Below are 115,343 nucleotides of genomic sequence, written 5' to 3'. Positions count from 1 at the left end.
CTGCTATGACGCAGAAGAGCTGCGTGACGCGTTCGATGCGGTAGTGCGTCTGGGGAAAAATAACTTCAGCGACGCGGGTGTCTTTATCGAAAAGTACATTGAGCGGGCGCGCCATCTGGAAGTACAGCTGTTTGGTGACGGCAAGGGCGAGGTGATTGCCCTCGGCGTGCGCGACTGCTCTGTGCAGCGGCGTAACCAGAAAGTGCTGGAGGAGACGCCTGCGCCAAACCTGCCGGCGGGCATGGTGCAGGCAGTGTGCGAGGCGGCGATAACGCTCGGTAAAGCGGTCAACTACCGCAGCGCGGGCACCGTTGAATTCGTCTATGACAGCGACGCCGCCCGCTTTTACTTCCTTGAGGTGAATACCCGTTTGCAGGTGGAGCACGGCGTGACCGAACAGGTGTGGGGCGTGGATCTGGTGCGCTGGATGATCGAACTTGCCGCCGGAACGTTGCCGCCACTGGCGAAACTGCGTGACACCCTGAAACCGGAGGGGCATGCCATTCAGGCCAGGATCTATGCCGAGAACCCGGGCCGCCAGTTCCAGCCTTCACCGGGACTGCTCACCGACGTGGCTTTCCCGCCCGATGACCGCGTTACGTTGCGCATCGACAGCTGGGTTGAGGCCGGATGCGAAGTCCCGCCGTTTTTTGACCCCATGTTAGCCAAAATGATCGCCTGGCAACCGACACGCGAAGCCGCCATCGGCGTGCTGCATTCCGCGCTGGGGGAGACCCGTCTTTATGGCGTTGAAACCAACCGCAGCTATCTGCAGCAGATCCTGACCTTCGCGCCGTTTGCCGCAGGTGAGCCCTGGACCCGCTGCCTTGAGCATCTGATGTACCAGGCGTCCACGCTGGAGGTGCTCAGCGCCGGTACGCAGACCACGGTACAGGATTACCCGGGACGCACAGGCTACTGGGCGGTTGGCGTTCCGCCATCCGGGCCAATGGACAGCCTGGCGCTGCGTCTGGGTAACCGTCTGCTGGGCAATAAAGACGATGCCGCCGCGCTTGAGATCACCCTCAGCGGCCCGACGCTGAAATTCAACTGCGATGCGCAACTGGTGGTGACGGGCGCTGAAATTGCGCTCACGCTGGACGGTGAACCGCTGGCCTATAATCACGTTTTTCGCGTACGTGCGGGCATGACGCTGCGTATGGGAGAGGTCCGCTGTGCGGGCGTGCGCAGCTATCTTTGCCTGCGCGGCGGGTTTAACGTGCCGGAATATCTGGGCAGTAAAAGCACCTTCACGCTGGGGCAGTTCGGGGGGCACGCCGGACGGGCGCTCCGCACAGGTGACATTTTGCACCTGGCTCCGTTAACCGAGCCGGTTGCGGACGCGCCGCTGCCGCAGGCGCTGCACACGAGGCTGGACGCGGTGCGCGAACTGCGGGTGATTTACGGCCCGCACGGTGCGCCGGAGTATTTCACGCCGGATTACATCGCGACGTTTTTCGCCACCGAATGGGAAGTGCATTTCAACTCCAGCCGGACGGGGGTACGCCTGATTGGCCCGAAACCGGAATGGGTTCGCGACAGCGGCGGCGAGGCGGGCCTGCATCCGTCGAATATTCATGACAATCCGTATGCCATCGGCGCGGTGGATTTTACCGGCGATATGCCGGTGATCCTCGGCCCGGATGGCCCAAGCCTGGGCGGGTTTGTCTGTCCGGTCACCATCATCGAGGCCGATCTGCACGCGGTAGGGCAACTGAAGGCGGGAGATTACGTTCGCTTTGTGCCGGTGGATATTGCCACCGCGCGACGGCTGGCGCAGGCGCAGGAGCGCCAAATCGCCAGTCTGACCCCGCAACCTGTCACGTGGCAACCTGCCGGGCTGGACTCACCGATTGTGCTGACGCAGGGGACGGCCGATAAACGTCTGGTGGCGAGAGTGTCGGGTGATACCCATCTGTTGCTGGAGATTGGCGAGCCTGAGCTGGATCTGGTGCTGCGTTTTCGCGGCCACGCGCTGATGCAGGCGCTTGAGGACCGGGCGCTGAAAGGCGTTATCGATCTCACGCCGGGGATCCGCTCTCTGCAAATTCATTATCAGCCGGAAACGCTGCGCCTGGATAGCCTGCTGGAGGTGATCGCCGGGCTGTGGCAGGGCGTTTGTGACCAGGATTCGCTGGACGTGCCGTCGCGCATCGTCTGGCTGCCGCTCTCCTGGGACGATCCGGCGTGTCAGAAAGCCATCGACAAATACATGACCACCGTGCGCCGCGATGCGCCGTGGTGCCCGAGTAACCTGGAGTTTATCCGTCGCATAAACGATCTGGCTAACATTGATGAAGTGTATAAAACGGTGTTCGACGCCCGGTATCTGGTGATGGGGCTGGGGGATGTCTACCTCGGCGCGCCGGTGGCCACGCCGCTCGACCCGCGACACCGTCTGGTGACCACCAAATACAATCCGGCGCGCACCTGGACGGCGGAGAACTCGGTGGGCATTGGCGGGGCATACCTCTGCATCTACGGTATGGAAGGGCCGGGTGGGTATCAGTTTGTGGGGCGAACCCTGCAGATGTGGAATCGCTATCGCACGGTAGAGGATTTCGGCGGCAAGCCCTGGCTGCTGCGTTTCTTCGATCAAATTCGCTTTTATCCGGTCTCAGCCGGGGAGTTGCAAACCATCCGCCGGGATTTCCCGCTGGGGCGTTATCCGCTGCGTATTGAACACACCACGCTGAAACTGGCGGAGTATCAGCAGTTTCTGGCTGACGAAGCACCTGAGATTGAGGCATTCCGTGCGCATCAGCAGGTGGCGTTTAACGCCGAGCGTGAGCGCTGGATAGCGGGCGGGCAGGCGCATTTTGACAGCAGCGACGAAACGACGGATGACGGTGACGACGCGCCGTTACGGTCGGGAGAATCCGGTGTTGAAAGCCCGGTTGCCGGCAACCTGTGGCAGGTGAACGTTGTGGTCGGCAACACAGTGCGCGAAGGCGATGTGCTGGTGGTGCTGGAGTCGATGAAAATGGAAATCCCGTTAGTTGCCACTCAGGACGGCGTGGTCAGTCAGGTCCGTGTCCAGCCGGGGTCGTCGGTGCGGGCGGGCCAGTGCGTGGTCGTTCTGGAGAAAACAGCATGAAGCCTCTTTATGATTTACGTCTCTCTGCGCTGGCAGAGGCATACCGTGAAGGCCAGATCGCCCCGCGTGAGGTGATAACGGCCTTACGCGAGCGCGCGCTGGCGCTGAACCCGTCATTTAACGCTTTTATTTATCTGCTCACCCCTGAAGAGCTGGAGCCGTACCTCGCCGCGCTGGAGGGCGTAGCGCCGGACACGCTGCCGCTGTTCGGCGTGCCCTTTGCCATCAAAGACAATATCGATCTGGCGGGTATCGACACCACCGCCGCCTGTCCGGCATTTGCGTATCGGGCAGAACAGGATGCAACGATAGTTTCGCAGCTGATTGCGCTGGGGGCGATTCCTCTGGGGAAAACTAACCTCGATCAGTTCGCTACCGGCTTAAACGGTACGCGTTCGCCGTATGGCCCATGTCGTAACAGCGTTCATCCGGATTACCCGTCCGGTGGATCCAGCGCGGGGTCGTCGCTGGCGGTCGCCCTGGGTCTGGCGAGCTTCGCGCTGGGAACGGACACGGCCGGCAGCGGGCGCGTACCGGCCTCGCTGAATAATCTGGTCGGCCTCAAAGCAACCAAAGGTCTCATCTCCACGGCAGGGGTTGTGCCTGCCTGCCGCACGCTGGACTGCGTCACGTTTTTCACAGCGACGGCAGCAGAGGCCAGCCAGTTGCTGGCACTCACGGCGCGACAGGATCCGCATGACGAATACAGCCGGTCCAACCCGGCGTGGAACGGCCCGCAGGCTTTTGGTGTCCCTGCCGCGGGCTTTCGCTTTGGCGTGCCGGAGACGCTGGAGTTTCTCGGCTGTGCAGAAAGCGAGGCGCTGTATCACCGCGCAAAGACGAGGCTTATCGCGCTGGGGGGCGTGCCCGTGACTCTCGACTTTGCACCGTTTCTGGCGGCCGCGAAACTGCTCTATGACGGCCCGTGGGTCGCCGAGCGTTATCACCTCGCGGGTGCGCTGATTGAACGCCAGCCGGACGCGGTGCTGCCGGTTATCCGTGATGTCCTGCAAAACGCGCCTACAGCCACTGCGGTGGCGGCGTTTGACGCGCAGTACAAACTCCAGCGGTATAAAGCCGAGTGCGATGCCATGATGGCCGACCTGGATTGCGTATTAATTCCGACGTATCCCCGCCCGGTGAGTCTGGCTGAGCTGGCCGATGAACCGGTTAAAAGCAACTCGGCGCTGGGCATCTATACCAACTTTATGAACCTGCTCGACTATGCTGCCGTAGCGGTCCCGGTCGGTGAAATGAACAATGGGCTGCCATCCGGCGTCACGCTGTTTGGCCGCGCGTTTACCGATCAGTATCTGCTCAGTCTGGCCGATGCGTTACAACGTCACACAAAATTAACATTACCGGGCAATCGTGCCATGCTGGACGACGCGCCGACCTGCACCGCAACCCATGACCGCCTGCGGATAGTGGTCTGCGGTGCGCATATGGACGGTCTGGCGCTCAATGTTCAGTTACGAGAGCGCGGAGCACGCCTTGTCGACGCGACCACCAGCGCACCTTATTACCGTCTGTATGCGCTGGCGGACGGTAAACGTCCCGGAATGGTTCGGGTGGCAGACCAGGGGGCCGGGATTGCGGTCGAAGTCTGGGAGCTACCGCACAGCGAAGTGGGGTCGTTTCTCGCCGGGATCCCCGCACCCCTGGGGCTGGGAAAAATCGAGCTGCAGGACGGACGGTGGTTGACCGGGTTTATCTGCGAGGCGTATGGCCTGGAGGGGGCACGGGATATCACGGAATTTGGTGGCTGGAGAGCCTGGCTTGCCCGGAAACGGTGAGCAAGCCAGGGTGCTGGCGTTAGCGGTAGAGCGTTTTTTCCGCGACCGGAATAATTAACGTGTCCTGCCAGTCCGCGAGCGTCAGCTGTGCGAGTTTGCCCAGTGCGGTGTAGAACGGATGCCCGGCGTTTTCAACAAACACGGACAGGAAGCGGGTACTCCACGGCAGCAGGTGCCATGCCAGAAGCTGGTCGCGTTCAGCGTCGCGGCCATTTTCTGCCAGCCACGCGGCCAGTAACAGCAGGGTACCGATGTGATCTTCCGGTTCGTTTTGCTTCATCTCGAAGGCAATGTTGTTTTCACGCATCCACTGGCGCAGCGCGAGGGTGGAGTCGCCGAAGAGCACGGATTCCCGATCCAGCCAGACGGAACCCCACGGCGGTGACGGCAGGGCGTAAGGGCCAATAAACAGACGTTGCCAGGCATCTTTCAACGCTTCATCTGCTGGCGTTTTGAACGCATCTGCAACGGGCTGCAGCGTTTCCGGCGCCAGCGGCCAGTCCTGAATCCAGTCGCCTTCGGTGAGCGCCTGCACCAGCGGCGCAGTCTGCTCGCTATCCGGAGCAAAATAAAACAGCGCGCCCAGTACCCGGGCGCTGAACGCGAACGAATCACGTTGTGAGACTTCTTTCATGACTACCTTCCTTGCTCGCGCGGAGTAGCCCGCGCGACTGTGTTAACCCGCAATCGCCATACCTGCGGTCATGTGCAGACCATAGAAAAGACCACGGCCAATCAGTTCACCCACGACGACCAGTATCACGCCTGCAAAAAGAGCGAGGGCTTTAGGCTCCTGCCGACGCATCAGCGGGCACAACCAGCAGCCGAGTCCGGCGGCAAGCAGTACGATACGCCAGATTTGCAGTGCGCCATAGTCAGGCAGCAGGGCACTCGCCTGTTGAACGGAACTGTGGATTGTCGCCAGGTCATTGCTCTGCAGCACGATGACCGCCACGCAGGCCAGGAGTGCCAGCACGCTGACAGAGGCCGCGAATGTGCTTTTATATGTCGTGTTTGCCACGCGCAGCAACAGGGCTGCAAACAGCGGCCCTCCCAATACCAGCGTCAGGAAAAAGGCCAGCGTGGTGTAACCCGTGTACCAGGTCGGTACGGTATCAATTTGATAAACCCGGGTCATCGCCCAGACAAAGACAACGCCCAGGATCTGGCTAACGACCAGCCAGATTTTACCCAGTGCCGGGGGCATTTTACCGATAACGGATACCAGCCACCAGAAACCGCCAACGGCAAAGAAAATGGATCCCGCGGCAATTTCGTTACTGAGCGCCGAAGCACCCACGCGGTTGAGCGAGTTAAAGGCCCGGAGCGGGGAGCCAAGGTGCAGCACGGACGCCAAAAATCCGATGCCCATCACCAGCCACAGAAAGAACATACTGCGGACAAGGCGTGTTTTCACCGCGTCGTCTTTTTCAGTAAGCCAGACGAGCCCCATAACGATCAATGCCCCGGCGACGCACTGTCCGAAGACGGTGAAGATCACCAGCGGCCATTCATGCCATCCACTTCCCATCTCACACCTCCTTCGGGTTTGCCAGGTAACCGGTGGTATCCCCTGTCGGGCGGCTGTTGGCGTTAGGTTTAATCACGATGTTCGGCTTCGTGAAGTGCGCGGACGGCAACGGCGCGACGGCCGCCAGCTGACCATGTTTTTTACGCAACTCGTCGATAGGACCGAAATCCAGCGCGCGCAGCGGGCAGGACTCCACGCAGATCGGCTTTTTGCCGTCCGCCACGCGGGTGTGGCAGCCGTCGCACTTGGTCATATGGCCTTTGGCGGCGTTGTACTGCGGGGCACCGTACGGACAGGCCATGTGGCAGTAGCGACAGCCGATGCAGACATCTTCATCCACCACCACAAACCCGTCGTCACGCTTGTGCATCGCCCCGCTCGGGCAGACCTTGGTGCAGGCCGGGTCTTCGCAGTGGTTGCAGGCAATCGACAGGTAGTAGGCAAACACGTTCTGGTGCCAGACACCGTTGTCTTCCTGCCAGTCACCGCCCGCGTATTCATAAATACGGCGGAAGCTGACGTCCGGGGTTAAATCTTTGTAATCCTTGCAGGCGAGCTCGCAGGTTTTGCACCCGGTGCAGCGGCTGGAATCAATAAAAAATCCATACTGGGTTGTCATCGGTTACTCCTTACGCCTTCTCGATCTGCACCAGATTGGTGTGCTGCGGGTTACCTTTGGCCAGCGGTGACGGGCGGTGCGTGGTCAGGGTGTTGATGCATGAACCGTGGTCGACACGATCGCCGTTCATATTGGCGTCATGCCAGGCTCCCTGGCCCATCGCGCTTACGCCGGGCATGATGCGCGGTGTGACTTTCGCTTCGATGCGCACCTCGCCGCGATCGTTAAACACGCGCACCGTATCGCCATTTTTGATGCCGCGTTGCGCCGCGTCCACGGGGTTAAGCCAGACCTCCTGACGGCAGGCGGCTTTCAGCACGTCGACATTGCCGTAGCTGGAGTGGGTGCGGGCTTTGAAGTGGAAGCCGAAGAGCTGCAGCGGGAATTTATGACGTTCCGGGGCGTCCCAGCCGTCGAAGGTCGAGGCGTAGACCGGCAGCGGGCTGATGGTTTCGTCGTCGGCGAGCTCCCAGGTAGCCGCAATCTCTGCCAGTTTGCTGGAGTAAATTTCAATCTTGCCCGAGGGGGTGTTGAGCGGATGAACCTGCGGATCATCGCGGAATTTTTTATAGGCCACGAAGTGCCCGGCCGGATCTTTACGCTTATAAATACCCCTCTCTTTCAGTTCGTCATAGGACGGCAACTGCGGATCTTTTTCGAGCATTTTGGCATACAGATACTGCAGCCACTGCGCCTGGGTACGTCCTTCGGTAAATCGCTGATGAATATCCGGGCCGAGGCGTTTCGCCACTTCACTCATGATCCAGTAGATCGGTTTGCGCTCAAACTTCGGTGCGGTCACGGGCTGAAGGAAAATCAGGTAGCCCATGTTGCCTGCATAATCGTTAGGAATAATGTCTTCCTGCTCAACGGTCATTAAATCGGGTAGCAGGATGTCAGCATATTTCGCCGACGAGGTCATAAAGTTGTCGATCACCACGATGGTTTCGCATTTACTCTCGTCCTGCAGAATATCGTGGGTTTTGTTGATGTCGGAATGCTGGTTGATGATGGTGTTGCCAGCGTAGTTCCAGATGAATTTGATCGGCACATCCAGCTTCTCTTTTCCCCGCACGCCGTCGCGCAGGGCGGTCATTTCGGGTCCGCGCGCGATGGCGTCGGTCCAGCTAAAGCATGAGATTTGCGTTTTCACCGGGTTATCCGGCAGTGGCATACGCTCAATGGTGATTGTGTAGGTCGATTCACGTGCGCCGCTGTTACCGCCGTTAATACCGACGTTTCCGGTCAAAATCGGCAACATGGCAATGGCGCGGGAGGTCAGCTCGCCGTTGGCCTGGCGCTGGGGGCCCCAGCCCTGACAGATGTAAGCCGGTTTGGTACTGCCAATTTCTCGTGCAAGCTTGATGATGCGATCGGCCGGTATGCCTGTGATGCGGGAGGCCCATTCCGGCGTTTTGGCGGTGGCATCATCACCCTGACCGAGAATATACGCTTTGTAATGTCCGTTAGCAGGCGCACCTTCCGGCAGCGTTTTTTCGTCATAGCCGACGCAGTACGTGTCGAGGAACGGCTGATCGACAAGGTTTTCGTCGATCAGTACCCAGGCGATACCTGCGACCAGCGCGGCGTCCGTTCCCGGGCGAATCGGGATCCACTCGTCTTCGCGCCCGGCGGCGGTGTCGGTATACCGCGGATCGATGACGATCATGCGCGCGTGAGAGCGCTCGCGGGCCTGCTCGAGATAATAGGTTATCCCGCCGCCACTCATGCGCGTCTCTGCCGGGTTATTGCCGAACATCACCACCAGCTTCGTGTTTTCAATATCTGAGGTGCTGTTGCCGTCGTTGCTGCCGTAGGTGTAGGGCATTGCACAGGCTATTTGCGCGGTGCTATAAGTGCCATAGTGGCTTAAAAAGCCGCCGTAGCAGTTCATCAGACGCGCGACCAGCGAAGCATAAGGGGAGGAGCGGGTGATATTGCCGCCCACAATGCCGGAGGAGTAGTTAATGTAGACCGCTTCGTTGCCGTATTTTTCGACGACATCTTTCAGGCTGCGGGTAAGGGTGTCCAGGGCTTCATCCCATGAGATACGCTCAAATTTTCCTTCACCGCGTTTCCCTACGCGCTTCATGGGGTAGTTCAGACGATCGGGGTGGTTGATCCGACGGCGAATGGAACGCCCGCGCAGGCAGGCGCGAACCTGATGATTGCCATAAATATCCTCACCGGTGTTATCCGTTTCGACCCAGTAAACTTCTTCATCACGGACGTGAAGACGCAGCGCACAACGGCTCCCGCAGTTGACCGAGCAGGCACCCCAGACCACTTTGTCTTCAGCGGGCTTTACGGCGTTTTGTACCGCGGCAGCGGCGCGTTTGAGGCCAAAAGGCAGTGAAATCCCCCCGGCGGCAAGTGCCAGAGAGCCTATTGCAGTGGATTTAACCAACGTTCGACGGCTGATCCCGCCGTGATTTTCGACATCGGACATAACTCACCCCATCATTTTAATTGCGTATTATTTTCGCCCGTGATTACAACCGGGCTAATGATGGGGTGAATGTTACTTATTTGGAGGTATTAAATATTAATCCTCATCAAGTCAAAGGGAATTGGCCGCGAGAAAGTGATTAAAATCACTGAGGTTCGCCCTGACCATTATCCTGCATCCCTGATGCGGCACCGCTACCGGTGCGGGTATAGAGAATTTTAAAGGTATCGTTCGCACAATGACCGACAACCTGTGCATCCGGCTGGTCAGCCTGATCGTTTGGCACAATATTCAACGTAAAGCCGGACTCGGGCACGCCGTTATTGATGATTTTCTGCTGAATGTCGCTTTTTACGCGCTCGCAGGAATCCGGGGCAGCCAGAGCCGCTGTAGAAGCGCTCATTAACAGCAGGGCGGTAATCCAGGGTAACCGTTTCATCTGTAGCTCCTTTTCTCTGTGTGTCGGTTAAGCTTAGCAGGGTTCGTGTAAGCTTTTGTTATTGGAGATAACTTTCTGAACAATCTTATACAGGCTTCCTGCGCTCATTTTCCCCAATTTCCATCAACACGTCCTGCGGGCGGTTATACCCGCCCGGCATCGCGACGCTAAGCGCGGTGCGTTTTGCTCTGCACCTGTCGTTCGCCGGAGTGATGCCGTAAGTCATCACACATCGCCTGTAACTCATTGAACAATCTTGCTACATGGAAACCATCGCACACGGAATGATGGACCTGCACGGCGAGGGGCAACAATACTTTTCCACCCTGGTTGACGTATTTCCCCATAGTGAACATGGGGGCAAAAAAGTTCTGCATATTGGCTACGTTGATATTAAAACTGGTAAAACTTGACCAGGGGATCGCCGACACAAAAAATACATTTTCCCGCGACTCTTCCTTCGGCCAATAAGAAAGGCTATTACCATAGCGAGCAACATCTTCCGAATAAACGTTCTGGAAATGATCAATATTGCCATCGAAGTGACTCCATAAAGAAGAAAAGGTCTCCGTTTCATTATGGAAAATGGTATAGCTTGGATGAATTTCATTCCATATGACAAGTTCATTGTTCTTCATGGCCATACGGAATTCCGAATGGTTGTTGACGATTTTAGAAAGGAGGGAAATCATCGTCGGATAAAATTTCCAGCCCAGTTCTTTTATATCCTTGAGCAATGCGGTGATGTCTATTTGAACAGTTTGATTAAATGTAGATTGAGCAAAGGACTGAAATACCTCGAAATGTTCTTTTCTGGCCCAACGTGATAAGTCAACAGGCGTATATTCAGGGATTGTTTTTTTCATTTTTTAACCTTTGATGAGCAATCAAAAATCAGCGTTTTGCCTACGTTTTTTCATGAATAAAGAAAGCATAGAGATTCCAGGCGGTTTTGGACGCGAACGCATTTGTGAGGGTAGCGCATCCTTATAGAGGAAGAAAGGGGATGTTAAACATTTAATATATCAAAGAAAAAAGTTAGATGGCGCAATCTGCCGGCGTTTTCATGTTGTTAATATGCCACAGAATATCCGTCATGCGCTCAAAGCAGGTGTTTTTCCTGTTCAACAGAGGGCACAGCGCCTTCTCGTTCTGGCGAGGTTTTGCAGAGGGCAAGAGAGATTAATGCATTGATTGTACGTCTCTTTTCGCCTGACATTTTGCTATCGTGTGAACAACGGTATTTGCTAATATGATCGGGAATACTCTCCCTGATTCGGTAAATGATGTGAAGAACTACGCAGCGATAACGCTACTGGCAGCAACACTGGTGGGGTGCGACAACCCTTCCGCGCCGCTGTCGTTTACGCCCGAGATGGCGAGCTTCTCCAATGAATTTGATTTTGACCCTCTGCGCGGCCCGGTAAAAGACTTCACCCAGACACTGTTCAATGACAAAGGTGAAGTCTCCAAACGGGTAACCGGTACGATGTCGACGGAAGGGTGTTTCGATACCCTCGAACTGCACGACCTCGAGGCCAATACCGGCGTGGCGCTGGTACTGGATGCTAATTACTACCTTGATGCGGAAACCCAGCAGCGAAAAGTGAAACTGCAGGGGAAATGCCAGCTGGCCGAATTGCCGTCGGCGGGCGTAACGTGGGATACCGACGATAACGGGTTTGTGGTGGCGGCGCACGGCAAAGAGATGGAAGTGAAGTACCGCTATGATGCGGATGGCTATCCGCTGGGGAAAACCACCGTCTCCGGGGACCAGCATTTATCCGTCCAGTCGACGCCGTCTAAAGACCTTCGCAAAAGAATGGATTACTCCGCCGTGAGCATGCTGAATGACAAACCGCTGGGCAACGTCAATCAGAGCTGCGATTACGATCGACACAATAATCCGGTGAGTTGCGATCTGACGATCACCGACAACAGCGTGAAGCCCGCCGTTGAGCGCAAGTACACCATTAAGAACAGTATTGAATACTACTGAGAAAAAGCCGCGCAGGTTACTGCGCGGTGGGTTTCAGCAGGCTGGCGCCTGACGGTTTGTGTCCGGCCAGGTGCTGATGCTGGAAGATGCACATGCGAATGGTGTTGCGGTATTCACCGTTGATAAAGAACTCGTGAACCAGTTCGCCTTCCACCATAAAGCCCAGCTTGCGGTAGATATGGATTGCTTTCTCGTTCTCTTTATCCACGATGAGATAAAGCTTGTAGAGATTCAGGACGTTGAATCCGTAATCCATCGCCAGCTTCGCCGCCCGCGTGGCGAGACCTTTCCCCTGATGCTCAGGTGAAATGATAATCTGGAATTCTGCCCGACGATGAACGTGGTTGATCTCAACCAGTTCCACCAGACCGGCTTTTTCACCTTCACACTCCACGACAAAACGGCGTTCGCTTTGATCGTGAATGTGCTTATCGTAGAGATCCGACAGCTCAACAAACGCCTCGTAAGGCTCTTCGAACCAGTAGCGCATCACGCTGGCGTTATTGTCGAGTTGGTGGACGAAGCGCAGGTCTTCACGCTCCAGCGGGCGGAGCTTTACGTCACACTGCACTGACATTATGGCGCGACCGTGCGGCCAGTACGACGATCCAGGCAGCGCAGGGTATTTGGCTCCCAGTAGGCGTTAACGTTGGCACTTTGCTGACACTTATCGCGCGCGTCGAAAGCGACATCTTCTTTGTCCCACTCTTTTTCAACACGTTTGTTCACCTTCTGGCGAAGGCTACGGGTGTCATTCCATTGTTCTTTGTCCATCGCGGCGTTCTGACGGCTTTGCGCGCTGTCACCAGACTCAATAATGAGTTTGCTGGTTTCGGCGGTGGCAGAGGCGGCAAAGGCGAACGATGACAGCGCCAGCAGGGCTGTCAGACAAAGGCGTTTGCTTAATGTAGTCATAGCGTTTCCTTTTAAATGGGCGCAGATAATTAAGTTATCCCGTTCAGATTCTACACCAAAGAGAAATAACGGCATACCCGCGACACGGGTATGGAAAAGTAAACGATATCATCAGGTATGATGTCTAAATAAATCATCACATGACCGTAAATATGCTCAAAACCACTCTGCTTTTTTTTGCCACTGCGCTGTGTGAAATTATCGGCTGCTTCCTTCCGTGGCTCTGGCTAAAGAAGGGGGCAACCGTATTCCTGCTGATCCCGGCGGGCATTGCGCTGGCCCTGTTTGTCTGGCTGTTGACGCTGCACCCGGCGGCCAGCGGGCGCGTCTACGCCGCTTATGGCGGGGTTTATGTCTGTACCGCGCTGCTGTGGTTACGCGTGGTGGATGGTGTGAAGCTCAGCGCCTATGACTGGGCCGGGGCGCTGGTTGCGCTGTGCGGCATGTTGATTATTGTTGCCGGATGGGGGCGCGCCTGAGCGCCCGATTTTTTTGTGACCGTTCGCTGATTTTATGATCATTATACTTGTATGGTAGTAGTGCAGAAGAGTAAGTTTCCAGCATCACAATGAGCGATGTAAGGAAATGGATTATGAAGATTGTCGGGGCTGAAGTCTTTGTTACCTGCCCGGGGCGTAACTTTGTCACCCTTAAAATTACCACCGACGAGGGCATCGTCGGCCTGGGTGATGCCACCCTCAACGGACGTGAACTTTCGGTGGCCTCTTATCTGAAAGATCACCTTTGCCCGCAGTTGATCGGCCGTGATGCGCACCGCATTGAGGATATCTGGCAGTTCTTCTACAAAGGCGCCTACTGGCGTCGTGGTCCGGTCACCATGTCGGCCATTTCCGCTGTGGATATGGCACTATGGGATATCAAAGCCAAAGCGGCCAATATGCCGCTCTACCAGCTGCTGGGCGGCGCATCCCGGGAAGGGGTGATGGTCTATTGTCATACCACCGGACACTCCATTGATGACGTGCTGGAAGATTACGCCCGGCATAAAGAGATGGGCTTTAAGGCAATCCGCGTCCAGTGCGGCGTGCCGGGTATGAAAACCACCTATGGCATGTCGAAAGGTAAAGGGCTGGCCTACGAGCCCGCCACTAAAGGTGACTGGCCGGAAGAGCAGCTCTGGTCCACCGAAAAATACCTCGATTTCACACCGAAGCTGTTCGATGCGGTGCGCAGTAAATTTGCCTTTAATGAACATCTTTTGCACGACATGCACCACCGTTTGACCCCGATTGAGGCGGCGCGATTCGGTAAGAGCATTGAAGCATTCCGTATGTTCTGGATGGAAGATCCTACGCCTGCGGAAAACCAGGCCTGCTTCCGTCTGATCCGTCAGCACACGGTCACGCCGATTGCGGTTGGGGAAGTGTTTAACAGCATCTGGGACTGCAAGCAGCTTATTGAAGAGCAACTTATCGACTATATCCGCACCACCATTACCCACGCGGGCGGCATCACCGGCATGCGGCGCATCGCGGACTTCGCCTCGCTTTATCAGGTGCGTACCGGCTCACATGGACCGTCGGATCTGTCGCCTGTTTGCCACGCCGCCGCGCTGCATTTTGACCTGTGGGTGCCAAACTTTGGTGTACAGGAATATATGGGTTACTCCGAACAAATGCTGGAGGTCTTCCCGCACAGCTGGCGCTTTGATAATGGCTATATGCATCCGGGCGACAAACCCGGGCTGGGTATTGAATTTGACGAAAAACTGGCGGCGAAATACCCGTACGATCCTGCCTATCTTCCGGTTGCCCGTCTCGAAGATGGCACGTTGTGGAACTGGTAAACGAGGAGCGAACGATGAAAAGCGTAGTGATTCAACAACCCAACGCACTGGTGATTGAAGATCGTCCACTTCCGGAACCCGCGGCAGGTGAAGTGCGCGTCAACGTCAAACTGGCCGGTATTTGCGGTTCAGACAGCCATATTTACCGCGGGCATAATCCGTTTGCCCGATACCCGCGCGTGATTGGCCATGAATTTTTTGGTGAGATTGATGCCGTTGGTGAGGGTGTTGACCCGGCCCGCGTGGGCGAGCGCGTCTCGGTTGACCCGGTGATCAGCTGCGGACACTGCTATCCGTGCTCCGTGGGCAAACCCAATGTCTGTACCTCTCTGGTGGTGCTGGGCGTTCATCGCGACGGAGGCTTTAGTGAGTATGCCGTCGTACCGGCAAAAAATGCCTGGGTTGTTCCGGATGCTATTCCAGATAAACACGCGGTAATGATCGAGCCGTTCACGATTGCCGCTAACGTAACGGGGCATGCACAACCCACCGGGCAGGATATCGCCCTGATCTACGGCGCAGGCCCCATGGGGCTTGTCACCCTCCAGGCATTGAAAGGTGTCTATAAGGTGAAGCAGGTTATCGTTGTCGACCGGATCAATGAACGGCTGGCGATGGCGCAACGCAGCGGCGCGGACTGGGTGTTCAACAACGCGGAGCTGTCGTTACAGGCGGTGCTGGAAGAAAAAGGGATCAAACCAACGCTTATTATTGACGCAGCCTGTCATCCGACAATTTTACAGGAAGCCATCACCATTGCCTCTCCGGCGGCACGCATCGTGCTGATGGGGTTTTCCAGCGACCCAAGCCAGATTGTTCAGCAGGGGATCACCGGAAAAGAGCTGGCGATATTCTCATCACGGCTGAATGCCAACAAATTCCCCGTCGTCATCGACTGGCTGGAAAAGGGGTTGATCGACCCGGACAAACTGATCACCCACACCTTTGACTATCACCACGTAACAGACGCCATCGAACGGTTTGAAAAAGATCAGCAGCAGTGCTGCAAAGTCTTACTCACGTTCGGGCAATAATAATTCACGCGGTTAAGAGCCTGCGCAGACAGGCTCTGAGTGGTACGCATCTTACCTTGCAGAGATAGCCATTATGACGCAAACACAACCACAAAGAACGACTTCAGATCTGGTGAAAGCTGCCGTTTCCGGCTGGCTGGGTACCGCACTGGAGTTTATGGATTTCCAGCTCTATTCGCTGGGGGCCGCCCTGGTATTCCATGAGATCTTCTTCCCGGAACAATCGGCCGCAATGGCGCTGATTCTGGCGATGGGGACGTACGGCGCAGGCTATATCGCGCGCATTGTCGGCGCCTTTATCTTCGGGCGAATGGGCGACAGCATTGGCCGTAAAAAGGTGCTGTTTATCACCATTACTATGATGGGGATCTGCACGACCCTGATCGGGGTCTTGCCGACCTACGCGCAGATTGGGATTTTCGCGCCCGTCCTGTTAGTGACGCTGCGTATCATCCAGGGGCTGGGGGCAGGGGCTGAAATCTCCGGCGCCGGGACCATGCTGGCGGAGTACGCCCCTAAAGGGAAACGCGGCACTATCTCCTCGCTGGTGGCGATGGGCACCAACTGCGGGACGTTAAGTGCAACGGCTATCTGGGCAATTATGTTCTTCGCCCTCGACCGCGAACAGTTGGTTGCCTGGGGCTGGCGTGTCCCGTTTCTTGCAAGCGTGGTGGTAATGATCTTCGCCATCTGGCTGCGAATGAACCTCAAGGAGAGCCCGGTATTTGAAAAAGTGAACGAGGCTGAGACAACCGCACCGGTGACAAAACACGATTTATCATTTGCAGCGATGGTGAAGAGTAAGTCCTTCTGGCTGGCAACCGGGCTGCGTTTTGGTCAGGCGGGGAATTCAGGTCTGATCCAGACGTTTCTTGCCGGGTATCTGGTTCAGACGCTGCTGTTCGATAAAGCGATCCCCACCGATGCACTGATGATAAGCTCAATCCTCGGGTTTATCTCTATCCCGCTGTTGGGCTGGCTCTCCGATAAAGTAGGGCGTCGTCTGCCGTACATTCTGCTCAATATCTCCGCCATTATTCTGGCGTACCCGATGCTGTCGATTATCGTTGATAAGAGCTATGCGCCGGGCGTGATCATGCTTTCCATCATCGTTATCCATAATTTCGCCGTACTGGGACTGTTTGCCCTGGAAAACATCACGATGGCGGAGATGTTTGGCTCGCGTAACCGCTTTACCCGGATGGCTATCTCAAAAGAGGCGGGCGGGCTGGTGGCGGTAGGCTTTGGGCCAGTGCTCGCCGGGATCTTCTGCAATATGACCGGTTCCTGGTGGCCAATTGTCGCCATGATGATCGCCTACTCCGTGATTGGGCTGATCGCCGCCATCTGCATGCCAGAGGTCTGCGATCGTGATTTGAGTGTGGCGGAAGATGCGGCGGAGGGGCCGGCACGTGATTCCGTCGGCTATGGGGCGGTTTCATCGCGGCGGTAATGGTTTATATCTTTAGTGACCTATCACACAACTTTATGGTCATGTCACACCACATGCGTAAAAGTTAATATAAATCAAAATCTCAAACTGCAGGATCAGTATGGTTAATGGCAGTTCTTTTTTACCCCGACTGCCATTCTAGTTGGTGTAGTCAGCAGGCGCTGCTGCTCGTTTAGAGCGGCAGCGAATCCCAGCGTACATAACTTAACGAGTCTTAATCATGGAAAACCGGTTATTACAGGCGAAAGCGACGCTTCCTCAGTACGATCGCGAACGCCTCAAGGCACGCATTGTTCATTTAGGGTTTGGCGCATTTCACCGTGCGCACCAGGCGGTGTACGCCGACATTCTCGCCGCGGAACACAACAGCGACTGGGGTTACTGTGAGGTAAACCTGATTGGCGGTGAACAGCAGATTGCCGATCTGAACGCACAGGATCATCTCTACACCGTGGCGGAAATGTCTGCCGATGCGTGGACATCGCGGGTGGTGGGCGTGGTCAGGAACGCACTGCATGCACAGGTTGACGGGCTGGAACGCGTGCTGGCCGCACTGTGTGAGCCGCAGGTGGCGATTGTCTCACTCACCATTACTGAAAAGGGATATTGCCACTCGCCGGCGACCGGGAAACTGATGCTCGATCACCCGTTAATTGCCGCCGACCTGCAAAACCCGCATCAGCCGAAATCTGCGCCGGGTATGGTGGTGGAAGCACTCGCGCGACGCAAAGCTGCCGGGCTGCCCGCGTTTAGCGTCATGTCCTGTGACAATATGCCGGAGAACGGTCACGTCATGCGTAATGTGACCTGCGCTTATGCCCGCGCGGTTGACGGCGAGCTGGCAGACTGGATTGAATCCAGCGTCACTTTCCCGTCCACCATGGTGGATCGCATTGTTCCCGCGGTTACACCGGAGACGCTGGATAAAATTGAACAGCTGACCGGCGTTCGTGACCCGGCAGGCGTGGCGTGCGAACCGTTCCGTCAGTGGGTGATTGAGGACAACTTTGTCGCAGGCCGTCCGCAGTGGGAAAAGGCCGGGGCGGAGCTGGTTTCAGACGTCATTCCGTTTGAAGAGATGAAGCTGCGCATGCTTAACGGCAGTCACTCTTTCCTCGCGTATCTTGGCTATCTGGCGGGGTACCCGCACATCAACGACTGCATGGAAGACGAACACTACCGTACTGCCGCCCATGCGCTGATGCTGAACGAGCAGGCGCCGACCTTAAAAGTGAAAGGCGTTGATTTAGGCCACTATGCAGACCTGTTGATTGCCCGCTACAGCAACCCGGCGTTACGTCACCGTACCTGGCAAATCGCAATGGACGGCAGCCAGAAGCTCCCGCAGCGTATGCTCGATTCCGTGCGCTGGCATCTGGTGCATCAAAAAAGCTTCCCGCTGCTGGCATTAGGCATTGCAGGCTGGATGCGGTATGTCGGTGGTGTCGATGAGCAGGGCAACGCTATCGACGTGAGCGACCCGCAGCTGGCGGTCATTCAGGCGGCGGTGAAGGGAAGTGCTGAGGGCGAAGACCGGGTGAAGGCGCTGCTGGGCATTGAGGCCATTTTTGGCAAAGAACTCCCGCATGAAACCGTCTTTGTGGATGCGGTAATGCGTGCTTACCAGACGTTACTGCAAAAAGGTGCAAAAGCCACGGTCGCAGAGTACGCGGCGAACGGCTAAGTCATCACATGCCGCCGCGTGCGGCGGCATGATGTCGCATGAATCAGTGCATACCCAGGCGAATCAGTTCAATCGGTTCGAACTTACCTTCGCAACCTTCCACTTCTACCGTTTTGCTGCGACGCACCTGCGCGGCATCCAGCCCTTCGCTGTGGATCGCTTTAATCACGCCGGTGTGTCCTGTGCCATTGATCATTACACGGCTGCCGGTGGTAATTGCGTTACGGTTACGGTCGTATGTCATCATGGTATTTTCTCCTCTCTCTCTTATCCGTTACGGCGCTATTTTAGGTTTCACCGTTCACGGGGCACTATAAATACGCCTGTCTGCATCTCATTTTTTTGTTTTTGATCAAACTCACACTTTTTTCTCAATATTGGTGGGTGCTGACGGTTCACGACAGCAATTTACAAAGCCCACATTTATTTTCCTTTATTGATAGTTTCTGCAGGCAAGCGTTTAGGGTTTGTTTATATTTCGGCTGCCATTCTTGAAGCAGGGAATACCCCTTTCACAGGAATAAGGAGTCAGGCTTATGTATAAGAAGATTTTAATGCCTGTTGATGTATTTGAAATGGAATTGAGCGACAAAGCGGTTCGCCACGCGGCCAACCTTGCAAAGGCGGAAGGCGCGTCGATTACGCTGGTGAACATTCTCCCCAACAGCAGCCGCTCGTTGCTGCGCGGATTCAACGCCGATATCAAAAAGTTTGAAGCGTTTATGACCGCGGAATCCGGGAAGAAAATGAACGAGCTAAAAAGGCTGTTTGATCTCCCCGGGGAGAATATCCACAGCCTGGTCTGCTTTGGCAACGTGCGTGACGAAATTATCAAACTGAGCAAAGAAGGGGAATATGACGTGATCGTCATCGGGTCGAAAAACCCGAGCATCAGCACCCATCTGCTCGGTTCAAATGCGGAATCTATCCTGCGCTATGCGAGTATTCCGGTGCTGGTGGTTCGCTAATCTCTTCGCCGCAACCGAAACGGGGGCGGCGTATTTTACTCTTCGCTAAACCAGTCGCTGTTTTCCTGACGAATTAACTGTACGGATTCGCTGATTTCCTGCAGGTGCAGCGTCATCGCTTTTTCTACACCGTCCTGATCGCGTTTTTCCAGCGCACTGAAAATATCATGATGCTGTCGTAGCAACATTTCCGGTGGTGAGACGTGGTCGAGGCTCATATAGCGCACGCGGTCGATGGTGGCTTTGATGTTTTCAATCGTGTCCCAGGCCAGTTGACAGTCTGCAATTTGCGCCAGCTTCTGGTGAAACTCGTCATCAAGCTGGAAGAAGTCGTTGAGCTGTTTGCGGTCAATCGCAATACGCTGCTGATGCAGGTTTTGCTCCAGCAGGTAGCACTGGTTATCGTCAATCAGCGATGCGGCACGGCGCGCCACCGCGCACTCAATGGCCTGACGGACAAAACACCCGTTACGCACCTGGGAGAGCGAGATTTTGTTCACATAGCTGCCGCGCTGCGGGCGGATCTGAATCAGACCGTTTTCTGCAAGCTTGATAAACGCCTCACGCACGGGCTGGCGGGACACGTCAAACCGCACGGACACTTCTTTTTCAGAGAGCGGCGTTCCGGGTGGGATCAGGCAATGGACAATATCACGTCGCAAAATGCGATAGATTTGCTGGTTTACGGGCTGGGTAGGATTGAGTTGCGATTCAGCGGCCATGAGTTGTCATTTCTCAGAGAGTTAGCCTGAACATACTACCATTCTTTTATGGCCTGAAACAGACCCGGCCCGCAGGCCGGGAAGGGCAATGTTAGCCACGATGGACGCTAAGTCCGCCAAAACTCTGGCTGACTGGCATCATTTCTACCGTGTTAATGTTGACGTGTTTTGGCAGCGTTGCCACCCACCAGACCGCTTCGGTGACATCTTCCGGCGTCAGGGCGTTCGCATTCTCGTAGGTTTTGTCTGCTTTCGCGTCATCACCTTTAAACCGAACGTTGGAAAATTCGGTTCCGCCTACCAGGCCCGGCTCAATATCGGTCACGCGAATGGCGGTGCCGTGCAGATCGGTACGCAGGTTAAGGCTGAACTGACGCACGAAGGCTTTGGTCGCGCCATAAACATTACCGCCCGCATAAGGCCAGCTTCCTGCGGTCGAACCGATGTTAATAATGTGGCCGCGATTGCGCTCAACCATGCCTGGCAGCACGGCGCGGGTCATGTACACCAGCCCTTTGTTGTTCGTGTCGATCATGTTTTCCCAGTCTTCAACGCTGGCTTTATGGGCAGGCTCCATACCGAGCGCCAGACCGGCATTGTTGACCAGCAGGTCAATGGCACGCCATTCGGCCTGCAGGTTAGCAATCATCTCTTCGATGGCGGCACGGTTACGGACATCAAGCTGCGCGGTCAGGATGCTGTCACCCAGCTCATCTTTCAGCTCCTGCAGACGCTCCTGACGACGACCCGTCGCAATCACCTTATGCCCGTTGGCGACGAAGCGACGCGTGATGCTTTCACCAAAACCTGCCGTTGCCCCGGTAACTAAAATAATCATCTCACTGTTCCTCAACGCTTTTTGTGTTGTACTAACATAGCACGGCCGCGAAGGATGCGTTAAGGCAACATTTGTATGACGGCATTGCAGGCAGTGGCGGCCTGGCCTACTCTGGGAAGATAACCGTACTCAGGAGTGAAAGATGTCGGCCACTAATCCCTTTTTTGAAAGCAGCCTGTTGCCTTATCAGGCACCCCGATTCGACGAAATCAACGACGGCCACTACCGCCCGGCATTCGATGAAGCGATACGCCAGAAGCGAGCCGAAATTGACGCGATTGTCGCGCAAACGGCCGCCCCCGATTTCAACAATACCGTGCTGGCGCTCGAAAAAAGCGGTGCCATGCTCTCGCGTGTCAGCAGCGTTTTCTTCGCCATGACCTCTGCGCACACCAATGATGACTTACAGGCGCTTGAGGAGCAGGTCTCTACCGAGCTTGCTGCCCTGGCGAACGATATCTGGCTTAACGACACGCTGTTCTCTCGCGTGGAGAGCGTCTGGCAGGATTGTGCTGCGCTGGACGCCGAATCCCGTCGGCTGGCAGAAGAGACGTACCAGCACTTTGTGCTGGCCGGTGCGCGACTGAATGATGCAGAAAAAGCGGAGCTGAAAGCGCTGAATACCGAGGCGGCGACCCTCACCAGCCAGTTTAATCAGCGTCTGCTGGCCGCCACCAAAGCCGGTGGGCTGGTCGTGGATTATGCACATCAGCTTGATGGACTCAGTCCTGACGAGATTGCGACGGCTGCCCATGCCGCCGCGGAGAAAGGGCTGAACGATCGCTGGTTGATTCCGCTGCTGAATACCACTCAACAACCCGCACTTTCCGCGCTGCGTGACCGTCAGACGCGCGAAAATTTGTTTAACGCGGGCTGGACGCGTACCCAGAAAGGGGATGAAAACGATACCCGGGCACTGATCCTGCGTCTCACCGCGTTGCGTGCGCGTCAGGCAAAATTGTTGGGGTTTGAGGACTACGCAAGCTGGAGTATCGCCGATCAAATGGCGAAAACACCTGCCGCCGCGTTGGCTTTTATGCGCGGAATTGTACCCGCCGCACGCACCCGAGCGACGCTTGAGCAGGCCGATATCCAAAAAGTGATTGATGACGAGCAGGGCGGGTTCACCGTGCAGGCGTGGGACTGGGCCTTTTATGCCGAGCGCGTGCGCCAGGCGAAATATGCCCTCGACGAGTCGCAAATCAAGCCGTACTTTGCGCTCAACACGGTGTTGCAGGATGGCGTATTCTGGGCTGCAAGCCAGCTGTTTGGCCTCCGCTTTGTCGAGCGTTTCGATATTCCGGTTTACCATCCTGATGTCCGCGTGTGGGAGATTTTCGACCACACCGGCGAAGGGATGGCGCTGTTCTACGGTGATTTCTTTGCCCGCGAATCGAAAGCCGGTGGGGCGTGGATGGGGAATTTCGTCGAGCAATCGTATGAGTTTGCCTCGCGCCCGGTTATCTACAATGTCTGCAACTATCAAAAACCGGCTAACGGTCAGACGGCGCTGATCTCCTGGGACGATGTGGTCACTCTGTTCCACGAGTTTGGTCATACGCTGCACGGTCTGTTTGCCAGCCAGCGCTACGCCTCCCTCTCCGGCACCAATACGCCGCGTGATTTTGTCGAGTTCCCATCGCAAATCAACGAGCACTGGGCGAGCCATCCGCAGGTGTTTGCCCACTATGCCCGCCACTATCAGACCGGAGAGCCGATGCCGGAGGCGCTGCGCGATAAAATGCTTAACGCGACGCAGTTTAATAAAGGTTATGACATGACCGAGTTGCTTAGCGCTGCGCTGCTGGATATGAACTGGCACGGCATCAGCGAACCCGTGGACGATGTTGACACCTTTGAAGCGGCAGCACTGCACAAAGAGGGGCTGGATCTGCCCGCCGTTCCACCGCGCTATCGCAGCAGCTACTTCGCCCATATCTTCGGCGGCGGCTATGCGGCAGGGTATTACGCTTACCTGTGGACGCAAATGCTGGCAGATGATGGCTATCAGTGGTTTGTTGAGCAGGGCGGGTTGACGCGTGAAAACGGGCAGACATTCCGCGAGGCGATTTTGTCGCGCGGGAACAGTAGTGATTTAGCTGAACTTTACCGCCAGTGGCGTGGGCACGATCCGAGGATTGAACCGATGCTGGAGAATCGTGGATTGAGTGCTTAAGGGCTTTTTTAGTATGGGAACAAAACCGGGCGCGATGCCCGGTTTTTTTGACCGATTTTTCTTCCCCAAAATCATTAACGCCACATAAAGTGCCAGGATAAAATCTGGAAGGATGGCCATCGTTACCAGAAAGCCGGAATCATGTTGGGTGGCTTCTTCAGCCAGGGGGTGGCCCAGCTCAACCTTTTCGATGAGAACGCACTGTATGCTGGCAGCGAAAAGTTGATTGAGGTGCTCGATCACCTGAATGCGAAAGACGGGAAAGACACACTTTACTTTGCAGGGCAGGGCATATAGCAGTATTGGCAGATGAAACGTGAAATGCTGTCGCCGAGATATACGACCAGATATTCAGATCTGCTAAGGGTCCGGTGATTTTCCCAATTTCCAGGGCCGTTATGTGCCAGAAGCGGAAGGCGTTAATCAAGCCCATATCAAAGATTCAAAAGCTTTTTCATGTTAAAAGAAATTACCTAAGCCTTATGCTTGGTACAAGTGATGGAGTAGTCCGTACTGTCAAGACGAACTCAACTTACGCACTGCTCTTATGCCATGCCTTTGGAGCGCAAACTACAACCTTGTTTAAATATCAAACTTTGCGGTCTATCTGTAATCTATGATATTTATAAAGTACGATATATAGTTACAACTACGGTGATGAAGCGATCAAAACCTAAAGTTGACAAGTGAAAAATTTATACAAGCTTTCCTTGTCATTTTAAAAATGTTGGTTTTGATTCCCCTAACTTATTGTTTTTAGTGGTATTAAAAATGGAATATAATCCGGTAAAGATAAAAAGAAATCTTAGCATAGGTGATCTTGATGCTGAAACAGATAATGAATTCTTAGATACCTGCTTCGTCGATAAAGGATATCTTGAAGATTTATTGGATGTAAAAAACCCATGCTCGATTATTGTAGGTAGAACTGGTGCTGGAAAAAGTGCACTCCTCTATAAAGTTAGCACCTCTATAGATAATTATAATAAAATAGATCCTAATGATATATCCGTAAAGTTTCTAGAGCACTCTGACATAATTCAGTTCATGGACAAATTAGGCGTTAACTTAGATTTGTTTTACAAAATGCTATGGCGACATATTTTAATAATAGAATTAGTTCGACTGAGATATAAAATAAAAAACGAAGAAGAAAGTGATAATTTTTTTAGAGGGCTGATTGAAAGATTTAGCAGGGATGAAATTAAACAAAAGGCCATCTCTTACTTTAGAGAATGGGGTGATAAATTCTGGTTGAATACAGATGAGCAATTAAAGCAAATCACAAGAAAACTTGAAGATGAGACAAAGGCTAATTTAGGAGTTAAATATTCTGGAGTTGATGTTTCTTTAAGCGGAGCAAGTAAGCTAAGTGACGAGCAAAAAACTGAAATTACCCAAAGAGCTAGCCAAGTAGTTAGTAGTCTACAAATAAAGCAATTGAATGAAATGTTAGACATGCTGGCAGAATTCTCTTTTAAAGATCCGCAAAAGCATTATTATTTATTGATTGATCAACTTGATGAAGATTGGGCTGATACTACTACCCGATGCAAATTCATTAGAGCCTTAATCGAGGAGGTAAAGGGCTTTCGGAAAGTAAGGCATGTAAAAATATTGGTTGCGCTTAGGAAAGATTTGATTGACATGGTATTTGATAAAACTCGGGGGGCGGGTTTTCAAGAGGAAAAATACGAATCATATATTTTGCAAATTCATTGGGGGCATGAGGAACTAGTTGATCTTGTTCAAAAAAGAGTAAAAGAAACATTTAGAAGAGTTTATACAAAAGATCAAGTCGCCATCTCTGATATATTCCCAGAGGCTAGGAAAGTTGCTCATGGTAAAACCGCAATGGAATACATGTTAGAGCGAACCTTGCTTCGTCCAAGAGACATTCTTCAATTTATCAATGAAACTTTTAAAGCTGGATTCGATAAAGATAAAATAACTTGGACTTTAATCCATGAGGCTGAAAAAACTTATTCAGAAAAAAGGTTAAGATCTTTAAAAGAAGAGTGGGGTGAAACTTATCCATCTTTCGAAGATACAATCGAAATCTTAAGGGGGAGGAAATCTACTTTTGACTTTATTGATTTTAAAAACTCTCAGTTTGAATCAGTTATCACTAAACTTTCAACTAAAGAAAATGAGGACCCTTGCGTTATCACTGCAAGGAGTTATTTTGAAGTTAAGGGCTCTTCTGAAGATGAAATCCTGAGCACTATTTTGGCTTGTCTTTACAAAGTGGGGGCTATTGGGATAAAGCTTGAAACTAACAACTCTTTCATCTGGTCTTATAGAAACAAAAGCGCAATATCAGCAGGTGAGGCAGAAAGAGCTAACCAAATTAAAATACATAAAATGCTACATAAGACATTAGATGTAAGATCTAATAACAATATTTAAATATATTTTAAGATGCGCAGGTTGATTACTTGTGCATCTTAATTTCATTCAATCCTCGACTCGTTAAATGTCACGCGACATTACTGTTGGTCTTTTTTCAGATATAATATTAGGAGTTAACGTCTGCTTCTCGCTCACAGCGGACCTTGCGGCCCGTATGCCGGTCCGCTTTGTGCAGAAAGGTAAATTCAGCTGTATTCAATAATATCAAACCCTTCATCAGCCGTTGGTTCTGCGAAAAAGCGCGTTATGGTTTCAAATTGTTGATCTGAGGCTGTAAATTCATGCATTCCTTCTGCATTACGGGCGCGCAAGCGGGATTTACATACTTCATCAGTAACTTTCAGGTAATGCAGCCTGTTACTGGCACCTGACTCCTTAATGATGCTCATCATCCATTCACGATTGGTTTGTGTGTTTGCCGGAAAATCCAGAACTACGGATAAACCCGCTTTGAGTAGCGACACCAGATGAGGCTTCATAGCGTTTCTGAGTCTTGAGGAATACTGCACATAATCAGCTATGGATTGCATTTCATTGGCAAAGAGGGCAGCCAGCCAATAATCTTCACTGACAATTATGGTGCCGGGTAATGCACCTAACTTTGCTGACAATGTGGATTTGCCTGATGCGATTTTCCCACATAACAAGTGCAAAGTGGGTTTTTCTGACGTTGTTACTGAAGTGATATCCATTATTTACCTCACGGGATTGTTACCGGTAAGGCCCGCCTTACCGGCGGGAAAATGGCGAACGTTATCCCACCTGAGTCAGACAGGTGATAATAATCATTGAATGGAATAGGACAGAGTGTGTTTTCATTGTCATTCAAGTTAACAGGGCCTGAATGCAAAATCAGCAATTTTTTCCCTTATAAATTGAATGTCCACTCCAGTGAGTTTGGCCGCTTCGTGCCAAGAGCGGAAGTTATTTACACCTTGCTATGCAATTTACGGCCAGCCGGTCAGTTCGTCATCTCAGCTTCATTTCAATGGGTTGTAAACTTTGAAGCCGGGATTTTTTTCAAAAATCTCAGCAACAAAATCCATGAACACAATCGCGCGTTTTGGTAAAAGTCGATTTGCAACATAAACAGCCTGAATGGGAACGGGAGATGCAGTGTAATCCGCCAGTAATAATTGTAAGTTGCCATTTGCCAGTCCCTCCTCGAACAACCATTCTGGGCCCTGTGCGATCCCAACCCCAGCATTGACAAATTTCTGCACTGCTTCAGGTGAATTGACCCTGAGCCGGCCAGAAACAGGCACATCCATATCCCGAAATCTCCAGGTAGCGCCCGTTGATAACAGGGTATAGATCAAACAATCATGTTTTTTTAAATCCTCCGGGGTGTCAGGAATCCCATGTTCAGCCAGGTACTTGTGACTGGCAACACAGACTCGCTCATACATGCCAAGTCTGCGGGCACGCATTGCACTGTCCTCAAGGTGACCAATGCGGATTGCCAGCTCAGCGCCTTCATCAACGAGATTGATATAGCGGTCATTAATCTGTAGATCGAGTGTTAGCTCAGGGTAGCGTTCTAAAAAATCGGGTATGCGCGGAATCAAAAATGTGTGAGCCATTGCAGTGGGACAAGCAACGCGCAGTAACCCTGTGGGCGTCACATTTTCTCTGAAAGAAGACTCTGACTCTTCGACCGCTTCCAGAATACGCCTTGCTTCCAGATAATAACGTTCTCCTTCAGGAGTCAGGGAAAGCTTGCGGGTTGATCGGTGGAGTAATCTGGTCTGCAAATGCTCTTCGAGGGTTGCAACATGACGACTCACGTTCGGTTGCCCTAAGCCTAAATCCCTGCCTGCTGCAGAAAAGCTGCCTGTCTCCGCAGTGCGGACAAAGCATGTCATCAAAAGTAATCTGTCCATCCTAAACCTATTTATGCTTTTAACGCATGGAACATATTCATAAATACAATCTTATCACCCTTAAAGCATGAGTATAGAGTGGCGATCAAATCGGTCATTTGCCGATCAGCTGTTAAAACTCACGGGAGATATGTTCATGTCCAGATTACAAGGTAAACGCGCACTCATCACGGGTGGAACAAGTGGTATTGGTCTTGCAACCGCGAAGCTGTTTGTCGCAGAAGGTGCACGCGTAATGGTTACTGGTATTAACCCTGATTCTGTCGCAAAGGCGAAACTCGAGCTGGGTAAAGATGTGGTCGTCGTGAGCGCGGATTCTGCAGATGTGAATGCACAGAAAACGCTGGCTCAGACGGTTCAGGAACATTTTGGTGAGCTGGATATTGCTTTCCTGAATGCGGGTATATCAATGTATATGCCAATTGAGGCATGGACAGAAGAAATGTTCGACCGCATTTATGATATCAACGTTAAAGGTCCTTATTTCCTGATGCAGGCGCTGTTGCCAGTGTTCGCAAGCTCTGCATCAGTGGTCTTTAATACATCTATAAATGCGCACACGGGCCCGGTGAACTCTTCAGTTTATGGCTCCACCAAAGCCGCATTACTCAACATGTCGAAAACACTGTCTAACGAGTTACTTTCTCGCGGGATCCGTATCAACGCGGTGAGCCCAGGCCCGGTTGACACGCCGCTTTACGATAAGGCGGGGATCCCCGTGGAATATCATGATCAAGTGATGAAAGATATCGTTGCAACCATCCCTGCCGGTCGTTTTGGTAAGCCTCAGGAAGTCGCGCAAGCGGTGCTTTACTTTGCCTCCGATGCGTCTGCCTGGACCGTGGGTTCAGAAATCATCATCGACGGCGGCGTTTCAATCTAAGCCACCAAAATAAGATTTACAATTCATCAAGCCCGCCACCTTTTATGGCGGCGGGCTATTATTTTATCTGGGGGTTGAGATGTCTACCCATGACCTGACACTGATTAGCCACCCATTGTGTCCCTTTGTGCAGCGTTCAGCGATCGTTCTTCTCGAAAAAAATGTGCCATTTGACCGTGTAAATGTAGATCTGTCGGCGAAGCCTGACTGGTTTCTTGCTCTGTCACCCACCGGCAAGGTACCGCTACTTAAAGTGCATCATGCAGAGGGCGAAGATGCCATTATTTTTGAGAGCATGGTGATCTGCGAGTATCTTAATGAAACGCAAGATGGTGATTCGCTGTATGCTGACGATGCATTAGAAAGGGCTAGACAGCGAGCATGGATCGAGTTCTCTACATTAATGCTTGGAAATGCCTGGCAATTTTTAAATGCGACTGATCAGGCCATGGCAGACAGCAAACGCGCTGTGCTCCGTGAGCAACTTGAATATATTGAATCTGAATTGAATTCAGGGCCTTATTTCTCGGGTTCCAAATTCAGTATGGTTGATGCGATCTACGCTCCTGTTTTCCGTTACTTCTCCATCATTGATGCATCAGTATCTGAGGCGATTTTTGAGGGACTTCCGCGGATTTCCGCATGGAAAACTGCACTTGCGAAAAGGGAAAGCGTAAATGCCGCTGTATCACCAGATTATGCAGAACTTTTCCAAAATCATCTTCGTCAGCATTCTGCAATTCTCGCTGCCTGAAGATATTTTTTGAGAAACCGTGACCTGCTCTTCTCCCTGTTGATTATCAGATGCCAATGATAGTCCCAGCTCCCGGTTGTTACGACAAATGCGAACTTCCGCTTTTCGCTCACAACAGACCTTCAGCCTAGCCATCTTGTCCGCTTCGTGCCAGAAGCGGACATTTCTCGCTGTTAGGTGCAGGAAAAATCGTGTTTTTAGGCTTAGGAAAAGGCATAGGGGTATGCCGAATCTGAAAGCCTAAATCCTGATAGTTTTTCTCCAGTTGCCGTCACTAAACTAATTACAATTCCTGAGCCGTTGGTCTGAAAATAATTTCACTCACACCAACATCTTCTGGTTCATTAATTGCGAAGGCTACCATGCGTGCAAAGGTTTCTGCTGGCACGCCAACATTTTCAACGTAATCCTGGTTTGCAGCCTTAACATCTTTATCCGTTATATGCTCCAGCAGTTCTGTTTTAACAGCACCGGGGGAGACTAACGTGACGCGAATGTTATGTGCCGCCATTTCCTGGCGCAAACCATCGGTTAATGCACGAACAGCAAATTTTGTCGCCGAATAGACAGCAGAACTCTGGAAGACAAGGTGTGCAGCAACAGATGCGGTGTTAATGATATGACCTGTTTTTTGTGATTTCATATAAGGCAACACCGCAGCAATCCCGTGTAGAACCCCGCGCAGATTGACATCAATCATCTGATTCCATTCATCGACATTTCCCTGTTCAAGGCGGGAAAGTGGCATCAGGCCGGCATTATTGATAAGAACATCTACACGACCGAATTTGTTGACCGCAGTCTCAATGAGGTTGTTTACGTCATCAAGTTTCGTCACATCGGTTGCGACGGCGATGGCTTCTTTATTCTGCTTTTGGAGCTCACTCGCAATGGCCTCTATGCGGTCTATTCTCCGCGCTGCCATCACAACCTTTGCTCCTTTTTCAGCAAGATAACGTGCAGCCGCTTCACCCATACCGCTTGATGCACCCGTGATTACAATTACTTTGCCTATGATGTTATCTGTCATTTTTACTATTCCTGAATAGGTGATGGGCTGTTGTCACCACTATCAGACTGAGATCAGGTTCAATCTCTTCAGACTTCAGTGACACATTCCTGAACAGGGATAATCTTAGCAGCAGAGCATTAATTCGATAATGCGTATAAATTTATATTGATTATGAGTACAGCTCATTAATTGGAGATACGTTACGGGTAGTTCGTGTGAGCAGTAGGATCTGCAGCCGTTATTCCCGCGTCGATATTGCCTGGCTGAGAGCCGGTTGCGTCCCCTTGGTTGAGCCTCCCGACGGGTTAAACTCCCTTCGCGGGTGAGGGTAATGAAATAAAGGAGGTCATTCAGATTACGTTTCATCGATGAGATACTCACAAAACATAACTATAGCTTATAAGCCCATTAAGCAATCATTAGCTAGTCAACATACATCTATTGTGTAGAATTTCCAGTAAGAGAGGAGTCCGGAGATAAGCATACGTATCTGAACCCATTTGATAAATTGACTTCTTTTTAAAAGCTTATCTAAAATAATCATTGATGCTGCACCTGAAAGATGCAGCACATTTGCGGGAGAGAATCTGGATGAAAAAAATATTATTCCTGTTATTTATTATCATCACGAGCTTTTTATTCCCGGCTCGTGCCAGTAATTCTTTACAGCCAGACAAGGAAGAAGCTGTGACCATTAAAATGACTATCAATCAGCAAACTTTTTACGTTGAACTTAAGAATAATCCAGCCGCAAAGGCATTTATTGAACAGCTTCCCCTGACTCTAACGATGGAGGAACTTAACGGGAACGAGAAATTTGCTGATCTGCCCCGTCCCTTACCGACCCACCAGGTCAAACCTGGAACCATTAATCAGGGCGATCTCATGTTATATGGCCATCGTACCCTGGTACTTTTTTATGAGACCTTTCAGACAAACTACGGATACACACCCGTTGGCAGAATAATAGCGCCAGAAAATCTTGGTAAAATTGCAGATGAAAAAGAAGTAATAGCAACGTTTACCGCAGATAAAAAAGGTTGACCTGTATTATCAAACACTGAATCTGGATTACCTATAGACGCAAATGCTGGCAGACGATGGCTATCAGTGGTTTGTTGAGCAGGGCGGCTTAACCCGCGAGAACGGGCAGAAATTCCGCGAGGCGATTTTGTCGCGCGGGAGCAGTAGTGATTGAGCTGAACTTTACCGCCAGTGGCGTGGGCACGATCCGAGGATTGAACCGATGCTGGAGAATCGTGGATTCAGTGCGTAGCGCTTATTCAGATCAGCCACAAAACCGGGCATGATGCCCAGTTTTTGTTTGATTATGTCTTACCCACAACTTTAATTATTTATGCCGTGTAAAAGGTATAAAAATTTCTGATGCCGTATGAAACATTTTAATAATTGCCGAATATGATGTAATTCGTAATGACCATTAATGTGGGATGAGATATAACATGTTTTGAAAAATTAACATTCTCATAACGTCATTAAGGTTAAGCAAATGAAGCAGGTTGGTATTGTTGGTTGGCGAGGAATGGTAGGCTCTGTTTTGTTACAAAGAATGGTCGAAGAGAACGACTTCGACAATATTTCCGCGCATTTTTACAGTACTTCCAGTGCAGGTGCCGCTGGTCCCGTCATTGGTGGCTTCAACCACACACTCAAAGATGCTAATTCTATTAGCGCCCTGGCCGAAATGGATATCATCATAACCTGTCAGGGCGGGGATTATACCAAAGCAATTTATCCGGCGTTGATTAGCCATGGCTGGCAAGGCTACTGGATTGATGCGGCCTCAGCGCTCCGGATGGATGAAAAAGCCTGCATTATTCTCGACCCGGTCAACCGCACAAATATCGATCGTGCCATCAAAGAGGGAATTAAACTTTTTGTTGGGGGCAACTGTTCCATTACGCTGAGTCTTATGGGACTGTCAGGGTTAATTAAAGCTGACCTGATCGAGTGGATGAGTGTGATGACCTATCAGTCTGCATCCGGAGCGGGTGCTAAATATGTCCGGGAGTTAATTGCTCAAAGCGCTTATATCAGTAAACATTTATCTGCTGATGAGCTGGAATCCTCAGGTTCAGTGCTTCCTTTAGTCAATAAAGTGAGTGAATTAATTAACAGTGCTAACATGCCCATCCAGAATTTCGGCGCGCCTTTAATGGGCAGTATTATTCCATGGATTGACAGCGATTTAGGGGATGGTAATAGCAGAGAAGAATGGAAGGGTGAGGCAGAAACGAACAAAATTCTTGGTCTCTCTCCGGGTACGATTGCAGTAAATGGCTTGTGTATTCGGGTCGGTGTGATCCGTTGCCATAGTGCTGCAATAACCCTGAAGCTCAAGCGTGAAGTCAGCGAAGAAGAATTTGCAGAGCTTGTGACGCATTCCCATCCATGGGTTAACTATGTGCCCAATAATAAGGATGACAGTGTCAGTAAATTGACTCCCGCTAACATTAGCGGTTCGCTGCAGGTGGGTATTGGCCGTTACAAGAAAATGTCGCTTAACAATGACCCTATTTACTCGGTTCTGACGGTCGGCGATCAGCTGTTGTGGGGCGCTGCGGAACCCTTGCGACGGATGTTGAATATTCTGTCTGGCAAAGTCTAATCACGCTCACACGGCCGTGGCGCGCTGCGCGTAAGGCGTGGGTTTAACGAGAAGCTGGAGACTTAACTCCAGCCTCAAGGAATGGTTTCAATCTGAGGCCGTTTCGCCTGGGGCTTCCTTTAACGATTCGATACTTATCTCTGAGTCATTAGTTTCGAGTAACTGGGTTAATAAAATCAGGTTATTGAATTCGTTCAGTAACATTTCAGCGTCGGATTTGAGCGGCGTATCTGCTGCTTCAAGTGCCGCGTTGATCGCTTTTCTGACATTCTCGAGCATTTCGTTCATACCGCCATTTTTACCAATGGTCAGTAACAACGCGCCTATCAACAAAGACTGTGCTTCTACTTTGGCCGCCAGCTCTTTAGCTTCAGCGTCCATTTTGGAAATTTTTGCGATAACACTGAGTATCAAGTTTTTCATAATGCCCCCTTATTTTCTTTGCGAGATTAACTCCTTAATAAATTTTGAGCGAGGTTTATTTTATGGCGACAGCAATTGTCTTTGTTGATGAAGCAGGGCACGGTGCCAGCAGTGATCAACACCGTGCGCTTCCTGTTAACGGAAGAAGTCTGCCAGGGCCTCACTCAGGGCCTGAGGTTGTTCATCGGGAATGAAATGACCGCAATGAGCAAGCGTAATGCCACTCACCGTCTCTGCAAACTGGCGAAGCGGGGCAGCCATATCGGCAATCGAACCCTGATCGGCACTGACGGCCAGCAGCGGCACCCGAAGTTGTTGCGTTTCAGCCAGCGTCCGGTTCTGAACAGCGGAGACCGCCGCTTCTCTGTAAGGGGCCAGCCCGGCACGCAGCGCGCCGTTTTGCTGCATCAGGCGGACATACCGGGCGATATCCGCATCGCTAAAGGCCATCGGACTGGCGGTTTTTCGCCGCAGGAACCATTTGAGGTAAATCTCTTCACGCCCGCTAATTAAGGCTTCCGGCAGGTCGGGGAGAAGATGAAACGCGAAGTGCCAGGTTTTCCAGGCTTTTTCTGGCGTCGCGGGCAGGGCGTCCGGCAAAGTAATACCCGGGATACCGGCATCAAGCAGAGCCAGCTTGATTACCTGCTGTTCATAACGCAGGGCATACGGCCAGGCAACCCATGCACCTACATCGTGGGCGGCCAGGTAATGTCTTGTGATCCCAAGTGCCTGCACCAGCCCAAAAACCGAACTGGCAAGCGTAAGGGTATCGTAGCCAGACTGTGGCTTATCGGAGTCGCCCTGGCCCGGGAGGTCGAGTGCGATGATATCGTAACGATCGGCTAAAAGAGCCATCACCTTATGCCAGGCAAACCCGCTTTGCGGGAAGCCTGCAAGCAGCACGATTGTTTCACCTTGCGTCTGTCCGCCTCTGACATAGTGCAGGCGAACCCCATCGACCGTTGAGTAATAGTGCGCAAAACCGGGCAAGCCCGCGACAGGCTGCGACCACGGAAGGGGGATTGAATTCTCAGACATGATTACCTCCAGCTATTTAGGAAATGATCATTTCCTTTATGGGTAAATTTTTTAGGCGAGTAGCGCCATCACCGTCTCTACCAGCCGTTCGCGTGCCGGTAATTCTCCGGCTTTGCCCGCCACACGCATGCCCAGGACCAGGCACAGCAAAACGCCGCTCAACGCCTGCGAGTCGTGTCGAGAATTAACTGAACCGTCCTGCATACCCTGTTCGATCAGCTGGAGGATCGCGTGCTGATTTCGCGCAAGCGCGCTCTGCACCAGCCCGGCAATTTCGCCGTCAAACTGGCTGAGTTCAAGGGTGCTGCCGACCACCAGGCAGCCGCGGCGCCCTTCGACAGCGCTGGCCGATTCAAGATAAAAGTTCAGCAGCTCGGCTATTTTGGCCCGGCCATCAGGTTGTCGCGCCAGACGCTCGCGCAACGATTGATTGCGCAGGGAGGTATAACGTGCGAATACCTGCAGGAACAGGCCACGTTTATCGTGAAAGGCTTTATAAATACTGCCCGCAGTGAGCTGCATCGCGTCGCTCAGGTCACTTATCGACGCGCTGTGGTAACCCTTTTCTCTGAATACCGGCATCGCCAGATCCAGGGCCGCATCGAGATCAAACTGCCGCGGACGTCCGCGCTCGCGTGCGTTCTGTAGCTTCTCAGACATTGTGCTCATCATTTAGGAAACAATCGATTCCTAAATACTCCCATAAATGGGCGTATCTGGAAAGCGTGAAGTCCTATAAAAAGAGTTTGCCGCGGCAGAAGAGTGGAGAGGTCATTTTAGCTTCAACACGCTCCGGTATACTGCATCGTGATTTTAACAGGGCGTCGAACGTACAGGCCGTCGCTAACAGAGCCAGCCAATATGCAAAAGGCAGGAAGTATGTCTCTTCGTTCACTGCGGGCGTTGTGCCTGACAAGTTTTTTCATTGCTGATGTTCGCGATGGCCTCGGGCCCTTTCTCGGCATCTTCCTGACGGAACGTCACTGGACCCCGGATGATATCGGCATCCTGATGACCGCCGGGGGGCTGGCGGGATTACTGGCAACGCTGCCGGCGGGATTTATTACGGATACCTCCCGCAATAAGCGTTCGGTTCTGGCACTGCTTTGTATCGCCATTACGCTGAGTACGCTGCTGCTCTGGTTTAGTCAGCAGAGCGGCGTCGTCGCCGTCTCGCAAATTATCACCGGTATCTGCGCGGCGTTTGTGGGGCCACTGATTTCGGGTATTACGCTGGGTCTGACGGGCCCGAGCGGGTTTAGCGCGCAGATGGGGAAGAACGAGGCGTTCAACCACGCCGGCAATTTCCTGACGGCGGTGATTGCGGGCGGCATTGCCTGGTTCTGGGGCGTCGGGGGCATTTTCCTGCTGATGACCTGTACGACGCTTCTGACGTTGTGCGCGCTGCTTGCCATTCGTCATGCAGATATCGACAACGATGCGGCGCGAGGGCTGACCTCTTCAGCCCGTCAACCGGTCCCCGGCGTCGCGGTGCTGATTAAAAACCGGGCGCTGTTGATAACCGGGCTGACGCTGCTGCTGTTCCATCTGGCCAATGCCGCACTGCTGCCGATGCTGAGCATGAGGGTTGCTGCGGCACCGGCAACCATCAATCCCGGATTATTTGCGGCGGCCACCGTCATCATTTCTCAGGCGGTGATGATCCCCGTCGCCATGGGGGTGGCAGGTCGAATTGAGCGCTACGGTTACTGGCGTTTCATCATGCTGGCCCTGCTTATTATGCCCGTTCGGGCGGCACTGGCAGCCTCCACAGACGCCCCGTTGATGATGATCCCGGTACAAATTCTTGATGGTCTGGCCGCGGGGATCCTGGGCGTTGTCGTGCCGTCGTTTATCGTGGTGCTGTTGCGCGGGAGTGGGCACGTGAATGCCGGGCAGAGCGTGGTCATGCTGATGCAGGGTGTCGGGGCAGCAATGAGCCCGGCGTTAACCGGCACGATTGCAGGTCATTACTCTTTTGCGACGGCCTTTAGCGTGCTCAGCGCCATTGCGCTGCTGGCCGTCCTGCTCTGGTGGCGCTTTGCTCACCGGCGCTGGACACCAGACCGGGCGTAGCTGGCCGGGCAGGGCAGAGCCGCACCCGGCACATAGGTTTACACGATAGCGTTAGGGCACTCTTCACCCTTTTCCAGCTGCTGCAAGTTCCCCAGCGTGGTTTCTGAAATGCTGATCAGCGCTTCGGCAGTCAGAAACGCCTGGTGTCCGGTGAACAGGACGTTATGGCAGGCAGACAGACGGCGGAATACGTCGTCCTGGATCACGTCATTAGATTTGTCTTCAAAGAACAGATCGCGCTCATTCTCATACACGTCCATCCCCAGCGCGCCAATCTTCTGGGTCTTCAGCGCTTCAATAGCGGCCTGGGAATCAATCAACCCGCCGCGGCTGGTGTTGATGATCATCACGCCATCTTTCATCTGGTCAAACGCCGCCTGGTTGAGCAGGTGGTAGTTTTCCGGCGTCAGCGGGCAGTGCAGGGAGATAACGTCAGACTGTGAAAACAGCGTCGGCAGGTCGACATATTCCACGCCCAGATCCAGCGCGGCAGCGCTTGGGTACGGATCAAACGCCAGCAGACGCATACCAAACCCTTTCAGAATGCGCAGGGCGGCGACGCCAATCTTACCGGTACCGATAACGCCCGCGGTTTTACCGTACATGGTAAAGCCGGTCAGCCCTTCCAGAGAGAAGTTGGCGTCACGGGTACGTTGATAAGCACGGTGAATACGACGGTTCAGCGACATCATCATACCGATGGCATGTTCCGCGACCGCTTCCGGAGAATATGCCGGGACGCGGACCACCTTCAGCCCCAGCTCTTTTGCGGCATCAAGATCCACGTTGTTGAAGCCAGCGCAGCGCAGGGCAATATATTTCACGCCCTGTTTTTTCAACTCTTCCAGCACCGGACGGCTGCCATCATCATTCACAAAAATGCAAACGCCTTCACAGCCGTGCGCCGTTTTGGCGGTTTTTTCGGACAGCAGAAAGTCGAAAAATTCAAGCTCGAACCCGTAAGCCTCGTTAACATGTTGCAGATACTTTTTGTCGTACTGCTTTGTGCTATATACCGCGAGTTTCATAAGACTTTCTCCAGTGATTTTGCATTCACGTTAGCATGATTAAAATTATCTTACAATTTCTGAAATATTATTGAATTCAATAAGTTCTATCAATTATTTTAGAGCATCTTTACCCGTTAACTCTATGATATTCAATCTACACCCCTGCTTAAGTATAGATTTGATGCACCCTGGGGCGGAGGTGTCAGAAGGTGGGCGAAGTGGAAGCGTTACAGGATGGCAGATGTACCAGATTGCTAAAGAGAATTGATTATGTCACCACAACTTGAGTTATCCCTAAACCCACCTATGTGGCCCGCTTTTTGCTATTTTATTGTATCTATTGCAATTTTTGTCCTCCTGTATCTGGGGAAGATAAAAATCAACCGACTCCGCAAATACCCTCTCTTCATTGCTTATACATTGCTAGTGATTGCAGTCGCTGCCGTACAGATAAACATTTTTGCGAATGGTCATGAGTTTGTGAATGGATTTTTGCACATAGATTTTGATCCTTATCGGTATGACTCCGTGTACTGGGGTTCCCTGGTTTTTGCGATGGTTTACCTGCTGGCAATGCCGCGCAACAAATTCTAACTTTTGACGTTACAACGCTGAAAGTCATCTTGAAATACAGTCTAACCCATTGAATTTAAGATGACTTATTGACGTTAAGTATAATAAAATTTTTAGCGCATACGGTCAGAGCATCTATCCTTAAATTTGGCATTCTCTTCAACTGACTGGCTAAACATGCGACAATGATCGGCACTGTCGGCTTAATTCTTTCGCTAAATCAGGATATTAACTGCCCATGAGGGGTACATACAAAGCCGCAATCGCGCTCTTACTGCTGTTCATTCTGGTGCCGCTGACGCTGCTGATGACCCTTGCCCAGTGGGTACCAACCCTTGCCGGGATCTGGCTTCCTGTCGGGACACGCATCGCCTTTGAACAAAGTCCCAGACTCACGCGTCATGCCCTGATCATCCCCGATCTTCGCTATCTTGTGGATGACTGCGAAATTGCCCGAGTCGATAACGCGACCCTGTCGCACCCCAGCCGCTGGAAACTGGATGTCGGCGCGCTCGAACTGAACTCCGTTTGCCTCAATAAAATTCCCCAGTCCGCACCGTCCACGGTCGCGCCCAAAACGCTGGCGCAGTGGCAGGCGGTGTTACCGAATACCTGGCTTACTGTCCATCGTCTGACGCTCTCGCCCTGGCAGCAGTGGCAGGGAGAACTTCAGGCGTCGCTGACGCCCGCGCGTCAGGAGATTGCCTACAAAGGTGAGCAGGTTAGCATTAAAGGGATGCTCCGCGGTCAGACCCTCTCTGTCACCCAGTTCGATGTACAACTTCCCGACCAGCCACAGCCGATAAAACTGGTGGGACAATTCACCCTGCCGCTGGTGCCGGACGGCGTGCCGGTTAAAGGCCATGCGGTTGCGACCTTTAACGTGCCACAGTTAACCTCGCTGGTCGATGCCGATCTCGACTGGGAAGCCAATCAGGGGCAACTGGTGGTCATGGCGCGGGATAACCCCGATCCGTTGCTCGATCTGCCGTGGCAAATAACCGCGGAACAGCTGAATATCAGTGACGGACGCTGGAACTGGAACCTTTCCGGCATGCCGCTGAGCGGGCGCGTTGGCCTTCGTGTCGATAACTGGCAGGCGGGGCTTGAGAAAGCGACCCTGACCGGGCGTCTGAATGTGCTCACTCAAGGGGATGCGGGGAAGGGCAACGCGGTGCTGAATATCGGACCGGGCAGGCTCAGTATGGAACAAAGCGACATGCCGCTTCATCTGAGTGGCGAGGCGAAACATAACGACCTGGTGCTCTATGCCAGACTGCCGGCAAAACTGACCGGAAGCCTGTATGAACCACAGCTCTCCTTTGAGCCGGGCGCGCTGCTGCGATCACGTGGTCGCATTATCGATTCACTGGATATTGATGAAATTCGCTGGCCGCTGGCGGGCGTCAGGCTGACCCAAAAGGGTGTCGATGGACGCCTGCAGGCCATTTTGCGGGCGCACGAGAACGAGATGGGTGATTTTGAACTGCATCTGGATGGCCAGGCCAGTGACTTTTTACCCGACAACGGCCTGTGGCAGTGGCGCTACTGGGGCAAAGGGGGCTTCACCCCAATGAATGCGCGCTGGGATGTTGCCGGAAAAGGCGAATGGCGCGACAAACTTATTGAGCTGACCGCGCTTTCAACCGGTTTCGACCAGCTCAAGTACGGTGCCATGGAGGTCAGTAAACCCCGTCTGGTGCTGGATAACCCGGTGCGCTGGTATCGCGATCCTGACAAGCCGACGTTCAGCGGAGCGCTGTCGCTGAATGCCGGGCAAACCCGTTTCAGCGGCGGCAGCGTATTGCCGCCGTCGGTGCTGACCTTCAGCGTAGACGGAACAGACCCGACACTGTTCCAGTTCAAGGGCGATCTGCATGCCGATGCTATCGGACCGGTACAGGTGAACGGACGCTGGGACGGGGAACGCCTTCGCGGGCAGGCCTGGTGGCCGAAACAATCGCTCACCGTGTTCCAGCCGTTGATCCCGCCAGACTGGAAAATGACGCTGCGTGACGGCGAACTGTATGCGCAGGTGGCCTTCTCGGCCGCCGCGGGTCAGGGCTTTGAGGCGGGCGGTCACGGCGTGCTGAAAGCCGGTAGCGCCTGGATGCCAGACAACCAGATCAACGGCGTCGACTTTGTCCTGCCGTTCCGGTTTAGTGAGGGCACCTGGTCGCTGGGAACGCGCGGCCCGGTAACCTTGCGGATTGGCGAGGTGGTAAACCTGGTGACCGCGCGAAATATCACGGCGGACCTGCAGGGTGACTACCCCTGGAGTGAGGCGAACCCGCTTCTGCTCACCAATGTGAAGGTGGAAACCCTCGGCGGAAAAATCACCATGCAGCAGTTGAGGATGCCGCAACACGATCCGGCGCTGCTGCGGGTAGACAATATCTCCTCCAGCGAGCTGATCAGTGCCGTTAATCCGAAGCAGTTTGCGATGTCTGGCCCGGTGAGCGGGGCGCTGCCGTTCTGGCTGGACAATGAAAAATGGATCATCAAAGATGGCTGGCTGACCAACCCCGGCCCGATGACGCTGCGTATCGATAAAGACACGGCGGACGCCATCGTAAAAGATAATATGGTGGCGGGCGCCGCAATTAACTGGCTGCGCTATATGGAAATTTCTCGCTCGTGGACAAGAATCAATTTAGATAATCTGGGTGAATTAACCATGCAGGCGACCCTTAAGGGAACCAGCCGGGTAGAGGGTAAAAGCAGCTACGTTAATCTGAACTATACCCATGAAGAGAATGTCTTTACCCTCTGGCGCAGCCTGCGTTTTGGAGACAACCTGCAAACCTGGTTTGAGCAACACGCGGCAATACCTGGTATCCGCAGTTCGACTGGCAAGGAAAGTGAGGAACAACAATGAAAAAGATGGCTGGTGTGCTCACCGTTGCCGTTGCCGCGCTACTGACCGGCTGTACGCCGCGCATTGAAGTCGCCGCGCCGAAGGAGCCGATTACCATCAATATGAATGTCAAAATCGAACATGAGATCCACATTAAGGTCGATAAAGACGTTGAAACCCTGCTGAAATCACGCAGCGATCTGTTCTGAGGATGCCATGAAACGATTAGCTCTGATGTTACTGGCGCTCGGCATGAACGTGCAGGCGGCAACGCTGACCTTAAATGACGCCCGGACGCAGGGGCGCGTGGGGGAAACTCTGAGCGGTTATCTTGCGCCAATCAAACAGGATGCGGAAACCCTGGCGCTGGTCAATCGCATTAACGCCGCGCGCACGGAAAGCTATCAGAAGCTGGCTGACAGCAACAATCTGCCGGTGGACGAAGTAGCGAAAATGGCAGGGCAAAAGCTGGTTGCCCGCGCCCAGCCGGGCGAGTACGTGAAAGGCATCAACGGGAAATGGCTGAAGAAGTAGTTAGCGAAAGCGCTTACGATATTCGCCAGGCGAGACGCCAAAACGTTGCTTAAAAGCGGTTGAAAAATGGCTGTGGTCGGAAAAGCCCCAGCTGTAGCCAATGCCCGCCAGCTTTTCATCATCGCTGGCGGAGCGCAACACTTGTGCGCACAGGTCGAGACGGCGGTTTTTAATGTACTGGGCGACCACCAGCCCCTTATCAGCAAACATGCGGTAGAGGCTTCGCACCGACATCCCGCTCTGTGCGGCAATCCATTCCGGTCGCAGTGATTCAGACTGAATATGATCGTCAATCAATGACAGCACATTGCGGAACAGGCGTTCTTTACGTGGCTGAGCCACGTCGCGCTGCTGGAACGCGGGGCGAAGCAGACAGATCATCGCTTCCAGCGCCGCTTCACTCTCCCGGTCACTCAGATCGGCATTCCCCATACTTTCCATCAGCAGGTGGTGGCTTAACTGAACGGTGGGCAGCGTGCGCGAAAGGGTGAGCGCGCAGCTTACCTCCTGAAAACGACACTGTTGCTCAATAATCTGGCGCGGAACCAGCAGCGAAATCTGGCGGGATTTTTCATGCCAGGCAATGGAGCACGGGCGGGAAGCATCAAGCAGCGTGATATCGCCGGTCTTCAGCACCGCGCGGCGGTCGTCCTGTTCAATCTCCGCGCTGCCCTCCAGCTGAAATACGGTGTAGAACCAGGCATCGTTACTGTCGTTAATCTCATGGCGGGATCGGAACAGGTTAACGCCACCTGCGGTTACGGTGCTTAACTTCAGGCTACGGGCATAGCTGGTTTCCAGCTCGCCGACGAATTCCCCCTCCAGCGGACGCGCATTAAAACGCCCGCAGACCTGGTTAATTTGTGCCAGCCACTGTTGATACTGTTCCTCTTCGCTTGCACACGCCATCGCTTATCTCGCTGCACCGTCAATGTTTTTGCATTGTTGCATTTGTGTTGCATTTTGTCAGAGCTATGAGGCTGACTATAGGAAAGAACACTCTCCGGTAACAGCGTTATAAGACGGAATTATCACGATTTGCGGAGCCTGTCACAGGTGGCAAAGCGAATGTCACAGAGACAAAAGCGAGAATCCAAAACCCCTCTTAGACTGCATTAACACCCTGCGAATAAAAACGAAGGAGTACCCTATGTCTGAATCTCAGGTAGCCGTTCAGCCTGCCGTACAGCAGTTTTTAGACCGACATCATGGCCTGTGGATTGAAGGGCGTCAGGCCGCGTCGGACAGTGAAAAGCGGCTCAATGTCTATAATCCGGCAACGGGCGACGTCATCGCCTCCACCGCCGATGCCAGCGTTGATGATGTCGACCGCGCCGTGATGTCCGGCTGGCGTGCGTTTGTTGCCCGTAGCTGGGCCGGAAAATTACCGGCAGAGCGTGAGCGTATCCTGCTGCATTTCGCCGATCTGGTTGAACAGCACAGCGAAGAGCTGGCCCAGCTTGAGACGCTGGAGCAGGGGAAATCCATTCATATCTCCCGCGCCTTTGAAGTGGGCTGCACCCTGAACTGGATGCGCTATACCGCAGGGCTTACCACGAAAATTGCCGGTAAAACCCTCGACCTCTCCATCCCCTTACCGCAGGGGGCCCGCTATCAGGCGTGGACGCGCAAAGAGCCGGTTGGCGTGGTGGCCGGGATTGTGCCGTGGAACTTCCCGCTGATGATCGGGATGTGGAAAGTCATGCCTGCGCTGGCGGCGGGGTGTTCCATTGTCATTAAGCCTTCAGAAACCACGCCGCTCACCATGCTGCGCGTGGCGGAACTGGCAAGTGAAGCGGGCATCCCCGACGGGGTGTTTAATGTGGTCACGGGAAGCGGTGCGGTGTGCGGTGCCGCGCTGACCTCACATCCGCATATTGCCAAAGTGAGCTTTACTGGCTCAACGGCGACAGGCAAGCAAATTGCCCGCGCGGCGGCGGATACGCTCACGGGGGTGACGCTGGAGCTGGGGGGGAAAAACCCGGCTATCGTGCTGAAAGATGCTGACCCGGCCTGGGTAATTGAAGGCCTGATGACCGGCAGCTTCCTGAACCAGGGGCAGGTTTGTGCGGCGAGCTCCCGTATCTATATTGAAGCGCCGCTGTTTGACACGCTGGTCAGCGGGTTTGAGCAGGCGGTGAAATCCCTGAGCGTCGGGCCGGGCATGTCGCCGGAGGCGTTCATCAACCCGCTGGTCTCGCGCGCGCACTGCGATAAAGTGCAGACCTTCCTCGACGAGGCAAAATCGCGCAATGCGGAGTTGATCACCGGTAACCGGGGGCCGGATGGCAAAGGTTATTACGTGTCGCCGACGCTGGTGGTGAACCCGGATGCCGCGCTGCGACTCACCCGCGAAGAAGTGTTCGGCCCGGTGGTCAACCTGGTGCGCGTCGCGGATGGCGAAGAAGCGCTGGCGCTGGCCAACGACACCGAATTCGGGCTGACGGCCAGCGTCTGGACGCAAAATATCAGCAAGGCGCTGGAATACACCGACCGGCTGCAGGCGGGGACCGTCTGGGTGAACAGCCATACGCTGATCGACGCCAACCTGCCGTTTGGTGGCATGAAGCAGTCCGGCACCGGGCGCGATTTCGGCCCGGACTGGCTGGATGGCTGGTGTGAAACCAAATCGGTATGTGTGCGATATTAAAACAAAGCGTGTCGGGCTGGCGCAACGGCCACCCGACACGGCTATCGTGACCAGCGGTCCCGTCCGGCCGCTTTCGCCCGGTACAGCGCCTCATCGGCGCGGGCGATAATCTCCGTCCCCGCCAGACCCTCTGCCATTCCTGCAATGCCCATGCTTACGGTGACGTGATCGCTGATTTTTGAGGCATCGTGCGCTATTGCCTCCGCGCGCAGGCCGTCCTGAATACGCATGGCAACTTTTTCGGCTGTGTTTTCCGGGCAATCAAAGAGGATCACCACAAACTCTTCACCGCCGTAGCGAGACACGACATCGTCAGGTGTTCGCACCGACTGCCGGAGCACCTGCGCCACGCGGGTCAAGCATTCGTCACCGGCCTGGTGACCATAGGTGTCGTTGTAAAGTTTGAAATAATCTATATCCAGCATAATCAGCGAGAAGGCTTTTTTCTGCTCAACGGCATTCTCCAGCACCACTTCCATCTTGCGACGGTTGGCGGTCTGGGTTAACGGATCCTGATGCGCCAGCGCTTCCAGCCGCGAAATCAACAGCTGGTTTTGCTGGTTACGTCGCCAGGCCTCATCAAACCAGCTTATCAGGATGAAACGCCCGCAGAGCAAAATCAGCGTAAAGACGGTCCAGACGGCGGCAAAGTGAAGGTTGACACCATCATTGAGTACCCAGCTTGCGACCGGTAGCGTGACCCAGAGCGGGATCACGAAGGCGAGTAACCCACGGGGGTAAAAGTAGAGCGCCGTCAACCCGGCGAGTAACAGAATCGCGCACAGGGGCCAGACGTGGGGCAGCAACAGATCGGTGATAAACCAGAAACAGGATATCGACCAGATGACGCTACAGAAAAAGAGCACCACGCTGATGCCGGCAATACGTCGCCAGGCCATGATGATTAACGCAACTGACAGAATAATAATGCCGAACATCGAGGCATCGATAAACTTCAGCAGAGGCAGCGACCGGAGGTAGAGGGGGTCGTCGGGCTTAAGCGAGACGTGGCGCAGCAGGATCATCACGGCGAAGCTGATGTTGACGAATGCCAGCCACGGCAGGTTCATCGCCAGCCCGTGCATGACCATCGCCTGACGCGTCGGCCAGGCAGCCCGCTCTGGCGTCGTTTTTTTTCTTTTTTCCATAAATGCTCTTTATCCTTTTCTGGGAGCAAGTGAGACAGGAACGGGCGGAGGAACCGTCCGTACATATCGCCGTTACGGTGTCACAATATTAAACCATAAGAGCTAACCCATACAGCCAAGTATGGCATCGCGTTGGGCGCTGTCACGACGGAACTTAAGACTAGCCAGCAGAAGGTGTTAAAGAATGGCTGGAGTAAGATAACGATAAGCAGGACGAGACAGTCAGCAAATAAAAAACCGGGCGTTACGCCCGGTCTGTTTTTATTTCTGCTCGTCTTTTTTCCTGCCGAGTGTCGGCGTTTCGTCGAAGAAGTTCCACGGTTTGAGCAGGGTATGCACCCATTCCGTTGGCATGATTGGCCACTCTTCGGCGCGCGCGACGTGGGTTGTGCCGGTGGTCATCCAGACGACGTCATCCTGATCGTTTAGCGACTCGTTATCTTTGCTGTATTTGCCAAGCCCCGTATCGTGGGTTGAGCGGTTTGGGAATTTGCCCTCCGGGTACATCTCATCCGGATGGTAACGCGTCACCCACAGCTGTTTATCCATAAAGCTCAGGCGGTGATAGATCCACTCGTCCGGGGCAAATTTCGCGCCGGTCGCCACCGGGTGCGTCCCCCCGGCGTAAGGGATTATCTGATACGAAATTGGGTTCCCCATGCGGTTCTCTTTGCTGGTGTTGCTCAGCAGACGAATGGTGCCCGGGTCAAATTTCTGCGCCGCCTGCTGCTCGGTATCAATAGCGTACTGATTGATCTGCATGGTGCTGGTTCGCGGGCCGCCGGCGGTGTTCGGTTTCACTTGTGGATCCATTGCCACCAGCGTGTTGTTGATGCCATCCACATCCATATCGAGACGGAAGTTATAGATGTGCTGGTGGGTGGTCCCGACGATGTTGTGATCAATTAATGTGCCGTATCGGGTATCGTCTTTGGCAGTAGGGTCATGCATCGTTTTCGCCTGTACGCCTTTCACCGCCTCAATCCCCGTTGCACCGGCATCAATCCCGATGGTGCCATTTTCGTGGAATACCCAGTCGAAAATGTAGTCGTAGTTGCCAACGGTGCTCACCCAGCGAATCACCAGCTCGCGCCGCTCGGTACTGACGTTAGGCTGACCCATCTCCTGGTGTTTATATTCCGGTCCTGCGTAGCGTTCAAAAATGGCGATGGCGCGGGGGATCTCCATCGGCGCACCGGTATAATCGGCAATGGTTTCATTGAGCATCACGGCGTTGGATGGCACGTCTTTGCCGCGCACCAGCGGAGAGGTCAGGGTGCCCATGCCGTAATCGCCGGAATCCAGATAGGCTTTGAAGTACCAGCCCACGTCAGGGTCACCGTAAGGAACGATCATCCCGCCCAGGGAGCCCTGATACATAATCTGGCGTTTTTTGCCGTTGTCATTGTAGGTGACGGTAGAAATCATTGGGCCCACGCGGGAATCCAGACTCAGATGGAAATCCCAGTTCTGCCAGTGAATCATATCGCCGGTAATGGTGTAGTTTTTGCCTTCCGGCTCAATGATGTCGAGCGGCTTTTTCGGCGTGTTAATGCGATCACGTCCATCATACGGACGCGGCGTCATCGGCACCGGCACAACGGCACCTTCTTCAATCTTCTGGATCTTCTTCTGCTCAAGGTCGACCACTGCCACCAGGTTCTCAATCGGGTGCGCCCAGTAGTTGCCGTCGCCCACGTCCAGATAGCTCACCACTTTCAGCAGCCGGTCTTCCTGTTTCAGGCCATCTTTGCCGTCGAAATAGCCGACGGTCAGTGGCGTGGTGATCACTTTCTTCGTATCGGTAATGCCGCGCTTTTTCAGAACCTCGGCAAACTCTGCACTCTCGTTGATGATCTGCTGAACGGTCGCAAAATCATCCAGCAGCACCATGCCGTGGGCATCTTTAATGGCGTCCCAGCGCAGGATCTTTTTATCCTTCAGGTCCACCAGACTTTCAATAACGTGTTTCCCGTCCAGCATGGTGATGTTCGCCTGGCGGGGAGAGTCCACCGCCGTGCCGTTGAGCACAAAGTCCCACACTTTGGCTTTCTCGGGTTCGGCCAGGGCTATCTGGGTGAAGCGGGTGTTCGGTTTAAAATCCGCAGAGCCTTTCACAATCTCCACGGCTTGCTTAATTTCGTCAGCCGTTAGCGCGTTTAACGGGTGAGGGCGTTTTTCAACCTGGAAGGTCTGGTCGAGACCCGACTGGAAAACGTCGTTGATGAAGGTCTCGGAGATGAACGCTTTTTTGCCTTTCATGACCACCGGCACCTGCAGCGTGAGGGTTTTGCCGTTCACAATAGCGGTTTTCGCGCCGGGCTTGACCTTCACATATGCCCCGTCCTTTGCAATAGTGAACATCTGTGCGTAATCATCCCACTGCACATCGGCGCCAAACGCCTGCAGCGTTTTGTCCATCGGGACCATATGCGCCTCACTGCCGTGTGCGAAAACAGGTGATTGCCAGGCGCAACACAGCGCAACGGCCATAGCCAGTGCCGTTCTACGGGCAGAAAAAGAAGAATTGCTTCCCATCGTAGACCTCATCTTGTTGTGTTTATTGTGTTGTGACAGCCTTATCCTGACAGGCGCCCGAGAAAAGCGTTTGCCTGCATCTGCCAGGTTATTTGTTAGTCTTGCCAGGTTAAAAAAAGACCGGGGCGATATCACACCCCGGTCAACGTGCGAGAGAGGAACGTGTCAGAAGTCGCCGTGCTGGCGCGCCACCAGCGTCAGGATGGAGTAGAGCGCGACCGCCTGCTGGTGCTGGTTAAAGATCTCAACGGCCCATTCGACCACGCCGGTTGGCTTCTCATCGGCGGTCCGTTGTTTCTTGAGCGTTTTACGTTTACAGGTGAGGCGCACCTGAATGGTATCGCCCGGCTTAACCGGTTCGATAAAGCGCAGGTTTTCCATGCCGTAGTTGGCAATCACCGGCCCAACGCCGGCATCAACAAACAGACCCGCCGCGGCAGAGATCAGGAAGTAACCGTGTACCACCCGTTCGCCAAAGATGGATTCTGCCGCGCCGATTTTGTCCATATGGGCGTAGAAGTGATCGCCGCTCAGGCAGGCAAAGTTAACGATATCGGCTTCCGTCAGGGTGCGGCGCGGGGTCAGCAGGCTGTCGCCCGGCTGCAGTTCTTCAAAGTATTTCCGGAACGGATGAACGCGATCTTCCTGAACCGCAGCACCCCGTACCCACTGTTTGCCGATGGCGGCAAGCATGGTCGGGCTGCCCTGAATGGCGGTGCGCTGCAGATAGTGCTTCACCGCACGCAGTCCTCCCAGCTCTTCACCGCCACCTGCGCGGCCAGGACCGCCGTGCACCAGCTGCGGCAGCGGAGAGCCGTGTCCGGTGGACTCCCTGGCGGATTCGGCGTTAAGGATCTGAATTCGTCCGTGCGCCCGCGCCGCGCCGGCAATAAACTGGCGGGCGATAGCCGGGTCGGCGGTGACCAGCGTACCGGCCAGACTCCCGCCACCCGCCCGTGCCAGCTGCATCGCGTGGTCTGAATTGCGGGAGGGCATCAGCGTGGCGACCGGCCCGAAGGCTTCGGTGCAATGCACGGCGGGGGTTTCATCTGGCTGTGGGCAGAAAAGCAGCGTCGGCGGGAAGAATGCCCCCGCAGCCTGCAGATCGGCTTTTCCGCCGAGTCTGACCTGGCAACCCGCCGCAATCAACAGATCGACTTTCTCCTGCACGTCCGCGCGTTGCTCGCCGTTCACCAGCGCGCCCATCTTCACCCCGTCCTCTGCCGGGTCGCCGACGACCACGTTTTGCAGCCGCGCGATCAGCGCCTGGCTGACGGCATCCATCTGATCCTGAGGCACAATTATGCGGCGGATGGCGGTACATTTTTGCCCTGCCTTGACGGTCATTTCGCGTACCACTTCGCGAATAAACAGCGCGAATTCTGGCTGTTCCGGCGTCACATCCTCACCCAGAACGCAGCAGTTGAGGGAGTCGGCTTCCATGGTAAAGGGAATGGAGTTCGCCACGATATTCGGGTGAATGCGCAGGCTCTGGCCGGTGCTGGCGGAGCCGGTAAAGGTCACCACATCCTGGCTGTCGAGATGATTCAGCAGATCGCCCGCGCCGCCGCAGACAAGGCTGATAGCACCGTCCGGCACCAGACCGCTCTCCACAATCGCTTTCACCATCGCCTGCGCGACCTGCGCGGTGGCGGTGGCGGGTTTGATAATGGCAGGCATCCCCGCAAGCCAGGTGGGCGCCAGTTTTTCCAGCATTCCCCAGCACGGGAAATTAAAGGCGTTGATATGGACCGCCACGCCCGATTTTGACGTCAGTACGTGACGCGCAGCAAAGCCGCCTTCCTTCGACAACGGGATCAGCTCATCTTCCGGCCAGAGTGTTTCATCAGGCAGCTCGCGACTCCCCAGGCTGGCATAGGTGAACAGCGTCCCGATCCCACCCTCAATATCCACCCAGCTGTCCGCTCGGGTCGCCCCGGTCTGGGCAGACAGGGCATAGAACGTCTCTTTCTCACTAAGCAGATGTTTCGCCACCGCCTTCAGCATGGCGGCACGGTCGATAAAGGTCATGGCGCGCAGGGCTTCGCCGCCACGCGCGATCGCATAGCGACGTGCATCCGCCATGTCCAGCCCTTCGCTGGTCACGGACCACAGCGCTTCGCCACTGATGGCGTGATGGATAGTACGTTCGCGGCCCCGGCCAGACTGCCAGGTGCCGGACAAGAAGCTGGCTAACTGCTGCATCGCTTATCTCCAAGTGTTACGTAATTTCACTATCAATAGTTTAATCATGAATCATAAAAAGCAAGCTGAGTTTTAATGAATTGTTAACATTGTGATCCAGCGTAATGAAGTGGAAGGCCGGAAGCCCCGTTGTGCAGGCCTTGTGCAAAAAGCCTTGCGAGCACCATCACAAAATAGGGAAACATTTCTTGGGGTTATATTTAACCTTTGTGTAACTTTTAAGAAATGAAGTGATTCAGTATTTCACTTTAGGTGGTAAATAATCGAATCATAAAGGTGATGACGTGACGCAAGAACAACGCTTTGAGCAGCGCATAGCGCAGGAGACGGCGATTGAACCTCAGGACTGGATGCCTGATGCCTATCGTAAGACGTTGATCCGCCAGATTGGTCAGCACGCGCACTCCGAAATTGTCGGCATGCTGCCGGAAGGAAACTGGATCACCCGCGCGCCGACGCTGCGCCGCAAAGCGATCCTGCTGGCGAAAGTGCAGGACGAAGCCGGGCACGGTTTGTACCTCTACAGCGCGGCCGAGACGCTGGGCTGCGCGCGGGAAGACATCTACCAGAAGATGCTCGACGGCAAGATGAAATACTCCTCCATCTTCAACTACCCGACCCTAAGCTGGGCGGATATCGGGGTGATCGGCTGGCTGGTGGACGGTGCGGCGATCGTCAACCAGGTGGCGCTGTGCCGTACCTCATATGGCCCCTATGCCCGCGCGATGGTGAAAATCTGTAAAGAAGAGAGTTTCCACCAGCGTCAGGGCTTTGAAGCCTGTATGGCGCTTGCGCAGGGGAGTGACGCCCAACGCCAGATGCTGCAGGACGCCATTAACCGCTTCTGGTGGCCCGCTCTGATGATGTTCGGCCCAAACGATGACAACTCGCCGAACAGCGCCCGCAGCCTCGCCTGGAAAATCAAACGCTTCGGCAATGACGAACTTCGCCAGCGCTTTGTCGACAACACGGTTCCGCAGGTAGAAATGCTGGGTATGACGGTTCCGGATCCTGACCTGCGTTTTGACGAAGAGAGCGGTCACTACCGCTTTGGCGAGATCGACTGGCACGAGTTTGATGAGGTCATTAACGGGCGCGGTATCTGTAACCACGAACGTCTGGCTGCCAAACGTAAAGCCTGGGAAGACGGGGCGTGGGTGCGTGAAGCCGCACTGGCGCACGCGGAAAAACAACACGCCCGCAAAGTGGCTTAAGAGGAAACACGATGAGCAATGTCTACTGGCCGCTGTACGAAGTGTTCGTACGCAGCAAACAAGGGTTGTCCCACCGTCATGTGGGAAGTCTTCATGCCGCCGACGATCGCATGGCGCTGGAAAATGCGCGTGATGCCTATACCCGTCGCAGTGAAGGCTGCTCTATCTGGGTGGTGAAGGCGAGCGAGATTATCGCCTCTCAACCGGAAGAGAGCGGCGAGTTCTTCGACCCGGCGGAAAGTAAGGTTTACCGCCATCCTACGTTTTACACCATCCCTGATGGCATCGAGCACATGTGAGGTCAGGGATGAAAACATTATCCGCATATGCCCTGCGTCTGGGCGACAACGGTCTGGTGCTCTCCCAGCGTCTGGGCGCCTGGTGTGGTCACGCGCCGGAGCTGGAAATCGATCTCGCGCTCGCCAACATCGGCCTCGACTTGCTGGGGCAGGCGCGCAATTTCCTGACCTATGCCGCAGAGCTGGAAGGTCAGGGCGATGAAGACACCCTGGCGTTTGGGCGTGATGAACGCCAGTTTCACAACGTGTTGCTGGTGGAACAGCCTAACGGCAGTTTCGCCGACACGCTCGCGCGCCAGTACTTTATGGATGCCTGGAACGTAGCGCTGTATGAACGCCTGACCCACAGCAGCGACAGCCAGCTTGCCGCCATCGCCGCGAAAGCCATTAAAGAGGCGCGCTACCACCTGCGCTTCAGTCGTGGCTGGCTGGTGCGCATGGGTGATGGAACGGAAACATCTTCACAGCGTATGCAGCAGGCGGTCGACACCCTGTGGCGGTTTACGGCCGAGCTGTTTGAAGCCGATGACGTCGAGCTGGCGTTGATTGCCTCCGGCGTCGCGGTTGATCCGCGCGAGCTTCGTCAGCCGTGGGAGCAGGAAGTGTTTTCCGGTTTGCAGGAGGCCACCCTGAGCGTGCCGTCGGAAGTGGCGTATCGCACGGGGGGCAAGCGCGGGCTGCATACCGAACATCTCGGCCCAATGCTGGCAGAAATGCAGTATCTCCAGCGTGCCCATCCGGGTCAGCAGTGGTAAGTACGGAGGTGAAGATGCAGCGTTTTGCCGGGATTGCACCCGCGGAGATCCCTCAAATCTGGTCGCTGTTAAGCCAGATTCCGGACCCGGAAGTGCCGGTGTTAACCATCACCGATTTAGGCATGGTGCGTAGCGTATCGCCGCAGGGCGAAGGCTGGGTCATTGGCTTTACGCCAACCTATTCAGGCTGCCCGGCGACGGAACATTTGCTTGGCGCGATTCGCGAGGCGATGACCGCACACGGCTTTACGCCAGTGCATATTGTGCTGCAGCTCGAACCGGCCTGGACCACCGACTGGATGACGGCGGATGCGCGTGAACGCCTGCGCGCATATGGCATCAGCCCACCGGTGGGCCACAGCTGCCACGCGCATGCCCCGGCCGAGGTGAGTTGCCCACGCTGTGCCAGCACACATACCTCGCTTATCAGTGAATTTGGTTCGACGGCCTGCAAAGCGCTTTATCGCTGCAACGACTGCCGTGAGCCTTTCGACTATTTCAAATGTATTTGAGGTTGCCATGACAACGTTTCATTCATTAACAGTGGCAAAAGTGGAACCCGAAACCCGCGATGCGGTGACCATCACTTTCGCGGTACCCCAGGCGTTGCAGGACGCCTATCGCTTCCGTCCCGGACAACACCTGACCCTGAAGGCGAAGCTGGGTGAGGATGAGCTGCGTCGCTGTTACTCCATCTGCCGCAGTACCGCGCCGGGTGAGATCAGCGTAGCGGTGAAAGCCATCGAGGGCGGACGTTTTTCCCGCTATGCCCTGGATGAGATCAAACAGGGCATGGCGCTGGAGGTCATGGTGCCGCAGGGCCAGTTTGGTTACCAGCCGCGCGCCGACCGGGAAGGGCACTATCTGGCCATTGCCGCGGGTTCAGGCATTACCCCAATGCTGGCCATCTTGTCCGCCACGCTCGCCACCGAGCCGAACAGTCATTTCACCCTGATCTACGGCAACCGCAGTAGCCAGAGCATGATGTTTCGCGAGGCGCTTGCCGATCTGAAAGACAAATACCCGCAGCGTCTGCAGCTGGTCGCCATCTTCAGCCAGGAGGTGCTCGACAGCGATCTGCTGCATGGACGTATCGACGGTGAGAAGCTGCAGGCGCTGGCGAAAACCCTGATCAACTTCCGCCAGTACGACGAAGCCTTTATTTGTGGCCCGTCCGCCATGATGGACGACGCGGAAGCGGCGCTGAAAGCGCTGGGGATGCCAGAGAAATCGATTCACCTTGAGCGTTTTAATACGCCAGGCTCGACCGGCAAACGCACGGTCAGCGTGCAGGCTGAAGGGCAGAAAGTCACCGTGCGTCAGGACGGTCGCGACCGGGAAATTACCCTCACGGCAAACGATGAAAGCATTCTTGATGCCGCCCTGCGTCAGGGCGCCGACCTGCCGTATGCCTGCAAGGGCGGCGTATGCGCGACCTGCAAATGCAAAGTGCTGCGTGGCAAAGTTGATATGGCGACGAACTACAGCCTTGAGCCGGACGAACTGGCGGCCGGGTATGTGCTGAGCTGTCAGTCGCTGCCGTTAACCGCTGACGTGATCGTCGATTTCGACTCCAGGGGGATGGCATGAGCGAACTGATGGTCACCCGTCATGGTCGTGTCCTGCAGCTGACGCTTAACCGTCCGGCGGCACGCAACGCGCTGAATAACGCCCTGTTAGAGCAGATTGCTGACGCGCTCGACGCCGCGGCGGCCGATCGCGATCTCTCCGTTTGCGTGATTTACGGCAACGCACGCTGCTTTGCTGCCGGCGCAGATCTCAACGAAATGGCGGAGAAAGACCTGCCTGCCACCCTGAACGATATCCGTCCCCAGCTGTGGGCCCGGATCAACGCCTTCAATAAACCCCTGATTGCCGCCGTCAACGGCTTCGCGCTGGGTGCGGGCTGCGAGCTTGCGCTGCTGTGCGACGTGGTGATTGCCGGGGATAACGCCCGTTTTGGTCTGCCGGAAATTACGCTCGGGATCATGCCCGGGGCGGGCGGTACGCAGCGCCTGATTCGTAGCGTGGGCAAATCGCTGGCCAGCAAAATGGTGCTGAACGGGGAGAGCATTACCGCGCAGCAGGCGCAGCGCGCCGGGCTGGTCAGCGATGTGTTCCCGGCTTCATTGACGCTGGAATATGCCCTGAAACAGGCGGCGCTGATGGCACGACACTCACCGCTGGCGCTCCAGGCGGCGAAGCAGGCACTGCGCCAGTCTCAGGAGGTTTCCCTGCAGGCCGGACTGGTCCAGGAGCGACAGCTGTTTACGCTGCTTTCAGCGACCGAAGACCGGCGAGAAGGCATCGACGCATTCTTACAGAAACGTACCCCCGACTTTAAAGGACGCTAATCGTGGAATTTATTCTCAGTCATGTAGAACAAGGCGTGATGACCCTGACGCTGAACCGTCCGGAGCGTCTGAACAGCTTTAACGACGTGATGCATCAGCAACTCGCTGAGTGCCTGAAGCAGGCCGAGCGCGATGACACCATCCGCTGTCTGCTTATTACCGGGGCGGGGCGCGGCTTCTGCGCGGGTCAGGATCTTAATGACCGCAACGTCGACCCTAACGGTCCGGCGCCGGATCTGGGAATGTCCGTGGAGACGTTCTACAACCCGCTGGTTCGCCGTCTTGCGACGTTGCCGAAACCGGTGATTTGCGCGGTCAACGGCGTGGCCGCCGGGGCGGGGGCCACGCTGGCACTGGGGTGTGACATGGTCATTGCCGCCCGTTCTGCCACCTTTGTGATGGCTTTCAGCAAGCTCGGATTAGTGCCGGACTGCGGAGGAACATGGTTCCTGCCGCGCGTCGCCGGGCGCGCCCGCGCAATGGGACTGGCGTTGCTCGGAGACAAACTCAGCGCCGAACAGGCACACGCCTGGGGGATGATCTGGCAGGTGGTGGATGACGAACACCTCTCCGCCACGGCCCAGCAGATGGCGCTGCACTTTGCTTCTCAGCCCACCTTTGGTCTGGGGCTGATTAAGCAGGCGATTAACGCGGCAGAGACCAACACCCTCGACGCCCAGCTTGACCTGGAGCGCGATTATCAACGTCTGGCCGGTCGCAGCGACGACTACCGGGAAGGGGTCAGCGCCTTCCTTGCCAAGCGCGCACCGACATTCACGGGGAAATAAGATGGCGATCACGGTTCGTACTGTCGCCGTCATTGGAAGCGGCACGATGGGCGCGGGAATTGCGGAGGTCGCGGCGAGTCATGGGCATCAGGTTCTGATGTATGACATTGCTTCAGACGCGATTTCACGCGCGATTGACGGGATCCGCCAGCGTCTCGCCTCCCGGGTGACTCGCGGAAAACTTTCCGCCGATGCTGGCAGCCAGATTCTTGCCAGGCTGTTGCCGGTAACGGATATCGAAGCGCTCGCCGCGGCAGATCTGGTGATTGAAGCCGCGTCTGAGCGTATCGACGTCAAAAAAGCGCTGTTTGCGCAACTGGCTCAGATTTGCCCGCCGCAGACCTTGCTGACCAGCAATACCTCCTCCATTTCTGTTACGGCGATTGCGGCGGATGTTCACCATCCGGAGCGCGTCGCGGGGCTGCATTTCTTTAATCCCGCACCGGTCATGAAGCTGGTCGAGGTGGTGAGCGGGCTGGCGACATCGCCCGAAGTGGCCGATGCGCTGTGCGAGCTGGCGCTGAACTGGGGGAAACAGCCCGTTCGCTGTCAGTCAACGCCAGGGTTCATCGTCAACCGCGTTGCGCGTCCGTTCTATTCTGAAGCCTGGCGCGCCCTGGAAGAGCAGGTCGCCTCGCCAGAAGTGATTGATGCCGCCCTGCGCGACGGCGGCGGTTTCCCGATGGGACCGCTGGAGCTGACCGACATGATTGGTCAGGACGTCAACTTTGCGGTGACCTGTTCCGTATTCAATGCCTTCTGGCAGGAACGTCGTTTCCTGCCGTCGCTGGTGCAGCAGGAACTGGTGCTGGCGGGGCGGCTGGGCAAAAAAAGCGGGAAGGGCGTTTACGACTGGCACGGTGAGAAACCGGCTGTGCCGTGGCTTGATGCAGTAAACGACAGCTTTACCCCCATGCGCGTGCAGCGCAGAGGTGACGGTGTCACGGAAATTGATGAGCTCCTGTTGATTGAAACCCAGGGGGAGACCGCTCAGGCGCTGGCCCGGCGTTTTCACTGTCCGGTCGTGGTGATTGACCGCATCGAACGCGACGTGGCGGTGATCGCAGCCGCATCGGATAACCCGCATACCGCCACGCAAAAAGCCGTCTGGTACCTGCAGCAGCAGGGACACCGGGTACTGCACATTGCCGATTACCCCGGCCTGCTGGTCTGGCGGACGGTGGCGATGATCGCCAACGAAGCGCTGGATGCGCTGCAAAAAGGGGTGGCCAGCGAGAAGGATATCGACACCGCCATGCGCCTCGGCGTGAATTACCCGAACGGGCCCATTGCCTGGGGTGAGCGTCTGGGCTGGCAACGGCTGTTAACGCTGCTTGAAAATTTGCAACGCCATTACGGCGAAGAACGCTATCGCCCTTGTTCACTGCTGCGCCAGCGTGCGCTTCTGGAGAGTAGCTATGAGTCATAAGGCCTGGCATAACGCCCGTACCATGTATGAACAGGACGCCTGCGCCCAGGCGCTGGGGATCGACATCATCGACATGGACGATGGCTACGCGGTAGTAACGATGACCATCACCCCGCAGATGCTCAACGGCCACAAAACCTGCCACGGAGGGCAGCTGTTTTCACTGGCCGATACCGCCTTTGCCTACGCCTGCAACAGCCAGGGGCTGGCGGCAGTGGCGTCAGGCTGTTCAATCGATTTTCTGCGCCCGGGGTTTGCCGGCGACACGCTGACCGCCACCGCGCGGGTTAAGCATCAGGGCAAACTGACCGGCGTGTATGACATTGAAATTCAGAACCAACAACAGAAAACCGTTGCCCTGTTTCGCGGAAAATCTCACCGCATCGGCGGCAGTGTGACAGGAGAAGCCTGATGCGTGACGCTTTTATTTGTGATGGCGTTCGAACCCCGGTGGGGCGCTATGGCGGGGCGCTGGCCAGCGTTCGCGCCGACGATCTCGGCGCGGTGCCGCTGCGTGCGCTGCTGGCCCGTTATCCGCAGCTCGACCTCGAGCGGATTGATGATGTGATCTTCGGCTGCGCCAACCAGGCGGGGGAAGATAACCGCAACGTGGCGCGTATGTCGCTGCTGCTGGCCGGACTGCCTCAGACAGTCTCCGGCACCACGCTGAACCGCCTGTGCGGTTCGGGTCTGGACGCGATTGGCTTTGCCGCGCGGGCGATCAGGGCGGGTGATGGCGACATGCTGCTTGCAGGCGGCGTCGAGTCAATGTCCCGGGCGCCGTTTGTAATGGGTAAAGCCACGGCGGCGTTCCAGCGTCAGGCGGAGATTTTCGACACCACACTCGGCTGGCGATTTGTGAATCCGCTCATGCATCAGCAATTCGGAACTGACAGCATGCCGGAAACGGCAGAGAATGTAGCTGAATTGTTAAATATCAGCCGAGCCGATCAGGATGCTTTCGCGCTGCGCAGCCAGCAGCGTACTGCTCAGGCGCAGCAGAACGGCATTCTGGCGCAGGAGATTGTGCCGGTGCAGGTGCCCGGCAAAAAAGGAACGATTACGGAAGTTTCGGTAGATGAGCATCCCCGTGCTGATACCACGCTTGAACAACTTGCCGCGCTGAAAACACCGTTTCGCAAGAACGGTGTCGTGACGGCGGGTAACGCCTCCGGTGTAAACGATGGCGCTGCGGCGCTGATTATCGCCAGCGAGTCGATGGCGCACGCGCAAGGGCTTGTCCCGCGCACGCGGATCGTGGCGATGGCTACCGCTGGCGTGGAGCCACGTCTGATGGGCTTAGGACCGGTGCCAGCCACCCGCAAAGTGCTGGAACGTGCCGGGCTCAGCATCAACGATATGGACGTGATTGAGCTTAACGAAGCTTTCGCTTCTCAGGCGCTGGGCGTGTTACGTCAGCTGGGATTGCCGGATGACGCTGAACACGTTAACCCGAACGGAGGGGCCATTGCGTTGGGCCACCCGCTGGGCATGAGTGGTGCCAGGCTGGCGCTGGCCGCGAGCAATGAATTGCATCGACGCAACGGGCGCTATGCGCTGTGTACGATGTGCATCGGTGTGGGTCAGGGCATTGCCATGATCCTTGAGCGTGTTTGAGCGAATAACAGTGTGAGTACCCTACAATGACAAATACAACAAAGCTTGATCCGATCGAAACGGCCTCCATTGACGAATTACAGGCGCTGCAAACCGAGCGTCTGAAATGGACGCTGCATCACGCCTATAACAACGTTCCGATGTACAAACGCAAGTTTGACGCCGCGGGCGTTCACCCTGACGATTTTAAAACGCTGGAAGACATCCGTAAGTTCCCGTGCACCACCAAGCAGGACCTGCGTGATAACTATCCGTTCGATACCTTTGCCGTACCGATGGAGCAGGTGGTGCGTATTCATGCCTCTTCCGGCACCACCGGAAAGCCAACCGTCGTCGGTTATACCCAACATGACATCGACAACTGGGCCAACCTGGTGGCCCGTTCTCTGCGCGCCGCGGGCGGCAGTGCGAAAGACAAAATTCATGTGGCCTATGGATATGGCCTGTTTACCGGAGGGCTGGGCGCGCACTATGGCGCGGAGCGTTTAGGGGCGACCGTTATCCCGATGTCCGGCGGCCAGACGGAGAAACAGGCGCAGCTGATCCGCGATTTCCAGCCGGACATGATCATGGTGACGCCATCCTACTGCCTCAATCTGATCGAAGAGCTGGAACGTCAGATGGGAGGCGATGCCAGCGCCTGCTCCCTGCGTGTGGGGGTGTTTGGCGCAGAGCCGTGGACGCAGGCCATGCGCCGCGAAATCGAGAAACGTCTGGGGATCACCGCGCTGGATATCTATGGGCTTTCCGAGGTCATGGGGCCAGGCGTGGCGATGGAGTGTATCGAAACCGCCGACGGTCCGACCATCTGGGAAGATCATTTCTATCCGGAGATCGTCAACCCGAATGACGGCACGCCGCTTAATGATGGCGAGCAGGGCGAACTGCTGTTCACCACGCTGACCAAGGAGGCGCTGCCGGTGATTCGTTATCGCACCCGCGACCTGACGCGCCTGCTTCCTGGGACCGCCCGCACCATGCGTCGTATGGACAGGATCAGCGGTCGCAGTGACGATATGCTCATCATCCGCGGCGTCAACGTCTTCCCGTCCCAGCTGGAAGAGGAGATCGTGAAGTTCGAACACCTCTCCCCGCACTACCAGCTGGAGGTCAACCGCCGCGGCCATCTTGATTCACTTTCCGTGAAGGTGGAGCTCAAAGAAAGCAGTCTGACCCTGACCCACGAGCAGCGCTGCCAGGTGTGCCATCAGCTGCGCCATCGTATTAAATCGATGGTCGGGATCTCCACCGACGTGATGATTGTCAACTGCGGCAGTATCCCGCGCTCAGAGGGCAAAGCCTGTCGGGTGTTTGATTTGCGTAAAGTTGCGGCTAACGGTTGAGTTTCCCTCATCCTAACCTTCTCCCCAGAAGGGAGAAGGGACTTTCTCTCCCTCTCCCTTTGGGAGAGGGCCGGGGTGAGGGGAATATGCTATGATTCATCCAGACCAAAAATAACAACAGAATGAATCACATGAATAAACTCGATGCCTTTATCCAGCACGCGGTTAGCTCGGTTCCCGTTAGCGGAACGTCGCTTATCTCCTCATTATACGGTGACGCGCTTTCACATCGCGGTGGCGAGATTTGGCTTGGCAGCCTCGCCGCCTTACTGGAAGGCATGGGGTTTGGCGAGCGCTTTGTGCGCACTGCGCTGTTTCGTCTTAACAAAGAGGGCTGGCTGGATGTGTCGCGCATCGGACGACGCAGCTTTTACCGGCTGAGCGACAAAGGGCTGCGTTTGACCCGCCGCGCGGAGAGTAAAATCTACCGTGCTGAACTCCCCGCATGGGACGGCAAGTGGCTGTTGCTGCTCTCGGAAGGTCTGGATAAAACCACCCTTGCTGACGTCAAGAAGCAGCTGATCTGGCAGGGTTTTGGCACCCTGGCTCCCAGCCTGATGGCCTCCCCGTCGCAGCATCTGGCGGATGTGCAGTCGCTTTTACACGACGCAGGCGTGGCGGAAAACGTCATCTTCTTCGAGGCCCATTCGCCGCTGGCGCTGTCCCGCGCGGCGCTGCGTGCCCGGGTCGAGGAGTGCTGGCAGTTGACCGAACAGAACGCGATGTACGAGACGTTTATCCACTCGTTCCGTCCTCTTCTGCCGCTGCTGAAAGAGGCCGCGCCGGACGAATTAACGCCGGAACGCTGCTTCCAGATCCAGCTGTTGCTGATCCATTTTTACCGTCGCGTGGTGCTGAAAGACCCGCTGTTGCCGGAGGAGTTATTGCCTGCACACTGGGCCGGACAAAGTGCGCGACAGCTGTGCATTAATATTTATCAGCGTGTGGCACCGGGGGCGCTGGCGTTTGTCAGCGAGAAAGGTGAAACCTCCGTCGGCGAACTGCCTGTGCCCGGCACGCTCTACTATCAACGCTTTGGTGGTCTTACTATCGTATAAGGAGTGGAGATGCCCGTTTATCAAATTGACGGTCTGACGCCGGTGGTGCCTGATGAGAGCTACGTTCACCCGACGGCAGTGCTCATCGGCGACGTGATCCTGGGCAAAGGCGTGTATGTTGGCCCGAATGCCAGCCTGCGCGGCGATTTTGGCCGGATTGTGGTGAAAGACGGCGCGAACATTCAGGATAACTGCGTCATGCACGGTTTCCCGGAGCAGGACACGGTGGTGGAAGAGGACGGCCATATCGGCCACAGCGCGATTCTGCACGGCTGTATTATCCGCCGTAACGCTCTGGTAGGGATGAACGCAGTGGTCATGGACGGCGCGGTGATTGGCGAAAACAGCATTGTCGGCGCGGCGGCCTTTGTGAAAGCGAAAGCCGAGATGCCCGCCAACCATTTGATCATTGGCAGTCCGGCAAAAGCGATACGTGTGCTGAGCGAGCAAGAAATTGCCTGGAAGAAGCAGGGCACGCGTGAGTATCAGGTGCTGGTGGATCGCTGCAAGCTGACCCTGCATCAGGTCGAACCCCTGCGCGAAGTGGAGCCCGGTCGAAAACGTCTGGAGTTTGACGAGGATCTGCGACCAAAATCGGCGTCATGAAGGGGCGCGCACCTGCGGAAGTAAAGCAGCGCATCGAAAAAGGCCCCGTCAGGGGCCTGTGCATGTTTACGCTGGCCTGTTGCGTTGCGCGAAATCAGAACCGGTATTGCAGACCGGCGGTAACGGTATAGTTTTTGTTGGAAATGCCCGCCGCATCACCGCCAATTGACCCGGATTCGCCCGTGTTAGTATCAATAATCTGCGTGCCGCCTTTGCCCTCTTTGTAACGGCTATACGCGAACTCGGCAAAAACTTTGGCGTGTGGCGTGACGTAATATCCTGCATCCACTGACGCACCATAATAGCGAGAGTCTGAGGTTTTCTCGCGGAAGGTCAGGTCGCGCATATAGTGCTCGTCGTTATCATGAGCGCGCACCCAGTCACTGAATTTAAACAGGCCATTAAATTCGAAATTATTAATACGATACTGCCCCACAAGCCCAATATAAGGCATTGAGAAGCGCTGGCTATAACCAATGCCGCGTTCGCCCGCCGGGAAATTCCCCGTGTTGGTACCGTTATCATAATTATAAGAGCCACCGGTGGCCGTCCAGCTAAAACGGGTTTCCTGATAACCGGCAGTCACGCCCGCTTTATAGCTTTCGCCCTGCAATATCCAGCCTTTTACATTGAGATCGTATTCATTGGCATAATTGACGTTAGTTGCCGGATGCGTCGAATGATCTGTCCAGCTGGATTGTCTTTCGTTCATCCAGTCATAGTCATCCATATGACCCGAGCCGGATGCCAGCGAGGTCCAGCCGCGTGCGTTCAGGGTCAGGAAAGGGTACGCATCCCAGGAAATGTCGCCTTTCAGGATGGCGACGTTTTTAATTTTCCAGTCCAGCTGGCTGATTTTTTTGCCTGTGACGTCGTCATACACCATTTCATGGGATTTCCCGCTGAGCATCCCGCCCGAGGCTGAAACGGTGACGCTGTCAGGTGAGAAATTCGGCGTAAATTGCGTTTCCCCTGCGTATACTGCGCCTGAAAAGGCGGCCATCATCGTCAGTAAAAGCGTATTTCTTGTCATTTTTATGTCCCTAATTAAAATTTAATAAATACCTTGCAATTAAATTTTAAAAGCCACGCAAATAACAATCAACTGCCAGTTTTAGTCATTATTCGCCTTTGCGCTGTATATTCCTTTCACAAGAAACGTCCCTGAACGAGATAATATTGCCGTCCGGCCTCCGACAATTAGCGTGAATATCTTTAGCAGGATATTAATCAAAGTACGGTTTTAAAATGACTTCCGTCCAGTGCATAAAAGCTCTGACACGCTGCGATAAATTGCGCCGATGGGCGACCACAAAAGGGGCATTAAGCGGTTCAGGAGGCAAATGGGGAAGCACTTCAACCAGCGCGCCGCGCTGGATATGGGGCGCCAGCGCGGAATACCCGCCCTGAATTAAGCCCAGACCCGCCAGCCCGGCTTCATGATAGGCCGGTACGCTGTTGACCCGCGCGGCGCCGGGTAACATCACGGACCGGTAGCCATCACCGTCCGGGTACTGCCAGCCATCAGGCCGGGCACCAAAATTTCGCATGTAATGCACCATTCGGTGTCCCTGACGAAGCAGGTCGTCTATCGTCTCGGGCACCCCGACGCGCTCCAGATAGCGTGGGCTGGCGGCGTTAATCATCCGTAACTGACCCAGCGGTCGGGCAATGAGGGTCTCATCAACAATGGGCCCAAAACGAATGACGCAGTCAAAGCCTTCCTGAACCAGATCGACTCGCCGGTCTGTGCTTGAAAGTTCTATTTCAAGTTCAGGATGCGCGTCCAGCAGTTGTGGCAGGGCGGGAATCACTACGCTTTGGGCCAACACTGCTGGCATATCGACGCGTAAACGTCCCCGCAGTGACATGCCGCCAGGCGCAAACATGGACTGCAGATCTTCTGCATCTGACAACAAATCCCGGGCGCGGGAATAAAAAGCCCGACCGTCTTCGGTCAGCTGTACCGCGCGGGTAGTCCGGTGCAACAGCGTCGTCCCGAGGTCATGCTCAAGCTCACGTACGACCGTTGAAACGCGGCCTTTCTTAATGCCCAGGCTCTCTGCCGCCTGAGTAAAGCTCTGCATTTCTGCGACGCGTGCAAAAATAGTCAGTGCATGCAGGTTTTTCATTGTTCACCTTCCGGGTAACAGTGCGTTATTTTTTGGGTGGTTTATTCCCTTATTGATGACTAATAGAGTGTCTTCATACCGCGTAACGCTGTCAAACAGGTTGATGCGCTTTACACCACCGGCAACAGTCCTCAGGAAGGATAAAGAAGATGAATAAAGGTTATTTAATCGCCCACGTGACCGTCACAGATCCTGCTGCCTATGCAGAATATGCGAACGCTGCCGGGGAAGCGCTGCAGGGGTTCAACCCCCGGGTCATCGTCTGGTCAGGGGAATATGAAAATCTCGAAGGGGAGGCGCATGAACGCCATGTCGTTTTAGAATTTGATTCGTATGCTGAGGCCAAACGTTTTTATAACAGTCCCGGGTACGTGGCCGCCAGAAAGCTGCGCGCGGGGGCGGCAACCGGGACATTTGTTGTGGTTGAAGGGGCTTAATCCTGCGCCAGCGGCAGGAAGGTGTCAGCAAATATGTCCGGCTCATACCCGGCTGAGGTAAAGAGATGATGACGTGATTCATCAATGGCCTCGCGAAGGCGGGTGATGTCGACCCCCAGCACGTTGCCGTCTTGCTTCACGATTCGTCCGGCAATCATGACGGTATGGATGTTGCTGCGCTCTGCCGCATGGACCACCGTGCCAAATGCATTGCCGGACGGATAGAGGTTGAGATCGCCGGCGTTAATAAGCACCAGGTCGGCCTGTTTACCCGGTGTCAGGCTGCCGATGCTCTCCTGTAACCCTGCACAGGCCGCACCATCGACGGTGGCTGCTTTCAGGAGCTGTTGGGTATGAAGCGTATTTACGGTGTGCGCTGAACCACAGCAGCGCTGCTGATGCATGCCCATGACGCGCTGGAGGTAAAAAGCCACGCGCATTTCCATAAACATGTCGCCGCTGTACGACGTTTCATTGTCAACGCTGAGGCCGGGGCTGATGCCGTGGCGCAGCGCGGACTGAAGGGCAAACATGCCGTCTTCAATCCCATAGTGCGCATCGGAACGGGGGCAGACGTTCACGCGTACGCCCGCGTCCCGCAGAATTTTCCATCCGTCGTCCGGCAGTGCGGTGCAGTGATTAAAAATATTGTCCGGTCCCAGAAGCCCCTGCTTATGCAGCGCCTCAAGCTGCGACGCCATTTCACCCCCAAAGAATTCGGTCACGATTGGCAACCCCAGCCTGCGGGCCTCCAGCCATTTCTCCGGCTCCAGCTGGGCCATGACCGCCAGCGAAACAAGACTTTCAGGGTTATTCTGGAAATACTTTTCTTGCAGGCGCTGCCAGTTACCGGGCCAGTGCGCGCGATCCCATTCTCCGGACACCGGTGCACCGGAAGCGTGTACGGCGCGGATCCCCGCATCCAGCAGTGCCTCAACGGCCGCGTCCGAATGCGCAGCGGTGCGGCTGTTATGGGAGTTATCAATCACCGTGGTGATACCGGCATCAATACACCCCAGGGCGGTGAGCAGGTTGCCGATATAAATATCGGCAGGGCGATAATACCTGGCGAACGAGAAGTGCGTGGCGTTGCAGTAATCTTCAAGCGTTTTGGCGTCGGGGTTAATGCGGCGCAGTTGTCCCTCCCAGGCATGACGATGGGTATCCACCAGTCCCGGCATGGCAATCATATGTGTGGCATCTATTATGCTGGCGCCTTCTGCTGCCAGATTTTCACCAATGGCGACGATCTTTGCGCCTTCGATAAGGATATCGCCGCGTTCAAAATTACCCACCCTGTCATCCATGGTGAGCAGGGTTGCGCCCTTAATCAACGTGGCGGGTGGGGTTATGCTCTTATTGTTAATCATATTTCTCAGGTAATCGCTCATCTTCTTGTCCTTTGTCTCTTCATGGGTGAGAAATTACGCCACCCGATTACGGCGAAAAAGATGCTTAACGTGTTTTCATTATTCATAATCTACGAAGAATAATGTGAGCGACGGTCGGGGGAGAAAAGATGGATCGTATTCAGGCAATGCAGATCTTCATGCGGGTAGCGCAGGCCGGAAGCTTTGTCCGCGCAGCCGAAACGCTTTCTCTCCCTTCGTCAACGGTCACCAGCAGCATAAAAAATCTGGAGAATTACCTCCAGGTGCGCCTGCTTAACAGAACGACAAGGCGGGTGAGCCTCACCGCTGAAGGTGTGCAGTATCTGGCGCAATGCCAGGAAATACTGGCGTTAATCGATCATGCGGAAACGAGCCTGACGGCGTCAGTCCGGCGCCCGCAGGGACGCTTGCGGGTGGATATGCCGGGCGGGATCGCGGATTTCATCGTGATGCCTCAGTTGAAAGATTTTTACCGGCTTTATCCGGATATCTACCTGATGTTGGGCGTTAACGATCGGCAGGTTGATCTGGTGCAGGAGGGGGTTGACTGTGTGATCCGAACGGGGGATTTGAATAGCTCGACTCTTGTTGCCCGTCCTCTGGGCCGGTTTCGCTGGGTGACCTGTGCCTCACCGGACTATCTCAGGAAGTTCGGTATTCCCCGCTCGCCAGACGACTTATCACAGCATCGGGCGATACACTATTTTTCCGATCAGACCCGACGGGCGGATGCGTTACGCTTTGTCCGCGGGACAGAGACCGTCTCCATCCCTGTCCGCGGCGAAGCGGCCGTAAATGCCACCGGGCTTTATATCAACATGTGCCTTGAAGGTTTCGGGCTGGCGCAGCTGGCTGAGAGTATTGTCTCAGCGCATCTGCGGGAGGGAAGGCTGGTTGAGGTTCTGGCTGACTGGCAACCGCCTTCGGTGCCCGTCACGTTGCTTTATCCCCATCAGCGTTTTCTCTCTCCCGCAGTGCGTGCCTTTGCAGACTGGATTGCCGGGCTTATCCCGGACGCCAGCCCGGCACCGTCAGGCGGCGGGCTTGATCCGAAACCAGATCGCATACATCGCAGGCAGGAAGACGAGGGTAATAATGGTTCCCCCTAGCGTTCCGCCAATCAGCGTGTAGGCCAGCGTTCCCCAGAACACGGAGTGCGTCAGGGGAATGAACGCCAGCACGGCGGCCATGGCCGTCAGTAAGACCGGCCTCGCGCGCTGTACGGTCGCCTCAACCACGGCGTGGAACGGTTCGAGACCGTCCTTCTGGTTGTGATCGATTTGACCAATGAGTATCAGCGTATTTCGCATCAGGATCCCCGACAGCGCGATCAGGCCGACGAGGGCATTGATGCCAAACGGCTGATTGAAAAGCAGCAGCGTAGGAACCACACCAATAAGCCCCAGCGGTGCGGTCAGGAATACCATGACCATGGCCGAGAGTGAACGCACCTGCAGAATGATTATCAGCAGCGTCAGGGCAATCATGATGGGGAACAGCGGGGCCATGGCCTGGGTGGCTTTGCCGGATTCCTCAATCGATCCCGCCATTTCGATGCGATAGCCAGGTGGAAGCGAATCAACAATGGGTTGCAGCTGTTTCATGATGGCGGTTGACACATCCGGGGGCTGAAGGTTTTCGGCAATGTCTCCCCGCACGGTAATCGTGGGCGTACGATCGCGACGGCGCAACAGCGGATCTTCCATTCGGATCTCAATCTCCCCGATTTGTGACAGCGGAACGCGTTGCCCGGCGTTACCCACCAGGGTAAAGCCCTCTATCTTCGCCGGATCAAGGCGGATATCACCCGCGGCGCGGCCCGTAACCTGTACCGAACGAATATCTTCCCGCACGGAGGTGATGGGAACGCCCGACAGCAGGAACTGAAGCTGCTGGGCAACGGCGTTCGACGTTAAACCGGTAGCCTGCAGGCGGTTCTGATCGAGGGTGAAATGCAGGGTCGGTACGCGTGAACCCCAGTCGGTATTGACGGTTCTCATCATCGGACTGGCCTGCAGCACACCTTTGACGTTATCTGCAATGTCACGCAGTTTATTGACATCCGGTCCCATTACACGCCAGGCGACCGGGAAGGGAGAATAAGGCCCGAACACCAGCTGCGTGACCCGCACGCGTGCCTCCGGAGCCAGCCCGCGGGCTACCGCTTCGCGAAGGCGGAACTTAAGCGCCTCGCGTGACTTCTCGCTGTCCGTCATGACGACAACCTTCGCGAAAGAGGGATCGGGCAACTCAGGGGCCATCGCCAGATAAAAACGCGGCGAACCCTGGCCAATGTAGGCGGTGACGATGCTGGCTTCAGGCTGTTTGCGCAGCCACGCTTCGATTTTCGCGGTGGCGGCGCTGGTTTGCTCAATCGATGTGCCATACGGCATCTGCACTTCCACCAGCACCTCTGGGCGGTCGGACGTCGGGAAAAACTGTTTTTTAACCAGCCCCATCCCCAGTACTGCGAGGGTGAAGATGGCCACGACGGACGCGGCGACGATCCATTTTCGGGCGATCACGCGGCTCAGGGTATGACGAAAACGGTTATAGCGCGGGGTGTCATAGATGGCGGCATGACCGCCTTCGACTTTTGCGATGTCCGGCAGGATTTTGACGCCCAGATAAGGGGTGAATACCACCGCCACAAACCACGAAGCTATCAGGGCGAGGCCGACTACCCAGAACATATTGCTGGTGTACTCCCCGGCGGTTGACTGCGCAAAACCATTCGGCATAAACCCGATGGCTGTCACCAGGGTTCCGGCCAGCATTGGCGCGGCGGTATGGCTCCAGGCGTAGGCGGAGGCTTTGATTCTGTCGTAGCCTTCCTCCATTTTTACCACCATCATTTCGATGGCGATAATGGCATCATCAACCAGTAAGCCGAGGGCAAGAATAAGGGAGCCCAGGGTAACGCGGTCGAAGTTTATACCGGAGGCTTCCATCACGACAAAAACGACCGCCAGCGTCAGCGGCACTGCCGCCGCGACAACGATGCCCACGCGCCACCCCATACTGACAAAACACACCACCATCACCACCAGCAGGGCGACGAAGAACTTGATCATAAACTCATCGACCGACGAGCGGATATTCACCGACTGATCGGTGACTTTCGTCAGGGTCATCCCCAGAGGCATATTGGCATTGATGTTTGCCGTTTCAGCATCCAGCGCTTTACCCAGCGCCAGGCCGTTCCAGCCTTCACGCATGACAATACCGAGCAGGAGGGTGGGTTCTTGCTGGTTACGGATCTGCAGGGTCGGTGGGTCCTCATAGCCCCGTTCAACCGTTGCCACGTCGGACAGCCGGAGCGTTTTGCCCTGCGCGATAAGGGGTGTATCGCGGATCTTCTGCAATTTATCGAAAGCGCCGTCGAGGCGGATAAAGATTTGCGCCCCGCGCGTTTCAATCGAGCCCGCCGCGGTTAATGCGTTCTGGCTGTTGAGAGTGGTGAAAATATCCTGCGGCGAGAGTCCCAGTGTCGCCAGACGGTCATGCGAGAAGGAGATGTAAATCCGCTCGGCCTGTTCCCCGATGATGTTCACTTTCTTTACGCCCGGAACGTGCAAAAGCTGCTGGCGCAGGGCTTCGGCGTCACGCACTAACAGACGCTGTGGTTCGCCTTTCGCTTTCAGTGCAAAAAGGGCAAAGGTGACATCGGAAAACTCGTCATTGATCATCGGCCCCATGACGCCTGCCGGAAGGTTTTTGGTTTCATCCCCCAGTTTCTTTCGCGCCTGGTAAAATTCCTCCTGAACCTGAGAAGGCGGGGTTTTGTCCTGCAATGACAACGTGATAAACGCCATACCGGGGCGGGTATACGTTTCCGTGCGGTCATACCATTTGAGTTCCTGCAGACGTTTTTCCAGCGGCTCGGCGACCTGATCCTGAATTTCCTGTGCGGTTGCCCCGGGCCAGACGGTGATAACCGTCATTTGCTTAACCGTGAAGGGGGGATCTTCCGCGCGGCCAAGGCCAAAAAACGAGAAAATACCGGCAAGGGTAACCAGAATAATCAAGAACAGCGTGACCGAGCGCTCGCGTACCGCAAGCGCTGACAGGTTGAAACGACCTCCACTCATGGTGTCATCCCCGTCTGAGTGGCATCGCGCTGTTCCGCCAGCCGGACCGCTTCGCCTTCGTGCAGAAGATGGACGCCTAACGCAACAATCTTCTCTCCGGGCTGCACGCCGCCGGTCACTCTGGCGATATCATCCCCTACGCTAAGCACCCTGACAGGCTGCCAGACGACTTTTGTCGGCTGAGCGGAAATACGCCAGACGCCAGGCCCTTTCCCCGCATCGTAGAGAGACGCCAGAGGAACCTGCATCACCCGGCTGTCGCCTTTGCCGTGTTCGATGCTCAGCGTCACGGTCGCCCCCAGCGGCGCGTTCGCCAGCGCGCCATCCAGCACGTATCGGGCCTCAAAGGTACGGGTGGTCGCATCGGCTGAATCAGACAGCAGGCGCAGCTTCGCGCTAACGGGTTGCTTTTCGTTACCGTAGAGCGTTGCCAGGGCTGTACTTCCCACGGCAGGGCGCAGGGTTTCCGGCAACTGGACCAGCGCCTCGCGCTGCCCCGCGCGGGCCAGACGGATCACCGCCTGCCCGGCGCTGACAACCTGTCCAGGCTCGGCAAGCGTCTCCATCACCACGCCGTCTGAATCGGCAAGTAGCACGGCATAACCGGTGGCGTTTTGCGCCACGCCTGCCTGTGCCCGGGCAGCGCTGAGCTCCGCTCTGGCGCTGTCGGCTGCGGCTTTAATCTGGTCGTATTCCGACGCCGACACTGCACCGGATGCCACAAGGCCGCGATAACGCGCCTCATCGCTGGACGCTTTACGCGCGCGCGCCTGGGCAGCATCCACCGCTCGCTGCTGGGCCTGCGCCTGTAATTTCAGATCAACAGGATCCAGACGCATTAAAGGCTGGCCCTGCTTAACGGTCTGACCCGTATCGACAAGACGTTCGAGAATTTTGCCCTGCACCCTGAAGCCTAAATCACTTTGCGTTCTTGCCACCACCACGCCGGTAAAGGCGCGTGACGTCTCGTTCGCAGGGATCACGGACGCAGACCTGACAAGCGGTGGCTGCGTGCGCGGATCGTCACTGGCGTGGTTATCGCCGCATGCCACCAGGGCAAACGGCAGGAGGCATACGGCAAGGCGGGCTGAATGAAGCCTGAGCATGGGAACCCTTATTACATTAACAGGACGGTATCCGCATTCTCATTCTAGTGACCAATAAAGTCAATGGTCACTAATCAGGGGGCGAGGCTTCGCAAAATCAGAGAGGAGAGGACAACCGCCGCGGTCGGGGCGGCTTCGAGGTTGTACTGCAGCTGAACAGGGTTAATGAAAGGGCACATCACCATATAGATCGCCAGTGTAGCTTCGTCCAGAGGGGTTTTTCTCTCGAACTCACCGGCTTTTCTGCCCTCGACAACAATGCTCTCAATCAGTTTCAGCAGACGTTCGGAATACCTTTCGGTTGAAGGCCACTTGTCCCGCGCGGCAACGGCGGCGATGTCGTAGAGTTTACGCTCATGGAAAAACAGTTCACTTCCCGCCTCGGTGAGCGCCCTGAACAGACGACGCAGCTTTTCGCTTGCGGATGGCGCATCAGCGATGGCTGCATTGACCGCCGCCATGATCATATCAAGGCGGTTCGCGCAGATGACCTCGCCGATTGCCTGCTTGGAATCAAAAAACTTATAGATATAGGCTTTTGAAAAACCGATGGCTTTGGCAAGTTCAGCGACGGTGGTTTTTTCATAGCCGTAATGGCCGAAATGCTCATACGCAGCTTCGACGATTTGCTCTCGGACCGTGTGATCGAGTGGACCACGTGTGGATGGGGTGTTCATGTCTTTAGTCATTATTTCAGCTTAGCGTGACAGGCTCCGATTGACAACGTGTGACCATTTGGTAATTAGGTCACATGGTTGAGTGGGCAGATGGCACATGCACAGTCGTCTGTGGAACCCGAGGGATAATACTCGTTAGCCCTGAGCCGTTAAGACTGCATCATCAACCAGGTCGGCTAAGTGTATCACTGTTTTTCGCGGGATATTGTCAGTCTTTGCGAGAGGTTGCGCGCGTTTCAGTGCAATTGCGCGGCACTGAAACGTCACGCTTTGGCCTGAACGGGATTATGCGTCTGAGCGCGTCCCCTGACCGGCAGGCTTAGGTCGTAATACTTTTTCAGCAATGATCGCCAGACGTCGGCGGGTGACAAACCGGTGTAACTGGCCCAGCAGCCAGTTACCGCAGCCGGGGATCAGCGTGTTGCGTTGCGTATCCACGGCCCGTAACGCCAGCGCGACCACGTTCTGCGCTGGCATTCTTTTGCCCACTGACGCTTCCTCGGCGTTCACCACCTCAAAAAAGGCGGTATCCGTTGCGCCGGGGCAAAGCGCCAGCACGCGGATGCCGTGAGCGCGGTATTCTCCCCACAGCGCGTTCGAAAAGGAGAGTAAAAATGCCTTTGTTGCCCCATAAATTGCCATATACGGATCCGGTTGCATGGCAGCGGTCGAGGCCACGTTAATCATCACGCCTGAACCTTTACGCAGCATGGCGGGCAGCAGGGCGTGCGCGAGTGCCACGGGGGCGACGCAGTTGACGTTGATCTCTTCACGCTGGCGCGCCAGAGATAGCTTTTCAAATCGCCCGTAGGTGGCAAACCCCGCGCTATTAATCAAAATATCGGGATAAAGCCGTAACGCTTCCAGCCGTTCCACAATGTGGGTAATGGCCTCAGGCAGCGTTAAGTCCTGCACGATAACGGTGAGTGATACGCCGTGCGTTTTGTGTAGCTCAGCCGCAAGCGCCTGCAGCGTTGCCTCGGAGCGGGCAACCAGGATCAACCCCACGCCACGGGCCGCGAGCTGGCGGGCGAACTCCCGTCCTATGCCCGAGGATGCACCGGTAACCAGTGCTGTTTTTCCTGTATAATCAAAAGAATTCATAACATAAATCCCGTTTTCCCTGTCTGTGCGGCACAGGATAAACCGTGTACTCAGGTACACGGTCAAGCGTGATTTTTACAAGGTGAGAACGACGCGATGAGGATCGGCGAGCTGTGTGCCAGAACTGGGTTATCGAAAGAGACGGTGCGTTATTATGAAAGGGCGGGCTTGCTGGAAAAAATTCCGCAGCCAAACGGCAGTAATAACTACAAAGTCTACTCGGCTGTGGATTTACAACGGCTGAAGCTGATCGGGCATGCCAAAATGCTGGGGTTTACCCTGGCTGAAATCGCCGATGTTCTGGCGGTCTGGGTTGATGACCGCTTTACCGCGGAGGAAAAACAGGCCGCTTTGCGGCGCAAACTGGCGCAACTGGCGGAGAAAGAAGCGGCGCTAAATGAACTTCGGACCCGCTTGACCGATGCCCTTCATAAAGTCGGTCAGCCGTGTGTTGATGTATTTTAAACGGCTGACGCGGGCCGTTTAACGCAACCGGCGGCTTCACGACGTCATCAGCTCACCGCGTTCAGTCTTTTTAAGCCAGTCGATAAAAAACTGGCTAAATGCGGTGACCTGAAGCGGCTGGAGTTTCCGTTGCGGGTAGACAAACTGTAGCCCGACATCTTTGCGATCAAACCGGCTAAAGCCGGTGAAGCTCCCGGCAAGCAATACTTTCAGCCTACCTTTCTCGACATCGTCCTTCACGTCCCACCACGATTTGCCCGCAATGCCAGCCCCGTCGAGGGCCCACTGACGAAGCAGCGCTCCGTCATCACAGACCATGGCAGGCTCTACGCGAACGACGCGCTCTTTCCCCTCAACCTCAAACCGCCATTCATTCATCACCACCCCTTGCGACTCCAGCGCCAGACAGCGGTGGTCCGTCAGCGCGTCACAGGAGGCAGGGATACCCTGGTCGTTAAGATACGCTGCTGACGCGACCAGCACCCGGTGATTGGGACGGATATTTCTGACCACCAGGCTGCTGTCCGGCAGGTTGCCGAAGCGAATGCTCATATCCAGCCGGTTAGCGACCAGATCCTCTACGTGTTCTCTTAAGTAAATGAAAAATTTGATTTCCGGATGCAGGCGGGAAAATGCCATGACGGCGGGGCTGAGATACTGCCTGCCAAAGTCAGAGGGGGCGGAAAGACGAATGTTGCCGCTGAGCACGCCCTCTTTTTGTGCCAGTAACGACTCGGCATGATGCATCTCTTCCAGCACGCGCCGTGCTGCATGATAAAACTCTTCGCCCGCCCGGGTGAGGGAGATAGCCCGCGTGGAACGGTGAAACAGGCGCGTCTGGTAGCGTTCTTCAATCGCTTTGAGGCGGGCGGTCATGGTGGCCGGGGAAAGTGACAGGCGGCGGCCAGCGGCGGAAAGCCCGCCAGCCTCGGCCACTTCAACCAGCAGCGCCATATCTTCGAGTTTACCCATTATTCATATTTTCCGAAAAGTGCATCTGATTTTAGTGTAATTATCAAAATCAGATGCCGCCTGTAAAGTGATTTCATCGTAACCACAAGGGACGTCCAGATGAACCAGACCTCACTTTTTGAACGCTACAGGTTAGGGGATCTCAACCTGAAAAATCGCATCGTCATGGCACCAATGACCCGTGCCCGCGCTCTTCAGCCGGGAAATATTCCCTCGACGCTGATGGCTGAATATTACCGACAGCGGGCCAGCGCGGGCTTAATCATCACCGAAGCCACGCAGATTTCGCCTCAGGGCCAGGGCTATTCATGGACTCCGGGGATCCATTCGCCAGAGCAGGTTGCGGGGTGGCAACTCACTACCGGCGCGGTCCACCAGGCGGGAGGGGTGATTTTTTCCCAGCTCTGGCACGTGGGGCGGATGTCTCATGCCCGTTTTCACGAAGACGGACTGCCCGTCGCGCCCTCCGCGCTGGCACCCGATGCGAAAGTATGGGTGGTGAATGAACATGGCGAAGGTCAAATGGTTGACTGCCCGACGCCACGCGTGCTGTCGCGAAAAGAGATCGCGCGCGTGGTCGAACAGTACCGACAGGCGGCGCTCAATGCCGTTCAGGCCGGGTTTGATGGCGTGGAGGTGCACGGCGGAAACGGCTATCTGATTGATCAGTTCCTGAGATCCACGTCAAACATCCGCACGGATGAGTATGGCGGCAGTCTCGTGAACCGGATCCGCTTCGCGCAGGAGGTGCTCGATGCCATTGCGCAGGCCATTGGCGCTGAGCGCACCGGTATCCGGCTTTCGCCGTTTATTACACAGCGGGGAATGAACGATCCGCAGGTCATCGAAGCCATTCTCGCCCTCGGGGCCTGGTGCCAGCAACGAGGCATTGCGTTTATTCACCTGGCGGAAGCCGACTGGGATGATGCGCCACAGGTTCCGGAAAGTTTCCGCAAAAAACTGCGCGAAACATTCCGTGGCACCCTGATCGTGGCGGGAAATTATACCCCTGAAAAGGCGGAAAAAATCCTCGCAGCAGGGTATGCCGATTTAATTGCGTTTGGACGCCCGTTTATTGCCAACCCCGATTTACCACAGCGGCTGGCGCATCACTGGCCGCTGAATGACATCAGCGATCCCGCCACGCTCTTTGGTGGTACAGCGGTGGGGTATACCGATTACCCCACCTACAACCTGAGTGAGGAAAAATGATGACCCGTAAAACGTTAATTATTGGCGGCGCGTCCGGTATTGGTTTTGCTGTAGCCCGTGCCCTGGCAGCACGCGGCGACGACATTATTCTCGCGGGACGCAATAAAGAGAAACTGAACGCTGCCCGCGCGCGGCTCAGTCCATCTCCCGCCTCTGTTGAGACCCTCGTCCTCGATATTAGCAATGAAGCAGAGGTGATCGCGTTAAGCGAAACGCTGGGTGAGGTCGACAATATTATTGTCACGGCCGGCTCTCAGGCACCGGGAGGGCTGCTTTCGACCCTCGACCCTGGCGCGGCGAGACTGGCTTTTGATACCAAATTTTGGGGCAGCATGAATGTCGCCAGGTATCTGAGCGGGAATATTTCGCCCCGCGGTACGCTGACGCTGACCAGCGGATTTGTTGCACGCCGCGTGGTAGCCGGTGCCATAGTCAAAACCACCATGAACGCCGCCATCGAGGCGGCAACAAAAGTGCTGGCAAAAGAACTTTCACCGCGTCGCGTAAACGTCATCAGCCCGGGTCTGACCGATACCGAAGCCCACGCCGTGATGGATGCGGCTGCGCGGGAAAAAATGCTGACTGTTGCAGCACAAACGTTGCCCGCTAAAGCGTGGGGACGAGCGGAAGACGTTGCTCAGGGCTATCTCTTTGCCATCGATAATGCCTTTGTTACGGGCTCGGTGATTGATATTGAGGGCGGGGCATTAATTAACTGACCCCGTGTTGATCCGAATTGATTCCGGCAGTGAACATGCTGGCGGAAACTTAATCACAGGTTGTAAGCGTTTATGCAATATTCAACATATGCACGTCCAGCTGTGCTGGCGTTAATTCTGGCTGGCGTATCCGGCGTGGCTTATTCGGCCCAGAGCGACCGGGTGAAACCGAATCTTCTTATTGTGGATAACACGCTGTCGCAAACGCAATTAACGGCGAGCGAACATGCGGCCGTTACGTATGCCACGTTCTGGGATACCGGCAAAGAGTCTCTGGCGCGGGAAGCGCTGGCGGTTAATTTTGTGGATAAAACCCCACCGGAAGGCCGTAAACAGGGGCCAGAGGGCGCCATTATGGCCTCGAGGGCATTTCGCACCGCGGTGCCGGATTTACGCTGCGAGGTGGAACAAATGATCGTTACGGGTAATCGTGTCGTGTCCCATTTGCATTTCCACGGTCATTTCAGCGGGACATTTGGCAAAATAAAAGGGCAGGGTCAGAACGTGGATTTTATCGCGACGGATATCTATGAGATCGGCAACGGTAAAATAGTGTCCAACTGGCATATTGAAGATAACCTGACGCTGATGAAACAGTTGGGTGTGATTTAAATAATAGTCTGCCTCTTTTTCGTGGTGTAAAAGATAAGCCCGCCCGGGTAACCGAAAGGTTACCCGGAGCGTATAACCCCCCGTAATGGCGAAGCATGATCCTGATGAAACCTACAGCCCCAGGTCGCTCAGTGAAGGGTGGTCATCAGGACGTCTGCCCAGCGGCCAGTGAAACAGGCGCTCAGACGCTTTTATCGGCATATCGTTGATGCAGGCGAAGCGGCGCTTCATCAGACCATCCGGCTCGAATTCCCAGTTTTCATTACCGTAAGAGCGATACCAGTTGCCCGAATCATCTTGCCATTCATAGGCATAGCGCACGGCGATACGGTTTTCCGTAAATGCCCACAGCTCTTTGATCAGACGATAATCCAGCTCTTTTTTCCATTTGCGCTCCAGGAATGCCTGCGCTTCCTGACGGTTAGTGGCAAACTCCGCGCGGTTTCGCCACTGGGTATCCAGCGAATAGGCAAGTGCGATTTTGGCCGGGTCGCGACTGTTCCAGCCATCTTCTGCCAGTCTGACTTTTTCGATGGCACTTTCACGCGTAAAAGGCGGTAAAGGGGGGCGTGTGTTCATTTCGGCTACCTCTGGTTGGTATTAGGTAGACAGGTCTGTCTACTGGTGTTAATCTAGGCCTGAAAAATAACGCTGTCAACCTGTCAATTGAGGCCGTCGATCTGTGAAAAGAGTCAACTTGAATAACGATAAAACAATCAGTGTGAGGGAAAAAATCTTGCTTACCGCGCACGATCTGTTTTATTCCAGCGGATTTAAAGCAACGGGCGTGGATACCATTATCAAGCAGGCTAAAGTCACGAAAGTGACGTTTTATCGCCATTTTCCTGGGAAAAGTTTACTGATTGTTGCCTATCTCCACTATCGACACGAAATATGGATTGACTGGTTTGAAAACACGCTGCGTCGACATCTTGCTGCGGGTAAAACCCCGGCCAGTGCATTATCTGACACGCTGTATGAATGGTTTATTTCGCCGTTATTCCATGGGTGCGCCTTTATTAATGCCAGCGCAGAAGCAAAATCTGAAGAAAATGAAGGCGAAATAAAAGATATTTGCCGCAATCATAAAACCGAAACAAAGGCAAAAATAGCGTCCCTGACCGGCATAACCGATGAGAAAACCGTTAATGAAATCATGATGCTGATCGACGGCGCGATTATTCATGCGCAAATGGGGATCGCAGCGGATGAGGTCATAAGCTCATTGAAAAAGGGAGTAGAACGGCTGACAGAAAACGCCGCCTGACCCGGGGCACGATCGGCCGTCGACGAAATACGCTTAGCATGGAAGGGCTGGCGCTGAGCCTGGCAGTAAATGCCAGGCTCCTGCCTTTAGTCATCATCTTCTGCCCGTTCCGCCAGCGCCAGCGAGCTGGCACTGGCCGGATCAAACAGGGAAATACTCTCAATCTGATTCAGCATGATCACCTTTCTGAAGTCCATTGCGCTTCCGGGTTCTGAATCCAGAGTAATGTCGTGGCGGGCATACCATTTGCTGTAATTATTTTCGATGCAAATCCGCATTGTCTTCTCATCGCGATAGCCGCTTAGCATGGGGATCAGCACGATATTGGCGGTTTTTTCATACTCGAGCGTTGCGGTGTGGATCATGCCGACATAAATCCGTCTCGAGCGCAGCGTCACCTGCGCCAGCTCCCCTTGCTCCATACACTGATACAGCAGTTGTTCGATACCGCTCGACTGCGCGAGACGTTTGTAGAGCTTCTTCCTGCCTTCTCCGTCCAGCCTGGCGCTGCCTGCCCAGTTAGAACGATAAAGACAAAACAGGATGGCGAAGGCCAGCATGACGACAACCGGTGCCTGAATACCTAAAAAGCTCCAGTTCATAAAATCTATTTGCCAGTCGGCATAGGTTTGCGCCGTGAAGTGGAAGGTGTTGTCGGCGGCAGAAAGTGCATAGAGCAACAGCCAGAGCAGCCCCGTGGCGATCACCCCTTGCAGAACGAAGATACAGCCATACAGGGCAACGAGAAAATAGACATCCCAGCCGAAAGATCGCTTGATTTTAAAACGGGTCGACAGGTCACGGCTGGTGTACCAGTACCCACAGACCATCAGCACCATAAAGATAGCCGTTCCCATATCAGGCCCTCTTCAGCGCGTTAACATGACGCAGGAAATCCTGTCGCACCTCGTTGCTCTTGTAGTTCACCGAGGCGTTCCCGTCCTGGTCGATGATGATGCGATCGCCATCCTCCACGGCTTCGATAATTTCCTGCTGGCTCATCACCTGGAGCAATGATTCCGGACTGGAGAAAAGTGACAGAAAGAAACGTTTCATCGCGGGATTTCCTCATCCTTATGATTAAAAAGGATAAGTCTGGAAGAAGAAGGGGAAATTCGCCTTAAGGTAAAACTGAAAAGCAAAACGGGTAACAGGTATGTCAGAAAATGTTCTGAAAAAAGCATCGGCAACAAATGCGTAACATTTTGAAAAATAATATAAATAAAAAATAGTCTTACACAAACTTGGACAAATAACGTTAATTGTGTAAGTTTTAATTATGCGATTACGCCACGTTGTTTACCGCCAGGATGTGACCCATGAGCACTTTGCCCTCTGTCGTGAGTCGGTTTGTTGAGTACTACACCGCACTGGATAGCCAGCCGCCCTCAGCGCTGGTCGGGCTTTATCATTCGGATGCCACGCTTATCGATCCGTTCGGCGAGCATGACGGGATTTTCGCGCTCCAGCGCTATTTCACCCATCTGCTGGCCAATGTTGAAAATTGCCGTTTTACCATTGATCCTCCGCTGTTTGGTGACCGCCGTTTCGTTGTCACGTGGATTATGCACTGGTCACATCCGCGCATTGCCGGAGGCGAGCCGCTCGACCTGCCGGGATGTTCGGTGGTGGAGACCGAACATGGGTTGATTACTCGCCAGCGTGACTATTACGACGCCGGAGAGATGATCTACGAACACCTTCCGCTGCTCGGTTGGGCAGTGCGCGGCGTGAAGCGGAGGGTGAACGCATGAGCACGATTCTGATTACCGGAGCAAGTTCGGGCATCGGCGCCGGGCTGGCGAAATCCTTCGCCGCTGACGGCCACACGGTTATCGCCTGCGGGCGCGATCCGGCGCGTCTGGACGCCCTGCATCAGCACAACCCCACTATCACGGTTCGCCTGTTCGATATGACAGACAGGGACGCCTGTCGCCAGGCGCTGACGGGCTGCTATGCCGACCTGGTTATTCTCTGCGCCGGTACCTGCGAATACCTTGAGCAGGGCGTGGTGGATGCAGCGCTGGTAGAGCGGGTGATGACCACCAATTTCCTCGGGCCAGTGAACTGTCTGGCCGCGTTACAGCCGCAGCTGGTTTCAGGCAACCGCGTGGTGCTGGTCAGCTCCATGGCGCACTGGCTGACGTTCCCGCGCGCAGAGGCTTACGGCGCGTCCAAAGCGGCGCTGAGCTGGTTTGCCGACAGTCTGCGGCTCGACTGGGAGCCGAAAGGGATCGCCGTGACGGTGGTATTCCCGGGCTTCGTTGATACGCCGCTGACGCGAAAAAATGACTTTGCCATGCCGGGCAGGGTGAGCGTTGAGGAGGCCGTGCAGGCCATTCGGGCCGGGCTGGCCAAAGGGAAAATGCAAATTGCGTTTCCGGTGGGGTTTGGCCTTATCTTGCGGTTGCTCTCAGGGCTTCCCGCGTTTCTTCAGCGCACACTGCTGCGCAGGATGGTGCGTTCATGAAGATTGCCATTATCGGCAGCGGCATCGCCGGGTTGACCTGTGCCTGGCGTCTTGCCGGTCATCATGAGGTGACGCTGTTCGAAGCGGGGGCCACTCCCGGCGGGCATACCGCGACGGTTGACGTGCCGACGCCACAGGGTGCTTTCGCCATCGATACCGGTTTTATCGTCTACAACGACCGTACCTACCCGCGATTTATGGGCCTGCTGAGCGAGCTGGGTATCAGCGGGCAAAAGACGCAGATGAGCTTTTCGGTGCATAACCCGCAAACCGGGCTGGAGTACAACGGACACACCCTGACCTCGTTATTTGCCCAGCGTCGAAACCTGGTGAACCCGTCGTTCTGGCGGCTGCTCGGGGAGATTGTCCGCTTTAATCGCCTGGCGAAACAGGCACTGGAGAGCGAGCCAGACCCGCACGCGACGCTGCAGACGTTTCTGGACAGGCACCGCTTTACGCCGTTTTTCGCGCGTCACTACATTCTGCCGATGGGGGCGGCCATCTGGTCATCGTCGTTGCAGGAGATGAAACGTTTTCCGTTGCCGCTCTTTTTGCGTTTCTTTGACAATCACGGCCTGCTGGATGTGACGCATCGTCCGCAGTGGTACGTCGTGCCCGGAGGTTCGCGGGAATACATCCGCGCCATGCTGGATAAACTCGGTGACCGCCTGACGCTGCACCTCAACGCCCCGGTGCAGCGGGTGATTCGTCAGCAGAATGGGGTAACGATCCAGCTCGACAACGCGAGCCACAGCGTTGATCAGGTGATTTTTGCCTGTCACTCAGGGCAGGCGCTGGCGATGCTTGACGCGCCGAGCGCGGCTGAGCAGGACGTGCTGGGCGATATCGGCTGGCAGCGTAATGAGGTGGTGCTTCACAGCGATCCGCGCTGGCTACCGGTACGTCAGCGTGCCTGGGCGAGCTGGAACTACCGTCTGAGCCAGCAGGATCAGGCCAGCGCCTGCGTCACCTACAACATGAATATTTTGCAGGGGTTGCCTGCGGGTAGCCCGCTGTTCTGCGTCACCCTTAATCCGGACATCCCCGTGGATGAACGCTTCGTTCTGAAACGCTTTGTCTATGAACACCCGCTGTTTAACCCCAAAAGCTGGCGTGCACAGGCGCGTCGCGGTGAGATTAACGGCCACCAGCGTAGCTGGTTCTGCGGTGCTTACTGGTACAACGGCTTTCATGAAGATGGCGTGCGCAGTGCGCTGGACGTGGTGAATGCGATAGCCGCCGGGGAGGGGAACTGAAATGAACAGCTGCCTCTATCACGGTGTCTTACGCCATCGTCGCTTCCGGCCGAAAGCGCACCAGTTCCGCTACAGCGTCTTTATGGCCTGGCTCGATCTCGATGAGCTGGAGACGTTGCCCGCGGTCGGGGTTCGTCGCAATCGTGTTGCCGCCGCTTCGTTCCATGATGCGGATTATCCGCTGGGCACGCCGCTTAAAGAGAATGTCCTCACCAGGCTTGAAAGCCTGACCGGAGAACGGCCGCAGGGGCGGGTTATGCTCCTGACGCAGCTGCGCTACTTCGGATTCCATTTTAATCCGGTCAACTTTTACTACTGCTATGACCGGGCGGAGACGCTGCGCTGGGTGCTGGCGGAAGTTCGCAATACCCCTTGGAATGAGCGTCATTACTACGCGGTGAATGGGCAGGATGCGCGTCCCACAGAAAAAGCGTTTCATGTTTCCCCTTTTAACCCGATGGACATGGTTTACCACTGGCGCTTTAACCCGCCTGACGACTCGTTGCATATGCACATTGAAAACCATCAGGAAGCGAAGGTGTTTGACGCCACGCTGGCGCTACGCCGGGAGCCGCTTACCCGGGCGGCACTGCGGTCGCTGCTGCTGCGCATTCCACTGATGACCCTCAAAACCGTTTTCGCTATTTACTGGCAGGCGCTGCGGCTGTGGCTCAAGCGCGTGCCGCTGTATAACCATCCCGTCAGCAGGAGTGAACGCTCATGACCGATCCCGTCTTTGCGCTTGAACCCGATATCCCGCGCAACGTCCGCATCGCGCGCTGGCTGCTGTTTCGTCTGTTAAGCGGTATCCGCGGCGGCTCGCTGACCCTGCGTGAGGGTGCGCAGACGTTCCATTTCGGCGAGACATCCGCTGCGCTGCATGCTGACGTTCAGATCCTGAGCCCGGGCGTGTACTGGCGTGTCTTAAGGGGGGGCAGCCTCGCCGCCGCTGAGGCCTGGATGGATGGCGAATGGGAAACCACACAGCTCACGCCATTGCTTGAGATCCTGGCGCTTAACGGGCAGGTGCTTGGCCGGCTGGAAAAGGGATTTCGCCTGTTCAGCAGGCCGCTTGAACGGCTTCGTCACTGGACGCGGCGAAACTCACGCGCCCAGGCCCGCGAAAATATTGCCGCGCATTACGATCTGGGTAACACCTTCTATGCCCATTTTCTGGACAACGAGTTGCTTTACTCCAGTGCGCTGTTCACCGCAGATGAGCAGGATCTCACGACGGCTCAACAGGCCAAAATGGCTCGCCTGTGCGATCAGCTGGCGCTGAACGCCAATGATCACCTGCTGGAAATTGGCACCGGCTGGGGCGCGATGGCGGAATATGCCGCCCGTCATTATGGCTGTCGGGTGACCACCACGACGCTGTCGCAGGAGCAGTATCTCTGGGCGAAAGAACGGATTGTCCGCGCCGGGTTGCAGGATCGCGTTGAGGTACTGCTGTGCGATTACCGCGACCTCACCGGAGAGTACGACAAGCTGGTCTCGATAGAGATGATTGAGGCCGTGGGGCAGCGCTATCTGCCAACCTTCTTCCGCACCTGTCAGGCCAGGCTGCGACCGGGAGGTCGTATGGCAATACAGGCCATCACCATTCAGGACCAGCGCTATCGCGACTACAGCAAAAACGTCGATTTTATCCAGCGCTACATTTTTCCCGGCGGTTTTTTACCAAGCATCACCGCCATGAATGAGCTTATGACGCGCCACACCGATTTCGTGATGCGCAATCTCTTTGATATGGGGCCCGACTATGCCCGCACGCTGGCTCTCTGGCGCCAGCGCTTCGTGCATGCATGGCAGGAGATTGAAAAGCTTGGGTTCGATGAGCGGTTTCGTCGGATGTGGCTGTACTACCTCGGCTACTGCGAAGCCGGGTTTAACGCCCGCACCATCAGCGTGGTGCAACTGACCGCCGAGCGCGTATGAAACATTATTTGCAGGTCTTTCTGCTGGCTATCGCGTTCGATTTTTACTGGGCGCTGGTGGTGCTCTTTCGCGAGCAGGGCCTGATTATCTGGATCGTGCTGGCGGTTGTGGCCTGCCTGCTGTTGCCGTCCGCGTACCGACTTTACGCCATTGCGCTGGCCGCGGCAGGGAGCCTGCTGGATACGCTCTGGGCGTTGACGGGCCTGCTTGCGTTTACGGGTGAGTCACTGATGCCGCTGTGGATGGTGGCACTGTGGCTGATGTTCGCCACCGTCTGGACTCAGCTGACGCGCACAACAACATTACCCGGCTGGCTGCTGACCCTGCTGGCAACCGTGGGCGGGCCTGTCGCCTATCTGATTGGCGAACGGCTTGGCGCCATTACTTTTCTGGAGCCGACCTTTATTGTCATCAGTTGGATGGCACCGGGCTGGCTGGTTTTGATGCTGTTTTTCCATCTGCTGGTGGGGAGACAAAAATGAGAGCTGCGGCACTGCTTCTCTTACTGATAATCCTGTCCCCCGTGGCTCAGGCTGCCGACTGGCTGACCTGGCGCAAGGTCGGTGACGCCACGCTGACCTGGGGGCCGTTCACCGTCTATACCTCACAGCTTCGCACGCCGGAGGGGCGTTACAGCGGGGAGAGCGGGGATCGGGCGTTGATCATCACTTACGCGCGTGAAATCGACCGTGACGACCTGGTTGAGGCAACGCGCGATCAGTGGCAGGCGCAGGGGATCCTCGAGCAGGAGCCCCAAAGCGAAGCCTGGCTGCGTATGCTCCAGTCGCTCTGGCCCGATGTTGGGCCGGGCAGCCAGTTGGCGTTTGTGGTCACCGACAGGCAGGGGCAGTTCTGGTACCGCGCTTCGGCGGCGCAGAAAAACTTTATTCCACTGGGACCACGTCAGTCCGCCGCGTTCAGCACGCGCTTTCTGGCAATCTGGCTCAGTCCCCGCACGCAATATCCCGCGCTGCGTCAGCAGCTGACAGGAGGGCAACAATGAAACGTATACTGGTCATCGCGCTGGCGGTAACGATGCTGCTGGCTGGCTGCAGTACAGAGGTGACGGAATACCGTCAGCAGCAGCCGAAGCTGGATATCTTCCGCTATTTTCAGGGGAAAACCGAAGCGTGGGGCATGGTGCAGGATCGCAGCGGTAAACAGTTGCGCCGGTTTCACGTTGAGATTGCCGGGGACGTTATCGGCGATACGCTGACGCTCAATGAACATTTCGTCTATGACGACGGCGAAAAGCAGCAGCGGGTATGGCATATCCGACGGATGGGGGGCGATCGCTACGAAGGCACGGCAGGGGATATCGAAGGGGTGGCGACCGGGCAGGCGGCGGGAAACGCCTTCAACTGGCATTACAGCATGCAGGTGAAAGCCAATGGCAGCACATGGCTGCTGCACTTTGACGACTGGATGTACCTGCAGGATGAAACCCATCTGTTCAATAAAACAGAGCTGAAGAAACTGGGCGTCACCGTCGCCACGGTGACGCTGTTCTTTACCCGCAAGGCGTGACGTTACTCGCTCCCGGGCGCCGGTTCGGCTGGGGTTTTGCTGCTGAGGTAGATGAAGATCAGCGCAATGGCCAGGCAGACGATGGCCCCGAGACGGCTCAGCGAAAACGGAATGACGGCGTTACCCAGCCAGCCAAAGCTGTCAATCAACATGCTCATGGTGAGCTGGCCGAAGATCACCGCGACCGTGGCGACGGCGGTACCGATACGTTGTACCGCCAGTACCATTATCACAATGTAGGGCACGCCGAACAGGGCACCGAGCAGCTGCCATTTGGGCACGTCCATCAGGGTAACGGCCTGTTTGGGTTCAAAGAAGAAGATCAGCAGGGCGGTGACCAGCGCACCAACGGAAAACGTCAGAAACGCGCTTTTAAAGACGCCCACGCTGCTTCCCAGCTGTCCGTTGATGGCGGCCTGGATGCTCAGCGTCGCACCGCCACACACTGCCAACATAATCATAATCAGTGTCATTTTGTTACCCCTGTGCAACCAGAATCAGCGCGGCAATGATGAAAAGCAGCGCGATGATGCGTTTACCGTTAATCTTTCTGGGCGTGGTGCCCAGCAACCCATAGTGGTCAATAATAAGACTCTTAAAGACCTGACCTGCCAGAATGCCAATCATCGTCAGGGCAATGCCGATGGCCGGCGTGGCGAGGGTCAAAATGACGACGTAAACGGGCCCGAGTACGCCGCCGAGCAGTTGCCATGCGGGCTGCGCGAAAAACGACGGGCTGTTACGCGGGCTGAAAAACAGCATCAGCAGAAACGTCAGCGCGGCACCTGTACCGAAAATACTGAACGTGGCCCATAAATCGCCGACTTCCCCACCCAGTGGCCCCAGCAAGCCAGCCTCTACGGAGAGGCCCATGCCGCCGAGAATAACCAGTAAAATTAACATCCATTGCATATTCATTATCTCTACGTTCTGAAGGCGAAACAGACTAGCCCTGAACATCGATGAGAAAAATGCCATAATGCAGGAAACACCTTTGCAGGAAATGCACTAATGGTTGATGCCGGAAATATGAATATCCGCTCGCTGCGGGTTTTTATTGCGGTTTACGAAGCGCAAAACTTTTCTGTGGTCGCCCGGCGGGAGGGGATGTCTGCTTCGCAGGTTTCACGCGTTATCCATCAGCTTGAGGATGCGCTCGGCCAGCAGCTTTTCTATCGTAATACCCGGGCGGTGATCCCAACGGAAAGCGGCCACCTTTTTATCCGCTACGCCAGAGCGATGGTCGAAAGCCTGGAGGAGGCGCGTCGGGAGCTGGATGAGCGTTCGACGGAGCCTTCCGGCACGCTGCGCATAAATGGCCCGGTGTACTTTGGGCAGCGACACGTTGCCCCTGGCCTGCCTGCACTGGCGGCGCGGTATCCCCGGCTGAATATAGAGCTGACGCTGACCGATGACTTTATCGACCCGCACAAAGATGCCGCCGACGTTATCTTTCGCATCGGCATGCTGACGGATTCAACCTTTCACGCGCGGGTTTTTGGCCAGCAGCGTTACCATCTGGCCGCGTCGCCGGACTATTTGCGAAAACACGGTGTGCCAGACGGGCCGGATGACCTCAGTCGTCACCGGTGCCTGGTCTACCGCGGGTCGTCAGGTCCCAATCGCTGGCTGGTGCGAGGTCAGGGGGAAGCCTGGGTGCATTACCCCGTGGTGCCGCTGATGACCTCCAATAATGCGGAGTCGCTGCTCATTGCCGCGCTGGGCGGGATGGGGATCGTGCTGTTTCCGGACTGGTTGATTGGCGACAGACTGCAGAAGGGGGAACTGGTCGCACTCCTCGCGGAACGGGAGTGCGCCATAAATACCGAGCCGCTGAACATTGCGGCGATCTATCCTCACGCCCGTCATCCGCCCCTGAACGTCAGGGCGGTGATTGATCATTACGTGGCGCGTTTCGGCACCCCGCCTTACTGGCAGACGTAGCGATTATGCGCCGAGTTCTTTACGGATAATGTCGGCGCCGGCGCTCAGGGCGTTGAGCTTTCCGTTGGCTACCTGACGTGAGAGCGGGGCCATCCCGCAGTTTGTTGATGGCCACAGCTTGTCGGCATCGACAAACTGCAGTGCTTTACGCAGCGTATCGGCCACTTCCTCTGGCGTCTCAATGGTATTGGTCGCCACGTCAATGGCACCCACCATCACCTTTTTGCCGCGGATCAGTTCCAGCAGGTCCATCGGTACGCGGGAGTTGTGGCACTCCAGCGAGACGATGTCGATATTGGACGTCTGCAGTTTAGGGAAGGCTTCTTCATACTGCCGCCATTCTGAACCGAGCGTTTTTTTCCAGTCGGTATTGGCTTTGATGCCATACCCGTAGCAGATATGGACCGCGGTCTGGCAGCGCAAACCTTCGATGGCGCGTTCCAGCGCGGCAATACCCCAGTCGTTCACCTCATCAAAAAACACGTTAAAGGCCGGTTCATCAAACTGGATGATATCAACGCCTGCCGCTTCTAACTCCCTCGCTTCCTGGTTGAGAATTTTGGCAAATTCCCAGGCCAACTTTTCGCGGCTTTTATAGTGAGCGTCATAGAGGGTGTCGATCATGGTCATCGGGCCGGGCAGAGCCCACTTGATCGGTTTATCCGTGAGCTGACGTAAATACTTTGCGTCATCAACGAACACCGGTTTTTGACGCGCGACGGCATCCACCACGGTCGGCACGCTCGCGTCATAGCGGTTACGAATTCGCACGGTCTGGCGGTTCTCAAAATCAACGCCGCTGAGGTGTTCAATAAAGGTGGTGACGAAGTGCTGACGAGTCTGTTCGCCGTCGCTGACAATATCAATGCCCGCACGGATCTGCTCATCCAGAGATAAACGCAGCGCATCCTGTTTACCGGCAAGTAATTCCTGATCCTGCAATTTCCATGGCGACCAGAGCGTTTCGGGTTGCGCAAGCCAGGTTGGCTTAGGCAAACTGCCAGCCGTTGAAGTCGGGAGCAATGTTTTCATAGTAGAAGACCTTTATTATCGATTAATTAAAGCGTGTTGTGACCTGACCACTGCTCAAGAAGAGGTTTATAGGGCTTGATGAAATACGCTTCCGTAAATTTGCCCTGTTCAATTGCCAGCCGGCTGCGTTCTTCACGGTCATAAACAATTTTTGTTAATGAATGATCCTCATGATTCAGATCGGGCTGGTAGCATTCTCCGGCGGTCGAGTTCGCATTGTAAATTTCAGGGCGATAAATTTTCTGGAAAGTCTCCATGGTGCTGATGGTGCTAATCAACTCCAGGTTGGTGTAATCCCGTAATAAATCGCCGGTGAAATAAAACGCAAACGGCGCTGCGCTATTCTCAGGCATAAAGTAACGAACCTGCAGACCCATTTTCCCGAAGTACTGCTCGGTTAAGGATGTACCGTCCGGACGATACTCGATGCCCAGCACCGGGTGCTGGTTGCCCGTGCGGCGGTAGGTGTCTTTGCTGGAGACGCTCAGGCAGATCACCGGTGCCTTTTTGAAGTTCTCTTTGTATTCAGGTGAGTTAACGAAATGCCGGAAAATAGTGCCGTGCAGCTCACCAAAATTATCCGGGATCGCGAAGCGGGACTGATTTTTATTGTGCTCCGGCAGCAAGACGCTGAAATCATAATCGCGGACATAGGACGAGAAATTATTTCCAACGATACCGTCGATGCGCTCATGGGTCTTTTTATCAACGATCGTTGTCTGCAATATTTCGATAGCCGGGAAGGGCTTCTCAGCGCCGATATGCAAATCCACAGAAATAATGTCCAGTTCGAGCGCATAGCGATCGGCTTTTGGGTTGTCCCAGCGCGCTAACGCGTTAAAACGGTTATTCATCATCACCAGCGTATTACGCAGGTTTTGCTGGCGTTTTTCGCCACGGGCCAGGTTGGCGAAGTTGGTGGTGGTACGCGTATTTTCTGAAGGGTTATAATTTTCATCAAAGCAACTACGCTTAAGGCTAAATGTAAAAGCATTACTCATCGTCGTTATACATCCTAAGTTCTTGTTGCTAAGAAGTTACCAATGCATAATTTATGCCTGAGCCCGTGACGGAGGGGAAGTGACTTAATTTCACTGCAACATGAGCTATCTTCATGAACAGCGCCTTTCCAGGTATAATCCCCAAAATTTCAACACGGTTTAGAAACGATCATGACAAAACTCACCCTACAAGAGCAGATGCTGAAAGCAGGCTTAGTCAGCAGTAAAAAGATGGCTAAAGTTCAGCGCACGGCCAAGAAATCGCGCGTTCAGGCCCGTGAAGCAAGGGAAGCAGTAGAAGAGAATAAAAAAGCGCAGCTCGAGCGTGACAAGCAGCTGAGCGAGCAGCAGAAGCAGGCGACGCTGGCGAAAGAGTTTAAAGCGCAGGTCAAGCAGCTGATCGAAATGAACCGCATCACCGTGACCAGAGGCACCATCGCCTTTAACTTTACCGACGGCAATCTCATCAAAAAAATCGAGGTCGACAAGCAGACGCAGGCCCAGCTGATCAATGGCCGCCTGGCGATTGCGCGTCTGGTGATTAATGCCAATGGCGACTGCGACTATGCGATTATCCCGGCAGTGGTGGCCGATAAAATCGCCCAGCGCGATGCCGAGAGTATCGTGTTAAACAGCGCCCTGAGTCAGGAAGAGCAGGATGAAGACGATCCGTACGCAGATTTCAAAATTCCTGACGATTTGATGTGGTAAGCCGCGCTTAAAACGGTGCGGCGTGACGGGCGTTAATTGCCTCTGCGCTCACCGGATGCACAAAATCCAGCTCGCTGGCGTGCAGCATCAGCCGCGGTATCTGTTCGGTGCCCGGCAGGGCAAGACCACCATACAGATCGCAGCCTAAAATAGGGTAGCCCAACTGCTGGCAGTGAATACGCAGCTGGTGGGTTCGCCCGGTCTCCGGGGTCAGTCTGACCCGCGTCAACGGCAGTGCCGCATCATAAAACCGGTCCATCACCTGATAGCGTGAGCGTGCGGGTTTGCCGGTAATTGCACAAATCGACATCAGCGGGAACAGCGCCGGATCTTTAGCAATCGGGGCATCAATCACGCCCTCGTCGTGTTCCACATGCCCGCAAAGCAGGGCGCTGTATACCTTTCGCACGGCGCGCTGGCTAAACTGGTGACAGAGGGCGGCGTTAATCGCTTTATTGCGCGCAATCACCATCAGCCCGGATGTACCGAAATCCAGACGATGCACCAGCGTGCAGCCGGGAAACGTCTGTACCAGTCGATAATGCACGGAATCGCGGTTTTGCGGATTTTTGCCTGAAAGGCTGAGCAGACCGGAAGGCTTATTAATCAGGACCAGATGTTCGTCCTGCCAGAGGATCTCGATCTCGTCGTGACACGGTGGGGCAATAAAAGAATCTATAATCGCAGACATCAGACGGCCCGACAGAAGAGTGGGTGCGGATGATAGCGAATTTTTAGCGGTGGGGACAGAAAGAAACCCTCCCACCGGGCGGTGAGAGGGGGATGATTAAGCGGCTACGAGGCTGTCGATAGCGGCTTTCGCGTCGGTCTGCGCTTTGGTCGCAACTTCCGGGCCGTAGGCAATACCTTCAGCAAACACGAAATTCACGTCGGTGATACCGATGAAGCCCAGGAACAGAGTCAGGTACGGTGCAACCAGGTCAGTTGGGGTGTCTTTGTGAATACCGCCACGGCTGGTCAGTACAATCGCACGCTTACCTTTCACCAGACCTTCAGGACCGTTTTCAGTGTAACGGAAGGTTACGCCGGCACGGGCAACCAGGTCGAAGTAGTTCTTCAGCTGAGTAGGGATGTTGAAGTTGTACATTGGCGCGTTGATCACGATAACGTCGTGCGCCTGCAGTTCAGCAATCAGCTCGTCAGAGAGGGCCAGGGCTTCCTGCTGACGTGGCGTCAGGGGAGCGTCGCTCGGACGCAGCGCGCCAACCAGTTCGCCATCCAGCACAGGAATCGGGTTTGCAGCCAGGTCACGCACGGTGATTTCATCAGCAGAATGCTGTTCACGCCACTGTTCAACGAAGTAGTCAGAGAGCTGACCAGACTGTGAGTACCCTGCCAGAATACTGGATTTCAATACTAATACTTTGCTCATGGGTGATTCCTGTTTTTGCATTTGATTGAAGGGGGTTGCCCCGTTGCTTGTTGACACTCTATTCACAATCCTGTCGCAGGGATAGCGCAATATATCGAAGTCTATGTTCGAATTTTTTGAATAAGGCACTCAAAGCGCCAATGTGATACTCTATAGCAATCATTAAAAAGAGATTTTACCCGGCAGTGCACTGCCCGTTAACGCTATGACAGAACAACAAAAATTAACCTTCCCGATGCTCCTGCAACAGCTTGATTCACTGATGCTGCGTGATAAACAGCGGTTTGCCCGCCGTCTGCACGGGGTGAAGAAGGTTAAAAATCCTGATGCACAACAGGCCATTTATCAGGAGATGGCGAAAGAGATTGAACAGGCGGCAGGGAAAGTCGTGCTGCGCGAAGCCGCACGTCCGGAGATTACCTACCCGGAAAACCTGCCGGTCAGTCAGAAAAAACAGGACATTCTTGACGCCGTGCGCGACCACCAGGTGGTGATTGTCGCAGGGGAAACCGGTTCAGGGAAAACCACTCAGCTGCCGAAAATTTGTATGGAGCTGGGGCGTGGGGTGAAAGGGCTGATTGGTCACACCCAGCCGCGTCGTCTGGCGGCGCGTACCGTGGCGAACCGTATTGCCGAAGAGCTGCAAACGCAGCCCGGCGGCTGCATTGGGTATAAGGTGCGATTCAGCGACCACGTTAGCGATAACACCATGGTCAAACTGATGACTGACGGTATTCTGCTGGCGGAAATCCAGCAGGATCGTCTGCTGATGCAGTACGACACGATCATTATCGATGAAGCGCACGAACGCAGCCTGAATATCGACTTCCTGCTCGGGTATCTGAAAGAATTGTTACCGCGTCGCCCGGACCTGAAAATTATCATCACTTCCGCCACCATCGATCCGGAGCGTTTCTCAAAGCATTTCAACAATGCGCCGATTATCGAGGTCTCTGGCCGAACGTATCCGGTGGAGGTGCGCTATCGCCCGATAGTGGAAGACGCGGACGATACCGAGCGCGACCAGCTGCAGGCCATCTTTGATGCCGTCGACGAGCTGGGAAATGAAAGCGCGGGTGACATTCTGATTTTCCTGAGCGGCGAACGGGAAATCCGCGATACCGCTGACGCCCTCAGCAAGCGCGATCTTCGCCATACCGAAATTCTGCCGCTGTATGCGCGCCTGTCAAACAGCGAACAAAACCGCGTGTTTCAGCCGCACAGCGGACGTCGTATTGTGCTGGCCACCAACGTGGCGGAAACCTCGCTTACCGTGCCGGGCATCAAATATGTGATTGACCCGGGTACGGCGCGTATCAGCCGCTACAGCTACCGCACCAAAGTGCAGCGCCTGCCAATTGAGCCGGTTTCTCAGGCTTCCGCTAATCAGCGTAAAGGCCGCTGCGGCCGTGTGTCGGAAGGGATCTGTATTCGCCTCTATTCCGAGGACGATTTCCTGTCGCGACCGGAGTTTACCGACCCGGAAATTCTGCGCACCAACCTGGCGTCGGTCATCCTGCAGATGACTGCGCTAGGGCTTGGCGACATCGCCGCGTTCCCGTTTGTCGAAGCGCCGGACAAGCGCAATATTCAGGACGGCGTGCGCCTGCTGGAAGAGCTGGGTGCCATCACCACCGACGAGCAGGCTAGCGCCTACAAACTGACGCCGCTGGGTCGTCAGCTCAGCCAGCTGCCGGTTGACCCGCGTCTGGCGCGCATGGTGCTGGAAGCACAGAAACACGGCTGTGTGCGTGAAGCGATGATCATTACCTCCGCGCTCTCGATTCAGGATCCGCGCGAGCGTCCGATGGACAAGCAGCAGGCGTCTGATGAAAAACACCGTCGGTTCCACGATAAAGAGTCCGACTTCCTCGCCTTTGTGAACCTGTGGAACTACCTCGGCGAGCAGCAGAAAGCGCTGTCGTCGAACCAGTTCCGCCGCCAGTGCCGCGTCGATTTCCTCAATTATCTGCGCGTGCGCGAGTGGCAGGATATCTACACGCAGCTGCGTCAGGTGGTGAAAGAGCTGGGCATTCCGGTTAACAGTGAACCGGCGGAGTACCGCGAAATTCACATTGCGTTGCTGACCGGTCTGCTCTCCCATATCGGGATGAAGGATGCCGACAAGCAGGAGTATACCGGGGCGCGTAACGCCCGTTTCTCCATCTTCCCGGGGTCCGGTTTATTCAAGAAACCGCCTAAATGGACCATGGTGGCCGAACTGGTGGAAACCAGCCGCCTGTGGGGCCGCATTGCGGCGCGCATTGATCCCGAATGGGTTGAACCTGTTGCCCAGCACCTGCTGAAGCGCTCATACAGTGAACCGCACTGGGAGCGCGCGCAGGGCGCGGTGATGGCGACCGAAAAAGTGACCGTTTACGGTTTGCCGGTGGTTGGCGCGCGCAAGGTTAACTACAGCCAGATAGACCCCGCGTTGTGCCGCGAGTTGTTTATTCGTCACGCGCTGGTGGAGGGCGACTGGCAGACGCGTCATGCGTTCTTCCGTGAAAACCTCAAACTGCGTGCCGAAGTGGAAGAGCTTGAGCATAAATCCCGTCGCCGCGACATTCTGGTCGACGACGAGGCGCTGTTTGAGTTTTACGACCAGCGTATCAGCCACGATGTGATTTCTGCCCGCCACTTCGACATCTGGTGGAAGAAGGCCAGCAAAGAGACGCCGGACCTGCTCAACTTTGAAAAGAGCATGTTGATCAAAGAGGGGGCGGAGTCGGTCAGCAAACTCGATTACCCGAACTTCTGGCATCAGGGCTCTCTCAAGCTGCGTCTGACCTATCAGTTTGAGCCGGGCGCGGATGCGGATGGCGTCACCGTACACATTCCGCTGCCGCTGTTAAACCAGGTCGAAGAGAGCGGATTCGAGTGGCAAATTCCAGGGCTGCGTCGCGAGCTGGTGATTGCGCTGATCAAATCGCTGCCAAAACCGGTGCGTCGTAACTTTGTGCCTGCGCCAAACTATGCCGAAGCGTTTTTAGGCCGCGTAACGCCGCTGGAGTTGCCGCTGCTGGATTCGCTGGAGCGTGAGCTCAGGCGCATGACGGGCGTAACCGTCGACCGCGACGACTGGCACTGGGATCAGGTGCCCGATCACCTGAAAATCAGCTTCCGCGTGGTGGACGACAAAAACAAAAAGCTGCAGGAAGGCCGATCGCTGACCGAACTGAAAGAGGCGCTGAAAGGTAAAGTCCAGGAGACGCTTTCTGCGGTGGCTGATGACGGTATCGAGCAGAGCGGATTGCACATCTGGAGCTTTGGAGAGCTTCCGGAAAGCTATGAGCAAAAACGCGGCAACTACAGGGTGAAGGCCTGGCCTGCACTGGTGGATGAGCGTGACAGCGTGGCCATCAAACTCTTTGATAATCCACAGGAACAACAGCAGATGATGTGGCGTGGTCTGCGTCGTTTGCTGCTGCTTAATATTCCGTCACCGATTAAATATCTGCACGAGAAGTTACCGAACAAAGCCAAGCTTGGCCTCTACTTTAACCCGTACGGTAAAGTGCTGGATCTGATTGACGACTGCATCTCCTGTGGCGTGGACAAGCTTATTCACGAGGCGGGCGGTCCGGTCTGGTCAGAAGCGGAGTTTGCGGTACTGCATGAGAAAGTCAGGGCAGAACTGAACGACACCGTGGTCGACATTGCGAAACAGGTCGAGCAGATCCTCACCACCGTGTTCAATATCAACAAACGCCTGAAAGGGCGCGTGGATATGACCATGGCGCTGGGGCTGTCGGACGTGAAAGCGCAGATGGCCGGGTTAGTGTACCGTGGATTCGTTACCGGCAACGGCTTCAAACGCCTTGGCGATACGTTGCGTTATCTGCAGGCGATCGAAAAACGTCTGGAGAAAATGGCTATCGATCCGCATCGTGACCGCGCGCAGATGCTGAAAGTGGAAAGCGTGCAGAAGGCATGGCAGCAGTGGCTTAACAAATTGCCGCCAGCGCGCCGTGATGATGAAGACGTGCAGGCGATCCGCTGGATGATCGAAGAGCTGCGCGTCAGCTTCTTTGCCCAGCAGCTCGGTACGCCGTATCCCATTTCGGATAAGCGTATTTTGCAGGCAATGGAGCAGATTTCGGCGTAACGTCGGGTGTTCGCCCTCTCTCTGTGAGAGAGGGCATCTGCGTTTAGCGATTCACCACGGCCAGGGTAAAGCCATCCCATCCTTTACTGCCCACCGTTTGTAGCGCGGTCGCCGTCAGGCGCGGGTTATCCCCGATCATCTCAATAAATCGTCTGACGCCCTGTACGCGGGCATCGTCGCTTTGCGCGTTAATCACTTCGCCGTCCCGAACCACATTATCCCCGACGATCAGCGTTCCCGGGCGCGAGTAGTACAATGCCCACTCCAGATACCCCGGATTGTTTGGTTTATCGGCATCGATAAAGATCAGGTCGAACGGTGGAACATCACCGACGTGTTCAAGAGAGTGCAGCGCCGGGCCTTCAATGAGCTCAATCCGATCGCTGAGCCCCGCCAGCTGGATATTCTGACGTGCAACACGGGCATGGATGGGGTCCGCTTCGAGGGTGATCAACTTCCCGTCAGGTGGCAGCGCACGCGCCATCCAGATAGTGCTGTAGGCGCCCAGCGTGCCGATTTCAAGGATCCGCCGTGCCTGCGTCATGCGGACAAAAAGCGCCAGCAGCTGCCCCTGATTGGCTGCGACATCATGTTCGGGTAAACCAGCTCGCTGGTTGTTTTCCAGCACCCGCTGGAGGATATCATCCTCGGGAATGAGTGAAGAGATCATGTAATTATCGACTGCAGACCACTGTTGTTGCATAGATTGACTCCTGAGTGGCAAACACCGGGTTGCGCTGCGATCCGGTTTTCGCCCTCTCCATGCCGGAGAGGGCTTGTGGGGTATCAGGTCACGCGTTGCTCCAGCCTCCGCCCAGTGCTCTGTACAAATCAACCTGCGCCAGCAGCAGGTTATTTTTGACCTGCACGACGCTGGTTTGTACCGAGAACAGCGTGCGCTGGGCATCCAGCACATCCAGGTACGACGAATAGCCGTTGCGATAGCGGTTTTGCGCTATGCGCAGCGTCTCTTGCGCCACATCTTGTTGGGCAAGCAGCTCCGTCAGTTGTTCCTGATAGCGCGTGATGGCATCAAGACTGTTATTGACCTCGGCAAAGGCGTTACGGACGGTTTTTTCATAACTGTAAAGCGCCTGGTTGCGCTGGGACTGCGAAATATCCACCTGTGCGTTCAGCGCCTGGCGGTTGAGCAGCGGAGCAAGAATGCTGCCGCCGACGCTCCAGAGCTGCAGCGGGTTGTCGAGTAAGCCGGAGAGCGTGCGATCCTGTATTGATCCGGTTGCGGTCAGGTTGATCGACGGCAGCAGGCTGGCACGAGAGGCAGCCAGCGAGGCATCAGCCGCAACCAGTTGCTTTTCAGCCTGCACAATATCCGGACGGCGATTAAGCAGCGAGGAGGGCAGTTGCGAGGGCAATGTCAGGGGCGTCAGGGCCGCGAAGCTTTCACTGCGCGCGACCTCGCCCGGGTTGCTCCCCAGCAGCAGGCTCAGGGCGTTCTCCTGCTGTGCAATCTGATGCTGCAGCAGGGGAACCTGCGCCCGCGTGGAGCGCAGTTCGGAGTCGGACTGCATCAGCTCCAGGCGCGAACTGTAGCCCGTTTCAAACTGGCGTTTAGCGAGAGTGAATGCCTCTTCCCGGGACTTCAGCGTGGAGCGGGTGACGCGAAGCTGTTCATCGAGGGACAGCAGGGTGATATAGCCGGAGGCGACCGAGGACGCCACGGTAAGATCTGCTGCCGCCGCCGCGGCTTTCTGCGCGTCCAGCGAGGCTTCAGCCGCATTCGCGGTGCTGCGGTTTACGCCCCAGATATCGACATCATAGCTGGCGGTGAGGCTGCCTTTATACAGGCTGCTGTAGATCGGCAGACCGGTGGCAGCAGATTGTGTCCGCGCGCGGGTGCCCGTGACGCCAGCATCCAGCGACGGAAACAGGCTGCCGTCGGCCGCGTAGACCCGCGCCTGATACTCGTTAATCCGTTCGCGGGCAATCAGCACGTCGCTGTTGTTCTTAAGCGCCTGGTCCACATAGCGGTTCAGATTATTGTCGTGGAAATTACGCCACCAGAGCTGTTCTGCAGGGCTTGCCGGGCCTGCCGTTGCTCGCCATTGCGTGGGGATGTGCAGCGACGGCTGCGCCGGTTTCACGTCAACCGACTGGCAACCGGCCAGCACGGTCATGATCATCAGAACGGCTATCGGGCGAAGGGTCATTGCTTCGCCTCCCGCGTATCAATGGTCACCTGCACCGACATGCCCGGACGCAGAAGCTGATAGGCTTCCTGGTCACCCAATACTTCGATTCGCACCGGAATACGCTGGGCAATTTTGACAAAATTACCCGTGGCGTTATCCGGCGTGATGGCGCTGAACTCAACGCCGGTTGCCGGAGAGATGCTCTCCACGCGGCCCTGATAGGCCTTATCATTTAACGCATCGACGGTGAATTTCACCGGCTGACCCACCCGAAGCTCCGCCAGCTGCGTCTCTTTAATATTGGCGATCACCCAGTGCTGAGGCGGCACGAGGGTGGTGAGGTGGGTTCCGGCGGTAACGTAAGCGCCCAGACGAACGGCGATCTGACCAAGCTGGCCGTCGCGAGGCGCCACAATGCGCGTGTTTTGCAGGTCAATTTGCGCCAGCTCCAGCGCCGCTTTGGCGTTTTCCACATCCGCCTCCAGCGCGCCGCGATTGACGATCACCGTTTGCAGATCCTGGCGCGACATTTCCAGCGTGGCTTTCGCCTGATCAATGTCGGCGCTGCCCTGGGCTGCGCTTGCCAGCGCGGCGTCGCGCTCACGGATAGACAGTGAACCATCCGCCGTCAGGTCCTTCACGCGCTTCAAATCCGCCTGGGATTTCAGACTCTGGGCGCGGGCATTTTTCAGAGCCGCTTCGTTTTTGGCGATCACCGCTTCGGCGCTTTTGCGCTGTTGCAGGTTGTTGTTCAGGGCGGCAATCTTCATCGCCAGCTGCGCTTCGGCCTGATGCACCCGCTGGCGGTAGATACGGTCATCAATCTGCAGCAGCAGCTCGCCCTTTTTGACCCGGTCGAAATCCTGCACCTTCACCTCAGTGATATAGCCGTTAACCTGCGGGCTGATAAAGGTCGTCTGTCCGCGCACGTAGGCATTATCAGTAAACTGCGAGTGGCGGGTAAACGGGGGTAGCTGCCAGGCGTAGAGGATCACCAGTACGCCGACAATACCGATTGCCGCCGCGGTGAAAACCGAAACGATACGAACATTTTTACGGGTGTTGGCCTGCTCTTTAGCGGCATCCTGCTGACTCATAACATCTCCAGAGAAATCATCTTCATATTCATTACTTGTTGCCTGTTGCCTTCTTCAGGGCCATACGGGCAGTCAGGCGCAGGCGCAGCAAGCGCCATAAAATCCAGACCAGGGTGGCGGCGGCAATGCTCGCCGTCAGTAAATAAGTATCGTTATAAGCCAGAATATTTGCTTCAAGCGATGAAACCGTTTGCAGCTGGGTGATGGCCTGGGTACCCAGCAGCGAGCTGTCGCCAATCAGGCTCCGGTACAGGCCGGTGTAAGCCTGAATACGGTCATTCACCAGCGGGTTCAGGGTTGTGAGCTGATCGGCCAGCATGCTGGAGTGGTATTTCTCGCGCCAGGTCTGGAAGGTCCCCAGGATGGCAGAGCCGAGCAGGCCGCCTAGGTTCTGGCTCATGCCAAACATCACCGAGAAGCTCACCAGGTTGCGCGGATCGGCGATAACCCCGCCAATGGCGGCCAGCATGGCGGGCGCGAGGAAGAAGGCGCTGCCGAAGCCCAGCAGGAACTGGCTGAGCATCAGCTGGTCCGGGCGGGTCAGGTTGTTCGACTGGCTGTCCAGCAGGGAGGCAACAATCATGAGCGCCAGCGAGGTAATGATCGGCCACGCCAGTTTTGTGGGCTTGATGGTCAAACAGCTGGTCACAATCCCGCAGACAATACCGGCAAAAATAGACCACGCCAGGTGGGTCATCTGCTCATTCTGCAAGCCGACATACTGCAGCCAGCCGATAACGCCGGTGTTTTGCTCCGCCAGCACGATGCGGATCAGCAGCATAATGAGCCCGAGACGCACGATGCTGCCGCTCGACAACCAGCGGGTATTCAGCAACGGGTTAGAACGGTTATGTTCAAACACGATCGCAGACACGATTAATACCAGCGCTAATGCCAGCGACCAGCCGATCCACGGCGCTTCAAACCACCAGTAAAGACGGCCTAAGGAGAGCACCGCGCAGAGCAGCGCCATCCCCGGGGCCAGTAAAAAGAAGGTGATGAAGTCTTTTTTCTCGAAGACCTTGCGCCGGTCGCCAGGAGGCAATTTCAACGCTATCACGCAGGCCAGTGAAATGAGCGCCAGCCCGAGCTCAAAGAAGTAAAGCCCGCGCCACTCGTCAAGCTGCAGCAGCTCGGTCGAAAAGAGGCGGGCGAGGGGGATGGCGAGCGATGACCCGGTAATCCCGATGGTCAGTGCCTTCAGACGGTGTTTCGCGGGCCAGGCCTGTATCTGGTAGTAAATACCGAGGGAGCTGAGCGCGGCGGCCACCATCCCGTGTGCGGCACGCACCATCAGCGCGGAGCTGAGATCGTTTACAAACAGGTGGAAAAAGGTGACCAGCACATACAGCACCAGAAAACCTTCCGTGAAGGCGCGCAAACCATACTGCTGGCGGAATTTCACCAGCAGCAGGTTGATGGAGATGTTGGTCATCACATACACCGCCGGGAGCCAGGCGATTTCTGTCGACCAGGCCCCGAAGGTTCCCTGCAGATTTTGCAGATTGGCGGTGACCACCGCATTACCCAGCGCCCCCGTCAGGCACACCAGCAGACCGACAACCCCGTAGGCAATCCGTTTTGGCGTGCTGTGTTCTGGCGTGGAGGGCGAACCCAACAGGGCGGGTTTCTCATGAGGCTGCCACTCGCGAGGAGCATAAGGGTCGCGTTCGGGCAGGCGCATAACGTCTTTTACCTTAGAAAAAATTGAATAATGAGTGGGCTAACGATTCTACGTTTGCCGCAAATGATAATTCAAGTGAATATGATTTTCGCAGGTTAATCAAATGTTGAAGAACAGGTTAAGGAAAAAGAGCGGCCCGGGAGGCCGTTGTTTTGTCGATCTGAAGTCGTTAATCTGAACCAGAGCAACTGAGGACATCACCATGGTTCATACGCATTTTCCCCTTCTGCCGGAGTCAACCCTGGCGGCAATCAACACGGTCGGCCAGTGGCTGGCACAGGATGATCTGGGCGATACCCGCGACGTGGCGGCGGTTGACAGGGTTATTCTGGCCGGAAACGCGGTGATGCCGACCATCGACGCTGCCTGCCGTATTGCCGCTGAACACGACGTTCCGTTACTGATTAGCGGAGGGATTGGCCATTCGACCGCGTTTTTGTATGCGGCCATCGCTCAGCATCCGCGTTATCACACTGTCCCGGTAACGGGGCGAGCGGAAGCAAGCATTCTGGCCGATATTGCTCGCCAGTTCTGGCAGATCCCTGATGCGCGCGTGTGGGTTGACGATCAATCAACCAACTGCGGAGAAAACGCGCGTTTTAGCTGGAACATGCTCAAACAACATCAACAGACGTCCGGGCGCGTGCTGGTCGTGCAGGATCCGACCATGCAGCGCCGCACGATGGCAACCTTTGCCCGCGTGTGCCGTGACGAGTCTGCTTCGCCGCAGTGGGTCAGCCACCCGGGCTATACACCGGTGCTGAAAAATGGCGAAAATGGGCTGGTGTTCAGCGGGGAGAGCGCTGGCCTCTGGCCGGTAGAGCGTTATCTCTCGCTCATGTTAGGCGAGCTTCCGCGACTCTGTGATGACATGAACGGCTATGGCCCGGCCGGGCGTGATTTTATTGCACACGTTGAATTCCCTGACGAGGTGACTGCAGCGTGGGCACGGTTAAAGCAGGATCCTGTGCTTACGGAAGCCCTGAACCACCGGTCGCTTCTCTGAGCAGAGGCCGTTTGCGGTATTCCCCTCTCCGCGGAGAGGGGACAGGCATTACAGCGAGGCGAATTTGTCCAGCGTGCGCACCAGCTGGGTGACGAAACCGTATTCGTTGTCATACCAGGCGACGGTTTTCACCAGTTGCAGATCGCCAGCCTCTGATACCTCGGTCTGTGTGGCGTCAAAGACAGAACCAAAGTGAGAGCCAATCACATCAGACGAAACAATCTCTTCATCGGTATAACCAAAAGATTTATTCCCCTGCGTCGCTTTTTTCAGCGCGGCGTTGATCTCCTCAACGGTGACCTTTTTACCCAGAATCGAGACCAGCTCGGTCACTGAACCGGTTTTCACCGGTACGCGCTGGGCGTGGCCTTTCAGCTTGCCGCTGAGGGCCGGAATCACCAGACCGATGGCTTTGGCCGCCCCGGTGGTGTGCGGAATGATATTCTCCGCCGCGGCGCGTGAGGCGCGAAGGTCTTTCCCGCGCGGGCCATCCACCAGCGCCTGCGTGCCGGTATAGGCGTGAATGGTTGTCATGGTGCCCACTTTTATTTCAAACGCATCGTGCAGGGCTTTTGCCAGTGGGGCGAGGCAGTTGGTGGTACAGGAAGCAACGGAAATAATCGTATCACTGGCGTCAATGGTATCGTCATTCACGTTATACACGATGGTTTTCATCTCACCGGCAGGGGCAGAGATCAGCACTTTTTTGGCACCGGCCTCGAGGTGTGCCTGTGATTTTTCTGCCGACGTGTAGAAGCCGGTGCATTCCACGACGATATCGACGCCCGCGGCTTTCCACGGGATATGTTTTGCCTCTTTTTCGGCGTACACGGCGATAGTTTTTCCGTCAACAATCAGGGCGTCTTCGGTGAAATCTACGCTCCACGGGAAGCCACCGTAGTTGGAATCATGCCTGAGCAGGTAGGCCAGCACTTTGGGAGAGGTGAGATCGTTGATGGCGACGACGGTGTTGCTGTCCTGGGTTTCAAGAAGGCGACGCAGGACAAGGCGTCCTATGCGTCCAAATCCGTTAATGCCAATTTTACTCATGGTGTACTCCTGTGAACGCGTCTTTGCGACAGTTTGAACTCATCCAGGCTTAGACCATCACGGACAGGGCGGCAATTGAAGAAGCTTCATGCGAGGGGAAGTATTTGAAAAACCATACAGAAAAATTAATGAATTTTTAAGGAAAGGGGATTATGTTGGCGCGATATCGGTTATTTATCAGGAAATCTCATGCGTACTAAATATACAAGCCTGCAAATTGCTATCCACTGGCTGGTGTTTTTGTTAATCATCGTCGCCTACTGCGCGATGGAGTTCAAAGGCTTCTTCCCACGCACCGCCCGGCCGGTAATCAACATGATCCACGTTTCGTGCGGCATCTCTGTACTGGTGTTGATGGTGACGCGTTTAGTGGTTCGCCTTAAATTCCGCGCACCGCCGATTGAACCGAAACCAAAACCGATGGTGACCGGACTGTCCCATCTTGGCCATCTGGTGGTGTATCTGCTGTTCATCGCGTTGCCGCTGATTGGTATTGTCATGATGTATAACCGCGGCACTGACTGGTTAGCCTTTGGTCTGGTGATGCCGCACGCGGCAGAATCGAATTTTGATCTGGTCGACGTTCTGAAAGAGTGGCACGAGACGCTGGCCAACGTGGGGTACGTTGTGATTGGTCTGCATGCGATGGCGGCGCTGATGCATCACTATTTCTGGAAAGACAACACCCTCCTGCGCATGATGCCAAAAAAACGCCAGTAACCCATAACAACGAGCCCTGCAGCAGTCTGCAGGGCTTTTTTTTAGCGTTTTATTGCAGTTGAGCGCGCTCTTCCGGGGTTAACTCCAGCGCCTGAGTGGTGCCCGTCTCTGAGGATTTCACGGCCGCTTCCAGTACCGCCATCACCGCCAGCGCCTCGACCGGATGAACCGGATTGGTGATTTTTCCGAGTAGCGCATCACGCACGTTGATGTAGTACTGACGCTGATCGCCTTTCGGCGTGGTAACGGTCTGCGGCTCACCGTTTGCACCAAAGAACACCATGCTGTCACTGTCCTCGCCCCAGGCCTCACTGCCGGGGATCACGCCCGCCAGCAGCTGCGCTTCCTGTTGGTCGATTCGGGCTTTCACCACGCTGCCTTTATCGCCGTGAACGGTAAAACGTGCCGTTCCGCCAGCCACCAGCATGCTGCAGTGCAAAATCACTTTATGTTGCGGATAATCTAAGACCACGTGTGCCCAGTCGTTAATTTCCGCGCCGTCACGCAGCGTGGCGATATTGCCCTGTACCGACTGTGGCAGTCCAAAGAGCTGCAGCGTCTGGTCAATCAGGTGCGGCCCCAGATCAAACCACAGACCGCTACCGGGCACGTTTTGCTCTCTCCAGCGCACGCGCACTTCCGGGCGGAAACGGTCAATGTGCGACTCAAGGTGTTTGACCTTGCCAAGGGTTCCTTGCTCAATAACCTGCTTAATGCCGAGGAAGTCGCTGTCCCAGCGGCGGTTATGGAAGACGGAGAGCAGCCGTTGCTTCTCTTGCGCCAGGGCAATCAGGTCGCGGGCTTCCTGCATGTCGAGCGTGAACGGTTTATCCACGACCACATGTTTGCCTGAATTCAGGGCAAGCGTTGCCAGCGGCGCGTGGGTGGCGTTAGGGGAGGCAATCACCACCAGATCGACATCGGGATGCTGAATTGCCTCTTCCGGGGTTGCCACCACCTGAACATCAGGAAGATCGCGTTTAACCTTCTCTTCATCACGAGACGAAACCACCGCCAGCGTAAGGCCGTCCACGGACTGGATCAGCGGGGCATGGAAGGTCTTGCCTACAAATCCATACCCGATCAGCGCAATGTTGATTGTCTTCTTTTTACTCATGACCTTCTCCACGTTATTTCGCGCAAACCGTAATGTGCATTGCGCCAGGGTCCCCAAGCTCAGGCCAGGGACGATCTAAAAAGAGGTGCTGGATGTTGGATAATCCGCTGACCAGATACGGTTCACAGCGGTTTAGTTTCAGATGGTCGGCGACAATCCAGCGCTCATGACTGGCCGCGAGCATCGCCCGTTTGACCTCGGCATCGGCCTCTTTTCCGGCGCTCAGACCGAGTTCAGCATGGATAGCACAGGCTCCCAGAATGGCGATATCCGCGCGGTAGCGTGACAGCAGGGAGAGGGTGGCGCTGCCGGCAAACAGTCGCTGCTTGTGATCCCATTTTCCGCCGAGCAGGATCAGTTCGATATCGTCACGGTCGCTGAAGTGCCACGCGATATCCAGCGAGGTGGTGATGATTGTCAGCGGTCCCTTCAGGAACGAGGCGACAGCCATTACCGTGCTCCCCGCATCCAGAAACAGCGTCGAACCTGGCGGAACAGCCTGCGCCACCTGTTGACCAAGACGTTGTTTGGTTTCCGGCAGCAGGGTATTGCGCCCCTGACGATTCATGGCCGACAGATTCAGGGCAATTGCCCCGCCGTGGTTCTTTTGCGCCAGCCCCTGTTTCTCGAGATCGGTCAGATCCCGGCGGATGGTGTCCGCTGAGACCTGCAGTTTGTCCGCCAGTTCCGTAATGCTGGCCTGCCCGTGCTCACTAATGATATCAAGCACATATTTTTGTCTGGCCGTTTTGTGCATGGGTAAATCCCGCAAAATGTCGCAATAAGTTGCATATTACAGCATTTTACCGCAGAGGGAAGGGTGTTGATCGACAGTAAGTATCAATGTCCGGTATTGTTCACATTGGTTATTATTAAAATGTTATTAATACGGTGTGAGTGATTCATTCCAAATGTTAACAGCAATGTTACTGTTGTGTTTTATTAAACACACTGGCGGATATAACCATTGTGATACCAATATGCAACCATTAATGCTTTAATGAAATTAATAAATAGCAATAAATTCTGTGTATTTTTATATTAATAGATATTAATGTTGTATATGGCATTATGGTTACTTAAATTGACATTTCTTTGAAAATCTTTGTGTCTGACGCATGCTGAAATTAACGCAAAAATGTGCATCCGGCGATTCTAAAATTTTACTTAAATAACAAAGACTTTATTTGTTTCATTTGAAAGCCCCTTTTTAAGGTTTTGTCCAGAAACCCCATCTTTTTTCTTATCTGTAACACCACATTAACATTGTGGGTGTAGTTGCCTATAGCGCATTTTGTTATGCTGCAAACCAGTTAAAGAAATAAGTAAATTCTTATTGTCATAAGAATATGGTCGGCTCTCATCTCCAATGGAAATGGGGTTGGGGAGCGTTTGTCCAATATTTATTCGGACCCAGGTAAGATATTTGTCGAATTATTTATACCCCTTTAGGGGTAAATATTTAAGCGTCATTCAGAGTCAGGGAGATAAAAATGACTATCATGCGAAATAATATGTTGCTGAGATTTCCAGTCGCCCTGGCATTAATTTCGCTAGCCTTTAATACGGCTTCTGCGAATAGCCGCCAGGTGGGGATTGCTCCGATTGCCGCGACAACATTAAAAGAGAGTATTCTTTTTGCCATCGATCGGGATCCGTCGATTAGCCAGCAGGCCGCGCAACTGGGAATAGGTCAGGCACAAATAGATGAAGCACGCAGCGGCTGGATGCCACAAATATCGTTAAACGGTAGCACCGGCCATAGCCAGACCACCGATTCCAGCGGCTCGCTGCGCAATTCTGCGGCCTGGGGATTGAGTCTGACGCAGCTGGTATACGATTTTGGCAAGACCAACAACAGCATCGACCAGTCCACGGCGCAGCGCGATAGCTATCGTTACCAGTTGATGAGCACCTTGTCTGCGGTGGCGGAAAAAACGGCGCTCAGCTACGTAGAAGTCAAACGCTATTCCGACCTGTTACAGGCCGCCAAAGAGAACGTTCAGGCGCTCAAAAACGTTGAGCAACTGGCCAAACTTCGCGCCGACGCAGGCGTCAGCTCAACCTCTGACGAGCTTCAGACGCGCACGCGCATTGCCGGTATGCAGGCCACGGTCGAGCAGTATAACGCGGCGTTAAACAGCGCCCGCGCACGGCTTGCGGTGTTGACTGGCATGGAGGCCGAGCGCTATTCACCTGTACCGGCGAAGCTTGCCATTGAGCAAGACTCGCTTAATCGCATTGATTACTCGGCCATACCGGCGGTCATGGCCGCGCAGAATATGGAGCGTTCAGCTCAGTATGGCGTGGCAACGGCAAAGTCTCAGCACTGGCCGACGTTAAGCCTGAAAGGAGGCCGCACCCGCTACGAGTCCGACAACCGTTCTTACTGGGATGACCAGATTCAGCTCAATATTGACGCACCGCTATACCAGGGGGGCGCCGTTTCAGCCCGCGTTCGCCAGGCCGAAGGGGCAAGGGCCATGGCATCGTCTCAGGTTGACCAGGCGCGGTTCGATGTCCTGCAAAAAGCCTCTGTTGCGCAGGCTGACTGGACCGGCGCGCAGGGGAGAATGCAGGCGGGGAAGCTGCAGCTGCAAAGCGCATTACGCGCCCGGGATGTTTACAGAAATGAATATACCCTGAGCAAGCGGAGCATTAACGATTTGCTCAGCGTTGAACAGGATGTCTGGCAAGCCACTTCAGCCAAAATAATGGCTGAATATGATGGCTGGAGTTCGGCGATTAATTACGCATCTGCCGTTGATAATTTGATGCCAATGATCGGCATAGAGAAAAACGCTGCCGCAAAATTACCTGATTTGAGTTAAAAAACACGCGTCTTTTTGTGCGAAATAAGTAAGAAAATAATGGGTGCTTTTTCCCAGGGATAGCTACATCCATTTGGTGGACATATCCACAGGAATCCGGACACCTGCAAGGAGAGGAAAATGAGTAACGTAAAAATTGTTGATGTCATCATTCGCAAAACGGCCGAGAAAACGAAATTAACCGGAGAGGGTAATTTGTCGGTTTCTATTTCTTCGCCGAGTGTGATTGAAATTCAGGGTTCTGCTCAGGATGTTGTGCGTTATGTTCGCCAGGGTAAAGACCTGCTTATTTATATGAAAGACGGCAGCGTTATTCGCTGCAATAACTATTTTGTTGAAGATCCACAGACCCATAATCAATCAGAACTGGTCTTCAACGATCAGCAGGAACTGACGCATATTTCTTTTGCCGATGCCGGGGAAGCGTCTGGCGTTGCTGTTACCGAGTTAACCGCGCAGGCTACGCCGGTTGCCAGCATTGAGCCTTTCCTCGAGCAGGGAAGCGTTCTCAATGACGCGCCATGGGGATGGATTGCAGGCGCTGCGTTGGGCGGCGGTGCCATTGGCGCACTGCTGGCGCACGGGGGTGACGGCGAAACCAAAACCAAAGTCATCGACAACACCAAAGATGTTGAAAGCGCGACGCCGACCTTTTTGCTGACGGACAACGCGGGTGATAAGCAGGGTGTGCTGAGTGGAAAAGCGATCACGGACGACAACACCCCAACCTTTAGCGGTACCGGGCAGCCGGGGGCGACCATTCAGGTTAAAGACAGCAGCGGAAGCACCATTGCCAGCACCATGGTCGGGAAAGAGGGTACCTGGACCGTAAAACTCCCGACTCAGGCTGACGGCGAACATACCTGGTCTGTCGTGCAAATCGACGGGAGCAAAACGACGCCGGCGGGCAGCATTACCGTCACAATCTCTACCGCTGACGCCAGCATCACGCTGGGGACAACGGCCGGTGACAACGTGATCAATGCCAGCGAACACTCCGCTGGCTTTACGCTGTCCGGCACCAGCAAAAATCTGGCGCAGGGAACCGGGCTTACCGTCACGCTGAACGGCAAAACCTACACGGCGGAAGTGGGGGCCGGCGGCGCATGGAGCGTGAACGTGCCTGCCGCGGATGCGCAGGCGCTGGGTGACGGCACCTGGACGGTGAACGTCAGCGGTAAAGACGCCGCGGGCAATACCGTGAGCGGCAGCCAGACGATAGGTGTGGATACCAACGCGCCAGCGCTTTCTGTTGATACGATTGCGCAGGACAACATCATCAACGCGGCTGAGCACAACCAGGCGCTGACGCTCACCGGTAAAACCGATGCGGAAGCCGGCCAGATTGTGACGGTAACGCTCAACGGGAAAAATCATACCGCCACGGTGGGGAGCGACGGCACGTGGTCCGTTACGCTGCCCGCCAGCGAGGTGCAATCGCTGGCGAATGGCGACCATACGCTAACGGTGAACGTCAGCGATAAAGCGGGGAACGGATCTTCCACGACCGTCGATTTCACCGTGGACACCACCGCCCCGGTCGTGACGATTAACACCGTTGCTGACGACAATATCCTCAATACCAGCGAGCAGGGCCAGGCGCAGATTATTTCCGGTACGGCGAGCGGCGCCGCAGCAGGGAATGTCGTGAGCGTAACCGTTGGCGGTCAGACCTTCACCGGTGTGGTGCAGGCGGACGGCAGCTGGAGCGTGGGGGTGCCTGCGTCCGTGGTGGGCTTGTTGGGAGAAGGCAACCACAACATTACGGTTTCCGTTACCGATGCCGCGGGCAATACCGGCAGCGCCACACACGGCATTACGCTGAGCGGTAACCCACCGGAATTTACCGTTCATGCCATCAGCCAGGATAACGTTCTCAATGCTCAGGAGGCTATGCAGCCGCTGAGCCTGACCGGCACCAGTACGCTGCCAGACGGCAGCGCCATCACCGTGACGCTGAACAACGTCAATTATCAAACCGTTGTCGAGAACGGGAGCTGGTCAGTTCAGGTACCGGTTTCCGACGTCCTGCAACTGGCGAACACGCTGTACACCGTCAGCGTCAGCGGTACCGACAGCGTGGGCAACAGCGGCTCAGCGGAGGCCACACTGCTGGTTGATACCGTGTTGCCACAGGTGGTCATTAATACCTTTGCCGGCGACAACCGGGTGAATAACGCCGAAGTGGCCGCCGATCAAACGATCAGCGGTCGTGTCACGGGTGCAGCGGCAGGGGATATGGTGTCTGTTTCCGTTGGCGGCAAGCATTACAGCGCCACCGTGGGTAGCGATCTGACCTGGAACCTCACTATCCCGTCTGCGGATCTCAAGGCATTCGGCGACGGCGACCTGACCATTACCGCGTCAGTCACCAACAGCCACGGCAATACGGGCAGCGGCGAGCGCGATATCAATATCAACGCGGCGCTGCCGGGTCTGCGCGTTAACACCCTTTCCGGTGATGACGTGATCAATGCCATTGAGCAGCATCAGGATCTTACCGTGACCGGCTCCAGCAGCCATCTGGCCGCAGGCACGCAGATCACCGTCACCATCAATAACGTCGACTATGTCACCGTGGTCAACGCCACCGGTGGCTGGCAGATTGGTGTTCCGGCGAGCGACCTCCAGTCCTGGACGCCGGGCCATATCGCGGTGCACGTCAGTGCAGAAGATGCGTGGGGCAATGCCGTTGCCGCTGAACACCCGATCGAACTCGACCTGAACGCCGTGGCGGTGACTGTTGATGTCATCTCCGGTGATGACCGGCTGAACGCGGCGGAAAAAGGCAGCGATCTCACGCTCTCTGGCCAGACGCAGGGCGTGGAAGCCGGGCAGACTGTGGTGGTGAAATTCGCCGATCGGACCTATACCGCGCAGGTGCAGCAGGACGGCTCCTGGAGCCTGACCGTACCGGCCAGCGCCATGGAAACGTTGATTGACGGCCGCGCGCAGGTGAGCGTCAGCGTGACGAACGTTAACGGCAACAGCGCCGATGCGTCGCGCGTGGTGACGGTCGATACGCTGCCTCCGGACATCACGATCAATAATCTGACCGATGACAACATCATCAGTGCCGCCGAAGCACAGCAGGATGTCGTGTTAAGCGGTAGCAGCACGGCGGAAGCGGGCCAGACGGTCACCGTCGCGCTGAACGGTAAAACCTACCAGACCACCGTTCAACATGACGGTAGCTGGCAACTGACAGTACCTGCCGCGGACGTCGGCGCACTGGCCGATGGCACCGTCACGGTAACGGCAACCGTGAGCGATGTGGCAGGTAACAGCAGCAGCACGGATCGCGTCGGGCTGGTGGATGCCACCGTACCGCAGGTGATCATTAACGATTTTGTCACCGATACCAATACCATTAACCAGCTTGCCCATACCCAGGCGCAGGTCCTCAGCGGCTCCGTGACCGGAGCGGCAGCGGGTGATTGGGTCACGGTGACCATCAATAACGTGGATTACACCACCGTGGTGGATGTGGCGGGCAACTGGAGCCTCGGCCTGCCTGCGTCTGTGGTACAGGGCCTGGCGGACGGAACCTGGACGATTACGGTCTCTGTGACCGATCAATCTGGCAACACCGGCAGCAACACGCTGGAGGTGGTGGTTAATACCGTGACGCCGCAGATAGGTATTCACACTCTGGCGGCGGACGACGTGATTAACGCCACGGAAAAAGGCGAAAACCTGCTGCTTTCCGGAACCAGCAACCAGCCAGAAGGCACCCCGATCACCGTGGCCCTGAATGGTATTCACTACACCGCCATTACGGATGCCAGCGGTAACTGGAGTGTTACCGTACCGGCCTCCGCAGTAAGCGCGCTGGGCGAGGCGCACTATACGGTGACGGCGAGCGTCACGGACAGTGTGGGTAACAGCGCGTCGGCCACGCACGATGTGCTGGTAGACAGCTCGCTGCCGGTGGTCACGCTCAACACGCTGGCGGGCGATAACATCATCAACGCGGCGGAACTGGCGGCAGGCCAGACCCTGACGGGGAAAGTCGCCAACGCGGCGGCAGGCGACATTGTCACCCTTACCCTGGGCGGCCAGACGTATACCGTTGCGGTGCAGGACGATCTTACCTGGAGCCTGCCATTAACCCAGAGCCAGTTAACCGCGCTCGGTAATGGTGAGCTGACGGTTACGGCCAGCGTGACGAATGCGCACGGAAACACCGGTTCTGCCGCGCTGGACTTCACCATCGACGCCCAGTTGCCTGGTCTGCGTATTGATACCGTGGCGGGCGACGATGTTATCAATATCATCGAGCACGGTCAGAATCTGATTGTTTCCGGTACCAGCACCGATCTGGCAGCGGGCAGCAGCGTTACCGTGACCATTAACAACATTGAGTACGTCGCCACGGTCCTGGCCGATGGAACCTGGAAAGCGGCTGTGCCTGCGGCGGATGTCAGCCAGTGGCCGGACGGTCCTCTCGACATTACAGCCCGCGCGCAGGATGCTTCCGCCAACCCGGTGAGTATCGGGACCGTGGTGGATGTCGATCTCGCCCCGGTCGCGATAAGCGTTAACAGCGTGACCCCTGATAACGTGCTCAATGCGGCAGAGAAGGGACACGATCTGGCGCTCTCCGGCACCACGTCTGGGGTCGAAGCCGGTCAGACGGTGACGGTCACCTTTGGCGGCAAAAGCTACACCACCACCGTGGATGCGAATGGCAACTGGGCTTACACCGTTCCGGCTGCGGATGTAAGCGGCCTGAAAGAGGGCGATGCCCGCGTTCAGGTGAGCGTGAGCAACGTGAATGGCAACCCGGCCTCTTCGTCACACGAATTCAGCGTCGATACCACTGCGCCGGCGGTCACCATCGATACGGTCAGTCACGACAACATGCTCAATGCGGCAGAGGCGGCACAGGATCTCACCCTGAGCGGCACCTCGACTGCCGAAGCGGGGCAGACGGTCACGGTGACCTTTAATGGCAATCAATACACCGCACAGGTACAGGCTGACGGCAGCTGGACGCTTGACGTGCCGGCAGCCGATCTGGCCGGTATCACCGACGGCACTGCCGTCGTTACGGCGACCGTGTCGGATAAAGCCGGTAACCCGGCCAGCACGGATGCGTCTGTGCTGGTGGACACTACCGTGCCGCAGATTACCTTCAACACCGTTGCCGGTGATGACATTCTGAATATTGCTGAACACGGTCAGGCGCTGATCGTTTCTGGCACAGTCACCGGGGCACAGGCAGGCGACGTGATCACCGTGACGCTGAACGGTAAAAATTACAGCGCAATGCTGGACGCGTCCGGCAACTGGAGTATGGGTATTCCGGCGGCTGACGCGGGCGCGCTGGGCAATGGCGACCATACGATGTCTGCGACCCTCACCGACAAAGCGGGCAACAGCACCACGCAGACGCATGAGATTGCGGTTTCCCTGACCGCTCCGGTTATCGCTATCAATACCGTTGCGGGCGATGATGTGATCAATGCCATCGAGAAAGGCGAAGATCTGCAACTCTCCGGCACCAGCAACCAGCCGGACGGCACCACGATCGTCGTGACCCTGAATGGCATTAACTACACGGCCACGACTGACGCCAGCGGCAACTGGAGCGTGATGGTACCGGCAGCAAACGTCTCGGCGCTGGGCGAAGCGAACTACACGGTCACCGCGAGCGTGACCGATACCGCAGGCAACAGCGCGAGCACCAGCCATCAGGCACTTGTCGACAGCGCGCTACCGGTGGTGACCATTAACGCTGTCGCCATTGATGATGTCATCAATGCGGCGGAAGTGACTGCGGGACAGACCCTGAGCGGAAAAGTCAGCGGCGTCGCAAGTGGTGACACTGTCACGATTTCAATGGGGGGCAACACCTGGACCGCCACCGTTCAGGATGATCTGAGCTGGTCGGTCAATGTGCCGCCTGAAGTCTTAAAGGCCATTGGCAACGGCGATTTGACCGTGACGGCAAGCGTCACTAACGGTCACGGCAATACCGGCTCCGGCAGCCGCGACATCACCATTGATGCCAACCTGCCGGGTCTGCGGGTCGATACCGTGGCGGGCGACGATGTGATTAACAGCATCGAGCATGGTCAAAACCTGATTATTAGCGGCTCCAGTGATGGACTGAAAACCGGCTCTGCGTTGACGGTGACCGTCAATGGTAAAACCTATGCGGCGACGGTTCTGGCAGACGGGACCTGGACGGCAGCGATCCCGGCCGCCGACGTCAGCGCGCTGAACGCAGGCAAGGTGACGGTAACCGTTGAGGGTCAGAGCACCGCAGGAAACCCGGTGACGATTGCGCATGACGTCACGGTCGATCTGGCCGCGGTGGCGATCAGCGTCAACGCGATTGCCACCGACGACGTGATCAACGCGGCGGAAAAAGGCACGGACCTGGTCCTGTCGGGTACCACCACCCACGTCGAAGCCAACCAGACCGTGTATATCACCTTCGGCGGCAAGTCTTACACCGCGACCGTGGATGCCAGCGGTAACTGGACCGCTACCGTGCCTTCTGCTGATTTAGGCAGCCTGAAGGAGGGCGATGCCAGCGTGCAGGTTAGCGTTACCAACGTGAACGGCAACAGCGCGTCAGCGGGCCGTGAATACAGCGTGGATACGACCGCGCCGACGGTCTCTATCGACATTGTCAGCGACAACAACATCATTAATGCGTCTGAAGCGCAGCAGGATTTGGTGGTTAACGGCATCACGAACGCGGAAGCGGGTCAGACCGTGACCGTGACGCTGAACGGCAAGGATTACACCACCACCGTGCAGGCGGATGGCAGCTGGAGCCTGAGCGTACCGTCAACCGACCTGAGCGGCATTACCGACGGAAACTACACCATCACCGCGGCGGTATCCGACAAAGCGGGTAACCCGGCCTCGGTGGATCGTGACGTGCTGGTGGATATCACTGTGCCACAGTTGACCATTCACACCGTTTCGGATGACGACGTCATCAACAGCGTTGAGCACGCGCAGGCGTTGATTGTCACCGGGTCTGTCGCCGGCGCGGCAGCGGGTGATGTGGTCACCGTCACCATCAATAATAAATCTTACACCGCCACGCTGGATGCCGCGGGCAACTGGAGCGTGGGAGTGCCTGCGGCCGACGTCAATGCTCTGGTCGCCGGGGATCACACCATCACCGCGACCCTGACCGATAAAGCGGGCAACAGCAACAGTGCGACGCACGACGTGGCCGTCAACCTTACCGCTCCGGTGCTGACCATTGACACCGTTTCAGACGACGATGTCATCAATAGCACCGAGAAAACGCAGGATCTCATCCTCACCGGTACCGCGTCAGGTCTGGCGGCGGGCGCGATCGTCACCGTGATGCTGAACGGCAAAGCCTACAGCGCGACGGTGGATGATAACGGGCTGTGGACGGCTACCGTTCCGGCGGATCAGGTCGGCGCACTGGGTGAAGCGATCTACACCCTCACCGCGTCTGCAACCGATGCTGTTGGCAACAGTACCAGCGTGACTCACACCGTGAACGTGGAGTCTGTCCTGCCGGGTGTCACCATCAACACCGTGGCTGGCGACGATATTATCAATACCGCGGAGCTGGCGACCGGCCAGACTCTCAGCGGTACCGTGGTGAACGCCGAGGCGGGCAACACCGTCACCGTGACCCTCGGCGGTAACACCCTGACCGCAACGGTGCAGGATGACCTGACCTGGTCCGTCAACGTACCGGAGTCCGTGTTAACCGCACTGGGTAACGGCGAACTGACCGTCACCGCCAGCGTGACTAACGGCGTGGGCAACAGCGGCACCGGCGAGCGCGATATCACCATCGACGCCAGCCTGCCGGGCCTGCGCGTGGATACCGTGGCGGGTGACGATGTGATCAACAGCATCGAGCATGGCCAGAACCTGATCGTGACCGGCACCAGCGAAGGACTGGCGGCAGGAACCACTCTGACCGTAACGGTAAATAATAAAACCTATCCGGCCACCGTGCTGGCTGACGGCACCTGGAGTGCGGCTATTCCGGCGGCCGATGTTGGCGCGCTGGCGGCAGGCACGGTAGCTGTCACCGTTGAGGGGCAGAACAGCGCCGGTACGCCGGTGTCCATTACCCACAATGTGACGGTGGACCTTGCGGCGGTCGCCATCGGGATTGACGCCATTGCCACGGATGATGTGATTAACGCGGCTGAGAAGGGCGCGGACCTGGTGCTCTCTGGCACCACCTCCAACGTGGAGGAGAATCAGACCGTCAGCATCCTCTTCGGCGGTAAAACCTATACGGCGTCGGTGGATGCTGACGGCAAATGGACGGCGACGGTGCCGTCTGCCGACCTGGCCGGTCTGAAAGAGGGCGATGCCAGCGTGCAGGTGAGCGTCACCAACGTCAACGGCAACAGCGCGTCTGCGGGCCGCGAGTACAGCGTGGATATCACCGCGCCGTCCGTAACGATTAACACCCTGGCGGCTGACGACATCCTGAATGCGACCGAAGCGAAAGCTGACCTGACGGTGTCCGGT

102 protein-coding genes and 3 pseudogenes (1 of these 105 only partly in view) are annotated in these 115,343 nt (G+C 55.5%); 58 read left to right on the top strand and 47 right to left on the bottom strand.

All coding sequences use genetic code 11. The features are described 5' to 3' along the window. Together uca and atzF are read left to right on the top strand one after the other, a co-directional pair. Positions 1-3,097: the 3' portion of an urea carboxylase gene (uca, locus tag L466_RS08955; protein WP_032681125.1), read on the top strand. The gene continues 506 nt to the left of window position 1, outside the view; the window shows 3,097 of its 3,603 coding nt (coding positions 507-3,603); its start codon lies beyond the left edge, outside the window; it ends in the stop codon at positions 3,095-3,097. Then, complete coding sequence (atzF, locus tag L466_RS08960; protein WP_032681124.1) at positions 3,094-4,893, top strand: allophanate hydrolase; 1,800 nt, start codon at positions 3,094-3,096, stop codon at positions 4,891-4,893. The genes uca and atzF overlap by 4 nt, the downstream gene beginning before the upstream one ends. Positions 4,894-4,912: 19 nt before the next feature. On the opposite strand, the gene dmsD is transcribed toward atzF, so the two are convergent. The 6 genes from dmsD to catA all read right to left on the bottom strand — a co-directional run bounded on the left by dmsD (position 4,913) and on the right by catA (position 10,797). Continuing rightward, entirely contained in the window at positions 4,913-5,527 is a 615-nt protein-coding gene (gene dmsD / locus L466_RS08965; RefSeq protein WP_032681123.1) for a Tat proofreading chaperone DmsD, read from the bottom strand. A 42-nt stretch (positions 5,528-5,569) separates the two neighbouring features. Next, positions 5,570-6,424, bottom strand: coding sequence for a dimethyl sulfoxide reductase anchor subunit family protein (locus tag L466_RS08970; protein ID WP_020884269.1), 855 nt, complete (start codon positions 6,422-6,424; stop codon positions 5,570-5,572). A 1-nt stretch (position 6,425) separates the two neighbouring features. Continuing rightward, entirely contained in the window at positions 6,426-7,043 is a 618-nt protein-coding gene (gene dmsB / locus L466_RS08975) for a dimethylsulfoxide reductase iron-sulfur subunit DmsB (protein ID WP_032681121.1), read from the bottom strand. Between the two features lie 10 nt (positions 7,044-7,053). Then, the gene (ynfE, locus tag L466_RS08980; RefSeq protein WP_032681120.1) at positions 7,054-9,492 is read right to left on the bottom strand and encodes a selenate/tellurate reductase subunit YnfE; all 2,439 of its coding nucleotides are present in this window, start codon (positions 9,490-9,492) and stop codon (positions 7,054-7,056) included. A gap of 145 nt (positions 9,493-9,637) precedes the next feature. Further along, on the bottom strand, positions 9,638-9,931 hold the full coding sequence (locus L466_RS08985) for a DUF1161 domain-containing protein (protein ID WP_014169881.1): 294 nt from the start codon (positions 9,929-9,931) through the stop codon (positions 9,638-9,640). Between the two features lie 167 nt (positions 9,932-10,098). Next, on the bottom strand, positions 10,099-10,797 hold the full coding sequence (catA, locus tag L466_RS08990) for a type A chloramphenicol O-acetyltransferase (protein ID WP_032681119.1): 699 nt from the start codon (positions 10,795-10,797) through the stop codon (positions 10,099-10,101). Between the two features lie 386 nt (positions 10,798-11,183). Here catA and L466_RS08995 point away from each other — a divergent pair, with 386 nt between their 5' ends. Continuing rightward, positions 11,184-11,930: a YnfC family lipoprotein gene (locus L466_RS08995; protein ID WP_032670404.1), complete on the top strand. Its 747-nt coding sequence runs from the start codon at positions 11,184-11,186 to the stop codon at positions 11,928-11,930. A 16-nt stretch (positions 11,931-11,946) separates the two neighbouring features. On the opposite strand, the gene speG is transcribed toward L466_RS08995, so the two are convergent. After that, positions 11,947-12,507: a spermidine N1-acetyltransferase gene (gene speG, locus L466_RS09000; protein ID WP_020884265.1), complete on the bottom strand. Its 561-nt coding sequence runs from the start codon at positions 12,505-12,507 to the stop codon at positions 11,947-11,949. Then, a complete protein-coding gene (locus L466_RS09005) occupies positions 12,507-12,845 on the bottom strand; it encodes a DUF1283 family protein (protein ID WP_020884264.1) in 339 nt (112 codons plus the stop codon). The genes speG and L466_RS09005 overlap by 1 nt, the downstream gene beginning before the upstream one ends. 152 nt (positions 12,846-12,997) lie before the next feature. On the opposite strand from L466_RS09005, the gene L466_RS09010 reads away from it, so the two are divergent. The 5 genes from L466_RS09010 to L466_RS09030 all read left to right on the top strand — a co-directional run bounded on the left by L466_RS09010 (position 12,998) and on the right by L466_RS09030 (position 18,823). Further along, a complete protein-coding gene (locus L466_RS09010) occupies positions 12,998-13,324 on the top strand; it encodes a YnfA family protein (RefSeq protein WP_025204305.1) in 327 nt (108 codons plus the stop codon). Positions 13,325-13,437: 113 nt separating this feature from the next. After that, entirely contained in the window at positions 13,438-14,652 is a 1,215-nt protein-coding gene (gene rspA, locus L466_RS09015) for a starvation-sensing protein RspA (RefSeq protein ID WP_032681117.1), read from the top strand. A gap of 14 nt (positions 14,653-14,666) precedes the next feature. Beyond that, the gene (locus L466_RS09020) at positions 14,667-15,686 is read left to right on the top strand and encodes a Zn-dependent oxidoreductase (RefSeq protein WP_032681116.1); all 1,020 of its coding nucleotides are present in this window, start codon (positions 14,667-14,669) and stop codon (positions 15,684-15,686) included. Positions 15,687-15,759: 73 nt separating this feature from the next. Beyond that, positions 15,760-17,139, top strand: coding sequence for an MFS transporter (locus tag L466_RS09025; protein WP_032681115.1), 1,380 nt, complete (start codon positions 15,760-15,762; stop codon positions 17,137-17,139). A gap of 220 nt (positions 17,140-17,359) precedes the next feature. Then, positions 17,360-18,823 (top strand): mannitol dehydrogenase family protein, encoded by a 1,464-nt coding sequence (locus L466_RS09030; protein WP_032681114.1) that lies wholly within the window; start codon positions 17,360-17,362, stop codon positions 18,821-18,823. Positions 18,824-18,866: 43 nt separating this feature from the next. Here the strand turns inward: L466_RS09030 and ydfZ are convergent, their stop codons facing one another. Then, positions 18,867-19,070 (bottom strand): putative selenium delivery protein YdfZ, encoded by a 204-nt coding sequence (gene ydfZ, locus L466_RS09035; protein WP_013096785.1) that lies wholly within the window; start codon positions 19,068-19,070, stop codon positions 18,867-18,869. A 289-nt stretch (positions 19,071-19,359) separates the two neighbouring features. Here ydfZ and L466_RS09040 point away from each other — a divergent pair, with 289 nt between their 5' ends. Next, positions 19,360-19,791 (top strand): universal stress protein, encoded by a 432-nt coding sequence (locus tag L466_RS09040; protein ID WP_014169892.1) that lies wholly within the window; start codon positions 19,360-19,362, stop codon positions 19,789-19,791. 35 nt (positions 19,792-19,826) lie between these two features. On the opposite strand, the gene L466_RS09045 is transcribed toward L466_RS09040, so the two are convergent. Next, entirely contained in the window at positions 19,827-20,513 is a 687-nt protein-coding gene (locus L466_RS09045; protein WP_014169893.1) for a GntR family transcriptional regulator, read from the bottom strand. Positions 20,514-20,604: 91 nt separating this feature from the next. After that, a complete protein-coding gene (gene ydfG / locus L466_RS09050) occupies positions 20,605-21,351 on the bottom strand; it encodes a bifunctional NADP-dependent 3-hydroxy acid dehydrogenase/3-hydroxypropionate dehydrogenase YdfG (protein WP_032681113.1) in 747 nt (248 codons plus the stop codon). Between the two features lie 142 nt (positions 21,352-21,493). Between ydfG and dcp the strand changes: the two genes are divergently transcribed. The 3 genes and pseudogenes from dcp to L466_RS09060 all read left to right on the top strand — a co-directional run bounded on the left by dcp (position 21,494) and on the right by L466_RS09060 (position 25,936). Further along, positions 21,494-23,527 (top strand): peptidyl-dipeptidase Dcp, encoded by a 2,034-nt coding sequence (dcp, locus tag L466_RS09055; protein WP_032681112.1) that lies wholly within the window; start codon positions 21,494-21,496, stop codon positions 23,525-23,527. Between the two features lie 84 nt (positions 23,528-23,611). Continuing rightward, positions 23,612-23,902 (top strand): annotated as a pseudogene (locus tag L466_RS23825) (DUF4113 domain-containing protein); the annotation flags it as partial. A gap of 396 nt (positions 23,903-24,298) precedes the next feature. Continuing rightward, positions 24,299-25,936, top strand: a complete 1,638-nt coding sequence (locus tag L466_RS09060; RefSeq protein ID WP_032681111.1) for a P-loop ATPase, Sll1717 family — start codon at positions 24,299-24,301, stop codon at positions 25,934-25,936. A gap of 188 nt (positions 25,937-26,124) precedes the next feature. Here the strand turns inward: L466_RS09060 and L466_RS09065 are convergent, their stop codons facing one another. Both L466_RS09065 and L466_RS09070 read right to left on the bottom strand, forming a co-directional pair. Beyond that, entirely contained in the window at positions 26,125-26,631 is a 507-nt protein-coding gene (locus L466_RS09065; protein ID WP_032681109.1) for a P-loop nucleotide/nucleoside kinase family protein, read from the bottom strand. 288 nt (positions 26,632-26,919) lie between these two features. Then, on the bottom strand, positions 26,920-27,822 hold the full coding sequence (locus L466_RS09070; protein WP_032681108.1) for a LysR family transcriptional regulator: 903 nt from the start codon (positions 27,820-27,822) through the stop codon (positions 26,920-26,922). 136 nt (positions 27,823-27,958) lie between these two features. Between L466_RS09070 and L466_RS09075 the strand changes: the two genes are divergently transcribed. Continuing rightward, positions 27,959-28,705, top strand: a complete 747-nt coding sequence (locus tag L466_RS09075) for an SDR family oxidoreductase (RefSeq protein ID WP_032681107.1) — start codon at positions 27,959-27,961, stop codon at positions 28,703-28,705. A 79-nt stretch (positions 28,706-28,784) separates the two neighbouring features. Next, positions 28,785-29,459 carry a glutathione S-transferase family protein gene (locus L466_RS09080; RefSeq protein ID WP_032681106.1) on the top strand — a complete coding sequence of 225 codons (675 nt, stop codon included), beginning with the start codon at positions 28,785-28,787 and terminating at the stop codon, positions 29,457-29,459. A 283-nt stretch (positions 29,460-29,742) separates the two neighbouring features. Here the strand turns inward: L466_RS09080 and L466_RS09085 are convergent, their stop codons facing one another. Together L466_RS09085 and L466_RS24025 are read right to left on the bottom strand one after the other, a co-directional pair. Then, the gene (locus L466_RS09085) at positions 29,743-30,489 is read right to left on the bottom strand and encodes an SDR family oxidoreductase (RefSeq protein WP_032681105.1); all 747 of its coding nucleotides are present in this window, start codon (positions 30,487-30,489) and stop codon (positions 29,743-29,745) included. A 223-nt stretch (positions 30,490-30,712) separates the two neighbouring features. After that, positions 30,713-30,837 (bottom strand): annotated as a pseudogene (locus tag L466_RS24025) (LysR family transcriptional regulator); the annotation flags it as partial. A gap of 225 nt (positions 30,838-31,062) precedes the next feature. On the opposite strand from L466_RS24025, the gene L466_RS09090 reads away from it, so the two are divergent. From L466_RS09090 to asd, 3 genes and pseudogenes are all read left to right on the top strand, one after another. Beyond that, complete coding sequence (locus tag L466_RS09090; protein ID WP_032682005.1) at positions 31,063-31,515, top strand: cyclophilin-like fold protein; 453 nt, start codon at positions 31,063-31,065, stop codon at positions 31,513-31,515. A 37-nt stretch (positions 31,516-31,552) separates the two neighbouring features. After that, a pseudogene (locus tag L466_RS23175) lies at positions 31,553-31,747 on the top strand (M3 family metallopeptidase); the annotation flags it as partial. 234 nt (positions 31,748-31,981) lie between these two features. Then, positions 31,982-33,100, top strand: a complete 1,119-nt coding sequence (gene asd, locus L466_RS09095) for an aspartate-semialdehyde dehydrogenase (protein ID WP_032681104.1) — start codon at positions 31,982-31,984, stop codon at positions 33,098-33,100. Positions 33,101-33,187: 87 nt separating this feature from the next. Here the strand turns inward: asd and iraP are convergent, their stop codons facing one another. The 3 genes from iraP to L466_RS09110 form a co-directional block, all read right to left on the bottom strand. Next, positions 33,188-33,523 (bottom strand): anti-adapter protein IraP, encoded by a 336-nt coding sequence (gene iraP, locus L466_RS09100; RefSeq protein ID WP_014169912.1) that lies wholly within the window; start codon positions 33,521-33,523, stop codon positions 33,188-33,190. Between the two features lie 135 nt (positions 33,524-33,658). Then, positions 33,659-34,564, bottom strand: a complete 906-nt coding sequence (locus L466_RS09105) for an alpha/beta fold hydrolase (RefSeq protein ID WP_032681102.1) — start codon at positions 34,562-34,564, stop codon at positions 33,659-33,661. Positions 34,565-34,615: 51 nt separating this feature from the next. Further along, a complete protein-coding gene (locus L466_RS09110) occupies positions 34,616-35,224 on the bottom strand; it encodes a TetR/AcrR family transcriptional regulator (RefSeq protein ID WP_255344417.1) in 609 nt (202 codons plus the stop codon). Between the two features lie 219 nt (positions 35,225-35,443). Between L466_RS09110 and L466_RS09115 the strand changes: the two genes are divergently transcribed. Then, a complete protein-coding gene (locus tag L466_RS09115; RefSeq protein WP_032681101.1) occupies positions 35,444-36,640 on the top strand; it encodes an MFS transporter in 1,197 nt (398 codons plus the stop codon). A 38-nt stretch (positions 36,641-36,678) separates the two neighbouring features. On the opposite strand, the gene L466_RS09120 is transcribed toward L466_RS09115, so the two are convergent. Then, positions 36,679-37,668: a 2-hydroxyacid dehydrogenase gene (locus L466_RS09120; RefSeq protein ID WP_014169916.1), complete on the bottom strand. Its 990-nt coding sequence runs from the start codon at positions 37,666-37,668 to the stop codon at positions 36,679-36,681. A gap of 252 nt (positions 37,669-37,920) precedes the next feature. Between L466_RS09120 and L466_RS09125 the strand changes: the two genes are divergently transcribed. The 4 genes from L466_RS09125 to L466_RS09140 all read left to right on the top strand — a co-directional run bounded on the left by L466_RS09125 (position 37,921) and on the right by L466_RS09140 (position 41,614). After that, a complete protein-coding gene (locus L466_RS09125; RefSeq protein WP_020884249.1) occupies positions 37,921-38,244 on the top strand; it encodes a hypothetical protein in 324 nt (107 codons plus the stop codon). Positions 38,245-38,461: 217 nt separating this feature from the next. Further along, entirely contained in the window at positions 38,462-41,101 is a 2,640-nt protein-coding gene (locus L466_RS09130) for a YdbH family protein (protein ID WP_032678077.1), read from the top strand. Further along, on the top strand, positions 41,098-41,289 hold the full coding sequence (locus L466_RS09135) for a YnbE family lipoprotein (protein ID WP_014169918.1): 192 nt from the start codon (positions 41,098-41,100) through the stop codon (positions 41,287-41,289). Before L466_RS09130 ends, L466_RS09135 begins: the two co-directional genes overlap by 4 nt. Positions 41,290-41,296: 7 nt before the next feature. Then, on the top strand, positions 41,297-41,614 hold the full coding sequence (locus L466_RS09140) for a YdbL family probable chaperone protein (RefSeq protein WP_014169919.1): 318 nt from the start codon (positions 41,297-41,299) through the stop codon (positions 41,612-41,614). Here L466_RS09140 and feaR read toward each other — a convergent pair whose 3' ends face one another. Next, complete coding sequence (gene feaR, locus L466_RS09145; protein ID WP_014169920.1) at positions 41,615-42,523, bottom strand: transcriptional regulator FeaR; 909 nt, start codon at positions 42,521-42,523, stop codon at positions 41,615-41,617. A gap of 241 nt (positions 42,524-42,764) precedes the next feature. On the opposite strand from feaR, the gene L466_RS09150 reads away from it, so the two are divergent. Next, positions 42,765-44,264, top strand: a complete 1,500-nt coding sequence (locus L466_RS09150; RefSeq protein ID WP_032681100.1) for an aldehyde dehydrogenase family protein — start codon at positions 42,765-42,767, stop codon at positions 44,262-44,264. A gap of 41 nt (positions 44,265-44,305) precedes the next feature. Here L466_RS09150 and L466_RS09155 read toward each other — a convergent pair whose 3' ends face one another. The 3 genes from L466_RS09155 to paaZ all read right to left on the bottom strand — a co-directional run bounded on the left by L466_RS09155 (position 44,306) and on the right by paaZ (position 50,155). Beyond that, positions 44,306-45,412, bottom strand: coding sequence for a GGDEF domain-containing protein (locus L466_RS09155; RefSeq protein ID WP_032681099.1), 1,107 nt, complete (start codon positions 45,410-45,412; stop codon positions 44,306-44,308). Between the two features lie 261 nt (positions 45,413-45,673). Next, positions 45,674-47,950, bottom strand: a complete 2,277-nt coding sequence (gene tynA, locus L466_RS09160) for a primary-amine oxidase (RefSeq protein WP_032681098.1) — start codon at positions 47,948-47,950, stop codon at positions 45,674-45,676. 165 nt (positions 47,951-48,115) lie between these two features. Next, positions 48,116-50,155, bottom strand: coding sequence for a phenylacetic acid degradation bifunctional protein PaaZ (gene paaZ / locus L466_RS09165; RefSeq protein WP_032681096.1), 2,040 nt, complete (start codon positions 50,153-50,155; stop codon positions 48,116-48,118). Positions 50,156-50,439: 284 nt separating this feature from the next. Here paaZ and paaA point away from each other — a divergent pair, with 284 nt between their 5' ends. The 13 genes from paaA to paaY all read left to right on the top strand — a co-directional run bounded on the left by paaA (position 50,440) and on the right by paaY (position 61,618). Beyond that, positions 50,440-51,369, top strand: a complete 930-nt coding sequence (paaA, locus tag L466_RS09170) for a 1,2-phenylacetyl-CoA epoxidase subunit PaaA (protein WP_014169925.1) — start codon at positions 50,440-50,442, stop codon at positions 51,367-51,369. Between the two features lie 11 nt (positions 51,370-51,380). Then, positions 51,381-51,668, top strand: coding sequence for a 1,2-phenylacetyl-CoA epoxidase subunit PaaB (gene paaB, locus L466_RS09175; protein ID WP_006175064.1), 288 nt, complete (start codon positions 51,381-51,383; stop codon positions 51,666-51,668). 8 nt (positions 51,669-51,676) lie between these two features. Continuing rightward, a complete protein-coding gene (gene paaC, locus L466_RS09180) occupies positions 51,677-52,423 on the top strand; it encodes a 1,2-phenylacetyl-CoA epoxidase subunit PaaC (RefSeq protein ID WP_032681095.1) in 747 nt (248 codons plus the stop codon). A 14-nt stretch (positions 52,424-52,437) separates the two neighbouring features. After that, positions 52,438-52,935 carry a 1,2-phenylacetyl-CoA epoxidase subunit PaaD gene (gene paaD, locus L466_RS09185; RefSeq protein ID WP_025204283.1) on the top strand — a complete coding sequence of 166 codons (498 nt, stop codon included), beginning with the start codon at positions 52,438-52,440 and terminating at the stop codon, positions 52,933-52,935. 7 nt (positions 52,936-52,942) lie between these two features. Then, complete coding sequence (paaE, locus tag L466_RS09190) at positions 52,943-54,013, top strand: 1,2-phenylacetyl-CoA epoxidase subunit PaaE (protein ID WP_032681094.1); 1,071 nt, start codon at positions 52,943-52,945, stop codon at positions 54,011-54,013. Next, positions 54,010-54,777: a 2,3-dehydroadipyl-CoA hydratase PaaF gene (paaF, locus tag L466_RS09195; RefSeq protein ID WP_032681093.1), complete on the top strand. Its 768-nt coding sequence runs from the start codon at positions 54,010-54,012 to the stop codon at positions 54,775-54,777. Before paaE ends, paaF begins: the two co-directional genes overlap by 4 nt. Further along, positions 54,777-55,565, top strand: coding sequence for a 2-(1,2-epoxy-1,2-dihydrophenyl)acetyl-CoA isomerase PaaG (gene paaG, locus L466_RS09200; RefSeq protein WP_025204280.1), 789 nt, complete (start codon positions 54,777-54,779; stop codon positions 55,563-55,565). Before paaF ends, paaG begins: the two co-directional genes overlap by 1 nt. 1 nt (position 55,566) lies before the next feature. Then, on the top strand, positions 55,567-56,994 hold the full coding sequence (gene paaH, locus L466_RS09205; RefSeq protein WP_032681092.1) for a 3-hydroxyacyl-CoA dehydrogenase PaaH: 1,428 nt from the start codon (positions 55,567-55,569) through the stop codon (positions 56,992-56,994). Next, positions 56,984-57,406, top strand: a complete 423-nt coding sequence (gene paaI, locus L466_RS09210) for a hydroxyphenylacetyl-CoA thioesterase PaaI (RefSeq protein ID WP_032681091.1) — start codon at positions 56,984-56,986, stop codon at positions 57,404-57,406. The genes paaH and paaI overlap by 11 nt, the downstream gene beginning before the upstream one ends. Continuing rightward, on the top strand, positions 57,406-58,611 hold the full coding sequence (pcaF, locus tag L466_RS09215) for a 3-oxoadipyl-CoA thiolase (RefSeq protein ID WP_020884239.1): 1,206 nt from the start codon (positions 57,406-57,408) through the stop codon (positions 58,609-58,611). The genes paaI and pcaF overlap by 1 nt, the downstream gene beginning before the upstream one ends. 26 nt (positions 58,612-58,637) lie before the next feature. Continuing rightward, entirely contained in the window at positions 58,638-59,954 is a 1,317-nt protein-coding gene (gene paaK, locus L466_RS09220) for a phenylacetate--CoA ligase PaaK (protein ID WP_014169934.1), read from the top strand. 122 nt (positions 59,955-60,076) lie between these two features. After that, positions 60,077-61,012 (top strand): phenylacetic acid degradation operon negative regulatory protein PaaX, encoded by a 936-nt coding sequence (gene paaX / locus L466_RS09225; protein WP_014169935.1) that lies wholly within the window; start codon positions 60,077-60,079, stop codon positions 61,010-61,012. 9 nt (positions 61,013-61,021) lie between these two features. After that, positions 61,022-61,618 carry a phenylacetic acid degradation protein PaaY gene (gene paaY, locus L466_RS09230; RefSeq protein WP_020884237.1) on the top strand — a complete coding sequence of 199 codons (597 nt, stop codon included), beginning with the start codon at positions 61,022-61,024 and terminating at the stop codon, positions 61,616-61,618. A 94-nt stretch (positions 61,619-61,712) separates the two neighbouring features. Here paaY and L466_RS09235 read toward each other — a convergent pair whose 3' ends face one another. Together L466_RS09235 and L466_RS09240 are read right to left on the bottom strand one after the other, a co-directional pair. After that, positions 61,713-62,651, bottom strand: a complete 939-nt coding sequence (locus L466_RS09235) for an omptin family outer membrane protease (protein WP_032681090.1) — start codon at positions 62,649-62,651, stop codon at positions 61,713-61,715. Positions 62,652-62,844: 193 nt separating this feature from the next. Then, positions 62,845-63,750: a LysR family transcriptional regulator gene (locus L466_RS09240; protein ID WP_032681089.1), complete on the bottom strand. Its 906-nt coding sequence runs from the start codon at positions 63,748-63,750 to the stop codon at positions 62,845-62,847. A 149-nt stretch (positions 63,751-63,899) separates the two neighbouring features. On the opposite strand from L466_RS09240, the gene L466_RS09245 reads away from it, so the two are divergent. After that, complete coding sequence (locus tag L466_RS09245; protein ID WP_014169939.1) at positions 63,900-64,187, top strand: DUF1330 domain-containing protein; 288 nt, start codon at positions 63,900-63,902, stop codon at positions 64,185-64,187. On the opposite strand, the gene L466_RS09250 is transcribed toward L466_RS09245, so the two are convergent. Beyond that, the gene (locus L466_RS09250; protein ID WP_032681087.1) at positions 64,184-65,578 is read right to left on the bottom strand and encodes an amidohydrolase family protein; all 1,395 of its coding nucleotides are present in this window, start codon (positions 65,576-65,578) and stop codon (positions 64,184-64,186) included. The genes L466_RS09245 and L466_RS09250 overlap by 4 nt on opposite strands. A gap of 128 nt (positions 65,579-65,706) precedes the next feature. On the opposite strand from L466_RS09250, the gene L466_RS09255 reads away from it, so the two are divergent. After that, entirely contained in the window at positions 65,707-66,687 is a 981-nt protein-coding gene (locus L466_RS09255; protein ID WP_032681086.1) for a LysR family transcriptional regulator, read from the top strand. Here L466_RS09255 and L466_RS09260 read toward each other — a convergent pair. The 4 genes from L466_RS09260 to L466_RS09275 form a co-directional block, all read right to left on the bottom strand. After that, on the bottom strand, positions 66,610-69,669 hold the full coding sequence (locus L466_RS09260) for an efflux RND transporter permease subunit (RefSeq protein ID WP_032681085.1): 3,060 nt from the start codon (positions 69,667-69,669) through the stop codon (positions 66,610-66,612). The genes L466_RS09255 and L466_RS09260 overlap by 78 nt on opposite strands. Further along, positions 69,666-70,775: an efflux RND transporter periplasmic adaptor subunit gene (locus L466_RS09265; protein WP_014169943.1), complete on the bottom strand. Its 1,110-nt coding sequence runs from the start codon at positions 70,773-70,775 to the stop codon at positions 69,666-69,668. The genes L466_RS09260 and L466_RS09265 overlap by 4 nt, the downstream gene beginning before the upstream one ends. A 74-nt stretch (positions 70,776-70,849) precedes the next feature. Further along, entirely contained in the window at positions 70,850-71,464 is a 615-nt protein-coding gene (locus L466_RS09270; RefSeq protein WP_014169944.1) for a TetR/AcrR family transcriptional regulator, read from the bottom strand. Between the two features lie 273 nt (positions 71,465-71,737). Next, positions 71,738-72,556, bottom strand: a complete 819-nt coding sequence (locus L466_RS09275; protein WP_032681083.1) for an SDR family NAD(P)-dependent oxidoreductase — start codon at positions 72,554-72,556, stop codon at positions 71,738-71,740. A gap of 96 nt (positions 72,557-72,652) precedes the next feature. Here L466_RS09275 and L466_RS09280 point away from each other — a divergent pair, with 96 nt between their 5' ends. Next, positions 72,653-73,021: a MerR family transcriptional regulator gene (locus tag L466_RS09280; protein WP_020884230.1), complete on the top strand. Its 369-nt coding sequence runs from the start codon at positions 72,653-72,655 to the stop codon at positions 73,019-73,021. Positions 73,022-73,057: 36 nt separating this feature from the next. Here L466_RS09280 and L466_RS09285 read toward each other — a convergent pair whose 3' ends face one another. Continuing rightward, positions 73,058-73,993: a LysR family transcriptional regulator gene (locus L466_RS09285; protein ID WP_032681082.1), complete on the bottom strand. Its 936-nt coding sequence runs from the start codon at positions 73,991-73,993 to the stop codon at positions 73,058-73,060. A gap of 99 nt (positions 73,994-74,092) precedes the next feature. On the opposite strand from L466_RS09285, the gene L466_RS09290 reads away from it, so the two are divergent. The 3 genes from L466_RS09290 to L466_RS09300 all read left to right on the top strand — a co-directional run bounded on the left by L466_RS09290 (position 74,093) and on the right by L466_RS09300 (position 76,536). Further along, positions 74,093-75,205: an alkene reductase gene (locus tag L466_RS09290; RefSeq protein WP_032681081.1), complete on the top strand. Its 1,113-nt coding sequence runs from the start codon at positions 74,093-74,095 to the stop codon at positions 75,203-75,205. Then, complete coding sequence (locus tag L466_RS09295) at positions 75,202-75,924, top strand: SDR family oxidoreductase (RefSeq protein ID WP_176587253.1); 723 nt, start codon at positions 75,202-75,204, stop codon at positions 75,922-75,924. The genes L466_RS09290 and L466_RS09295 overlap by 4 nt, the downstream gene beginning before the upstream one ends. A 72-nt stretch (positions 75,925-75,996) precedes the next feature. Continuing rightward, positions 75,997-76,536, top strand: coding sequence for an ester cyclase (locus L466_RS09300; protein WP_014169950.1), 540 nt, complete (start codon positions 75,997-75,999; stop codon positions 76,534-76,536). Positions 76,537-76,647: 111 nt separating this feature from the next. On the opposite strand, the gene L466_RS09305 is transcribed toward L466_RS09300, so the two are convergent. Continuing rightward, positions 76,648-77,115 carry a nuclear transport factor 2 family protein gene (locus L466_RS09305; protein ID WP_032681078.1) on the bottom strand — a complete coding sequence of 156 codons (468 nt, stop codon included), beginning with the start codon at positions 77,113-77,115 and terminating at the stop codon, positions 76,648-76,650. 103 nt (positions 77,116-77,218) lie between these two features. Between L466_RS09305 and L466_RS09310 the strand changes: the two genes are divergently transcribed. Continuing rightward, the gene (locus L466_RS09310; protein WP_032681077.1) at positions 77,219-77,803 is read left to right on the top strand and encodes a TetR/AcrR family transcriptional regulator; all 585 of its coding nucleotides are present in this window, start codon (positions 77,219-77,221) and stop codon (positions 77,801-77,803) included. A gap of 86 nt (positions 77,804-77,889) precedes the next feature. Here L466_RS09310 and L466_RS09315 read toward each other — a convergent pair whose 3' ends face one another. Together L466_RS09315 and L466_RS09320 are read right to left on the bottom strand one after the other, a co-directional pair. Continuing rightward, the gene (locus tag L466_RS09315) at positions 77,890-78,660 is read right to left on the bottom strand and encodes a hypothetical protein (RefSeq protein WP_014169953.1); all 771 of its coding nucleotides are present in this window, start codon (positions 78,658-78,660) and stop codon (positions 77,890-77,892) included. A 1-nt stretch (position 78,661) separates the two neighbouring features. After that, positions 78,662-78,859 (bottom strand): hypothetical protein, encoded by a 198-nt coding sequence (locus tag L466_RS09320; RefSeq protein WP_008502331.1) that lies wholly within the window; start codon positions 78,857-78,859, stop codon positions 78,662-78,664. A gap of 263 nt (positions 78,860-79,122) precedes the next feature. On the opposite strand from L466_RS09320, the gene L466_RS09325 reads away from it, so the two are divergent. Genes L466_RS09325 through L466_RS09360 form a run of 8 tightly spaced genes read left to right on the top strand, consistent with a single transcriptional unit; the run spans position 79,123 to position 84,997 of the window. Next, positions 79,123-79,557, top strand: a complete 435-nt coding sequence (locus tag L466_RS09325) for a nuclear transport factor 2 family protein (protein WP_014169955.1) — start codon at positions 79,123-79,125, stop codon at positions 79,555-79,557. Continuing rightward, positions 79,554-80,273 carry an SDR family NAD(P)-dependent oxidoreductase gene (locus L466_RS09330; protein WP_032681076.1) on the top strand — a complete coding sequence of 240 codons (720 nt, stop codon included), beginning with the start codon at positions 79,554-79,556 and terminating at the stop codon, positions 80,271-80,273. Before L466_RS09325 ends, L466_RS09330 begins: the two co-directional genes overlap by 4 nt. Beyond that, positions 80,270-81,529: an NAD(P)/FAD-dependent oxidoreductase gene (locus L466_RS09335; RefSeq protein ID WP_032681074.1), complete on the top strand. Its 1,260-nt coding sequence runs from the start codon at positions 80,270-80,272 to the stop codon at positions 81,527-81,529. The genes L466_RS09330 and L466_RS09335 overlap by 4 nt, the downstream gene beginning before the upstream one ends. 1 nt (position 81,530) lies before the next feature. Next, on the top strand, positions 81,531-82,253 hold the full coding sequence (locus L466_RS09340) for a DUF1365 domain-containing protein (RefSeq protein ID WP_014169958.1): 723 nt from the start codon (positions 81,531-81,533) through the stop codon (positions 82,251-82,253). Beyond that, positions 82,250-83,470, top strand: coding sequence for an SAM-dependent methyltransferase (locus tag L466_RS09345; RefSeq protein ID WP_032681073.1), 1,221 nt, complete (start codon positions 82,250-82,252; stop codon positions 83,468-83,470). Before L466_RS09340 ends, L466_RS09345 begins: the two co-directional genes overlap by 4 nt. Beyond that, complete coding sequence (locus L466_RS09350; RefSeq protein WP_014169960.1) at positions 83,467-83,952, top strand: DUF2878 domain-containing protein; 486 nt, start codon at positions 83,467-83,469, stop codon at positions 83,950-83,952. Before L466_RS09345 ends, L466_RS09350 begins: the two co-directional genes overlap by 4 nt. Further along, positions 83,949-84,473 (top strand): hypothetical protein, encoded by a 525-nt coding sequence (locus tag L466_RS09355; protein WP_032681072.1) that lies wholly within the window; start codon positions 83,949-83,951, stop codon positions 84,471-84,473. The genes L466_RS09350 and L466_RS09355 overlap by 4 nt, the downstream gene beginning before the upstream one ends. Continuing rightward, on the top strand, positions 84,470-84,997 hold the full coding sequence (locus tag L466_RS09360; protein WP_032681071.1) for a DUF3833 domain-containing protein: 528 nt from the start codon (positions 84,470-84,472) through the stop codon (positions 84,995-84,997). The genes L466_RS09355 and L466_RS09360 overlap by 4 nt, the downstream gene beginning before the upstream one ends. A gap of 2 nt (positions 84,998-84,999) precedes the next feature. On the opposite strand, the gene L466_RS09365 is transcribed toward L466_RS09360, so the two are convergent. Both L466_RS09365 and L466_RS09370 read right to left on the bottom strand, forming a co-directional pair. Continuing rightward, positions 85,000-85,470: a DMT family transporter gene (locus L466_RS09365; protein ID WP_032681070.1), complete on the bottom strand. Its 471-nt coding sequence runs from the start codon at positions 85,468-85,470 to the stop codon at positions 85,000-85,002. A 4-nt stretch (positions 85,471-85,474) separates the two neighbouring features. Continuing rightward, positions 85,475-85,909 carry a DMT family transporter gene (locus L466_RS09370; protein ID WP_032682002.1) on the bottom strand — a complete coding sequence of 145 codons (435 nt, stop codon included), beginning with the start codon at positions 85,907-85,909 and terminating at the stop codon, positions 85,475-85,477. 99 nt (positions 85,910-86,008) lie between these two features. On the opposite strand from L466_RS09370, the gene L466_RS09375 reads away from it, so the two are divergent. Continuing rightward, entirely contained in the window at positions 86,009-86,941 is a 933-nt protein-coding gene (locus L466_RS09375; RefSeq protein ID WP_032681069.1) for a LysR family transcriptional regulator, read from the top strand. A gap of 3 nt (positions 86,942-86,944) precedes the next feature. Here the strand turns inward: L466_RS09375 and L466_RS09380 are convergent, their stop codons facing one another. Both L466_RS09380 and L466_RS09385 read right to left on the bottom strand, forming a co-directional pair. Then, positions 86,945-87,973 (bottom strand): methionine synthase, encoded by a 1,029-nt coding sequence (locus L466_RS09380; protein WP_032681068.1) that lies wholly within the window; start codon positions 87,971-87,973, stop codon positions 86,945-86,947. 26 nt (positions 87,974-87,999) lie between these two features. Beyond that, positions 88,000-88,974, bottom strand: coding sequence for a DUF1852 domain-containing protein (locus L466_RS09385; protein WP_014169967.1), 975 nt, complete (start codon positions 88,972-88,974; stop codon positions 88,000-88,002). A 171-nt stretch (positions 88,975-89,145) separates the two neighbouring features. On the opposite strand from L466_RS09385, the gene L466_RS09390 reads away from it, so the two are divergent. Continuing rightward, positions 89,146-89,685, top strand: coding sequence for a DUF2058 domain-containing protein (locus L466_RS09390; RefSeq protein WP_014169968.1), 540 nt, complete (start codon positions 89,146-89,148; stop codon positions 89,683-89,685). 7 nt (positions 89,686-89,692) lie between these two features. Here the strand turns inward: L466_RS09390 and L466_RS09395 are convergent, their stop codons facing one another. Then, positions 89,693-90,376: an RluA family pseudouridine synthase gene (locus L466_RS09395; protein ID WP_032678112.1), complete on the bottom strand. Its 684-nt coding sequence runs from the start codon at positions 90,374-90,376 to the stop codon at positions 89,693-89,695. Between the two features lie 96 nt (positions 90,377-90,472). Then, positions 90,473-91,078: an FMN-dependent NADH-azoreductase gene (azoR, locus tag L466_RS09400; protein WP_017693462.1), complete on the bottom strand. Its 606-nt coding sequence runs from the start codon at positions 91,076-91,078 to the stop codon at positions 90,473-90,475. A 205-nt stretch (positions 91,079-91,283) separates the two neighbouring features. Between azoR and hrpA the strand changes: the two genes are divergently transcribed. Further along, positions 91,284-95,186, top strand: a complete 3,903-nt coding sequence (gene hrpA / locus L466_RS09405) for an ATP-dependent RNA helicase HrpA (protein WP_032681066.1) — start codon at positions 91,284-91,286, stop codon at positions 95,184-95,186. Positions 95,187-95,229: 43 nt separating this feature from the next. Here hrpA and L466_RS09410 read toward each other — a convergent pair whose 3' ends face one another. From L466_RS09410 to L466_RS09425, 4 genes are all read right to left on the bottom strand, one after another. Continuing rightward, positions 95,230-95,889 (bottom strand): O-methyltransferase, encoded by a 660-nt coding sequence (locus L466_RS09410; protein WP_032681065.1) that lies wholly within the window; start codon positions 95,887-95,889, stop codon positions 95,230-95,232. Between the two features lie 88 nt (positions 95,890-95,977). After that, the gene (locus tag L466_RS09415) at positions 95,978-97,357 is read right to left on the bottom strand and encodes an efflux transporter outer membrane subunit (RefSeq protein ID WP_032681064.1); all 1,380 of its coding nucleotides are present in this window, start codon (positions 97,355-97,357) and stop codon (positions 95,978-95,980) included. Then, positions 97,354-98,436 carry an HlyD family secretion protein gene (locus tag L466_RS09420; protein ID WP_014169974.1) on the bottom strand — a complete coding sequence of 361 codons (1,083 nt, stop codon included), beginning with the start codon at positions 98,434-98,436 and terminating at the stop codon, positions 97,354-97,356. The genes L466_RS09415 and L466_RS09420 overlap by 4 nt, the downstream gene beginning before the upstream one ends. A 31-nt stretch (positions 98,437-98,467) precedes the next feature. Continuing rightward, positions 98,468-100,120, bottom strand: a complete 1,653-nt coding sequence (locus L466_RS09425) for an MFS transporter (protein WP_032681063.1) — start codon at positions 100,118-100,120, stop codon at positions 98,468-98,470. A gap of 202 nt (positions 100,121-100,322) precedes the next feature. On the opposite strand from L466_RS09425, the gene L466_RS09430 reads away from it, so the two are divergent. Continuing rightward, positions 100,323-101,126 carry a YdcF family protein gene (locus L466_RS09430; RefSeq protein ID WP_032681062.1) on the top strand — a complete coding sequence of 268 codons (804 nt, stop codon included), beginning with the start codon at positions 100,323-100,325 and terminating at the stop codon, positions 101,124-101,126. A 48-nt stretch (positions 101,127-101,174) separates the two neighbouring features. Here the strand turns inward: L466_RS09430 and gap are convergent, their stop codons facing one another. After that, positions 101,175-102,176 (bottom strand): type I glyceraldehyde-3-phosphate dehydrogenase, encoded by a 1,002-nt coding sequence (gene gap / locus L466_RS09435; protein WP_020884211.1) that lies wholly within the window; start codon positions 102,174-102,176, stop codon positions 101,175-101,177. Positions 102,177-102,365: 189 nt separating this feature from the next. Here gap and cybB point away from each other — a divergent pair, with 189 nt between their 5' ends. Continuing rightward, positions 102,366-102,896, top strand: coding sequence for a cytochrome b561 (cybB, locus tag L466_RS09440; RefSeq protein WP_025204247.1), 531 nt, complete (start codon positions 102,366-102,368; stop codon positions 102,894-102,896). A gap of 49 nt (positions 102,897-102,945) precedes the next feature. Here the strand turns inward: cybB and L466_RS09445 are convergent, their stop codons facing one another. Continuing rightward, positions 102,946-104,013, bottom strand: a complete 1,068-nt coding sequence (locus L466_RS09445; RefSeq protein WP_032681061.1) for an oxidoreductase — start codon at positions 104,011-104,013, stop codon at positions 102,946-102,948. A gap of 13 nt (positions 104,014-104,026) precedes the next feature. Then, positions 104,027-104,770: a DeoR/GlpR family DNA-binding transcription regulator gene (locus L466_RS09450; RefSeq protein ID WP_032681059.1), complete on the bottom strand. Its 744-nt coding sequence runs from the start codon at positions 104,768-104,770 to the stop codon at positions 104,027-104,029. 736 nt (positions 104,771-105,506) lie between these two features. Here L466_RS09450 and L466_RS09455 point away from each other — a divergent pair. After that, positions 105,507-106,844, top strand: a complete 1,338-nt coding sequence (locus L466_RS09455) for a TolC family outer membrane protein (RefSeq protein WP_032681058.1) — start codon at positions 105,507-105,509, stop codon at positions 106,842-106,844. Between the two features lie 120 nt (positions 106,845-106,964). Next, positions 106,965-115,343, top strand: an 8,379-nt coding sequence (locus L466_RS09460; RefSeq protein WP_032681057.1) for an Ig-like domain-containing protein, incomplete at its 3' end; no start/stop codon positions are given.

Source organism: Enterobacter sp. BIDMC 30, from assembly GCF_000534355.1.
GTDB classification, from domain to species: Bacteria; Pseudomonadota; Gammaproteobacteria; order Enterobacterales; family Enterobacteriaceae; genus Enterobacter; species Enterobacter ludwigii.
Note: the sequence above shows the minus strand (reverse complement) of the source record. Positions and strands in the feature narration are given on the sequence as shown.

What these genes read in the sequence shown, in the direction of transcription:
- atzF (WP_032681124.1), top strand. Translation starts at nt 3,094, where the DNA reads ATGAAGCCTCTTTATGATTTACGTCTCTCTGCGCTGGCAGAGGCATAC.
- dmsD (WP_032681123.1), bottom strand. Translation starts at nt 5,527, where the DNA reads ATGAAAGAAGTCTCACAACGTGATTCGTTCGCGTTCAGCGCCCGGGTA.
- L466_RS08970 (WP_020884269.1), bottom strand. Translation starts at nt 6,424, where the DNA reads ATGGGAAGTGGATGGCATGAATGGCCGCTGGTGATCTTCACCGTCTTC.
- dmsB (WP_032681121.1), bottom strand. Translation starts at nt 7,043, where the DNA reads ATGACAACCCAGTATGGATTTTTTATTGATTCCAGCCGCTGCACCGGG.
- ynfE (WP_032681120.1), bottom strand. Translation starts at nt 9,492, where the DNA reads ATGTCCGATGTCGAAAATCACGGCGGGATCAGCCGTCGAACGTTGGTT.
- L466_RS08985 (WP_014169881.1), bottom strand. Translation starts at nt 9,931, where the DNA reads ATGAAACGGTTACCCTGGATTACCGCCCTGCTGTTAATGAGCGCTTCT.
- catA (WP_032681119.1), bottom strand. Translation starts at nt 10,797, where the DNA reads ATGAAAAAAACAATCCCTGAATATACGCCTGTTGACTTATCACGTTGG.
- L466_RS08995 (WP_032670404.1), top strand. Translation starts at nt 11,184, where the DNA reads ATGATCGGGAATACTCTCCCTGATTCGGTAAATGATGTGAAGAACTAC.
- speG (WP_020884265.1), bottom strand. Translation starts at nt 12,507, where the DNA reads ATGTCAGTGCAGTGTGACGTAAAGCTCCGCCCGCTGGAGCGTGAAGAC.
- L466_RS09005 (WP_020884264.1), bottom strand. Translation starts at nt 12,845, where the DNA reads ATGACTACATTAAGCAAACGCCTTTGTCTGACAGCCCTGCTGGCGCTG.
- L466_RS09010 (WP_025204305.1), top strand. Translation starts at nt 12,998, where the DNA reads ATGCTCAAAACCACTCTGCTTTTTTTTGCCACTGCGCTGTGTGAAATT.
- rspA (WP_032681117.1), top strand. Translation starts at nt 13,438, where the DNA reads ATGAAGATTGTCGGGGCTGAAGTCTTTGTTACCTGCCCGGGGCGTAAC.
- L466_RS09020 (WP_032681116.1), top strand. Translation starts at nt 14,667, where the DNA reads ATGAAAAGCGTAGTGATTCAACAACCCAACGCACTGGTGATTGAAGAT.
- L466_RS09025 (WP_032681115.1), top strand. Translation starts at nt 15,760, where the DNA reads ATGACGCAAACACAACCACAAAGAACGACTTCAGATCTGGTGAAAGCT.
- L466_RS09030 (WP_032681114.1), top strand. Translation starts at nt 17,360, where the DNA reads ATGGAAAACCGGTTATTACAGGCGAAAGCGACGCTTCCTCAGTACGAT.
- ydfZ (WP_013096785.1), bottom strand. Translation starts at nt 19,070, where the DNA reads ATGATGACATACGACCGTAACCGTAACGCAATTACCACCGGCAGCCGT.
- L466_RS09040 (WP_014169892.1), top strand. Translation starts at nt 19,360, where the DNA reads ATGTATAAGAAGATTTTAATGCCTGTTGATGTATTTGAAATGGAATTG.
- L466_RS09045 (WP_014169893.1), bottom strand. Translation starts at nt 20,513, where the DNA reads ATGGCCGCTGAATCGCAACTCAATCCTACCCAGCCCGTAAACCAGCAA.
- ydfG (WP_032681113.1), bottom strand. Translation starts at nt 21,351, where the DNA reads ATGATTATTTTAGTTACCGGGGCAACGGCAGGTTTTGGTGAAAGCATC.
- dcp (WP_032681112.1), top strand. Translation starts at nt 21,494, where the DNA reads ATGTCGGCCACTAATCCCTTTTTTGAAAGCAGCCTGTTGCCTTATCAG.
- L466_RS09060 (WP_032681111.1), top strand. Translation starts at nt 24,299, where the DNA reads ATGGAATATAATCCGGTAAAGATAAAAAGAAATCTTAGCATAGGTGAT.
- L466_RS09065 (WP_032681109.1), bottom strand. Translation starts at nt 26,631, where the DNA reads ATGGATATCACTTCAGTAACAACGTCAGAAAAACCCACTTTGCACTTG.
- L466_RS09070 (WP_032681108.1), bottom strand. Translation starts at nt 27,822, where the DNA reads ATGGACAGATTACTTTTGATGACATGCTTTGTCCGCACTGCGGAGACA.
- L466_RS09075 (WP_032681107.1), top strand. Translation starts at nt 27,959, where the DNA reads ATGTCCAGATTACAAGGTAAACGCGCACTCATCACGGGTGGAACAAGT.
- L466_RS09080 (WP_032681106.1), top strand. Translation starts at nt 28,785, where the DNA reads ATGTCTACCCATGACCTGACACTGATTAGCCACCCATTGTGTCCCTTT.
- L466_RS09085 (WP_032681105.1), bottom strand. Translation starts at nt 30,489, where the DNA reads ATGACAGATAACATCATAGGCAAAGTAATTGTAATCACGGGTGCATCA.
- L466_RS09090 (WP_032682005.1), top strand. Translation starts at nt 31,063, where the DNA reads ATGAAAAAAATATTATTCCTGTTATTTATTATCATCACGAGCTTTTTA.
- asd (WP_032681104.1), top strand. Translation starts at nt 31,982, where the DNA reads ATGAAGCAGGTTGGTATTGTTGGTTGGCGAGGAATGGTAGGCTCTGTT.
- iraP (WP_014169912.1), bottom strand. Translation starts at nt 33,523, where the DNA reads ATGAAAAACTTGATACTCAGTGTTATCGCAAAAATTTCCAAAATGGAC.
- L466_RS09105 (WP_032681102.1), bottom strand. Translation starts at nt 34,564, where the DNA reads ATGTCTGAGAATTCAATCCCCCTTCCGTGGTCGCAGCCTGTCGCGGGC.
- L466_RS09110 (WP_255344417.1), bottom strand. Translation starts at nt 35,224, where the DNA reads ATGTCTGAGAAGCTACAGAACGCACGCGAGCGCGGACGTCCGCGGCAG.
- L466_RS09115 (WP_032681101.1), top strand. Translation starts at nt 35,444, where the DNA reads ATGTCTCTTCGTTCACTGCGGGCGTTGTGCCTGACAAGTTTTTTCATT.
- L466_RS09120 (WP_014169916.1), bottom strand. Translation starts at nt 37,668, where the DNA reads ATGAAACTCGCGGTATATAGCACAAAGCAGTACGACAAAAAGTATCTG.
- L466_RS09125 (WP_020884249.1), top strand. Translation starts at nt 37,921, where the DNA reads ATGTCACCACAACTTGAGTTATCCCTAAACCCACCTATGTGGCCCGCT.
- L466_RS09130 (WP_032678077.1), top strand. Translation starts at nt 38,462, where the DNA reads ATGAGGGGTACATACAAAGCCGCAATCGCGCTCTTACTGCTGTTCATT.
- L466_RS09135 (WP_014169918.1), top strand. Translation starts at nt 41,098, where the DNA reads ATGAAAAAGATGGCTGGTGTGCTCACCGTTGCCGTTGCCGCGCTACTG.
- L466_RS09140 (WP_014169919.1), top strand. Translation starts at nt 41,297, where the DNA reads ATGAAACGATTAGCTCTGATGTTACTGGCGCTCGGCATGAACGTGCAG.
- feaR (WP_014169920.1), bottom strand. Translation starts at nt 42,523, where the DNA reads ATGGCGTGTGCAAGCGAAGAGGAACAGTATCAACAGTGGCTGGCACAA.
- L466_RS09150 (WP_032681100.1), top strand. Translation starts at nt 42,765, where the DNA reads ATGTCTGAATCTCAGGTAGCCGTTCAGCCTGCCGTACAGCAGTTTTTA.
- L466_RS09155 (WP_032681099.1), bottom strand. Translation starts at nt 45,412, where the DNA reads ATGGAAAAAAGAAAAAAAACGACGCCAGAGCGGGCTGCCTGGCCGACG.
- tynA (WP_032681098.1), bottom strand. Translation starts at nt 47,950, where the DNA reads ATGGGAAGCAATTCTTCTTTTTCTGCCCGTAGAACGGCACTGGCTATG.
- paaZ (WP_032681096.1), bottom strand. Translation starts at nt 50,155, where the DNA reads ATGCAGCAGTTAGCCAGCTTCTTGTCCGGCACCTGGCAGTCTGGCCGG.
- paaB (WP_006175064.1), top strand. Translation starts at nt 51,381, where the DNA reads ATGAGCAATGTCTACTGGCCGCTGTACGAAGTGTTCGTACGCAGCAAA.
- paaC (WP_032681095.1), top strand. Translation starts at nt 51,677, where the DNA reads ATGAAAACATTATCCGCATATGCCCTGCGTCTGGGCGACAACGGTCTG.
- paaD (WP_025204283.1), top strand. Translation starts at nt 52,438, where the DNA reads ATGCAGCGTTTTGCCGGGATTGCACCCGCGGAGATCCCTCAAATCTGG.
- paaE (WP_032681094.1), top strand. Translation starts at nt 52,943, where the DNA reads ATGACAACGTTTCATTCATTAACAGTGGCAAAAGTGGAACCCGAAACC.
- paaF (WP_032681093.1), top strand. Translation starts at nt 54,010, where the DNA reads ATGAGCGAACTGATGGTCACCCGTCATGGTCGTGTCCTGCAGCTGACG.
- paaH (WP_032681092.1), top strand. Translation starts at nt 55,567, where the DNA reads ATGGCGATCACGGTTCGTACTGTCGCCGTCATTGGAAGCGGCACGATG.
- paaI (WP_032681091.1), top strand. Translation starts at nt 56,984, where the DNA reads ATGAGTCATAAGGCCTGGCATAACGCCCGTACCATGTATGAACAGGAC.
- pcaF (WP_020884239.1), top strand. Translation starts at nt 57,406, where the DNA reads ATGCGTGACGCTTTTATTTGTGATGGCGTTCGAACCCCGGTGGGGCGC.
- paaK (WP_014169934.1), top strand. Translation starts at nt 58,638, where the DNA reads ATGACAAATACAACAAAGCTTGATCCGATCGAAACGGCCTCCATTGAC.
- paaX (WP_014169935.1), top strand. Translation starts at nt 60,077, where the DNA reads ATGAATCACATGAATAAACTCGATGCCTTTATCCAGCACGCGGTTAGC.
- paaY (WP_020884237.1), top strand. Translation starts at nt 61,022, where the DNA reads ATGCCCGTTTATCAAATTGACGGTCTGACGCCGGTGGTGCCTGATGAG.
- L466_RS09235 (WP_032681090.1), bottom strand. Translation starts at nt 62,651, where the DNA reads ATGACAAGAAATACGCTTTTACTGACGATGATGGCCGCCTTTTCAGGC.
- L466_RS09240 (WP_032681089.1), bottom strand. Translation starts at nt 63,750, where the DNA reads ATGAAAAACCTGCATGCACTGACTATTTTTGCACGCGTCGCAGAAATG.
- L466_RS09245 (WP_014169939.1), top strand. Translation starts at nt 63,900, where the DNA reads ATGAATAAAGGTTATTTAATCGCCCACGTGACCGTCACAGATCCTGCT.
- L466_RS09250 (WP_032681087.1), bottom strand. Translation starts at nt 65,578, where the DNA reads ATGAGCGATTACCTGAGAAATATGATTAACAATAAGAGCATAACCCCA.
- L466_RS09255 (WP_032681086.1), top strand. Translation starts at nt 65,707, where the DNA reads ATGGATCGTATTCAGGCAATGCAGATCTTCATGCGGGTAGCGCAGGCC.
- L466_RS09260 (WP_032681085.1), bottom strand. Translation starts at nt 69,669, where the DNA reads ATGAGTGGAGGTCGTTTCAACCTGTCAGCGCTTGCGGTACGCGAGCGC.
- L466_RS09265 (WP_014169943.1), bottom strand. Translation starts at nt 70,775, where the DNA reads ATGCTCAGGCTTCATTCAGCCCGCCTTGCCGTATGCCTCCTGCCGTTT.
- L466_RS09270 (WP_014169944.1), bottom strand. Translation starts at nt 71,464, where the DNA reads ATGACTAAAGACATGAACACCCCATCCACACGTGGTCCACTCGATCAC.
- L466_RS09275 (WP_032681083.1), bottom strand. Translation starts at nt 72,556, where the DNA reads ATGAATTCTTTTGATTATACAGGAAAAACAGCACTGGTTACCGGTGCA.
- L466_RS09280 (WP_020884230.1), top strand. Translation starts at nt 72,653, where the DNA reads ATGAGGATCGGCGAGCTGTGTGCCAGAACTGGGTTATCGAAAGAGACG.
- L466_RS09285 (WP_032681082.1), bottom strand. Translation starts at nt 73,993, where the DNA reads ATGGGTAAACTCGAAGATATGGCGCTGCTGGTTGAAGTGGCCGAGGCT.
- L466_RS09290 (WP_032681081.1), top strand. Translation starts at nt 74,093, where the DNA reads ATGAACCAGACCTCACTTTTTGAACGCTACAGGTTAGGGGATCTCAAC.
- L466_RS09295 (WP_176587253.1), top strand. Translation starts at nt 75,202, where the DNA reads ATGATGACCCGTAAAACGTTAATTATTGGCGGCGCGTCCGGTATTGGT.
- L466_RS09300 (WP_014169950.1), top strand. Translation starts at nt 75,997, where the DNA reads ATGCAATATTCAACATATGCACGTCCAGCTGTGCTGGCGTTAATTCTG.
- L466_RS09305 (WP_032681078.1), bottom strand. Translation starts at nt 77,115, where the DNA reads ATGAACACACGCCCCCCTTTACCGCCTTTTACGCGTGAAAGTGCCATC.
- L466_RS09315 (WP_014169953.1), bottom strand. Translation starts at nt 78,660, where the DNA reads ATGGGAACGGCTATCTTTATGGTGCTGATGGTCTGTGGGTACTGGTAC.
- L466_RS09320 (WP_008502331.1), bottom strand. Translation starts at nt 78,859, where the DNA reads ATGAAACGTTTCTTTCTGTCACTTTTCTCCAGTCCGGAATCATTGCTC.
- L466_RS09325 (WP_014169955.1), top strand. Translation starts at nt 79,123, where the DNA reads ATGAGCACTTTGCCCTCTGTCGTGAGTCGGTTTGTTGAGTACTACACC.
- L466_RS09330 (WP_032681076.1), top strand. Translation starts at nt 79,554, where the DNA reads ATGAGCACGATTCTGATTACCGGAGCAAGTTCGGGCATCGGCGCCGGG.
- L466_RS09335 (WP_032681074.1), top strand. Translation starts at nt 80,270, where the DNA reads ATGAAGATTGCCATTATCGGCAGCGGCATCGCCGGGTTGACCTGTGCC.
- L466_RS09340 (WP_014169958.1), top strand. Translation starts at nt 81,531, where the DNA reads ATGAACAGCTGCCTCTATCACGGTGTCTTACGCCATCGTCGCTTCCGG.
- L466_RS09345 (WP_032681073.1), top strand. Translation starts at nt 82,250, where the DNA reads ATGACCGATCCCGTCTTTGCGCTTGAACCCGATATCCCGCGCAACGTC.
- L466_RS09350 (WP_014169960.1), top strand. Translation starts at nt 83,467, where the DNA reads ATGAAACATTATTTGCAGGTCTTTCTGCTGGCTATCGCGTTCGATTTT.
- L466_RS09355 (WP_032681072.1), top strand. Translation starts at nt 83,949, where the DNA reads ATGAGAGCTGCGGCACTGCTTCTCTTACTGATAATCCTGTCCCCCGTG.
- L466_RS09360 (WP_032681071.1), top strand. Translation starts at nt 84,470, where the DNA reads ATGAAACGTATACTGGTCATCGCGCTGGCGGTAACGATGCTGCTGGCT.
- L466_RS09365 (WP_032681070.1), bottom strand. Translation starts at nt 85,470, where the DNA reads ATGACACTGATTATGATTATGTTGGCAGTGTGTGGCGGTGCGACGCTG.
- L466_RS09370 (WP_032682002.1), bottom strand. Translation starts at nt 85,909, where the DNA reads ATGCAATGGATGTTAATTTTACTGGTTATTCTCGGCGGCATGGGCCTC.
- L466_RS09375 (WP_032681069.1), top strand. Translation starts at nt 86,009, where the DNA reads ATGGTTGATGCCGGAAATATGAATATCCGCTCGCTGCGGGTTTTTATT.
- L466_RS09380 (WP_032681068.1), bottom strand. Translation starts at nt 87,973, where the DNA reads ATGAAAACATTGCTCCCGACTTCAACGGCTGGCAGTTTGCCTAAGCCA.
- L466_RS09385 (WP_014169967.1), bottom strand. Translation starts at nt 88,974, where the DNA reads ATGAGTAATGCTTTTACATTTAGCCTTAAGCGTAGTTGCTTTGATGAA.
- L466_RS09390 (WP_014169968.1), top strand. Translation starts at nt 89,146, where the DNA reads ATGACAAAACTCACCCTACAAGAGCAGATGCTGAAAGCAGGCTTAGTC.
- L466_RS09395 (WP_032678112.1), bottom strand. Translation starts at nt 90,376, where the DNA reads ATGTCTGCGATTATAGATTCTTTTATTGCCCCACCGTGTCACGACGAG.
- azoR (WP_017693462.1), bottom strand. Translation starts at nt 91,078, where the DNA reads ATGAGCAAAGTATTAGTATTGAAATCCAGTATTCTGGCAGGGTACTCA.
- hrpA (WP_032681066.1), top strand. Translation starts at nt 91,284, where the DNA reads ATGACAGAACAACAAAAATTAACCTTCCCGATGCTCCTGCAACAGCTT.
- L466_RS09410 (WP_032681065.1), bottom strand. Translation starts at nt 95,889, where the DNA reads ATGCAACAACAGTGGTCTGCAGTCGATAATTACATGATCTCTTCACTC.
- L466_RS09415 (WP_032681064.1), bottom strand. Translation starts at nt 97,357, where the DNA reads ATGACCCTTCGCCCGATAGCCGTTCTGATGATCATGACCGTGCTGGCC.
- L466_RS09420 (WP_014169974.1), bottom strand. Translation starts at nt 98,436, where the DNA reads ATGAGTCAGCAGGATGCCGCTAAAGAGCAGGCCAACACCCGTAAAAAT.
- L466_RS09425 (WP_032681063.1), bottom strand. Translation starts at nt 100,120, where the DNA reads ATGCGCCTGCCCGAACGCGACCCTTATGCTCCTCGCGAGTGGCAGCCT.
- L466_RS09430 (WP_032681062.1), top strand. Translation starts at nt 100,323, where the DNA reads ATGGTTCATACGCATTTTCCCCTTCTGCCGGAGTCAACCCTGGCGGCA.
- gap (WP_020884211.1), bottom strand. Translation starts at nt 102,176, where the DNA reads ATGAGTAAAATTGGCATTAACGGATTTGGACGCATAGGACGCCTTGTC.
- cybB (WP_025204247.1), top strand. Translation starts at nt 102,366, where the DNA reads ATGCGTACTAAATATACAAGCCTGCAAATTGCTATCCACTGGCTGGTG.
- L466_RS09445 (WP_032681061.1), bottom strand. Translation starts at nt 104,013, where the DNA reads ATGAGTAAAAAGAAGACAATCAACATTGCGCTGATCGGGTATGGATTT.
- L466_RS09450 (WP_032681059.1), bottom strand. Translation starts at nt 104,770, where the DNA reads ATGCACAAAACGGCCAGACAAAAATATGTGCTTGATATCATTAGTGAG.
- L466_RS09455 (WP_032681058.1), top strand. Translation starts at nt 105,507, where the DNA reads ATGACTATCATGCGAAATAATATGTTGCTGAGATTTCCAGTCGCCCTG.